Raw genomic sequence first — 86,913 nt, forward strand, 5'->3', positions numbered from 1 at the left:
TTTTCCAGGCCGAAGGCCGGACCGACCATCGGGTTTCCGTCCGGTGTATAGGAGATCGGGCCGTTCACGATGTCCTTGATGCCGGCATTCTCGAAGGACGGCACGCGGGCCATGCAGGCCTCGACATGGGGCATCAGGCGCTCGAGGTCGCCCGGGAACAGATCCTTCTCGAAAGAGGACGGCACGCCGTCTACGAAGCAGGCTGGAGCATGACGCTCGTAGGGGCCGAGAATCCAGCCGTGCCGCTCCTCACGGAAATAATACTGGGAGTCGGATTCACGCAGCACCGGCAGCTCGTGATTTCCGGCCTCGCGGTATTCCTTCAGGGTCGGGTCGACGTCGGTGACGATGTACTGGTGTTCGACCGGAATCGCCGGGATTTCCAGCCCGACCATCTTTGCCGTGGTCCGCGCATAATTGCCGGTCGCGCAGATCACATGCTCGCAGCGGATATCTCCCTTGTCGGTCTTGACGATCCACTCGCTGTTCTCGCGCTCGATACCGGTGACCGCCGTCTGCTGATAGATTTCCGCGCCGTGCATCCGGGCGCCCTTGGCCAGCGCCATGGTGAGATCGACCGGCGCGATATGGCCGTCGGACGGATGCCAGAGCGCGCCGACAAGATCGTCCGTCGTCGCCAGCGGCCAGAGTTTCTTGATCTCGTCGACACCGACAAGATGCGCCTCAACGCCGATGGTTTCGGCGGTGCACTGGTAATTCCGATATTCGTCCATACGCTCCCGGTTGGCGGCGAGGCGCAGGTTGCCGGTCTGGTGGAAGCTGACGGCCTGGCCGGTCTCTTCCTCGAGTTTCTTGTAGAGCTCGACCGAGTACTGATGCAGCTGCCCGACGCTGTAGCTCATGTTGAAGAGCGGCAGTAGCCCGGCCGCATGCCAAGTGGAGCCGGCTGTCAGCTCGGTCCGCTCCAGGAGCACGACGTCGCTCCAACCCTTTTTGGCGAGGTGGTAGAGGGTGCTGACCCCGACCACGCCGCCGCCGATCACCACTGCCCGTGCCTGCGTCTTCATTTGCCCATTCCCCGTAAACCGGCCTACCGGTTGAATTTCGTTGCCCAAGCAGAGATTGCACCATTTCCACGCGTGCAATTCACGAAATGCGACCGGGTGATGTCGGATTCGGGACGTTGGGAATCTGCATAATTCGGCGGATTGCGTCCATTTTGACGCGACCGCTTTGACAAGTGGGAACGAGCGTGGTTAGGGTTGTTCCCAGATCGTGAAAACACGGCAGCAAGCCGGTCTGCGAGAGGAACGCGCGACCGCACGGGCAGAACAGGGGCGCAGAATCAATGGCAAACGGCAACCAGCCGTTCGTTCAGTTTAAGAACGTTCAAAAGACCTATGACGGTGAGATTCTCGTCGTCAAAGACCTCAACCTTGACATTGAGAACGGCGAGTTCCTGACCATGTTGGGCCCGTCAGGTTCGGGAAAAACGACCTGCCTGATGATGCTGGCGGGTTTCGAAACCCCGACCCAGGGTCAGATCATGCTCGGCGACACCGAGCTCAACAACGTGCCGCCGCACAAGCGTGGCATCGGCATGGTGTTCCAGAATTACGCGCTGTTCCCGCATATGAGCGTCGCCGAAAACCTCGCGTTCCCGCTTGAGGTTCGGAAGATGTCGAAAGCGGAGACCGAGCAGAAGGTCAACCGGGCTCTCGACATGGTCGAGCTCGGCGCCTTTGGCGACCGGCGCCCCGGGCAGCTGTCAGGTGGCCAGCAGCAACGTGTGGCCCTGGCGCGCGCCCTCGTCTTCGAGCCCGATCTGGTCCTGATGGACGAGCCTCTCGGCGCGCTCGACAAAAATCTGCGCGAGCAGATGCAATACGAGATCAAACACATCCACGAAAATCTCGGCATGTCGGTCGTCTACGTGACGCATGACCAGTCCGAGGCGCTGACCATGTCGGACCGCATCGCGGTGTTTAATGACGGCAAGATCCAGCAGCTTGCGAAGCCGGCGGATCTGTATGAGCGGCCGGACAATGCTTTCGTGGCGCAGTTCATCGGCGAGAACAACCGGCTCTCGGGCAAGGTTACCGCCGTCAACGGTACCGGATGCACGGTGGAAGTTGCCGGCAACGCGGTACAGTCCCTCAAAGTCAATATTTCAGGCCAGGGCGATACCTCGACCCTGTCGATCCGGCCGGAGCGGGTGCAGCTTGCGCCGGAGCCCGGCTCGCTGCCGAATATCTTCGACGGCAAGGTGCTGGAGCTGATTTATCTCGGCGACCACATCCGGTGCCGGATGTCCTGCTGTGGCGATGACGAGTTCATCGTCAAGGTCCCCAACACGCATCAGCACACCTCGATCGCCAAGGGCGACGATGTGCGCGTGGGCTGGGAAATCGACGATTGCCGGGCACTGGACGCATAAGGCGTCCGGCGAACGGAATAAGGAGACCGGCCCCCCCATCCGGTTCTTGATAAGCGGCAACGCCGCGAACGATTCCAGGGGTGAATCCGAAACAGGGAGTTCTTCGCAAAATGAGCGCAATGAAACCATCCAGGCTTTTGATCGCCGGCCTCGCCGCCATCGGTCTGACCACGGCAGCCCAGGCTGCTGACACCATCACCGTCGTCTCCTGGGGCGGCGCCTACACGAACAGCCAGGTCAAGGCTTACCACGAGCCGTGGATCGCCAAGACCGGCAACAAGATCAACTCCGAAGATTACAACGGCGGCCTTGCCGAAGTCCGTGCCCAGGTGGAAGCCGGCAACGTGACATGGGATCTGGTCGACGTTGAGCTGGCCGACGCTGTGCGCGGCTGTGACGAAGGCATTCTCGAGCCGATGCCGCTGGACGAGCTGCCGGCCGGTTCCGACGGCACCCCGGCGAAAGACGACTTCATTGCCGGTACCCTGCATGAGTGCGCGGTTGGCGAAATCGTCTGGTCCACGGTCTATTCCTACGACACCACCAAAGTCGCGACCAAGCCGACCACCATCGCCGACTTCTTCGACCTGAAGAAAATTCCGGGCAAGCGCGGCCTGCGCAAGACCGCGAAGGTGAATCTCGAATGGGCCCTGATGGCGGACGGTGTTCCGGCTGACAAGGTCTATGAAGTACTGGCCACCCCGGCAGGTATCGACCGCGCCTTCGCCAAGCTCGACACCATCAAGAACGATGTTGTCTGGTGGGAAGCCGGCGCGCAGCCGCCGCAGCTCCTCGCAGACGGCGAAGTTGTGATGACCAGCGCCTATAACGGTCGTCTTTTCAACGCGATCGTGAACGAGAAAAAGCCGTTCGACATCGTCTGGGACGGCCAGGTCTGGGATATCGATCTCTGGGTCATGCCGAAGGGTTCCAAGAACAAGGCAGCCGCGATGGACTTCGTGAAGTTCGCCACGGACACCGATCGCCTTGCCGATCAGGCCAACTACATCTCCTACGGCCCGGTCCGGAAATCTTCCTTCGCGAAGGTTGCCCCGGCAATGCAGCCGCACATGCCGACGGCTCCGGTCAACTTCAAGAACCCGCTCCAGAACGACTTCGGTTTCTGGGCTGACTATGGCGACGAGCTGAACGAGCGTTTCAACGCCTGGCTCGCCAGCTAATCGACTTCCGGTCGGGAGCGGCTTGCGAGCCGCTCCCGACCGATCCTCAACCCCGGGCTCCGGTCCGTGGTTGAGGATCGGTTTGGAAGGATCTGGGACATGGCGGCAATCACCGAAAATGATGGCATGATGCGCGCGGCGGACGGTACGCCGCTGAAACAAGCGCTCGCACGGGCCACCCGCATGAACAAGGCGCGGGCCTTCCTGCTAACCACGCCGTTGCTTGCCTTTATCCTGGTAACTTTCATCCTGCCAATCGGCCTGATGCTGTTCCGCAGTATCGACACTCCCGAAGTCTCGGCGGCTTTCCCGAAAACGCTCGCTATCCTGCAAGAATGGGACGGCAACGACCTGCCCGGCGAAGACGCTTACGCTTCGTTCGCGTCCGAGATGCAGGAACTCGCTTCAGATCGTGACACACGCTCGATGATCAGCCGGGCCGGCACCCGGCTGAACTACATTCAAAGCGGCTTCCGCTCTCTGATGAACAAGACAAGCCGCCGGATCCAGCGCGTTGAAGAGCCGCCTTTCAAGGAAGCCTTTATCAAGATCGACAAGAGGTGGGGCGAAGCGGACACCTGGAAAACGATCCGGCAGGCTGGCAGCCGCTATTCCACGCGCGCCTATCTGAATGCACTTGACCTCACCACCAGCCCGGATGGAGAGATTGTCGCCCAGCCGGAAATCAAGCAGATCTACGTTACGCTCTTTGAGCGCACGATCTGGGTCTCAATCGGCGTCACGGTTGCCTGTATTGCGCTCGCCTATCCGATCTCCTATCTGCTCGCGACCCTTCCATCGGGAACCAGCAACCTGCTGATGATCTTTGTATTGCTGCCGTTCTGGACATCGCTTCTGGTGCGGACGACCTCCTGGATCGTGCTGCTGCAGACCAACGGCGTGATAAACGATATATTGGTCTGGATAGGCATAGTCGGAGACGATAGCCGAATCCAGATGATCTACAACATGACCGGCACCTTCATCGCCATGACGCACATCCTGCTGCCGTTCATGGTGTTGCCGCTCTACTCCGTGATGAAGACGATCCCGCGCGATCATATGCGGGCAGCCCGCTCGCTCGGCGCCAATCCGATGATTGCGTTCATGCGGATTTATTTGCCGCAGACGGTAGCGGGTGTTGGTGCTGGCTCGATCCTCGTCTTCATTCTGGCGATCGGCTACTACATCACCCCGGCCCTGGTCGGTGGTCAGGACGGCCAGTTGATCAGTAACATCATCGAATATCACATGAAGAAGTCGCTGAACTGGGGCCTCGCGGCGGCGCTTGGCGGCATTCTGCTGGCCGGTGTGCTCGCCCTCTACTGGCTCTATAACCGCATCGTCGGTATCAGCAACATGAAGCTCGGATAAGGAGAGAGACCATGGCAGCCCTTCCCTCCTACGCCGGCCCGCTCGAGCGCTTCTGGTATTATGCTTTCCGCTTTCTCTGCGGCTCGATCTTCCTGTTCCTGATCGCGCCGATCATCGTGATGATCCCGCTATCCTTCAATGCGGAGCCTTACTTCACATTCACGCCGGAAATGCTGGCCTTCAAATCGGAAGCATTCTCGTTGCGCTGGTACCAGGACATTCTGGATAACGAACAGTGGCTGCACTCGATGAAGAACAGCTTCATCGTCGGCATCGCAGCAACGTTTCTGGCGACGTCGCTCGGCACCATCGCCGCGCTCGGCCTGTCCCGGGGAGACATGCCCTACAGGACCCTGATCATGGGCCTCCTGCTTTCGCCGATGATCGTGCCGCTGATCATCACTGCGGCCGGCCTGTTCTTCTTCTATTCCTCGCTCGGTCTCGCCCAGACTTATACCGGCCTGATCCTGGCTCATACCGCGCTCGGTACGCCTTTCGTGGTGATCACCGTGACGGCAACGCTCTCGGGCTTCGACCGGAACCTGATCCGGGCATCGTCCAGTCTCGGCGCCTCGCCGCAGCGCACCTTCTTCAAGGTCATCCTGCCGCTGATCTCTCCGGGTGTGATTTCCGGCGGCCTGTTCGCCTTCGTGACCTCCTTCGACGAAGTTGTGGTTGCCCTGTTCCTCGCCGGTTTCGAGCAACGCACGGTGCCGCGGCAGATGTGGGCGGGGATTCGCGAGCAGATCAGCCCGACGATCCTGGCCGTCGCCACAATCCTGGTCGGCGTCTCGATCCTGCTGCTGGCAACCATGGAAATCCTGCGGCGGCGTTCCGAGCGTCTGCGTGGCCTGAGCCCGAACTGATTTTCCCGGGGACTATTTCCAAACACCGCACTTTACATCTGCGGCAAAAGGTCCCATTTTAAGAACGGTTCGCAAAAACCTGTGCGAGGCGATGGATGTACCGCGATAATTCACTGATCCCCAAGGAAGCAATCCGCATGGCGGCGCTTGGCGCGCTGTCTGCCGGTTCGCGGCCCTATGCGGATATTGCGGGTGAAGTCCGCCAGTTCGCGGCCCGTATCGTCGGCCCCTCCCTGGATCTGCTTGGCAGCTCCATTGAGTTGCTGAAATTTGAAGGGCTGATTGCTCCGGTTTCCGGAGAGGGTTTCGAGGATAACGCGGAACTGCGCCTGACCGACGCGGGCTGGACGGCTCTGAAGGATTACCTGACGGCTGCGGTTCGGCCCGGCGCAAACGATCTGAACAAGCTTGTCATCGGTCTCAAACTCCGCTTCCTGCATCTTCTTGAGAAGGAAGAGCAGATTGAGCAGATCGATAATCTGCGGGCGCTCTATCAAGGTGAACATGCTCGCCTGTTCGACCTCCTCACCCATGAGGAATGGCAACAGGGGCATTTGCGGGCCTGGATCGAGATGGAAATCTCCCAGGTCGAGGATCGCATCGCCTGGTGTGACCGGCTCGCCGCCGGGCTCTAGACACCCGTTTCTTTCAGACAGCCATAAACCGGGTTCCCGTTCCGAACGGAGGACAGAATCTTCCGCATGAGCTGGAGCAGGCAGGTAGCATTGCGGTGCCTTTCTGGCGGATCAGCGACCTCCCGGCAGTAACCCAAGGCTTTATTCCTAAGCCGAAAACATCATTATTTTGTATTTTATATATTTTTAATATATATTGACGATACTGAAGTGCCAGAGCTGGAATCGGCTAAAGCTGAGGAAAGGAGACGCACGATGTTGACCTTGTTCAGGTCCCGTATAGACACCCAAAAACCGGCGAATACGTTCTCGGCCGCGCAGGTTCTCCGGCCACGCGGAGACTCCTATGTCCGCATAGACCGGCGAGACTATCCGCTACAATGCTGGTCTCCGGCCGGATTTACCCTCTCTCCCTACAATGGCTCCCTGATCCAACGCCAGAAGGCACGCGTGAGCATGCTGGTGCGGGACATCCATGATCCGGACGGCCCATTGGCGATCGACGGCGAAGTCATTGTCGACTTTGTCGGGAACGGGATTCTGGCCGCCCGCTGGACCGGGTTGCCGAAATACAAACTGGCCGCGCTCGCAGAGTATTTCACCGGGAAGCTCTCGGCCTGACACCAAAACCCGGAACCCGGCTCAGAACATATGCTGTCCGCCGGTGACGAAGATCTCCGTCCCGGTCACATAGCCGGAATCTTCCGAGCACAGATAATGGATCGTCGACGCGACGTCTTTCGGGGTGCCCATCCGGTTCAGCGGAATGCGCGGGATCAGCATCTCGTATTCGGGAGACAGCATCGCCGTCTCGATCTCTCCCGGCGCCACGGCGTTGACACGCACGCCGAGCTCGGCGAACTCGTTCGCCATTTCCCGCGTCAGCGAGGACAGGGCCGCCTTCGACGTGCTGTAGGCGGAGCCGGCGAAGGGATGAATGAAGTGCCCGGCTATTGAGGTGATATTGACGATCGCCCCGTTGCCCCTGTGCAGGGCCGCGGCGAAGCCACGGGCCAGCCGGAGGGGAGCGAAGAAATTCACCTCGAACACCCGGCGCCATTCATCGAGATCGCCGTTCAGGCACCCGAGACGTTCCTTGAACGGCGTCTTCGGCGACCAGCCTGCATTATTCACCAGCGCATGCAGCGGTCTATCCTTGAGCAACTCGTTTGCCTCATCGATGAAATTGTCGAGGCTGTCCGAGTCCGTCAGGTCTGCGGTGATGTGGTGGCTCCAGTTCGGATCACGCCGACACTCATCCGGCGGCGCATCGCGGGAACAGGTGATGATTTCCCAATTCCGTTCGCTGAAAAAACGGACAGTGGCGTGGCCGATGCCCCGGCTGGCGCCGGTCAGCAGCATGGTTTTCTGAATCGTGCTCATGGCGCCGGAGTGTAAGCAAATACGGCGGCCCGAGAAAGGCCGCCGCACGCATCAAATATGTTTGTCATCGAAGCTTATTTTACCGAGGCAATCCGGAAGGTGCGCTGCACCCCGTCATGCTCGGTGATGGAGACATATTCCCCTTCAACGAAGTGATGCCGGTCGAATTTGAAGATCGGCTCGTCATCTTCTTCGCCTTCCGCATAACTGAAAAGCCAGCGCCGGCCACGGGTATGAAGCAGATGGCCTTCCTCGTCCGGCTCACCCTGCCAGAACCGATGCACGGTGCAGTCGGCTTTCACTTTCTGCCAGGCATCAAGATCGAGACTGCCATCCCCGGTCAGAGGAGCCTTGAACTCATAGCCGTGGTTGATGCTGCCTTCCGGGAAGTCCGGGTTCCTCGCCAGTTCAAGGCGAATGGTACGCACACTCACGGGCATATCTCCTTTGTTCGATCAGATACGGTCATCAAGCTTAGTGCGCCATCAGTACCGGAATCCGCGCCGCGGTCAAAATATCGTCGGTAACACCGCCGAAGATAGACTCGCGGAGTCGGCTATGGCTATAGGCACCAAGAACCAGCAACTGGGCACCCGCCTCGCGCGCTTCCGCCTGAAGACGACCGGAAATGCTACCGGATGTGGCGTCAAAGCTTTTCGCTGTTGCATTGACCCCGTGCCAGCGCAGGGAGTCGACGAACGTTCCCAGATCTTCCTCTGTCAGGTCGTCATCGATTCCCGCCATCACGGCAACTTTTTCTGCGGTCACCAAAAGCGGCATGGCGTGCGCGACTGCCGCAGCCGCTTCCTTCGAAGCATTCCAGCCAATCGCGATCCCTTTGATTTCCGGCATCTCGACATCGTGCGGCACCACCAGCGTTGCCTTGCCGCTCTCCATCATGGCCGTCTCGGCGATCACCGCAGCATCCGAACCTTCACGTTCTGTCGGCGCGACCACACAGATCGCGTCGACGGTCCGCGCCCGGCGCGAGATTACCCGGCCCGGCTCACCCACCAAGGTCTCGAACGAGACGGTAACTCCGTCCGTATCTGTCGGCTTCTCGACCACCGGGAAATTGTTGGCTTCGCGCCAGCGATCAAATGCGGCAAGCGATGCGGCGCGAGACTCGTTCGCTGCATTTTCCGCCTGCTCAATGATCGACTCAATCATCGACGCGCTCATGCCCATACCGATCTGCGGCACCAGCACTTCCCGGGGGTCGCGGTGAATGTGAGCAACAAAGACGTGTGCGCCATGCAGAGCCGCGAGAGAGCGCGCAGCGTTTAGGATAGCTGTGTCTGCCTCGTTGCCGAGCACAGGAGCGAGAACCGTTTTCAAAGACATGGAGCACCTCGGTGTAAATGCGTTTCGTTCGTTAACCTTATCGGGAGCGAGGATGCCCTCACATTGACCTAGGTCAAAACTTTAAAATCAATCCGCCAGTTCCTCGCTACAGAATCATTCCGTGCGACCCGCACCCGGCTCAGGGATAGAGCCGGTCCACAGTCCAGGCTTCGCTTTCGCTTGCGCGGCTGAAACGGAACCGGTCATGCAGCCTGAATTCGCCGTCCTGCCAGAACTCGATGGCAAGCGGCGTCAGGCGCCAGCCCGACCAGTATGGCGGACGCGGCACGGATTCACCGGGATATTTCCGGTCAGCATTCTCGACCGCCTCCATCAGGGCTGGACGATCTGCCAGCGGGCGCGATTGCTGCGACGCCCAGGCGCCGACGCGGCTTCCGCGCGGCCGCGAATTGAAATAGGCATCGGCCTCTTCATCCGTAACCCGCGTCACCGGTCCTGTAATCCGGACCTGCCGGCGGACGGACTTCCAGTGGAAACAAAGGGCGACGAACGGATTGGCCCCAATCTCCCGGCCCTTCTGGCTTTCCATATTGGAGTAGAAAACGAACCCCTGCTCATCGAACCCTTTCAGGAGCAGAATCCGCGCAGACGGGCGGCCATCCGCATCGGCGGTCGCCACGGTCATGGCATTTGCATCGTTCGGCTCGGTTTCGGACGCCGCCTGAAGCCAGCCGTCAAAAAGCTCAAAAGGATTGTCTGTATCGGGTTCGAACATGCTTGGGCCTCACTCGGAAGGTGGGGAATCACACAGGAATCTGCATCTCCGGCCTTTTCATTGCTTCATTCATCGCCAAATATGAGCCGGAGACTATTCATCACTAGCGAGCGTCAGCGTGGCCTGTCCAGCGCTGTAAAGTCGCAGGCACAATTATGCGGCGCCCCGCTAGAATGTCGTCAGGAACTTTTATGTGCGACAGACGTTCCTCGTGAGCGACGGATTTCATGGCCCCGGACGTTATCTCTTCGGGCCGATGTCATTGAAGGGACCAGAAATGAAAACTCCAGCCGTACTCGTTGTTACCGCCGCCCTGACGCTCGGGGCTTGCGCGAACGACGGACAACAACTCGGTGCCAAGCAGACCGCTGGCGGTTTGTTCGGTGCTGTCGGCGGCGCTATCGCCGGCTCGCAGATCGGCGGGGGCAAGGGTACTGTCGCAGCTGTGGCCATTGGCACCCTGCTTGGCGCCTTCATTGGCAGCGAAATCGGCAAGTCGCTCGACAATGCCGACAAGGCCGCGATGGCGCAGACCACGCACAACGCGCTGGAAACCCAAAAGGTCGGCACGACCTCTACCTGGCAAAACCCGGACAGCGGTCACTCCGGCACCGTGACCCCGACCAAGACCTATCAAGCTCCTTCCGGACAGTATTGCCGCGAATATACCCAGACGGTGAATATCGGCGGACAGACCGAAGAAGCTTATGGCAAAGCCTGCCGTCAGCCGGACGGCACCTGGAAAATCCAGAACTAGGCAGCGGCCTTCGGCTCTGCAATGATCGGACCGGACGGATTTTTGCCTCCGGTCCGCTTGCTTTTTCCATATACTCCCGAGCCATGAGCGATCCTTACAAGATATTGGGTGTAAAACCCAACTCCTCGCAGGACGAGATCAAGAAAGCGTACCGTACGCTGGCGAAGAAGCTGCATCCCGATCTCAATCCAGGCGACACCAAAATCGAGCAGCAGTTCAAGGAAGTCACGGCGGCTTACGACCTGCTGTCGGATGTGACAAAACGCGCCAAATACGATCGCGGCGGGATGAATGCGGCGGCTGGTGCCGGCGCGGGTCCCTCGGCCAAGGCCGCTGGCGGGTTCTGGAAGGCCTGGACATCGGCCCGGAAGAAACAGCCCGGCGGCTTCTCCGACATGTTCGACGATGACGATGCGGACATGTTCGACGACATCCTGCGCCGGCATGGGCAGGCTGGCGGCGGGTCCGGCCAGGGCGGCAACGCCTATACGGTCGGGCCGGACGTCAATTACAAGCTCAAGGTCAGCTTCACCGAAGCTGCCGCCGGCGGCACCAAACGTGTCACGCTGTCAGACGGCAAGACACTCGACCTCAAAATCCCGCCCGCGACGGAGAGCGGTAAGACCCTCCGCCTGAAAGGCCAGGGCCGCAAGGGCAGCAACAGCGGCCCCGCCGGGGATGCCTTTGTCGAGATCACCGTCGAGCCACATGACTATTTCCACCGCGACGGTCAGAACATCAAAGTGGAGATGCCGGTCACGCTTTACGAAGCTGTCCTCGGCGGCACCATCACCGTGCCGACGGTTCAGGGCAATGTCTCGCTGAAGATCCCCCCGAAATCAAACACCGGCGCGACCCTGCGGCTAAAGGGCAAGGGCATTCCGGCAGTCGGAGGGAAGCCTGCGGGAGACCAGTTGGTGACACTGAAAGTGGTACTGCCGGACACCGAAGATCCCGATCTGATCAAGCTGATGCAGAAATGGGCCGAGGAAAAAGGCTACAACCCGCGCCATAAGATGCGCTTCAGCTGACCGGCTGAGGAGCGAGCGACCCACGCATCACACTCGGCCATACAGTCATCGCAACGAAATAGCCGGACGCTATTCCGCGACCGCCGGTATTTTTGGCAGCTCCCTGACGCCGCCTTTCTCACCGGTGAGACCATCCAAGATATCCGCCGCCGGACGGGACAAGGTCTCGCGCTCTGATTTAGACAGGGCGTCGATTACGGCGGTGATGGAGGCTGGATCCTCGCTCTCGCCCGGTGCCTCCGCATCTACCGCACAGCCTAGTCCCCGATAGAGATCGTAGAGGCTAAAGCGGGCCGGATCGCGGGCCAGGACAAAGCGTCCGTCCTCAATCCGGGCAACAAACTCGGCGGCGATCAACCGTTCCAGGACCTGCCCGACCGCATCCGCGGAAGCCACATCGTCCAACGCCGCCTGTTCCATCGGCCCCGCCTTCTCCCGTATGGCCGCAAGAGTCGAAAGGGCAACGGAGAAGAGACGAGCCGGCCCGAGCTCGGGTGCCGCATCGAGCTGGCGAGAGTGCCACCAGTCTGGGAAGGACGCGGCGAACACCGCGCCCAGAAGGATCACCGTCCAGGAGAAATAGACCCAGACCAGAAAGATCGGGATCACGGCCATGGCGCCGTAGATCGTCTGAAAGGTCGGAAACGCGGTCAGATACCAGCCGAAACCGAGCTTCAGAATTTCGAACGCCGTACCGGAGAGACAGCCGCCGATCAGCGCATCCCGCCAGGCGACCGAACGGTTCGGCACGATCATGAAGAGCAGCGTGAACCCGACACTCTGCAGGATGATCGCAATGACATGATTGCGGACATCGCCGCCGACATTGAGCGATTCCGCGTCCAGCCCGACATCCATCCAGGTCTGCCGCAACACGCCGAATGCATCGCTGGTGGTGGAAAGGATCAGTCCCATCAGGATCGGCCCGAGAGACAGAACCGCCCAGAAGATCAGGAATCGGATCAGCAGATGCCGCTGTCTCTCCACATGCCAGATTGCATTGAAGGTCGATTCGATGGTCGCCAGCAACAGGATCGCGGAAACGGAAAGCCCGATGATGCCCGCCGCACCGAGTTTCGATGCGTTCTGCATGAAGCTGTTCAGATAAGACCGGACGGGGCCTGCAATCTCCGGCACCAGATTCTCGAAGATCGTCGCCTCGATGGCTGTCCGGGCCGTCTCGAAAGCCGGAAACGCGGTGAAAATCGCGAAACCGATGGCCAGCAGCGGCACCAGTGCCAGCAATGTCGTGTAGGTCAGCGCGGCGGCCGCCTGCATGCCGCGGCCGCGATAGAACCGCATCAGCGCAAAGCCGATATACTCCCCCAAATCAGCCACCACTGCAGCGGCGGCAAGAGTTTTCCAGCGGTCCAGTCGGTTGGCTTTTTTGCTCATATTGTCAGCCTATCACGAAAGCCTGTAGAAGAACGCGCGCCCGCTCCCGGACAGGATCGCGCGACGGCAGATTCCGCAGCCTTCAGGCCGTCGCATGCAGTTTGCCGCACGCGGCCTTTAGTGTAGGATCGCGCGAATCATACGTAATCTTTTACGACAACCTGCGTCGCGAGGCATCGAATGACTGAACCAAGCCCGATCATGAGTGGCAAACGGGGCCTTATCATGGGAGTCGCGAACGACCGCTCCATCGCTTGGGGCATCGCGAAAGCAGTTGCCGCGCAGGGCGCGGAACTCGCGTTCACCTTCCAGGGCGAGGCACTGCAGAAGCGGGTTGAACCGCTGGCCGCACAGCTTGGCTCCAACCTGGTGCTCCCCTGCGATGTCACCGATGACGCGAGCGTCACCAAGACTTTCGAGACGATCCGCGAGAAGTGGGGCAAGCTCGACTTTCTGGTCCATGCCATCGCTTATTCCGACAAGGAAGAGCTGAAGGGCAAATACGTCAACACGAGCAGGGACAACTTCCTCAAGACACTGGATATCTCCTGCTATTCTTTCACCCGGATCGCAAAAGAAGCGGCCGAGCTGATGACGGACGGCGGCTCGCTGGTGACGCTGAGCTATTACGGCGCCGAACGGGTGATGCCGCATTACAACGTGATGGGTGTTGCCAAGGCCGCGCTGGAAGCCAGCATCCGCTATCTGGCCGCCGATCTCGGAGGCGACAATATTCGGGTGAACGGCCTTTCCGCCGGCCCGATGAAGACGCTTGCCGCCTCCGGCATCGGCGATTTCCGCTACATCCTGAAATGGAACCAGTACAATTCGCCGCTGCGCCGTAACGTAACGCTGGAAGATGTCGGCGGGGCCGGCATGTACCTGCTGAGCGATCTCTCCGGTGGCGTCACCGGCGAAGTGCATCATGTCGATTGCGGCTACAACATCGTCGGCATGAAGGCGGTGGACGCGCCCGACATTTCCACGGTCTGACCCGGGACAAACAACGTAAATGGCCAGCAATTCCTTCGGTGAGGTCTTCCGCTTCTCGACCTGGGGCGAAAGCCACGGACCCGCTATCGGCTGCGTTGTCGATGGCGTGCCGCCGCGACTGCCCGTGAGCGAGTCCGACATCCAGTTCTATCTGGACCGGCGCAAGCCAGGGCAGAACCGTTTCACCACCCAGCGCCAGGAGCCGGATCAGGTAAAGATCCTGTCCGGCGTGTTCGAGGGCCAGACCACCGGCACTCCGATCGGATTGATGATCGAGAACACGGACCAGCGTTCAAAGGATTACGGGGACATCATGAGCCGGTTCCGGCCGGGTCATGCGGACTTCACCTACGAGGCCAAATATGGCATCCGCGACTATCGCGGCGGCGGACGCTCGTCCGCGCGGGAAACCGCGATGCGGGTGGCAGCCGGTGCCATCGCCCGCAAGATCATCAGCGCCCGGCTCGGCAATGCTTTCCATCTGCGCGGTGCGCTGGTGCAGGTCGGACCGCACAAGGTGAACCGGGACAACTGGGACTGGGAAGAGGTCGAACGCAACCCGTTCTGGAGCCCGGACGCGAAAGCGGCGGAGACCTGGACGGACTATCTCGACGGCGTGCGCAAATCAGGCTCTTCCGCCGGCGCGGTGATCGAGATCGTGGCTGAAGGCGTCCCCGCCGGACTGGGCGAGCCGGTCTACGGCAAGCTCGACAGCGATCTTGCGGCGGCAATGATGACCATCAACGCGGTCAAGGGCGTGGAAATCGGGGATGGCTTCGCCGCAGCCGAAATTCCCGGGCACGAGGCCGCGGACGAGATGAGGATGGACGGCGACAAGCCGGTCTTTCTCTCGAACCACGCGGGCGGTGTGCTCGGCGGAATCTCCTCCGGCCAGCCCGTCGTGGTGCGGTTCGCGGTGAAGCCGACCAGCTCCATCCTGACCCCGCGCCAATCCGTCGACAAGGATGGCAACGAGGTCGATGTGGTGACCAAGGGCCGGCATGATCCTTGTGTCGGCATCCGGGCCGTTCCGGTTGGCGAGGCTATGATGGCCTGCGTTCTGGCGGATCATCTGATGCGCCACGCTGCCCAATGCGGAAGCTGAGCGGCAAAATTACTTCCCTGCCTTGGTAACGCCATCGTTTTGCTTTAGCGGAACTCCTATATGTAGAGGGGTAAATGAAGGGGTGTGGCCGCGATGCTGAGATTTCTGAAAGGGCTCCTGATCAGTTTCGGGGTTCTGTTTCTGGTTCTGATCGTCGGTGCTGTTGTCGGGCTGCGCTATGTGGCGAACCAATGGCAACCCGAGCCCCTGCCCGAGCATATGGTTCTGTCCCTCACGCTGAAGCCCGAGCTGCGCGAGACATCGGGCACATTTCCCTTCGAAAACGTCTTCAATACCGGCTCGCCTTCGCTACTGGATCTCGTGAACACGCTGAAAGCGGCAAGCGAGGATGAACGCGTCCAGGGCCTGTTCCTCGATCTTTCAGCCGCGCAGGTCCACCCGGCCGAAGCCCAGGAACTCAGAGCGGCCATCTCACGCTTTCGGGCCAGTGGCCGCTTCGTACAGGCCTATGCGGACAGCCTGGAAGGCAATGGCGGGATCTCGGCTTACCACCTCGCCACCGGTGCGGAGAGCATCGCACTGCAACCGTCAGGTTTGCTTGATATCCGCGGCATAAGCCTCACCACCCCGTTTTTCGGCGAGGCACTGGAAAAACTCGGGATCGAAGCCGATTTCCGCACCCGCCATGAATACAAGGGCGCCGCGGCCTCCATGACGAATGCGGCGTTCCCCGCGCCGGTCCGGCAGAACTACCGGCGGCTTGTTGATTCTCTCTATGCAGGGATCGCCGCCGATATCGCCACCGCCCGGCGGCTTTCTCCGTCTTCGGTCAACGGGCTGATCGATACCGCTCCGCTGACGGCTGGCGAGGCCAAGAGCAACGGCCTGATCGATCAGTTGCTCTACCGTGACGAGGCGATCGACGCCGCCCAGGCAAAGGCGGGACGCGCCCGATTGGTTCCGCTCACCCGCTACAGTAACGATGCGGACACAGACGCCCCCCCGACACGGATCGCGGTGATCGCGGTCGACGGTCCAATCGTACGTGGCCGCACGTCGCTGTTTGCGCGCGACCGTCAGGCGGCTGCGCAGAATATCGTCGATGCCGTGGAAGACGCCCGGAAGGACCAACGGGTCAAGGCGATCATCCTTCGGGTCAGCAGCCCCGGCGGCAGCTACGTCGCATCGGACACTATTCTGCATGCACTGTCGGCGGCCCGCTCCGGCGGCCTGCCCGTCATCGTGTCGATGAGCGACATGGCCGCATCCGGCGGATATTTCGTAGCGCTCGCGGCGGACCATGTCGTCGCCCACCCGAACACCATCACGGGCTCCATCGGAGTCGTCAGTGGCAAGCTGAACCTGTCCGGTTTTCTTGCCGAATACGGCATCCGGACCGACAGCGTCAGCGCCGGCCGCAATGCCGACATGTTCAGCATGACGAAGCCTTTCAGCGCCGCTGAAAGCGCCCGGCTCGATGCTGTTCTCGATACCATTTACGAGGATTTCACCACCAAGGTCGCCGCTGCACGCCGGCTCGGCCCGGCGGAGATCGATGCCGCCGCACGCGGCCGGGTGTGGAGCGGTGAAGACGCCAAGCGTATCGGTCTTGTCGATGTGCTCGGCGGCTATGCGGAGGCCGAAGGGCTTGCCCGGGATGCCGCCGGGATCGCCCCGGAAACCCGCACTGCCCTGGTTGCCTATCCGGAACCGCGCCAGGATCTGGAGGCCTTTGTGACGGCAATTGAGGAAGGCGAGATTGGCGAAACCGCAAGCCGCCTAGACACGCTGTTAACTTTTATGCGGTATAGTGGAATCATAGAGTCCGTGCTGAACAGCACCGGAGGCGGCCGTATCGACGCGACGGCACGCTCCATAAATGTCCGCTGAGGAGAATCCGATGTCGCGACTTTTGCCTGTATTCGGGCTGGCTATTTTGCTTGCAATGGGTCACGCCCCCAACGCGCTGGCCGCCAGCGAAGGTGACGAAGCGAACGCAAAGGTCGAGGCTGAGCGCCTACAGAAGGACAAGGACCAGCGTAAAAAGGACAAAAAGTTCAATCGCGACATCACCTACCGGCATGCCATCGGGCCGGACGTGCTGCCATTGGGTCCGTTTACGATCTCGCTCTATATCGACGGCCGCCTGACGGAACACAGGCTCAAAGTCGCCCTCCAGGCCATCGACACGGCAAAGAAAAGCGAGCTTGAGGCCGCCAAGACGCAGCTCTACGGGATCGTCTATCCGCTCTGCCTGAAGCTGTTCGAGAAGGGCCGGCCGTCCTCGTCCGACATTCTCGCCTTCAAGGCGCAGGTGCAGAAGAACGTGTCGACCCGGTTCAAGGACAGCCTGAAGGGCGTCTATATCGAGTCGGTGCTCTAAAAACCCTCAAAGGGATCAGAGCGCTTTCGCCTGATCCCGCAGCACGAATTTCTGGATCTTGCCGGTCGACGTCTTCGGCAACTCGCCGAACACGACCGTCTTAGGCGCCTTGAAATGCGCCATGTTCTCCCGGCAGAAGGCGATCAGATCGGCTTCCGCGACCGTCGCCCCCTTCTTCAGAGTCACAAAGGCGCAGGGTGTCTCGCCCCATTTCTCGTCCGGCCGCGCCACCACGGCCGCGTCCAGCACGGCCGGATGCCTGTACAGCACGCCTTCAATCTCGATGGTCGAAATGTTTTCGCCGCCGGAGATGATGATGTCCTTCGAGCGGTCCTTCAGCTCGACATAGCCGTCCTCGTGCCAGACCCCGAGATCGCCGGTATGGAACCAGCCGCCCCGGAAGGCGTCATCGGTGGCTTTCGGGTTTTTCAGATAGCCCTTCATGACGATATTGCCGCGCATGAAGACCTCGCCCATGGTCTCACCGTCCTGCGGTACCGGCTCCAGCGTCTCCGCCCCGGCAACCATCAGGCCTTCCTGCACCGGATAGCGCACGCCCTGCCGTGATTTGAGGCGCGCCTGCTCCTCGATCGGCAGGCCGTTCCATTCCTCGTGCCATTCGCAGACCACCGCCGGGCCATAGACCTCTGTCAGGCCGTAGACATGGGTGATCTTCACGCCCTTCGCTTCCATGCCCTCGATCACGGAAGCAGGCGGGGCGGAGGCGGCGGTCATCATCTGCACCTGATGATCCCATTCCCGGCTGTCTTCCTCCGGTGCGTTCAGCAGCATCGACATGATGACCGGCGCACCGCAGAGATGGGTCACGCCATGATCGGCGATGGCATCGTTGATATCCTTGGCGACGGTCCGGCGCAGACAGACATGGGTGCCGCCCAGCATGGTGATGGTCCAGGGGAAGCACCAGCCGTTGCAGTGGAACATCGGCAGGGTCCAGAGATAGATCGGGTGGTGCGCCATGCCCCAGACCATCGCATTGCCCAAAGCGTTCAGATAGGCGCCGCGATGGTGATAGACCACGCCCTTCGGATTGCCCGTCGTGCCGGACGTGTAGTTCAGCGCGATGGCATCCCACTCATCACCCGGCGGTACTGCCGCGAAATCCGGATCGCCCGTCGCCAGGAACGCCTCGTACTCCATCTCGCCCAGACGCTCGCCGGAAGTTGCCGCCGGGTCCTCGACATCAATAACGAGGATGTCCCGCTTCACCTCTTTCAGCGCCTCGCGGATCACCGGCGCGAATTCGGTATCGGTCAACAGCACGCTGGCCTCACCATGATTGAGGATGAAAGCGATGGTCGGCGCGTCGAGCCGGACATTCATGGCGTTCAGCACGCCGCCGGTCATCGGCACCGCGAGGCTTGCCTCGAAAGCGGCGGTGATATTCGGCGCCATCACGGCGACCGTCCTGCCCTTGCCGATGCCGCGTTTCGCCAGCGCGGAAGCCAGGCGATGGCAGCGCTCCCGCGTTTCGGCCCAGGTGAAGCGGCGGTCCCCGTCGATCACAGACGCACGGGTCGGGAAAACAGCGGCGGTCCTGGCCAGAAACGAAATCGGCGTCATCGGCACATAATTTGCCGCATTCCGGTCCAGATTTTCCTCGAACGGATTCCCGCTCATTCCACTGTTCCTCCTGAGATTTGACCGGTCCGGCCCTTTGACTTTGCCGAAGGCTAACGTCCGAAGGACCGGGCTGCAATGCGCGCGGCATTTTAGGTCATTGCGGAGCCGGGTTCGGCGCGGCATGCTTCGGGTTCCTGCCTTCCGGAGCTATCCCATGCTGCATCCACTTCTCACCCAGAGTCTGGTCGACGCCTATTGGCGCGACGGCGCCGTCCTGATCAAGGGCCTGTTCAAGGGCTATGTCGACCGGATCGCCGCTGGCATCGAGCGCAATCTGGCCGAGCCGGGGCCGTTCGCCGGGGATAACCTGAAGCCCGGAGAGGGCGGCCGCTTCTTCGAGGATTACTGCAACTGGGAGCGCATCCCGGAATTCGCCGATGTCGTCCGGAATTCACCGGCCGCTGAAGTTGCAGCAGGTCTGATGGGCTCGAAGAGAACGCAGATGTTTCACGAGCATGTGCTGGTGAAGGAGCCGGGCACGTCCAAGCCGACGCCCTGGCACCAGGACAGCCCGTATTACTTCGTCGACGGCATGCAGAATGTCAGCTTCTGGGCGCCGGTCGATCCGGTGACCGATGCCTCGCTGCGCTGTGTCGCCGGATCGCACCGCTGGGAAAAGGAAGTTCTGCCGACGCGCTGGCTCTCCGACACCAATTTCTATCCGGGCGATGAAGATTACATGCCGATCCCCGATCCCGACGCCGAAGGCATGCCTATCGTCGAATGGCCGCTGGAGCCGGGCGATGCCGTCGCCTTCCATTTCCGCAATCTGCACGGCACCCGCGGCAACGAGACCGGCAACCGGCGGCGGGCCTTCTCGCTGCGCCTTGTCGGTGATGATGCCCGCTATGTGGAGCGCCCCGGCCCGACCTCCCCGCCTTTTCCGGGCCACGACATGAAACCGGGGCAGGTGCTTCGGGAAGACTGGTTTCCGTTTCTTTACTCCGCCTGATCCGGAAGGAAATCGCCATGACCGGGGCCCGCCCTCAAGCCGTTCCCACCATCCTGCTGGACGACGATGTCGTCCGCATCACCCGGTGGGATTTCCAGCCCGACGCCGAAACAGGCCATCATGTCCACGGCATGGGCTATGTCGTCGTGCCGATGACCGACTGCCAGTTCCTGCTGGAAGAGCCGACAGGCCCGCGCCGCGTCGACATGGCTGCCGGTGCCGCCTACCGGCGCGATGCCGGGGTCGAACACAACGTGGTCAATGGCGGCGACGCGCCGATGGCCTTCATCGAGATCGAATACAAGTAAACAGGACCGACCGGATACCATGCGCAATTTCGACCATTTCCTGACGCCGGAAGAAGAAGAAACCCTCGTCGCCTTCCGGCACGATCTGCACCGCCACCCGGAGCTGTCCGGCGAGGAGGAATGGACCGCACGTCAGGTTGCGGATTTCATCGGCGCCCGTTCGCCCGACAAGGTGCTGACAGGGCTTGGCGGGCATGGGGTCGCGGCGATCTATGAAGGCGCGGAGCCGGGACCGACATTGCTTGTGCGGTCAGAACTCGATGCCCTGCCGATCCAGGAACTCTCCGGCCTCGACTACAGCTCGGAGATCGAGGGCAAGGCCCATCTTTGCGGCCATGACGGCCACACGACCACGCTGGCGGCGCTGTCCTATGGTCTGGAGCGGGAACGACCGGCGCGGGGCCGTGTCGTGCTGATGTTCCAGCCGGCGGAGGAAACCGGCGCGGGCTCAGCCGCCGTGATCACCGATCCGCGCTATGACGAGATCCGGCCGGACATGTCGATTTCCCTGCACAACATGCCGGGCATTCCCATCGGCCATGCGACGCTGGCACCGGGGATCGTCACCTGCGCCTCGCGCGGTATGGAAGTCCGGCTGACCGGCAAGACAGCTCATGCCTCCCAGCCGGAAACCGGCACCTCGCCGATGGCTGCGCTCTCTACCCTGATGCCGGCCCTGTCCGCGCTCGGCGGCGGCGATATCAAGGGTGCGCATTTCTCCATGGTGACGGTCACCCACGCGTCCATGGGCGAGCCCGCCTATGGCGTTGCCCCCGGTGCGGGACGGCTGATGGCAACGCTGCGGACAAAGTCGGACGGGGAAATGGCCGCTCTGGTGGCCGAGGCGGAAGCGATGGTCGCCGACGCCGCGAAAGCCGCCGGGCTGACATTCACGATTTCCTATGACGACGTGTTCGACCACACGGAGAACCATCCCGAAGCCGTGCAACTGCTCGAACAAGCTCTTGACGGACGCGGCGTCACCCATGATCCGGGCGACCTGCCGTTCCGGGGCTCGGAGGATTTCGGCCGCTTCGGGCAAGGCTCGAAGGGCGCGATGTTCTTCCTCGGCGCCGGTGAGAACCGCCCGCATGTGCACAATCCGGATTACGTGTTTCCGGACGAACTGATCTCCATCGGCTCGGGCGTCTTCATGCGGGCAATCCGGAACTATCTGGGAAGCGCGGCGACCGGCGACCGTGTGTAAACTGGCTTCGAACGCCAACCTCAGACTCGACACCGAGTCTGAGGCAATGAAATCCACAATACTCCTTCCCGCGCCGATAAATTTTTCGGCGAGATCAATAATTTTCAACAAAAATCAGCAAATATTATTAACATTCTCTCTATATAGTTAATTTTTATTATATCATCACGTCACCTAAGATTATTTTTGTAAAAATTTATTATACTTCATATTTTTATATTCAATATCAGACACAAATTACTAACTTCACATTTTTCTATACTTTTCTTTGACCAATTAACCATATTTACAGTATAGGAACGGGCACCTCAAAAACCAGCAAAATCGAATCGTTTTACAGATAAATACGGGAGTTTTTACCGTGCATTCCGAAGCAAAAAACATTCTGTTCGTCGATGAAAGCGTCGAGCAATCAGAGATCCTGACAGGATCAATTGCACGGAATACAAGAACTTATCGCCTTACTGGCTCAATAGACTCTCTGTCCTTTATCGCCCGGATCCTGGAGGGGCAGCCCTCAATCGATCAAGTAGCGATCCTCACCCATGGAAGCCCCGGCGCGCTTCGTCTCGCTGGGAAAGTGTTCGATTATGCCGCGTTACGGCGTTCAGCCGACGTCCTGAAGCGCATCGGGGCGACATTGAGCACGGAAACAGAGGTTTCGCTTATTGCATGCGGGACCGGCGCCGGATCCAACGGCAGACGCTTCGTCGCGGCGCTCGAAGCCGCGCTCGGAGTGCCCGTGAATGCGGCGGATACAGATCTCGGTGGCTCTGCCGGGTGGGACGCGATGCCGGCAGCGGCAACCCAGTTCCCTCCTGCAGCTCTGTCCGCCTACCCGCATCGCCTCGCGCTGGTTTCCGGCACGCCATCGTCCGGCGACGATACTCTTGTGGGTGACAACACCGGGGAAACCATCGACGGGCTCGCCGGCAACGACGAGATCTCAGGCGAGGGCGGTAACGACACTATCAGTGGCGGTGCAGGAAATGACTTCATCGACGCCGGCGCGGGAGGCGACCAAGTTGCGGGACACGCCGGCAACGATACGATCTCGGGCGCTGACGGCGACGATGACATTGGTGGCCAGGAAGGCAACGACAGTATCGCCGGTGGCGACGGTGATGACTCCGTCTATGGCAACCAGGACGACGACGTGGTCCTCGGCGACGCTGGCAATGACAGGGTGGATGGGGGTGGCGGAAACGACACTCTGTACGGCGGAGCCGACGATGACTCGCTTTTTGGCGGCGGCGGCAACGACAAGATGTCCGGCGGCGCCGGCGCAGACTCTATCGACGGGGGCAGCGGCAACGATACCATCGAGATAACTGCCGCCGAATACAATGCGGCAACGGACACCATTTCCGGCGGAGACGGAACGGACGTCTTACACCTAACGGGCGGCGGCGATTTTGACCTCACATCGGCAAACTTACACTCGATAGAACAAGTCAGTGGCTCGGGAAGCGACGATAAAATTACCGGCACGGCTGGAGCGGACAAAATTGACGGCGGAGGCGGCGCAGACACTCTCCTCGGCGGTGCTGGAACGGACACCCTTTCGGGCGGTGCTGGAAACGACCAGCTGCTCGGCGGAGCCGATGATGACTCGCTTTTTGGCGACGGCGGCAACGACAAGATGTCCGGCGGCGCCGGCGCAGACTCTATCGACGGAGGCAGCGGCAACGATACCATCGAGATAACTGCCGCCGAATACAATGCGGCAACGGACACCATTTCCGGCGGAGACGGAACGGACGTCTTACACCTAACGGGCGGCGGCAATTTCGATCTTACATCGGCAAACTTACATTCGATAGAATTTGTCAGTGGCTCGGGAAGCGCCGATACAATTACCGGCACGGCTGGAGCGGACAGTATTGTCGGCGGAGGCGGTTCGGACAGCCTTATCGGTGGGGATGGGGCCGATATCTTCATTAGCAACGCGGCAGACCTCGGCGACGATACCATTTCAGGCGGAGACGGAACGGACGTCTTATACCTAACGGGCGGCGGCGGTTTTGACCTCACATCGACAAGCTTAAACTCGATAGAACAAGTCAGTAGCTCGGAAAGCGCCGATACAATTACCGGCACGACTGGTGCTGACAATATTGACGGCGGAGGCGGCGCAGACACTCTCCTCGGCGGTGCTGGAACGGATACCCTTTCGGGAGGTGCTGGAGCGGACATTCTCTCGGGCGGCGGCGGAGCAGACAGCCTTGTCGGCGGTGACGGCAACGATACCATCGAGACAACTGCTGCCGAATACAACGCTGCTACGGATACTATTTCCGGCGGAGACGGAACGGACGTCTTACACCTAACGGGCGGAGGCAATTACGACCTCACATCGGCAAACTTACATTCGATAGAACAAGTCAGTGGCTCGGGAAGCGCCGATACAATTACCGGCACGACTGGAGCAGACAATATTGACGGCGGAGGCGGCGCAGACACTCTCCTCGGCGGTGCCGGAACGGACACCCTTTCGGGCGGCGACGGAGCAGACAATATTGACGGCGGAGGCGGCGCAGACACTCTCCTCGGCGGTGCTGGAACGGACGCCCTTTCGGGCGGCGACGGAGCAGACATCCTTTCGGGCGGCGATGAAGCAGACAGTCTTATCGGCGGCGACGGCAACGATACCTTCACAGGCAACGTGGACGACCATAATGGTGACACCATTTCCGGTCTTGCCGCCAACGATGTCATCGTTGTTACCGGCGACACATCACTTGCCGCGTCCCTGAACGGCACGACCCTCGGGTCGACGCTCGATCTCGGCAGCGGGACACTCAACTTTTCCGGCGCCGCAAGCAATCTGACCGTTAACGCCGTGATCAACGGCTCGAACACGGACATCACCTTCACTCAGGCGGCCTCCTCAAGCGGCTCATCAGGCAGCAGTTCTTCCTCCGGCAGCGGCACCCTGACGGTCACTAACCAAACCACGGCGGACACCGCCGGCACCGCAACCGGCCGCACCCTGGTGAACAATACCGGCAGCACCGCCTCCGGGACTCTTGTATCGAACACAGGTAACGGCAACGTCGTGACGGCGACCCTGCCGGCCAACGTCTCATTAACCAACTCCGGAACATCCACAGCTCAGGCCAACAGCACCGCGCGCACCTCCCTGACGGCAGAAATCAAGTCAACCGAACCGGTCGTAAGCGCGCAGAGTTTCCTCGACGGCCACGGCCAGACCTTCCTTGGCAATTCGACCGGCCTTGAGCTCGACGTCCGCTCGATCACTTTCACAAGCTCGGACACGACGGCGCAAACAGTCCAGATCACCGGCGACGCCGGCACCTCAAGCGGGTCCGAGGCCTTCGTTATCAACACTTCCGGCCTGCCGAGCGGCTCGACCCTACAGCTCGACAATATCGAGTTCGCCGCCATCGTCGGACAGGCGACGGTGACCGGCGGCAGTGGCCAGAACTATGTGGTCGGTGACGATGCTGCCCAATTCATCTCGCTCGGCGCCGAGGACGACACGTTGGCAGGCGGCGGCGGCAACGACACCGTTGGCTCAGGCGGGGGCGAGGATATCGTCTATGGCAACCAGGGTATCGACTATGTCTTCGGCGGCGACGGCATGGACACGCTCTATGGTGGCCAGGACGGAGATACCGTCTTCGGCGGCAACGGCAATGACGTCCTCTACGGCAACAAAGGCAACGACACATTGTCCGGTGGCGAGAACGAAGACCTCCTCTATGGCGGCCAGAACGAGGACATCGTCTATGGCAACACCGGCAATGACGTCCTCTACGGCAACAAAGGCAACGACACATTGTCCGGTGGCGAGAACGAAGACCTCCTCTTTGGCGGCCAGAACGAGGACATCGTCTACGGCAACACCGGCAATGACACCCTCTACGGCAACAAAGGCAACGACACCCTCTATGGTGGCCAGAACGAGGACATCGTCTACGGCAACACCGGCGACGACTTCCTGGCGGGCAACAAGGGCGACGACACGCTCGTCGGCGGCGACGGGGCAGACACCTTCATCTTCGGGTTCGGTGGCGGCAACGATCAGGTGACCGACTTCCAGGCAGGGATCGATACGCTCGCCCTGGAAACCGGGCTCGGAGTCAGCTCCGCGGCGGAGACCGGTGGCAATACCGCGGTAACCTTCTCCGACGGAGGCACCGTCACCGTGATCGGGGTCTCAAAGACAGACCTCGCCGCCGCCACAGGATGGGATCTGGGTTAGATGTCCCTGTAAATTCCGGCGGCCTGCTCCGTCACCCAGGCCATCATGTCGCGCCATGGTCCCGGCCCGTAGCTGATCCGTGCGACCCCGAGTGCCGCCAGTTCCTGCGGCGCGGGTACCTCCGGCATGATCAGGATGTTGAGCGGCAGTGCGATTTCCTCTGCGGCGCTCCTGATCAGCTCCGGACTCTTCAGCCCGGGCATGAAAATCCCGCTGGCGCCCGCCTCGGCGTAGGCCTTGGCGCGGGCAAGCGCCTCGTCGATCAGGCGAGGATGGTTTGCAACATCCCGGTCCTTCAGGAAGATGTCCGTGCGGGCGTTGATGAAGAACGGCAGGCCCGCATCCTCGGCGGCGGCCCGTGCGGCGCTGATCCGCTCCGCCTGTTTCGCCACCGGATAGAGCCCTTCCCCGCCGACCTTCTGATCCTCGAAATTCACCCCGACGGCACCAGCGGCGATCATCCGCGCGATGTTCCTGCCCACACCGCTCGGGCCCGCCGCGTAGGCGCCTTCGAAATCGACGCTGAGCGGCAAATCGCTGGTTGCCGTGATCCGCTTCACGATCATTTCCAGCATGTCGAGCGGCAGCGCTTCGCCATCGCCGTAGCCTTGCGCACCCGCGACCGACCAGCTTCCCGTCGCCAGCGCCTTTGCCCCGGCATCGGCAACAGCCTTGGCGCTGCCGGCATCCCAGATGTTGAAGAGAATGACCGGATCGCCCTTACGATGCAGATCCGCGAATGACTGTGCCTTGTCCGCTTGCGACATGTGTTTGTTCTCCCCCTTGGCTTGCATAGGCCTGTTCAAGCTCGATCAGTTTCTGTTTCCGCCAGATCCCGCCGCCATAGCCGGTGAGCGAGCCGTCGGCCCCGATCACCCGGTGGCAGGGAATGGCGATGGCGATCTGGTTGGCTCCATTCGCCCGCGCGACAGCACGGGTCGCGGACGGGCGGCCGATGGCCTTTGCCAAATCGCTGTAGCTCCGCGTCGCGCCCGCCGGGATGCGTCGCAGTTCCAGCCAGACTTCCCGCGTGAAGGGGCTGCCGTGATAGGTCATCGGCGTTTCAAACCGGGCGCCCTCTCCCGAGAAATAGGCCTTCAGCTCGGCCTCGATCTGCTCCGTCGGAGCAAAGCGGCCGATACCGATGCCGCCGCGTGTCGCATCCCGTAATCTCGACAGCTCCCTTGGGAGCGCTTTGCGGTCGACAAATTCCAGCAGATGTAGGCTGGAGCGGTCGCTGACCGCGACCAGCGCACCGATCGGGCTGTCGATCCAATCCGCTTTCAGGAATTCCTCACCGGTGAAGCTTGCGGGCGACTGGCCGAGCAGCCGGGCGAAGGCAGAACGAAACCCGCTCGGCGAGTCGAACCCGGCCTCAAGCTGCGCATCGATCACACGGCCGCCATCCGACAGGGTGACGAACCCGTCCCGTAAGCGGCTGAGCCGGGCCATTTCAAGGAAGGTCACGCCGAACTGGCGCTTGAAACTGCGCCGCACGGTCGAGGGGTCGAGACCAAGCGCGATTACGTCCGCCTCGGTCCAGCGCCGGGCAGGATCGGCCTCAAAGGCGGCGACGAGAATCTTCACCGCCGGATCGGCCTCCGCCGCCGTCGCCACCGGCTTGCATCGCTTGCAGGGCCGGAAGCCGGACTCGATGCATTCACCGACCGTGGCAAAGAAACGGCAATTTTCCGGTTTTGGGTTACGCGCCGGGCAGTTCAGCCGACAGAAGATCCCGGTCGAGGTGACGCCGACATAGACCCTGCCGTCATAGGCCGGGTCCCGCCGGACAAGGGCGTCGTAGAGGAGGTCATGATTTTCAATGTCGTACAGCATGCCCCTCCTCTATCAAACCGCGCCCGGAGCGTCCGCCGCATTTCGGGCAGCTATATTTCTTTTCGCTGTCTCAACGATGAAAGATCACTGTCCCCGCTCTTCCCCTGCGCCGTCATCCCTGCACTCCTCTCTTCGTCATTCCCGCGTACGCGGGGCCCCAGAGAACGCAGAGCCGGACTCCATGATCGTCTGGGTCCCTGCTCTCCGGCAGGGATGACGATGTGAGGGAAAAGCCGGGATGAGGACCGTTGAAGTGGCCTCAGATCTCGATATGGCCCGAGAGATACCGCGCGGCCTTGCCTGCCATCTCCACCCGATCGCCTTTGAGGCTGCATTTCAGCTCCCCGCCGCGGGCCGAGATCTGCCGGCCGAGCAGCTCTTTCTTGCCCAGCCGGTCCGCCCAGTAGGGGATCAGCAGGCAATGGTTCGAGCCGGTCACCGGATCCTCGTCGATACCGTGGTTCGGCGCGAAATAGCGGGAGACGAAATCGACCTGCCAGCCCGGCGCCGTCGCCATTATGGAGACCGACTGGAGCCTTTTCAGGGCGCCGAAATCCGGGCTGAGCGCACGGATCTGATCCTCGTTCTCGAACACCGCCATCAACCGGTCCCGCTCCGGCTCCTGCGGCGCATCGTAGAGTGCGGCAGGTTCCGTACCGAGGGCTTCGAAAAGCCCAACCGGGGCGTCCCGCTTCGCCGGCGGATAGCTCGGGAAGTTCATGACGTATAGATCACCGTCCCGCCGCACCTTGAGCACACCGCTGCGGGTCCGGAAACTGATCTCCTGACGGTCCGGCATCAGGTCGTCGAAGATCAGCGCGGCACTGGCGAGGGTCGCATGGCCGCACAGATCGACCTCTACCGCCGGTGTGAACCAGCGCAGGTGGAAGTCGGCCTCGCCTGTGTCATCGGGAACGAAGAATGCGGTTTCCGCCAGATTGTTCTCGGCCGCGATCGACTGCATGGTCGGATCGGTCAGCCAGCTGTAGAGCGGACAAATGGCCGCCGGATTGCCCCCGAACACATTCTCGGTAAAGGCATCGATCTGGTAAATTGGAACCCGCATTTCCTTGTTTCCTTCTTGTACTTCCGGTCACTCAACCAGCGTCAGATTGATCCGCCGGTTCTGCTTGCCCTTGTTCTCGATCTTGCCGATCTGGATGGTGCCGATCTCCGACGTGGAGCGGACATGCGTCCCGCCGCAGGGCTGGAAATCCACATCGTCACCGATCCGGATCATGCGCACCTTGCCGCTTCCCATCGGCGGCTTCACGGACATGGTCCGGACGAGATCCGGATTGGCTGTCAGCTCATCGTCAGTGATCCATGAGATGCTGATCCCGTGGTCGCCCGCGATGACCTGGTTCAATTGCTCGGTCAGGGCCTCTTTTTCCGGACGCTCGCCCGGAATGTTGAAATCGAGCCGGCCCTTGCCCGCGCCGATCTGCCCGCCGGTCACGCCGCCATCGACGACGGAACAAAGCAGGTGCAGAGCGGTATGAACCCGCATGTGCTTGTAGCGCCGGTCCCAGTCGAGGGTGACTTCGACGTCGTCGCCAACGGCCGGGGCCGCCGCGCCTTCTTCGAGTTTATGCAGAATACCGTCCTCGCCTTTCACCGCCTCGGTGATGGCGACCGTGCCTCCCGGGCCTGCCAGCGTGCCGCTGTCGCCGGGCTGGCCGCCGCCGGTCGGGTAGAAAACGGTGCGATCCAGCACAACCCCGTCCGGGCCGGATGCCAGCACTTTCGCGGTGCAGGATTTCAGATAGGAATCTTCCCGGAACAGCTCTTCAGTCACGTCGCAGTCTCCTCATGTGTCTCCGCGCCCATCAGCACGTCGCGATAGAGCGCAAGGTCGACATTGGCACCGCTGAGGATGAGCGCAACCTTTTGACCCGCATTGGAGTCTTTCTCTTTCAGGCAAGCCGCCAGCGGTGTGGCCGCCGCGCCCTCGGCGACATTGTGGGTATCGGTGAAATAGTGCCGCATGGCGGCCTTGATCTCGTCTTCGGAGACCCGGACGATCCGCTCCGCCCCTTTCAGGATAACCTCGACCGCCTGCTCCACCGGCACCCGGCAGGCGACGCCGTCCGCCATCGTGTCCGCGCTGTTGGTCGAGACCGGCTTCTTCTGCTCGAAAGAGAGCGCATAGGCGGGCGCGTTTTCAGCCACCACGCCAATCACCTGCGTCTTCAGGCCGAGCGCATCCCGCGCGGCTATCACCCCGGAGATGCCGGAGCCAAGCCCGATCGGCACATAGACCCGGTCAAGGTCCGGGCAGGCCGTGAACAGCTCAAGCCCATAGGTCGCCACCCCGCGCACCAGATCCGGATGGTAGCTCGGCAGCAGATGCAGCCCCTCGCCCTCGGCCAGCGAAACCGCATGCTCGAACGCCGCCTGGAAATCCTCGCCATGCTCGATCAGCTCGGCACCGAGCGCCCGCATGGCCGCATTCTTTTCCACCGAATTTCCGCGCGGCACCACGACGACAGCGCGCAGCCCGGCCCGCGCCGCCGCGAAGGCGACGCTCTGGCCGTGATTGCCCCGGGTCGCGGTGATCACACCCGGACAGTCCGGCACCCGGCGTTTCAGGCCGTCCATATAAACCAGCCCGCCACGCATCTTGAAGGCACCGAGCGGCGTATGGTTCTCGTGCTTGACGCGGATCTCTGTTCCGGCCCGCTGCGAGAGCAGAGGCCAATGATGTTGCGGCGTCGGCGGCACAAGCTGATGTACCAGCCGGGCCGTCTCTTCAAGTTCGTCGCGTGTGAAAGAAAAAGCCACGATCCGTCCTTCCCGGTTGCAGTCAATCAGCCCGCATCATGTCAAAGCAGGCGGCATCAATCCATGGCACCATCAAGCCCGGCGACCGGATTGTCTCCATTTCGCCCGCCATCAATCGACACAATGTTACGATTGAACCGATCCAATACCTGCGTAATATCGGTTCAATCATCGATCAATCGGAACATTGTCACAGAGACAAAGTATGCACAGCCACCCGATGGACTGGGTCCCCGATCTGAGCGACCGGCCCGGACCGAAATATCTCTCGATCGCCCGCGCCATGGCGGAAGACATCGCCACCGGCGCCCTGCAACCGGGCACGCAACTGCCGACGCACCGCGAGCTGGCCTATCAGCTCGGTGTCACTGTCGGCACGGTATCGCGCGCCTATGCCGAGGCCACCCGGCGCGGCCTGATTGATGGCGAGGTCGGCCGCGGCACCTTTGTCCGCCGCCGGATCGGCCGGGACATGGGCGAGATACCGGCAGGCGCTAACCGGGGCGGGATCGATTTCGGACTGAACTTTCCGCCGATGGGGAACACGGAACGGGACGCCTTCTCCGACGCCCTGAAGGAAATTGCCGACAGCCGCGACCTGATGAACCTGATGGCCTATGCCCCGCATGGCGGCGCCCCGCGTCACCGGCAAGCGGCGGCGGACTGGATGCGCGCCCTCGGTGTCGAGACCGATGCGGGCCGGGCCATTGTCACCACGGGCGGGCAGAACGGCATGCTCGCCGCCTTTGCAGCCCTGGTGCAGGCGGGGGATACAATCCTTGTCGAAAAGCTGACATATCCCGGCATTGTCCCCCTCGCGGAAATGCTCGGTCTCAAAGTCCAGCCGGTGGATATGGATGCCGAAGGCGTGCGCCCGGATTCCCTTGAGGAAGCCTGCCGCAGTTTCGCGCCACGCGCGCTCTATTGCATGCCGACCCTGCAAAACCCGACCAACGCCGTGATGGGCGAGCAGCGACGGCAGGACATTGCCGCCATCGCGGAACGCTACAATCTGATCCTGGTCGAGGACGATCTCTACCGCTTCCTGGTGGCGGACGCACCGCCGCCGCTGGCGAATTACCTGCCGGACCAGACGATCTTTATCACCTCCGCCGCCAAGCAACTGGCACCGGGTTTGCGCATCGGCGGGGTCAGCGCACCGCGCGCCATGGTGCCGAAGCTGGAACGGGCGATGCGGGCCTCAACCTGGATGGCCGCGCCGGCCATGGCGGAAGTCTTCGCGCTCTGGGTCGACCGGGGCATCGCCGGCATTCTCGCCCGGGAAAAAGCCGAGGAAATGCGGAGCCGCCAGACCGCCGCCGCCGAAATCCTGCAAGGCTTCGAGTTCACCGGGCACCCGACCAGCATGCATCTCTGGCTGACCGTGCCGGAGCCCTGGACCGACCGCGATGCAGTGGCCGTGCTGGGCGAGCATGGCGTCATCGCCTCCTCCGGGCAGGTCTTTGCCACCGCTCCCGGCGCCGGCCGCAACCGTCTCCGCCTCTCTCTCGGCAACCCGAAAGACCTGAAGATCGTGCGCCACGGTCTCGGCGTTATTGCCGAAACCCTCGCCGGTGCTCCGCAACAGGCCGCCTCCATCGTCTGACCCACTTCCTGCCTATTGCCTTTCCATTTGCATGCTGAAGGACCACCCGAAATGAAAGTCGAACCCGTCACCCTGACCGGTAAACATGTCCGCCTGGAGCCAATGAGCGAAGCCGCCATCCCGGCCCTGCAGAAGGCTGCGGAAGATCCGGCGATCTGGAAATGGACCTGGCCCGGCACGGACCCGGAGGCGGTCGCGGCCTATGTGCGTCTGGCTCTGGAAAATCAGGAAAAGGGCATCGACCTGCCGTTCGTCACCATCGATGTCGCCAGCGGCGAGGTTGCAGGCTCGACCCGCTACATGACCATCGACACCAAGAACACACGTGTGGAAATCGGCAGCACCTGGCTGAACCCGCGTTATCAGCGCTCGCCTCTCAATACCGAAGCAAAATACCTGATGCTGACCCATGCGTTCGAGACGCTCGGCTGCATCCGGGTCGAGTTCAAGACCCACCACAAGAACGAGCAATCCCAGAACGCCCTGAAGCGGATCGGCGCAATCTATGAAGGCACCCTGCGCCAGCACATGATCCATACCGACGGCACGCTCAGGGATTCAGTCTATTTCTCCATCCTCGACAAGGAATGGCCCGAGGTGAAGAAGATGCTGGAAGCGAAGCTGGCCGCGAGATAGCACCCTACCGGGTCGGACAAGCTCTCAGAAGCTATCCGGCCCGGATCCTTTCAGTAAATTAACCTTCCACGAACCCAGCCGTCGCCACCAGCGCGAGCAGGCCTGCATTCAAGCCCCGCAGGCTCAGCTTCGGCTCGACATCGATCCACTCGTCCACCGTATGGGCCCGGCCACCGGCGCCGCCGTGGGAGAATTTTACGGCCGGGACGCCGTGCGCCATCGGGATATTGGCGTCTGTCGAAGAGGCGGAGAAGGCAGGCTCGAATCCGTAGGCTTTTATCGCGGCGACGCTGGCTTCGACGATTGTGGTGTTGTGCGCCGTCGTGCCCGCCGGGCGGTTGCCTATCTGGGTGAGTTCGACGCTGATTTCGCCGTTCGTGGTATCGCCGCGCGCATTCTCGCCCGCGACCGCCGCTTCGATCAGGGCTTTCACCTCGCCATCGACCCGGTCCAGCACCTCGGCGGATTCAGACCGCAGGTCGATCTCGGTCCAGACCTCTTCCGGGATCGCGTTCACCGACGTGCCGCCCTGGAAGGTGCTGGCGCAATAGGATGATCGGGGATCGCCCGGCACCTCGATCTTCGACATGCCGACCAGAAAGCTGCCAAGTGCATAGGCCGGGTTCACCGTGCCGAACGCGCCGAGGCTGTGTCCGCCCGGCCCCTTGAAAGCGACCTTGTAGCGGTAGGAGCCGACCCCGGCCGTGACCAGATCCTGTGTCTCGATACCGTCGAAGGTGAAGAAGGAGGCGATGCGTTCGCGATAGGCGTTCTCGGTAAAGAGATAGCGCACACCGCGCAGGTCGCCCTTGCCCTCTTCGCCGACATCGCCGACGAACAGGATGTCCTGCTCGGTCTCGATCCCGCCGGCATCGAGCGCCCGGATGAAGGCCAGCAGCGTCGCCAGACCGCGCGTATCGTCGCCGACACCGGGGGCGAACAGCTTGGTGCCTTCGCGCCGGACTTTTACGTCCGTGCCTTCCGGAAACACCGTATCCAGATGCGCCGCCGCGACGACGATGGGACCGTTGCCGCGCCCGCGCCGCAGCCCGGTGACATTGCCGATGCCGTCTCGCTGCACGTCTTCCAGCCCGAGCGCCTGGAACATCTCCTCATACGCCGCCGCCCGCTTCTCTTCCTTGAAGGGCGGAGACGGGATCTCGGTCAAGGTGATGATCTCGCTAACGAACCTGTCGTGGCCAACACGCAGATCGTCGGTGGCTTTTTGAAACTGAGCGGAGGCACTGATGGTCGCGGTATCGTTGGTCATGTGTTTGCTCGCGGGGACGGTCGGGGAAAGCGAAATTCGATCGCAGCTTACAGGAAACAGACCGGGCTCAGCATCCACTGGATCGGCATCACCGGAATGCCGATCAAGAAGCAGCCAAGGTCGGTCGATTCGAGCCATCTTGACCAGCAACTGCCCCGCTTTATCTTCTTGGTTCTGCACGGAACACCGTTCCGGGCTTTGCATTTTTTATGAAGTCCGTACAATCGCTTAAGGTTTAGACTCTAAAAGTATTCGCACACAAACTGGGTGTTGCAGTGCCTTCAGCCGGGAGCCGTCCGACGCACGCATTTTTGAAATTGCTGTTTCTTGGCCTCTGCTTCTGGATGCTTCCGCAGAGCGCAGTTGCAAGCGAAACAGCTAAACGGGTTATGATCCTCCAGACTCTCTCCTCTACCTTTCTGGAAAAGTCGACAGTACGGTTTCGTGCGGAAATGACCCGCCTGGGTTTCAAGGACGGAACAGATGTCTCCTATACCGTCCTGAATGCCAAAGGCGATTACGGCCGGGCCAAATCCCTGCTGACATCCGCAATCGATGAGAACACCCCGGATCTGGTCGTAACCGTCGCCACGCTTGCGACTCGCGCCGGACGGGACCTGCTGTCGGGTACGAAGATCCCGCAGATGTTCCTGATCGTCACGGACCCGGTTGGCGAAGGGTTCGTCAGTGAAATGGGGAAAACCAGCGGAGCGAACATCACGGGTCAGAGTCATGTCGTCCCGGTGGAATCCCAGCTCGCCCTGGTCTCCCAGATATTGCAGACGGCCAGGCGCGACACACCGTTCCGCATCGGCATCCTGCGCTCCACATATCCGTCGGCGGTCAGCGAATCCGCCCAGTTGCGCGCTGCCGCGCACCAGTTCCCGATCGTGAGCCTGACCGATCTCGGCTTCCCCTATCTGCCTGGAGACAGCGGACGCCCAGAGATGAACAAATCGGCAGTGGAACTGATAACTGCGCACAAAGACAGCCTGGACGGCATCTGGCTGGTGGCCGGGCCGAACCAGACCAACCTCGATTTCGTGAACACAGTCCTGGCCACCGGCATGCCGATCGTGAACAGCGGCAATATCAGGAATGCCCGCCTCGGGGCCATGCTCGCCCTGCAGTCCACGGTGGAACTCAACGGCAGGGCCGCTGCGGAAGCGGCAAGCGCTATCCTGTCCGGAACCAACCCCGCGGACATTCCGGTTACCCGGCCGAGCAAGTTTATTGCCGGCGTGAATGTTCTGACCGCCGCCAGACTTGGTGCCGTCATTCCCTCCGGCATTCTGGAACTGGCGCAGGAAAACGTCTTTTATCGACAAGGTCGCGGAAATTGAGCCTCTACACGAAATTCATCGCCGCGATCATTCCCATCGTCCTGCTAGGAACGGGCGCTCTCGGCTACTGGTCCTTCACATATTCAAGGGACGTACTCTACAGAACAGAGCAGCAGGCGATGAACCTGCGGCTAGAGAGTGCGATCGACCAGTTTGTCGACCGCCGCTACCGGCTTCTGGAAACCACCGGGCTGAACTCACTGACGTCCTACGTCGATCAGTACAAGTCCGAGGCGCTGACCGATTTCAGGACTCTCAGTCAGAAAACCGGCCGGCGCGTTCTGATTTTCAACCGGGACGGCTCCGCCTTGTTCTGCGGCGGCTGCGAGGACGATCTCTTTCCCGACGGTTGGGGAGAGCTTATATCCGACATCACCGACAAACTCTTCGGAACCCATTACGCAGCCCCCGGCGACCACGCGGTCTTCAGCGCAGCCGGGTTCGCAAAACCGGAATGGAACTGGGTCGTCCTCCTGACGATCCCGGAGTCCGTGGTCTCAAAGGATGTCGAGGATATCCGGCTGGCGACGATCATCGTCTCTCTCGCGTCCATACTCGCCGTCGCCGGAATGATCGCCTGGGTATCGCGCAGCCTCCTCGTCACGCCGATTCTGAAGCTCAAGCTGGCGGCGGATTCCATTGCCCGGCAGGAGCCGATCTCCAGGATCGACATCAACTCGAACGACGAACTCGGCCGCCTCGCCCGGGATATGGAGACGATGTCACAGGCGACCCACGACTATGTCGAGCGCGCGAACGCCGCGAACAAGGCAAAGTCCGGGTTCCTGGCAACAATGAGCCACGAGATCCGGACGCCCCTGAACGGTGTGCTGGGCATTGCGCAGCTTCTGGAAGACACCGATCTCGACCCGGACCAGCAACGCAAAGTCTCCAATATCGTGGCCTCCGGCAAGACGCTGCTGGCGATCATCAACGACGTGCTGGACATGAGCCGGATCGAGTCCGGCGCCATGGAGCTGGAAGACACGGTTTTCGACCTGAAAGAACTGCTGTCCTCGATCATGACCCCGTTCCAGACCGCGGCCGGACAAAAAGGCCTGACCATACGGGGCGAGTATGCGTTGTCGGAGCCCGCCCAGATGCGCGGCGATCCCGTCCGGCTGCGGCAGATACTCTGGAATCTGCTCAGTAATGCCGTGAAGTTCACGGATTCAGGCAGTGTCGTGCTCACAGTCAAGGAAGTCAGCGCCGATGCCGCACCGATGTCCGCGCCCTCGCCAGAGACGACACGCGGAATTCGCTTTGCCGTAACCGATACCGGCACAGGGATCGCACCGGACCGCCAGGCATCCATTTTCGAGGCCTTCACCCAGGAAGACAGTTCGATCACCCGGAAGTTCGGAGGCACCGGCCTCGGACTCTCCATCGTCAGTCAGATCGTCGAACTCATGGGCGGCCGGATAGGGATCGAAAGCGAGCTCGGGAAAGGGACAACGATAGATGTCTTCATTCCCTTCGGCACAGTCACCGCCGAAGAGCTGGAACACTCGAACTCGGCAAAGATGGCGACCACCGGCGACAAGCGGACACTGCCCGCCTACAGGATCCTTGTCGCGGAAGACAACGCGATCAACGCCATGGTGGTGACGGCCGTCCTCGAAAAACTCGGCCAGAATGTCAGACATGTCGAGAACGGCCGGGAAGCCGTTGACGAAGTCATGCGGGGCGAAACCGACTTCGTCTTCATGGATATCCACATGCCGGAGATGGACGGGATCGAAGCGACCAGAGAAATCAGAGCCGCCGCATCCAACAACGATATCCCCATCATCGGTCTCACCGCCGAAGCATTCGTCGAGCGACATGCCGAGTTCAGGGACGCCGGCATGAACGACGTCCTGACCAAGCCCTTCACGGAAGACCAGCTGTTCAAGGTCCTGTCCCGGTACGGGTGATAGCCGGGCTCCCAACAAGGCATTCGGCCAGGACATTCAGCGAAGGAACCTTATCCGCATCCCGGCGTTATAGTTCAAACCGGAACGCTTCCCGAGGATAGAGACATGACCATACTCCGACTGATCCTGACCATCCTCCTGCCGCCTCTTGGCGTCTTCCTGACTGTGGGGATCGGCGGCCATTTCTGGCTGAATATCCTGCTGACGATCCTGGGATACATTCCCGGTATCGTTCACGGGGTGTGGGTCATCGCGAAACGGTCATGATCGTGCGGCGCCGGGCGGCCCTGGCCGGGATAGCCGTTATTGTCATGCTATGCCTTGCGGCCGTCACCGGGCCAGCGGGAGCGCAAGAGAGCTCTCCCGAGGCGGGTGACGTTACCGCGGCGCCGCAGGCCGTTGCCGTCACGCCGGTCGCGCACGACGATGAGATCGCCACCCGGATCGAGGACATTCTGCAAGCGACGGGCTGGTACCCCGACATTGAGGTCAACGCGACCGACGGCGTTGTCTTCCTCGACGGCGTCACCGGGTCCGACGAGCACCGCGGATGGGCACGCGACCTTGCCTCCAAAACCCAGGACGTGGTTGCCGTTGTCAACCGGATCACGGTCAAGCCCGAGATCGACTGGAGCTTCCGGCCGGCCACCTCCGAAATCACAATACTCCTGCGTAACGGGCTCGCCAGCCTGCCGCTAGTGGTTCTGGCGCTGGTGATCCTGCCATTGGCGTTCTTCGCCGCCATATTCGTGGCACGGATGATTGAATGGATATTGCGCGACCAGGTCGACTCACCGTTCCTGCGCAGCGTCATCGCACGGACAGCGGCGATCCCGGTCTTCCTGATCGGCCTCTATATCGTGTTGCAGGTTGCTGGCCTGACCCAGCTCGCCCTGTCAATCCTCGGCGGTGCCGGGGTGGCCGGCATCATTGTTGGCTTCGCGTTCCGCGACATTGCCGAAAACTTTCTGGCGAGCCTCCTGCTCAGCATTCGGCAACCTTTCCGGCGTGGCGACTATATCGCTGTCGGCGGACAGGAAGGCACGGTCCAGAGCATGAATACCCGCAGCACGCTTCTGATGTCGCTCGAAGGCAATCATATCCAGATCCCGAACGCGACAGTGTTCAAGAACACCATCGTGAACTACAGCGCTGCCCCCGCCCGCCAGGAATTCCTCGAAATCGGCGTCGGCTACGATGTATCGATCGCCGTCGCGCAGGAGATCATCCGCAAGGTTCTTGTCGACCACGCCGCCGTTCTGGAAGAACCGGAGGAGCCGCTTGTCCTGGTAGACTCCCTCGGCAGTTCGACCGTCAACCTGCGTGCCTATTTCTGGTTCGACGGCAGGGCCTATTCGGTTCTCAAGATCAGGTCCGCCCTGCTTCGCTTGGTTAAGAAGGCCCTGATCGAGGAGCACATCTCGATGCCCGATCACGCGCGCGAAGTCATCTTCCCCCAGGGAGTCCCGGTCATTTCCATGGACGGCTCCCCGGAGGCGCCGCAACCAGCATATGCGCCAGCCATTGAAGCGATCCCCGCGCCAGCGCCGGAAGTACCGGAATCCGGTGCCTCCGCAACCACATCGGAGGGTGATCTGGAAAATGAAATCGAATCCCTGGAACGCCACGCCGCCTCTGCCGACATTCCGGAAGCTGAAGAGGACCTGCTGTCCACATCCGACACCAAGCCCTAGCACTGGCTCCCTTTAGCGGCATCGACCTCGCGGGCGAAGTGCTCCCGCAGCAAAGCCGCGTTCCACAGGTTGGCCTTGAAACCGACGTCAAAGATATCGCCGACCAGCGGGACCGCGCCGATCACAAGGTCGATGGCGGTATTCGCAGCCATCCGTGCCCGCAGCGGGAAAGGCACGCCCAGCCGACGCGCCTGTATCACAATATAGATCGAGAATAGCGCGGTGGTGCCGTCGCCAAGACCGGGGATCAGCCCGGCCAGTGCATCCAGCCCGAACCGGATATCGGTGCCCGGAACCCGAAAACGACTGTCCAACCAGTAGGCCAGCGTCTCAAGCCTGTCGATCTCGCGTTGTCGGTCTTCCGAACAGGCCGTGGCGCATCTTCCGGCTGGTTTTTTGGCCTTCATCGCTGTCTCCGGTCCATGATCTCAACACCTGTGCCTCCTTGAGATAACGCTCGCCGGTCCCTGCGGTTCCAATTGGACAAAACTGTGAAGAGCCAGCTTTTGCAAGGCTTAGGGCGATGCGCTACGGTCCGGAAAATTACCCCTCCGACAAGAATGGATTAGGCTCTGATGAGGAACAAGCTAACGCCTTGGGCTCCGACGATACTCAGCATTACCCGTGCAATCGCCGGCCTGATCTTCATGGCACACGGCACGCAAAAAATTCTTGGCTTTCCGGTCGGCGGACATACGCCGGCGATGTTTTCCATGCCATGGACGGCAGGCGTCATAGAGCTGACCTGCGGCGCACTCATCGCCATCGGATTTCTGACACGCCCCGCCGCGTTCCTGTCATCCGGCCTGATGGCCGTTGGCTACTGGATCGCTCACGCACCGCGCGATTTCTTCCCGGTGAACAATGGCGGTGACGCTGCAATCCTCTATTGTTTCCTGTTCCTCTATCTGGTTTTCGCCGGGCCCGGTCCGCTGAGCATCGATGGCATACGCCGCCGCGCCTGAGCAAGGAACGCATTGATCCAGGGCACACCGCCCAGACAACATAAACGTGCATAAAAAATGATCCGCATATACTCTGTATTCACCCTCACGAAGAAGGAGCAGATGATGCGGATCACCTCGATCATGGCTGTACTTGCCCTGGGGCTCGGCGCCTGCACCGGTACCCCATACGGCAGCCCGGAAAGCCGTACCAGCGCTCACTTCGAGGCAATCCGGGACGACCGCACACTGACCCGCGCCTTCCTGCAGGAGATGCCGAAGGGTGCGGATCTGCACACCCATCTCTCCGGCGCCGTCTATGCCGAGGCCTATATCCGCTGGGCCGCCGATCCGGATCTCCAGCTTTGCTACGACCCGGGCGCCCGGTCGATCGTGCAATGCGCCACCCACGTCCCGCCAATGGCGAAGCCGGATTGCAAAAGCGCGACGCAGGTGCGGATGAGTGATGCCGCGCAGAGCGATGCCTGCATCGCGGCCATCACCGATAATCTCTCAATGCGCAATTTTCAGCCCAACCCACTCTGGGACGAGCGTTCCGGCCACGACCAGTTCTTCTCCACCTTCGCCCGGTTCGGCGCTATTTCCGGTGAGCGCAAGGCAGAGAGCCTTGCCTGGCTCGCGCGGAACGCGGCGCTGCAGAACGTGGTCTATGTCGAGCCGATGATGACGCTGGGTTGGGTCAATCCGCCGACTCTCGGCGTGACGCAGAAACTCGCCGGCGGTAGCGACAAGGATCTCGCGGCCTTCGAGAAGGCGCTGCTCGATCACGGTTTCGGTAAACTGGTGGATCAGGGTGCGAAGGTGTTGAACGACGCTATGGCTGGCGCCCGGGAACAGATGGGCTGCGGCACCGCCAGTCCCGAGCCGGGCTGTACCGTGACGCTCCGCCAGCTCGGCCAGAGCATCCGGACACAGCCGCCGGAAAACACCTTTGCGCAGGTCATGCTGCATTACATGATCGCGGAGCGGGAAAAGCTCAGCGTCGGGGTGAATTTCGTCGCGCCGGAGGACTATCACGTCGCGCTCCGGGACTATTCCCTGCACATGAAGATCTTCGGCTATTTCAAACGGAAGTATGAGACGGTCGGCCTGTCCCTGCATGCTGGCGAGCTCTGGCTCGGCGTCACAGAGTTGAAGGACATGACCTTCCATATCCGGGAAGCCGTGGAGATTGCTGGCGTCGACCGCATCGGCCACGGCGTCGATATCGGCTTCGAGAAAGACAGCGGCGCGTTGATCGAGCGGATGGCGAAGGACGGCATCGCCGTCGAGATCAACCTTTCCAGTAACGAGCAGATCCTCGGCGTCGCCGGCAAGGATCACCCGTTCCCGACCTATCTGAAGGCGGGAGTGCCGGTGATGCTCTCCACCGACGACGAGGGTGTCGAGCGCATCGACCTCACCAGTCAGTACCAACTCGCCAGCGAGCGGTATGGCCTCAGCTATGTCGCCCTCAAAACCCTGTCGCGGCAAAGCCTGGAGAAGAGCTTTCTAAGCGGGAAATCCCTCTGGCACGACTTCCGCACACTCCTGCCCGTGGCAGCGTGCGGGAAAGGCTTTGCGACATCGGCCTGCAAAGCCTTCCTGCACGACAGCGACAAAGCCCGTGCACAGGTTGAACTGGAGACGCGGATCAAAGCCTTTGAAGCGCAGTGGTGACAAACCGGGTCCCTACTAAAGGATCTCGTCCTCGTCGAGCAGCGGGTCGTTGGCGAATTCTTCCTCGATCGCACCCATCGTTCCCTCCATTGAAGCGGAACGCGGGAGCTGGGCGACATGGTAGAGAGCATCGCCCTGATTGACGGACGGATGGTTCGTGCGGCCGACGATCAGCCCGGACACTTCACTTTTTAGTTCCGTTTCCTTTTCGCCGAACGGATCGGCGATGTAGCCCATGGTATCGCCCTTGCGGACAACATCGCCGACATTGCGCGATGTCCGGAAGATGCCGCCCTCGGTAGCCCGAAGCCAGGCAGACTTCTCAACCAGTGGCGGCGCCACATTGCCGATCTTGATGCTGCGCGCACTGATCATGCCGAGTTGCTTCAGCACCTTGAGGATACCCTTGACGCCAACCCGCGCTGAAAACTCATCCAACCGCAGGGCCTCACCTGCCTCATAGAGCAATATAGGCACGCCTATTTTCGCGGCCGCCGCACGAAGCGATCCCTCACGCAAAGCCGACTTGATAATCACAGGGGGTTCGAACACACGTGCAAGTTCCAGCGCCTTCGTATCGTCGGCATTGATCCGGATTTGCGGCAGGTTCACGCGATGCACCGCAGCCGAATGCAGGTCGATGCCAAGATCGCACAGCGAAACCACATCGTTGAGGAACCGGTATGCAAGCTGGCTGGCGAGGGAGCCGGTCTGGCTCCCCGGGAAGCTCCGGTTAAGGTCGCGGCGGTCGGGAAGATAGCGGCTGTGACTGATGAAGCCAAAGGCATTGACGATCGGCACCAGCAGAAGCGTTCCGGAAACCCGCTTCAGCGCGGAGCTCCTCGCGAGCCTGCGGATGACCTCTACACCGATAATCTCATCGCCGTGCACGGCCGCGCTGACGAATACCGTCGGCCCGTCCTTACGACCATGGATGACCTGGACCGGCAGGCTCATCGGGGTGTGATTGGAAAGCACGCTCAGCGGAATATCGACAATCCGGCGGGTGCCGGGGGAGATTTCCTCTCCCCCGATCTGGAATGGCTTACGCAACTGCGACCTTCTTGCGGCTCTTGCCGCCCTTGGTCCGCGTCCGGCCGGCACGGGCGTTCTTCTCCAGGAACTCGATGATCTTACCGGCCACATCGACACCGGTCGCCTTCTCGACCCCTTCGAGACCCGGTGAGGAGTTGACCTCCATCACCACCGGCCCGTCATTGGAGCGCAGCATGTCGACACCGCAGACATTGAGCCCCATCGCGTTCGCAGCCTTGAGCGCCGTCGTCCGTTCGGCAGCGGTGATCTTGATCGCTTCCGCTGAGCCGCCACGATGCAGGTTGGACCGGAAGTCGCCCTCCTTGCCGCGGCGGATCATCGCCGCCACGACCTTTTCGCCGACCACGAGGCAGCGGATATCCTCGCCGTTCGCTTCCTTCACGAACTGCTGGACGAGGATGTTCGTCTTCACCCCGCCAAAGGCCTGAATAATGCTCTCGGCCGCTTTCGGCGTTTCGCCGAGCACGACACCGATACCCTGGGTTCCTTCGAGCAGCTTGATGATGACCGGCGCGCCGCCGGCAATGCGCAGCAGCTCTTCGGCATCGGAGGTCCGGTGTGCGAAGACCGTGACGGGAAGCCCCACGCCTTCACGCGACAGGAGCTGCATGCTGCGCAGCTTGTCGCGGGAGCGGGAGATACCGACCGATTCATTCAGCGGATAAACGTCCATCATCTCGAACTGGCGCAGAACCGCCGTCCCGAAGAACGTCACCGACGCACCGATACGCGGAATAATCGCGTCATAGCCGGTCAGGGAGTTCCCCTTGTAGTGCACTTCCGGGTCATTCGACGCAATGTCGATGAAACAGCGCAGGTGATCGATGACATCGATATCGTGTCCCCGCTCTTCGGCTGCCTCGACAAGGCGCCGGTGGGAGTAGAGTTCAGGATTGCGGCAAAGAAGACCAATCTTCATTAGCTTGTCCTTTCAGTCTTTACCTTGGTTGAACCTGTTTTCTGCTTCCGGCCCGCCATGAACGAGCTTCCCGGATCGATAAGAAAGCGATCCCGGACAGCCTGACGGCCCAGAAGCATCCGGAACCCGAGCGGATCACGATCCGCCAGGGTGATTTCGATCGGCCAGGTAAGGCCGGCGAGCGAAACATCGGTCGAGATGACGTAGCGAACGTCCTTGTGACCGCTGGAACTCGTCACCTCGCGCATGTCCTGCACTTCGGCGACGCACTCAACAGCGGGCAGGCGGTAGCGCTGCCTTGGGTGCACGACAAAGGCGACATGCGGCGCTCCGTGATCGGTGAATTGACGAACGTCGAAAGCGTGCAGCGCGGACGTCCGGGCACCGGTATCGATCTTGGTCTTGATCCGTTCGATCCCGAGCTCACCGAGAGACACCCATTCGCGCCACCCGATCACCGGCAACCGTTCTTCCTGATGACGCTTCATACGCCCTCGTCACTTGCAGCTTCGTCCGCCTCGGCCGCCGAGCTTTCCTCCACAACCGCGCCAACAGGAAACTCCATGGCGGCGGCAATCACGCTCTCGTTCACGCGCCGGTAACTGACAAAGGTCTGCTGACTGACAACGATGAAGTAGGTTTCAAGATCGATCAGCAGATATCCCATCTCATAGAGCGAGCGCCGCAGCTCCTCGATCTGCTCCGGCCAGAGCCGCCGCACGCCCATCAGCTGGCGCATCAGCTTCATCGAAATCCGGTACCGCCCGCGCGGCTTCCCCGCGAAGGGATGCTCGTAAAGCGCTACCAAGCGAGTGCGTACATCCACGTAATCGATATCCACGTCGTCACCCATAATTCCGTCGCCACATTTCGGAACCTAAAATATAAATTTTATTCGCTATAGCAAATATTTTTTTGACTAAAGCGAATATTTTTATATATTCCGCCGATCAATCAAAGAGATTTCGGAGAGCCGAATTGAACTCGTTTTACGTGCAACTTCTTGCAATCACTGCGCTTCTGGCCGCGAACGCCTTCTTTGTCGCCGCCGAGTTCGCACTCGTTTCAGCACGGCATTTCCGGATCGAGACCCGGGCAAAGGGCGGCAGCAATGCGGCCCGGATGACCCTGCGGATCAAAGAAAACATCGACGCCTATCTGTCCGCCTGCCAGCTCGGCATCACCATGGCCTCGCTCGGTCTCGGCTGGCTTGGCGAGCCGGCGGTCGCCGCGATCCTGGAGCCCTTGCTTGAGCCTCTCCATCTTTCGGATGCAACCCTGCACACGATCTCTTTCGTGATCGGCTTTGTCGTCTTCTCGTCCCTGCATATCGTCATTGGCGAGCAGGTCCCGAAGACCTATGCGATCCGCAAGGCTGTCCCGGTCTCGATACTTCTGTCCTATCCGCTGCACTGGTTTTACATCGCCATCTTCCCTCTTAGCTGGGCGCTGAACTGGGCGTCGATCTCGCTCCTGCGCCTGATGGGCGTGAAGGAAGCCAGCCACGCGGAAGTTCTGACTAGCGACGAGTTGAAAGGCCTGATCCATGTGTCAGCGGAACACGGAGAGGTCGAGGCGGAGCGTGCAACCATGCTGCACAACCTGTTTCACTTCGACGAGCGCACCGTCGAGGGCGTGATGATTCCGCGGACCGAAACCAGGGTTCTGCGGACAGAAGCAAGCGCGGCCGAGAATCTGGAAACCATCCGCAAATCCCAGTATTCGCGGTTCCCGATTGTCAGCGACGGTCACGACAACCTGATCGGCATCATCCTTGTCCGCGACCTGGTGAACGCCATGGTCGATGGGCAAAAGGCTCCCTGGGAAGACCTCAAACCCTATTGCCGCGAGCCCCTCGTGGTACCGGAGTCCCTGCGAGTTTCCACCCTCTTCGAAATGATGCGCACCAGCCGGGCGCATATGGCGTGCGTCATTGACGAGTACGGCTCCTTCGTCGGCATCGTCACGCTTGAGGATCTGCTGGAGGAAATCGTCGGCGAAATTGCAGACGAGACCGACAAGGTCGAGCAGGAATTCTCGATTGTCTGGAAAGCCGACCACTGGGATGCCCACGGCCTTGCCTCGCTGGTCGATTTCGAGCGTGAAACCGGGTTCGTCGGAAGCGACGAGTACGAAGTCAACACGGTCTCCGGCCTGATCATGAGCCTGCTCGGACGCATTCCGCGCGCGAAAGACATCGTTGAGCTGGATGGCTTCCGCTTCACCGTCCTTGAAATGAAGGACCGTCGGATAGAGCGCGTCCGCATCGCCCGGATCGGCGATGAGACCGCTCCCGCAGAGGAAAACCACAGCGACGGCGAGGCGAAGCACTAACAAACCACAACAAAGCTGCACGTGAACAATCCGAACAAGGAGAAGCACCATGCTTGAACATGCAGAACCCATCGTTTCCGGACTGAAGCAGATTGTAGATTCTCTTATTGAACTGCTACCGGCGCTGCTCAGCGCCGCTCTGCTTCTTGTCATTGGCTGGCTGGTAGCCCGCACCGTGCGGGCAATCACCCTTCGATCAGCCAAAACCCTGAACCGGGGCGCACAGGCTATCGGGCTCGGCGGCCTGGTCCGGACGATCGGAGCCGAAGGCTCGACGACGAAGGTCCTGGCGAGCGTGTTCTACTGGCTTGTCATCCTGTTCTTCCTGACCTCGGCCACGAATGTGCTGGGCCTGACGGTTTTCAGCGGCTGGCTTGAACAGCTTGTCACCTACCTGCCACAGATCCTCTCCGGCGCCCTGATCATCTTCGCAGGGGTCATTCTCGCCAATATCGCGCGCGACGCCCTGATCGCTGCCCTGCCCGGTGTTCCCGAGCAGCAGCGCAACCTGCTCGGCCGGCTGGTACAGGGATTGACCGTCGTGGTGCTGGTCGTTGTCGGTCTGGATCAGATCGGCATCGACATCACCATCATCATCACCATTCTGTCCGTCGCCGTCGCAGCCCTGCTTGGCGGTCTCTCCCTCGCCTTCAGCCTCGGCGCGCGCACCTTCGTCAGCAACGTGATCGGCTCCCATTACCTCGACCGCGATTTCAGTGTCGGGCAGAAGATCCGTTTCGCCGAGGTGGAGGGCGCCATTGCCGAGATCACGGCAACCACGGTGATCCTCGAAACAAGCGACGGCCGCCTGATCATACCGGCGCACCGGTTCGCGGAGGAGACAACGCTCATCCGGACGGGGGACTGAACCATGACGGATTTCAAGTTCCTTGCCACCGAGTTGCTGAAGCAGCATCCGACCGAAGCTGCCTCCATCCTCGAAAAACACGATTCCGAGCAGATCGCGACATTCGCGAAATCCCTCGGCGAGGATGAAGCAACCGGGCTGTTCATGGCCCTGTCATCGCAGGCCGCAGCCGCAAGCCTGCGTCATTTCAGCGAGCAGGACGCCGTAGCCATCCTCGGCAACATGCCCCGCCGTGAGGCGAGCGACATCCTGCGCCGAACCCCGCGGAAGCGGCGCGAGACTTACCTTGCGAGAATGCCGGCGGCGACACGCCTGCAGCTCGAAGTGGTGTTGCATCAGCCGGCCCACAGGGTCGGCGCCTATACCGACAGCGACCTTGTCACTGTCACGCCCGGAACGACTGTCGAGACGACCCGCAGGCGCTTGCGCTCCGTGGAAAGCCCCGTCGCCATCATCTTCCTCGTAAACGACAAGCAGCAGCTTCTCGGCAGCTTTCCGGTCGGGCGGCTCTTTTCCGCCAAGGGATCGGAAGCCGTCGAGACTCTCGCCGATATGACCCGGCAGTCGCTTGGCGTCAGAACGACACTGGAAGACGCACTGGAAAGCCCCGACTGGCTGAAGACAGACGTCCTCGGCGTCGTGGACCGGCAGGACAAACTTGTCGGCAGCGTGCGTTACTCCAGCCTTCGCCAGGCCAGCGAACCGGTCGTGGTGCAAGAGGAAACAGAGACGGGCGGCGACTACATGAGGGTTGCCGACAACCTTTATGTCGGGCTCGCCGAGGTTCTGCTCACGACCATCCCGAAACCGAGGGCCAATCGCACCCGGAATACAAATGAGGGAGATGCAAAATGACGGATTGCGCACAAGCTCTGGCAAGCCATTACCTGACCGCCTATCCGAACGAAGCCGCCCGAACCATCGACACGCTGCCGGAGGCGGCGGTCACAGATTTGCTGACGTCGCTCGAGCCGCCCCAGATCGTTCCCGTTCTGAACGCCCTGCCGGCAATGCTGGCAACGCCCGTACTGATGGCGATGCCTAAAGCCATCCGCAAGGCGGTGATTGAAAAGGCTGACCGGAACCGGGCTGTCCCCCTGCTCGGACAGATGAGCAAGGAGCAGCGCGAGGGCCTGTATGCGGAGCTCCCGGCCGCGCTTTCCGCCGAACTCCGCATGATGCTCGAATATCCGGACGGTACTGCCGGGCGTTTGATGGACACGGTGGTTTTCAGCCTGCCAGGCGACACCACGGTCGAGCGGGCGCTAGAACTCCTGCGGCAGCGCGATCCGGAACGGGTGCATTTCATCAAGTTGCTCGACAACGAGAATCGGCTTTCGAGCCTGGTCGACGTGCGCCAGCTTGCGTTCAGCGCTCCGGAAACCCGCCTCACGGAGATTTCCCGAGCGGTCGTCGATGTCGTCAGCCCGATGGACCCGCGCGAGGACGTCGTGCGCAAGTTCGAAGAACACGACATGGAGGAGCTGCCGGTCATTGACGTGGACGGCCGGATCCTTGGCCTGATCCGCCACAGCGCACTGGTTGGCGCCCTGAAGACGGAATCCACCCTCGACATCCAGACCATGGTCGGTGTCAGCAAGGACGAACGGGCCCTGTCACCGAGCTGGTTCGCCCTGCGCAAGCGCATGCCCTGGATGCAGATCAACCTGCTGACAGCCTTCCTGGCGGCGTCTGTCGTCGGACTGTTCGAAAACACCATCGCGACCTTCACCGCACTCGCCGTCCTGCTCCCGGTTGTCGCCGGACAATCGGGCAATGCGGGCGCTCAGGCCCTTGCCGTCACGATGCGCGGCCTGGCTCTGCGCGAGATCACTATCGGGCAGTGGTTCAGGGTCTTGAGAAAAGAGCTGAATGTCGGCTTCTGGAACGGCCTTGCGATCGCCCTCACCTGCGGTATCGGCGTGTTCTTCTGGAGCGGCAGCATCGGCCTCGTGCTGGTTATCGCGCTCTCCATGGTCATTGCCATGGTGGCCGCCGGCATCGCAGGCGCCCTGGTCCCGATTGTCCTGTCACGCCTCGGGCAGGATCCGGCCGTTGCCTCGTCGATCATCCTGACCACGGTCACCGACGTCGCCGGCTTCTTCTCGTTCCTCGGCATTGCCACGATCCTGTCGGGAATGCTGTGATCGAGATTCGCGCGAAGCCCAAAGGCCGACAATCAGGCAAGCCTGGTTGTCGGTCCTTGCTTCAGCCCTCCGGGCCGGGCTTATCCGGTCTGTTTTCTGGAGTTTTCCTGACCTTGTCGCGCAGGTTTTCGAGCTGCGCACGAAAGCCCTCGGCATCGCCATATTCCACGAAATTCCTGTAGCGCGGATGGCGTGTGCGCACGCGCAGCGCATGCTTGATCGGACACCAGTACTGCTCCGAGCGGCTGGCAACTTCGCGTGCGAGGGCGATGACCCCGTTCGCGTAGCCGCAGTACCAGCAGTTCAGTTTTTCAATCCCATTGAGATAGCTCAGACGGTGGCGGTCAACGATCACATGGTCCGAGCGCTTCACCCGCTCCATCCCCCACGCGGTGAAGCAGACGAGTTGAAAGATCCAGACCCCGAGATCCAGAAGGGCGATCGGTATGATCAGCCCGTAGACAGCCGGGGCTACGATCAGGCTTGCCAGCGGCGATCGCTTCAAAAACGTGACGAGGCTGGTTTTCAGCAACTTGTGTTGACGGTTGACGCTATCTTCGAAGACAGCGCGCCCCTCTTCCACGCGGTAGCGAAACTGGTCACGTTGCGCCTCCAGCTTACGCTCGAGTTCATCTTCCAGACGCACCAGGCGCCGGACCAGATCGTCGATCTCATCTTCCATCGTGATACCTTTCCCAGCAATCCTATCGCTTGACGACATCTTGGTGCTGGGAACAAGGCATCCCATCGCCCGATCTGTTCGATCCTACACGACAAGAACGCCAACATCTTGGTTTCAATGACGAACATGAAACAGGACCTGTGAACCGCAGAGACCGATCTTCATCATTGTCAGGAAAGCTTCAGCGCCTCGACCCTGTCGCGGCGTAACTGATTCCGAAGCGCCGTTGAAATCGGCAACCGGTTTTTGAAAGGTGGTGGGCCCGGAGGGATTCGAACCCCCGACAACACCGTTATGAGCGGTGCGTTCTAACCGCTGAACTACAGGCCCTATTCCGGCGGAAAGCACGGGACAGGTGTTATGCGCACCGATGGCGGTGCCGTCAACCAGCCAGCGCACTCCGGACCGGACAGAGCATAAAAAAAGCCCGGCCGTCGAGGGCCGGGCAGTCAGGCTTTATCGGACCCCCGATCGGATAACCGATCAAGAAATGATCCGAGCCGCCAGGGATTGATCCGTCTGGTGGTTGGCGCCCGGCTCAGCTGGCGGCGCCTTCCTGCACGATGGTGTAGCGCGCTGTGCAAATGCTGCGGGTCTCGCTGGCGATGCGGTCCCAGACCTGCCGGGCTTCACCCTGATCGCCGAACGGGCCGAACATACGTTCGGTGCCGTCGATCAGCTGGCTGAAGCGGGTGTCGGTATATTCCCCGCCGATGACCCAAAACCGATTGCTCATTCTCTCTCTCCTTCTGCTCTGCCGGTTGTCCGGGAGCCGGCGGACGGAAATGGGTGGTGCCCGTCCGCCGGCCCCAAACCTCCCGGACCTTTATTCCGCTGCCGTACGGGCGGCTTCCTCGTCTTCGTAGAACTGGGCTTCCTCGGTGGAGCCGGTCAGCGCCGTGGTCGAGGAGGCATCGCCCTTGATCGCGGTTGCCACTGCGTCGAAATACCCGGTGCCAACCTCACGCTGATGCTTGGTCGCGCTGTAGCCTTTGGCTTCGGCGGCGAATTCCGCATCCTGCAACTCCGAATAGGCCGCCATGCCCCGGTCGCGGTAGCCGGAGGCCAGCTCGAACATGCCGTAGTTGAGGGAGTGGAAACCGGCCAGGGTGACGAACTGGTACTTGTAGCCCATGGCGCCGATCTCGCGCTGGAAGCGGGCGATATCGTCCTTGTCGAGATTGGCCGTCCAGTTGAAGGACGGTGAGCAGTTATAGGCCAGCATCTGGTCCGGGAATTCCTTGCGGATGGCTTCGGCAAAGCGCTTGCACTGCTCCAGGTCCGGGGTCGAGGTTTCCATCCAGAGCAGGTCGGAATAGGGCGCATAGGCCAGCGAACGGGCGACGCAGCGCTCGAAGCTGGTGCCGTCCTTCAGACGGAAGAAGCCTTCGGCAGTCCGCTCACCGGTCAGGAACGGGCGGTCCCGTTCATCCACGTCGCTGGTGACCAGCTTGGCGCTTTCGGCATCGGTACGGCAGATCACCAGCGTCGGCACGCCCTCTACATCGGCGGCGAGACGGGCCGCGTTCAGGGTGTTGATGTGCTGCTGCGTCGGCACCAGCACCTTGCCGCCCATATGGCCGCACTTCTTTTCGGAGGCGAGCTGGTCCTCGAAATGGACCGCCGCGGCGCCGGCATCGATATAGGCCCGGGTCAGCTCATAAGCGTTCAGCGCCCCACCGAAACCGGCCTCGCAATCGGCGATGATCGGCAGCATCCAGTCGGTGTTGTCGTCGCCTTCCAGATGATGGATCTGGTCGGTCCGCAGCAGGGAGTTGTTGATCTTGCGAGCCAGCTCCGGGCCACTGTTTGCCGGATAGAGGCTCTGGTCCGGATACATGGAACCGGCGACATTAGCGTCCGCCGCGACCTGCCAGCCGGAAAGGTATACCGCCTTCAGGCCTGCCTTCGCCATCTGCACCGCCTGGCCGCCGGTGACGGCGCCAAGGGAATGCACAAAATCTTCCTCATGGATGCTCTTCCAGAGCCGCTCCGCGCCCTTGCGGGCAAGGCTGTGCTCGATACGGACGGTGCCGCGCAGACGCTCCACATCTTCCCGGCTGTAATCGCGCTTCACATTGTCGAAGCGACCGGACGCGGTGGATGTCAGATTTTCGAAGTCCTGGGACATGGATGCTCTCCTCAATTGCGCGGCACTGCCGCTTTCCTCCGGATCGATGCCGGGCCTCTCGCCCGATGTGCACCGCAACACTGAGAAGACCGTGCAACGCAAAACAGAAAGCGTCCATAAGCTATTGAAAGTAAAAAGGTAAATCTGTCAAAGCTGTAAAATTAAATCAGCCTGTTTTGAAAATCATGAAAATCATTGTGCAGGCGCGAAAGAACCATAAGGTGGAAGAAAGCCCGCTAATCATAATGAAGGAACAGGGCATGGAGGGACTTGACCGCAAGGCGATGCTGGGGCCGAAGATCCGCCGTTTCCGAAGCGATCTCGGCATGAGCCAGACGGAAATGGCCGGCGAGATCGGCATCTCACCGAGCTATCTGAACCTGATCGAGCACAATCAGCGGCCGGTCACGGTCCCGCTGTTGTTCAAGCTGGGACAGGCCTTCGAGCTGGATCTGAAACAGTTCGCCGAGGACGACGACGCCAAGACCGTCGCCGAACTCGTCGAGGTGTTCGGCGATCCGCTGTTCCGGGACCAGCCCGTGCGCCCGGCCGAACTGCAGGAATTCGCCGCCCGCTCCCCGAACGCGGCCCAGGCCATGCTGCGACTTTACCAGGCCTATCGACAGGTCTGGGAGAACGCCCGCGCAGGCTCCGCCACCGCCGGACGTGACCCTTTGCCCGATCCGGGTCAGCCGCTTTCCCCGGTCGAGGCCGTGCGTGACATGCACCAGCGCGAGGCAAATCATTTTCCGGAACTGGAGGACGCGGCAGAAACGCTCTGGCGGGAGGCCGGACTGGAGCGCAACGATTTGTTCCGGGGGCTTGCCGAGCATCTTTCCCGGCAGGAAGGCATCGCGGTCAAGGTGATGCCGGTCCATGTCATGACCGACACGCTCAGGCGCTACGATGCACATGGCCGCCGCATCCTGCTGTCGGAAGCGCTTCTTGTGTCGGGGCGCTGTTTTCAGCTCGCCTCCCAGATCGCCGCGCTGGCCCATCACGAGTTGATCGAGAGCATTATCGACCGGCTGGAGCCGGCGGATGCGGAAACCCGAAACCTGCTGTTCGTGGCGCTCTGCAATTATTTCGCCGGCGCGGTGCTCATGCCTTATGAGGATTTCCGCAGCTCCGCTCAGGAACTGCGGCACGATCTCGAACTGTTGCGCCGCCGCTTCGGTGCCAGTTTCGAGCAGGTCGCACATCGGCTGACCACGCTGCAGCGCGCTGGCGCCCGGGGTATTCCGTTTTTCTTCATCCGGGTCGATGCCGCCGGCAATGTTTCAAAGCGGCTCAATGGCGGCGGCTTCCAGTTCGCCCGCTATGGCGGCACCTGCCCGCGCTGGGTGGTGCACGAGGCCTTCCGCACGCCCGGGCAAGTGCATACGCAGATCGCCCGCATGCCGGACGAAACCACTTTCTTCACCATCGCCCGCACGCTGGACAGCGCTGGCGGCTGGCACGAACAGCTGCAACCGCAATTCGCCGTCGGCCTTGGCTGCGAGATCAGGGATGCGAAACATCTGGTCTATGCGGATGGGCTGGACCTGCCGAAAGCGACCGGCGCCACACCGGTCGGCGTCAGCTGCCGGCTGTGCGAGCGGCTCGATTGCAGCCAACGCGCCTACCCGCCGCTAAACCGGACGATCCGTGCGGATCAGCATATGAAGAAGGCATCGGCCTTTACGTTCGAGAACTGAGCCAGGGCACCGAACGCGGCGAGCTGGCGGCCCGCACTCCGGACCAAGGCACTGTGACCAAAAACACACCGGGAACTCACATCCTTTCCGGACGGTGGCTCCTCTACCCTGCGGCGGGTTATGGTAGGAGCCAATCAACCATAAACACCGCAAAGCAATTGCGGCCGACCCTGAACAGGCAAGCATGTGACAGCAGCCCCGCCCCCTACCCGGCACCGGAAGTTCCGCGCCATCTTCATCTCGGATATCCACCTGGGAACCCGGCATTGCCAGGCTGAATTATTTACCGAGTTCATGAACAAGCATGAGTCAGACCGGATCTATCTGATCGGCGATATCGTCGATGGCTGGCGGCTCAAGAAGTCATGGTACTGGCCCCAGTCTCACGAAAACGCAGTTCAATTGGTGTTGAGAAAAGCGAAAACCGGCGCAGAGGTTTGCTACATCCCCGGGAACCATGACGAGTTCGTCCGGCGGTATGCAGGCCGCAGGATCGACGGGGTGGAGATACGCGATCATGTGATCCATACGACGGCGAATGGCCGCCGCTATCTGGTAACGCACGGCGACCAGTACGACGTGGTGATCCAGAACGCCAAATGGCTGGCCTATCTCGGGGACTGTTTCTACGAGTTCGCCCTCTGGACAAACACCTGGCTGAACTGGGTGCGCGGGCATATGGGGCTGAAATACTGGTCGTTGGGCGCCTTCGCGAAACGCCATGTGAAGAGCTTCGTCAACATCATCAGCGACTTCGAGGCCGTGGTCGCGGAAGAGGTCCGGGACCAGGAGCTGGACGGTGTGATCTGCGGTCATATCCATCACGCCATGAGCCGGGAGATGAACGGTATTCACTACGTCAATACCGGCGACTGGGTCGAAAGCTGCACAGCGGTCGTCGAGCATCATGACGGCACCCTGGAAGTGCTCTATTGGGAAGAGCTGTCGCAGGAGCTGGAGCGTTATTCCGGGATCGCGCTCGATCCGGAATATGATAAACGGGCTTCGTAAGACTCCAGGGTGACGCCCCCCAGCATCGGTGATGTGCTTTAGGATTGAGATATGACGTCGATACTCATCGTCACGGATGCCTGGCTTCCGCAGGTCAACGGCGTCGTCCGTTCTCTGGAATGGACGGCACGGGAGCTGAAGAAAATGGGTGTCCGGGTAGAGTTTCTATCGCCGCAGGAATTCGTGACCATCCCGTGCCCGACCTACCCTGACATCCGGCTCTCCCTGACACATCGCCGTGCCGTTCAGCGACGCATGGCCGCCTATGGATGCGAGCATCTGCATATCGCGACAGAAGGCCCGCTCGGATTGCTGGCGGCCTCCGCCGCTCGGCGCATGGGGATGTCCTACACAACCGGGTATCACACGCGGTTTCCGGAATATGTGGAGGCACGCTGGCCGCTTCCGGTCTCCTGGTTCTATGCCTGGTTCCGCAGGTTCCATAATTTCGGCGCCGGCTGCATGGTCGCGACGGAAACGCTGCGAGCAGATCTTGAGAGCCGGGGCTTCCGGAATCTGAAGATGTGGTCCCGCGGGGTGGATGCTGATCTGTTCCGACCGACCGAAGCCTCCGTGCTGCCGCCGGACCTGCCGCGGCCGATCTTCATCAATGTCGGACGCGTTTCGGTCGAGAAGAACATCAAGGCCTTCCTGGATCTGGATCTGCCCGGCTCGAAAGTCATCGTCGGTGACGGCCCGCAGCTGGCCAGCCTTCGCGAGGAATATCCGGAAGCCTATTTCACGGGCGCGAAATCCGGAGAAGATCTCGCCAGGCACTTTGCCAGCGCCGACGTCTTCGTCTTTCCCTCGCTGACGGACACGTTCGGGCTGGTACTGCTTGAAGCGCTGGCCTGCGGTGTTCCGGTTGCCGCCTATCCGGTCATGGGGCCCCGCGATGTCATCGGCGATAGTGGTGCCGGCATTCTCTCCGAAGACCTGCGCCAGGCCGCCCTCGATGCCTTGAAGATCCCGGCTGACCGTTGTCGCGCCTGGGCCCTCAAATACAGCTGGGCATCCTGCACGCAGCAATTTCTGGATAATGCCGTAGCGGCTCAAACGTCACAGGAAACCGGGCTTTAGCCGGAGCTTTACCCGGCCAGCGCGACCGGGGTGGTTTTTTCCCGTGCCTTCAGAAGCTCTTCCGTCAGCCCGCCCCCGGCATCGGTGATCCGCAGCGGCTCGAAACACTTCTCGAACTGCGACGGCAGCGGGACCAGCGGCGTGTAGGCTGAGCGCAGGCCATCGCTCATCGCACAATAGGTCAGTGGCGGTTCTTTGCGCGATTGGCTCATCTGCCTCAAGTTGCCCAGGTTAATTCTACCGCCGAAGCGGTGCAGCGGGCGGATCATCGCCAGCGCCGTCTGATCCAAGTCGAAATGCCTGCGCCAATGCCAGGCGTGTTTGACCGTATGGCGGGCCAGGGCGCGTTTACGGCCCTTGAACTGCATGAGGTCGGCGACAAAGGGCACGACTTTCTCAAGCGGCTCCTTCGGCCATTCGACGACCTTTTGCCCGTCCATATCGCTGAGCAGAAGATTGGGCATCAGACGGCCGGCCCGAGCCGCATCGTCGAAATACGGGGTTCCAAGAATCGGAATGGTCAGAGACAGCAGTCCCGGCAGGGGAATGGTCGGATCCTCCAGCACCGCGTTCAACTGGCTGTCCACATCGGCGATGGTCTGCTGGGAAAAATCGACGATCATTCCATAGTCGAAGAACATGCCGTTCTCGGCGCATAGTTTCGTCAATGCGCGCGGGTCCGACGTCAGGCTCTGCTTCTTGTTGAAGGATCTGAGAACTTCGGGATCAAAAGATTCCACGCCGGAAAAAATACCCTTGCAGCCATTCCTGGCCATCAGTTCGACATTTTCCGGATGCTTGAAAAAATCCCCTGTGACCAGAGCGCCCCACCCACGGAACTGCCCTTGTCGCCAGCGCTCTCCGATCAGCTCAACGCGTCGCTCGAAACTTTGCCGGTCGTTGCCGTAGAAATTGTTGTCCAGAACCATGACACCCAGCACGCGCTTCATGGCGTCGAGCTGACTTGTGATGGATTGTTCCGAGTGGGACACGAATTTCCGCCCCTCCCCGGTGAGGGAGCAGAACGAGCAGGCGAAATTGCAGTTCTTCGTCGTCTCCAGATATCCAACACCCATCGACGGCACAGCGAGATCGAACCGCGGCGCAGTGCTCTCGGAAACGTAGTCGGATCCCCACAGATCTTCGATTACCTGCGGTATTTCCTCCACGTCGCCCTGGCAGGCGTAGTCGAAACTCTCGGCGCAGATACTGGGCAGTGCGCGGGCAATCGGGCCGCCGATCACCGTGACGACCGCGGGGTTGGCGTTTCTGAAATAAGCGGAAAGCTGATGCGCCCGGTCGAAGGCTGCCGTCAGGCCGGTGAAAATGACGAGGTCGGGCCAGTCGAACAACCGCGTATCCAGCAGCGCCCCATGAAACACCTCGTCCCAGACCCGCACGTTACACAGATCGGCATTGAAATGGCCGGCCAGATAGTACGGCGCCATCGCTCGCGGGATGAACCAACGCGTGGGCGTCGATGACCGCCACGGGTCGAAATAGGCATTGATGATCAGAACATTCTGTTTTCTTTTCAAGCGCATACCCAAATTTCAGATCGACATTCGGAAAGCCCGATCGTGGCAGGTTATTCAACTCTCGCGGTTTGGTCTGTGGCATTGTCCAGTTGACAATCACCGCCACGATGAGCGGATATCCCTCCTCGCTTCACGAACTTGATCAAAGGTCTTCATGGAAGACGCATCCCTGAACATTGCTCAAACCCTGAGCGCGCACCCTACTTTCGCAAATCTCGGCCCGGAGACCATACAAGCGATCGCCTCCGTTTCAAGAATGACGGAAGCCTCGCCGGGCGAGCTGATTGTTCAGGAAGGCGATGAAAAAACGGATCTTTTTCTGTTCGTGTCAGGCTCTGCCGATGCTGTCAGGGAGTCCAGTGACGGAGACTCCGTCATTCTCAACTCGATCGCTGCCGGAGACTGTATCGGCGAGTTGGCATTCCTCGATGGCGGTAGCCGGTCTGCATCCGTCCGGGCGACGACGCCCTGCACGCTGATCATGATCCCGGCGGACGCCCTGCGAAACGCCGCAAATGCATCGGCAGTCATCGGTGAGCTGAAAGGCGCGCTTGCATCGGTCGTTGTCAAACGGGCGCGCAGCCTCAGCGATGAAATGCTCGCTTCGCTTCGGAAGCAGCTTGAGATCAAGACGATCCAGAATCAGTTCGGATACTTTCTGATCTTCACCATCGCGATCTACATGATCTCGACGACGCTGTTCTATCTGGTTGCCGAAGATTACGTGAAGGACATCTACGACCCCGGCTTTTCCTGGCAGACCGTCGTCTTTCTGGCCATTCCGTGCCTGCTCATTATACGGATGATGCGTATTCCGCTGGCCGATCTGGGGATCAGGCGGGAAGGATTGTGGCGATCGTTCCGAGAGACGATTGTCATCTGCGTGCTGATCACCATTCCGGTGGCTGTCTACCTTGTCTGGTTCAAGCCGGAAACGTCAGGAAACGCGCCCGGCGCAAACGTCGATATGTTTTTCCTCGTGCAGTATTTTCTGCATACGGTCGTTCAGGAAGTCGGCTCGCGCGGTCTTCTACAGGGGTTGTTCCAGAAATTTCTCGACGACACCAAAGGCCACCGCGCCGTGCTGTTGACGAGCACGATTTTCGCATCGCTCCACCTGACATTCGGTGTCGATGCCGTCGCAATCACGTTCTTTGCCAGCATCATTTTCGGCTACGTGTATTTGCGGCAGAAGAACCTGCTCGGCGTTACCCTCCTTCACTATTGGCTTGGCGTTCTGGCGGCAGTCGCGGTTGCTTTTTAAGATCCCGCCTTCGTCACGAATGAAGTGAATTCTGTCGTGCCGCTTCCGTGGCCTCACGCCGCGGAAGCGGCGACCGGATTTACGAGGCCAGCAAACGGAAAGCGCCCTGGCCGCCAGAACCTTGTAACGCCAAGTTGTATGCAGCACGCGTGAAGCGTGCGTTAGTCTGAGCTCTCATGTAAAGTAACGTGAAAAGCAGGCCCGTGGACCGGCATCCATAAGGAGCTATGCGTGAGGAAGCTTCTAAAAGTACTGGTACTGGCTGCAGCAATTATTCCAGGTACCTTTGGTCCAGCGACGGTTTCGGCGCAAGGCGATCCACGATTTATCGAACTGGATGCCTTTTTCAGCGCGAATCCGGATGAACTGGGTAAGTCAGAGACTTTTGCGCGATGGATTCAGGAAGCGGCGCGCCCTCTCAAAATACCGGTCAAGACACCCGTTACCATCCACATCATCTATCCCGGCCTGCAGCAGTCGGATTACTGGCGCCGCAGCGTCAAATCCTTCACTGCCCGCATGGACGAAATCGGAATCCCGCACAAAGTCACGTCGCTTTTCACCAAGAGCGCGGAAGATCTTCGCTTGCAAGAGCAGGCCATCGGGGAAGTGCTCCGGCAAAAGCCGGACTTCCTCATCTTCACGCTCGACGCCCTGAGGCACAAGGGAATGATCTCCCGGGTGCTGGCTTCCCGAGACACGAAAGTGATCTTGCAGAACATCACCACGCCGCTGACTGACCTCGGCCCGCCATCGCCTCTGCTCTATGTCGGTTTCGATCATGGCGTCGGTTCAAGAATGCTTGCAGACGCACATATCGCGCGGGCAGGCAAGAAAGCGCGGTACGCTATTTTTTACGGGCCCGTGGGTTATGTCAGCAAGATGCGTGGAGGAACCTTCAAGCGGAGAATATCCGCTCTCACCGACTACCAGCTCGTCGCGGAATACTATGTCGGTTTCGACCGCGCGCAGGCACGCAGGGCCGCGCTCGATCTTTTCAGGATAGAAAAGGATCTCAGCTTTGTTTTTGCCGCCTCGACTGACATCGCGCACGGCATCACGGATGCCCTGGACGAGTTGGGGCTTCTCGGCACCGTCAAGGTGAACGGCTGGGGCGGTGGCAGCAGTGAGCTTACTGCCATACGGAATCACGAGATCGATTTCACGGTAATGCGGATGAATGACGACAATGGCATCGCCATGGCCGAGGCGATCAGGATGACTCTGGAAGATGAAATACAGGAGATCCCCCAGGTCTTCTCCGGTGCTTTCTCCATGGTGGATCAAACGACCTCCGACGAAACGCTGGAGACACTGGTCGACCAAGCGTTCCGGTACTCGAGGTAGCGCCTATCTTGACGCGCCCTGACTTTCGATATTCGACGATCATCGCCGCCGCTTCGTTCGGGGCGATGCTAGCTATTTCCGCCATTGTCGTATGGCTCGGCTTCTGGTTCACAAGCCAGACGCTCGATGCTGAGCTGGAGCGACGCCACCAGCATTACCGCCGGTTCACGGAACTCCATTTCCGAACCCAGCTCGGGCATCTGGAAAACTTTCTCCGCGTCCTGTCGCACAATGGCCTGCTGGTGGCCAGGCTGAGAGAAAAAAACAATAGTGCGGTCGAAGAACTGCTCGGCAACGCCTTCTTCGAGTTGGACAGTGGCGTACTCGATATTCTTTTCGTGGATCCCGGCGGCGGCGAACGGCTCATCGATGTCAGCTCCAGCCCTTACAACAGCGCCTCAATCGTCCGGGACGCAGCAGCTGGCCCACTGTCAGTAGCGCCACGGCTTCTGGTGGATCACACAGCGGATGACACGACCGTTGTCGCACTGGTCAGCGGCCTGCAGATCATCGACCCGACAAGCCGGGCAGTCACAGGACGGCTATTCGGCGGTGTTATCCTGAACGATAACCCACGCGTGCTTCGCGATCTCCTGAACGATACGGATCTCAAAGCCGTTGCCTTGCTGGTTGACGGCAAGATGATCTCGGAAATCTCGATGCGCAACGAGACCCGTGGGGCAGGCAGCGATGGAACGGAAATCGATATCGCTGAAACCGGGGAAAAAATCACCATACCGTTTTCCGTTACGGCTGATGGTCCGGATACAATTATCGAAGCAATCCGCTCGGGAAGTCCGACTGCCGATCTTCAGAAAACCTATTTGCAGCTGCTCCCCATCGTCATCGGCCTGATCGTAGTACTCGCCGCCATGCTCAGCGGGTTCATCAGGCTGGTGACCATGCGCTCGCTTTCCAAACTGTCGCACTATGCGGATGCCGTCGCGGCCACGATCGAGGGCGGCAGCCACATCCCGCATTTCCAGTCAGGCCCGATACGAGAATTCAACAGCCTCGGCGACACCATCGAACGTGTTTTCAGCGCGTTCCGGGAAAGCGAATATCGTGCGGAATCGGTGATCGACCGGGCACCGGCAGCGATTTTTGCCAAGGACCTGGACGGCCGATACATCATCGCCAATGCCGAATTCCTGTCCATTTTCGGTCTCCGGAAGGATCAGGTGATCGGAGTGGCGAACGAGGACCTGTTTCCAGGAGAGTTTGTTGAGGAGATAGCGGCCTTCGAGGCTTCGGCGGCGGACCGTGAAGACGGCATGGCTGTCGAACTGACCGCACCGACGGCGAACGGAGAAAGGGCCTTCCTCGGTGTCATATTCCCGCTCAGGGAGGATTCCGGCGCCATCTACGCCTACTGTACGATTCTTGCGGACATCACGGAACGAAAGAGGGCCGAGATCGGCCTCCGGCATGCCAAGGAAGAGGCCGAATTCGCCAATTCCGCAAAGACCAGTTTTCTTGCCGGCGTGAGCCACGAACTCCGGACTCCCCTGAACGCGATCATCGGATTTTCAGAGATGATCGTGAAAGAGGTGCTGGGGAAGATCGAAAACAGGAACTATGTCGAATATGCGGAACATATCCAGTCAAGCGGCAATCATCTCCTGAGCCTGATCGGCGACGTACTCGACCTCTCGGTCATCGAGGCCCGCGGAGAAGCGGTCCGCGAGGAAGCTCTCGACATTGAACAGCTGGGCGATGACTGCGTGAGAATGATTGCCGACAGAGCGGGTGCCGCCGGTATCGACGTCTCCACCGACATCAACCTGAAAGGCCATGCTCTGAAGGCAGATGCGCGGCGGATACGGCAGATCATCATCAATTTGCTGACCAACGCGGTTAAATTCACACCACGTGGCGGGCGCATCGAGTTGTCCGGTCAACTGCAAGAAGACGGCCGCGTCAGGTTGTCAGTCACCGACACCGGAAGCGGTATGGACGCGGCCACCAGGGCCCATGCCTTCGAGCCGTTCATGCAAGGCAGTTCAAGCATGGTGCGCAAGGCTGAAGGAGCGGGTCTCGGGCTGGCACTGGTCAAAAAGCTGACAGAACTGCACGAAGCGGAACTGGACTGCATCAGCGCCCCCGATGAAGGCACAACAATCTCGATCCTGTTCCCGGCGCAACGTTCCGTCGCAGCGCCGCCATACCAAGCCGTTCTGGAAGTCGGACAATGAAAAAGGCGGCGCCGTAACGGCACCGCCTTTTTTTAAACTGCCTTTGGATCGCCCACCCGACAGGATTTGTCCGGGTTGGGCTGAAGCTTAATAGTCCAGGAAGCTCCGGAGTTTCCGGGACCGGCTCGGATGCTTCAGCTTGCGCAGCGCCTTCGCCTCAATCTGGCGGATACGCTCGCGGGTCACACTGAACTGCTGGCCGACTTCCTCGAGGGTATGATCGGTGTTCATGCCGATGCCGAAGCGCATGCGCAGCACACGCTCCTCACGCGGGGTCAGGCTGGCGAGCACCCGGGTCGTGGTCTCGCGCAGGTTGGCCTGGATGGCCGCATCGAGCGGCTGCACCGCGTTCTTGTCCTCGATGAAGTCGCCGAGATGGCTGTCTTCCTCGTCGCCGATCGGCGTCTCGAGGCTGATCGGCTCCTTGGCGATCTTCAGGACCTTGCGAACCTTCTCCAGCGGCATGACCAGCTTTTCGGCCAGCTCTTCCGGGGTCGGCTCGCGGCCGATCTCGTGCAGCATTTGCCGCGAGGTGCGGACCAGCTTGTTGATCGTCTCGATCATGTGCACCGGGATACGAATGGTCCGCGCCTGGTCCGCGATGGACCGGGTGATGGCCTGCCGGATCCACCAGGTCGCATAGGTCGAGAACTTGTAACCACGGCGGTATTCGAACTTATCGACGGCCTTCATCAGGCCGATATTGCCTTCCTGGATCAGGTCCAGGAACTGCAGGCCGCGGTTCGTGTATTTCTTGGCGATGGAAATCACGAGACGCAGGTTCGCCTCGACCATTTCCTTCTTCGCCCGGCTCGCCTCGCGCTCGCCCTTCTGCACCGTCTGGACAATGCGGCGGAACTCACCGATGGGAAGTCCGGCATCCTCGGACACAGCCGCCATGCCGTCGCGGATCTTGGCGATTTCAAGCTCGTTGCGTTCAACGAACTTGCCCCAGCCCTTGCCGGAAAGGCCGCCAACCCGCTCGCCCCAGTCCGGAGCCAACTCGTTGCCGAAATGCTCCTTCAGAAACGCGGCGCGATCAACCCCGGCCTTTTCCGCCATCTTCAGCATGCGCATATCCATGCCGGTCAGATGCCGGTTGAGGTTATAGAGCTGCTCGACGAGCGCTTCGATACGCCCGTTATTGAGCCGGACGCCTTCCATCAGGTCGACCAGTTCTTCACGCAGCTTCTCGTAACGGCGCTCGCTCTGGGCGGTCAGTTCCTCGCCCTTCTGCAGACGCTGCAGGCGCTTGTCCTGCACCTTCTTCATCTTGCCGTAGGTGTCGGCAATCTGGTCGAAGGTTTCGAGCACCTGGGGCGTCAGGGCCGCTTCCATGGCGGAGAGAGACATATTGTTCTCTTCGGCATCATCCTCGTCGTCATCGTCGTCGGATTGCTCGCCGGAAGCGCGTTCCTCATCGGACTTGACCTCGCCGTCCTCAGCCTCGTCATCCTCGGACTCTGTATCGTCAGATGTGGCATCAGACGATTTGGCGGCGCCGTCTTCAGTTTTGCTCTCGTCCTCGTCGCCTTCGCCGTCGCCATCTTCGGAGTTTTCGCCATTGGTGTTGGCGTTAGCATTGGCATTGGCATTGGCGTTGGCATTAGCGTTGGCGCTGGCGCCTTCCGGAGTAGCACCATATGTCGCATCCAGATCGACGACGTCGCGCAGAAGAACCTTTTCCTCCTTCAGCGCGTCACGCCACTGGATCAGCGCCTTGATGGTCAGCGGGCTCTCGCAGATGCCGCCGATCATCATCTCGCGGCCAGCCTCGATCCGCTTGGCAATGGCGATTTCACCTTCGCGCGACAACAGCTCGACGCTGCCCATCTCGCGCAGATACATCCGGACCGGATCGTCCGTGCGGCCTACATCGTCATCGGCGACGTTACCGGCGACCGCCTTCTCGTCTTCAGCCTTGGTCTCGGTGCCGCTTTCTTCCTGTTCCTCGTTCTCGACGACATTGACGCCCATCTCGCTCAGAGCGGACATCACATCCTCGATCTGTTCGGAGGACATCTCCTCCTGGGGCAGTGCCGCGTTCACCTCGTCATAGGTGAGGTAGCCGCGCTCCTTGCCTTTTTTGATCAGGTTTTTGACAGTCTGATTGACATTGTCGATCAGCGGGCCGTCCGCGTTTTCCTCGCGGTCCCGGTTCTCGTCTTCGTTCGCCAGCGATTGCTTCGCCATTCGTTCGTCGACCTCTCCAAATGCGCTGTCGCCCCAACCGGAGGCGACCCGCCGTTATCTTATGACCGACCCATGTCGGTCTCTTCGAGTGCGGAGCTGGAATTTAGGGAAGCCAGCGCCGATCTTAGGGACGCCAACCGGTTCCAACTCGCCTCGCTAAATTCTTCCGCCACAGCCCGTTCGGCATCGACCAACTGTGCCTCTAGCTGAGGCTTTCCGATGCGAGCCAGCAATTCCGTCAGTCCCGCGCGTGCCTGAACAAGCGTCGCGCTGCGTCGCGCGAAAGCCGCGTGACCCAATGTCTCCCCACCAAGAAGCCCGTTGCAGGCATCCGACAACCCCAACCGCGTCAAATGGGAGATTAACCCCTCAGTGTCAAGACCCGAATCGGCGAGCGCAATCTCTATGATCTGCTGCCGCAGCTTGTCAAGGAAGGGATCGGCGAAGGAAAGCGCCCCTACAGTCTCGCCAAGCTCGTCGATCAGGCCGGGATGATTGATCAGGGCAGCGAGCACGATTTGCTGCTGCCGGTTCGCCATCACCGCCGGAATATGCGACCGGTTGCCCTGGACGAATGTCGTATTCTGATTGTACGGCTTGTATCCGCGTTTATCGCCACGCTTAAAATTATTTCCAGTCTCCCGACCCGCACGGCGCATCTCGCGGATCCGGTTCTCGACCATGTCCGCATAGCTTTCCTGCACCGTGCGCTCGCCGATCTCCTTGATACGGGCGCGCATCCGGGTCTGAAAATCGGCGATCCGTTCCGGCGTTGTCACCGGCTGGGCCGTCAGCTCCTGGCGCCAGATGAAATCCGACAGTGGCACGGCCGCGTCCAGCACATCGCGCATCGCTTTCGCCCCGTGCTGGCTGATCAGGTCGTCGGGGTCCTGTCCCTGGGGCAAGGTGACGAAACGCAACGAGTGACCCGGCTTCAGCATCGGCAACGCCCGGTCGGCGGCACGGGCGGCGGCACGCATGCCCGCCGTGTCCCCGTCGAAACAGACGATCGGCTCGTTCGCCAGTTTCCAGAGCTCGGCGATCTGGTCCTCGGTCAAAGCGGTGCCGAGCGGCGCGACGGCTTGTGGGAAGCCGCCCTGCGAAAGCGCGATCACGTCCATATAACCTTCGGCGACGACGATCTCTTCGGACTTGCGGGCCGCCTCGCGCGCCTGTGCGAGACCATAGAGCACACGCCCCTTATGAAAGACCGGCGTGTCCGGCGAATTCAGGTATTTCGGCTGACCATCCCCCAGAATGCGGCCGCCGAAGGCAATCACCCGGCCGCGCCGGTCAGTGATCGGAAACATCACCCGGCCGCGGAAGTAGTCGTAGGCGTCGCCGCCACCTTCCGGCTTGCGCAGCAATCCGGCCTCGACCAGCAAGGCTTCGTCTATGCCTTCCGCCTTCATCGACTGGGTCATCGCCGTCCGGCTGTCCGGTGCCCAGCCAAGACGGAAATGTTCGATGGTCTTGGCTGACAAGCCACGGCCCCGCAGATAGTCGAGCGCTTCCGCACCGCCCGGCCCTGCGAGCTTCTGCTCGAACCAGTTACAGGCATGCTCAAGGACATCGTGCAGGGTGTTGCGCTGCTTCGCCCTCTCACGTTCGGCGGGGGTCTCCTTGGGCACTTCGAGGCCAGCCATCTCCGCCAGCTTCTCGACAGCCTCGGGAAAGGCCATGCCCTCGTTTTCCATGACGAACTTTATGATGTCGCCATGCGCTCCGCAGGCGAAGCAGTGATAGAAGTTCTTGTCGTCGACAACGTTCATCGACGGCTTGCTGTCTGTATGAAAAGGGCAAAGCCCGATGAACTCGCGCCCGCGCCGCTGCAAGGTCACACGTCTGCCGACGACCTCGGAAACCGGTAGTCGGGTCCTCAATTCATCCAGGAATTGCGGCGGAAAGCTCATCGGACACAGCGCATTGTTCTGCCCTCGCGGAGCGGGTCAGGAATAGTGAACCTTGGAGACATTCCGGTCAAAAAAAATCCCGGATCGAGATTTACCGGGAAAGTACCCGGTCAGGCGAGCATCTGGCGGACAAGGCCGCTGGCCTTGGAGAAATCCATGCGGCCCGCATACTGCTCTTTCAGGGCTGCCATGGTGCGGCCCATATCCTTGAGCTCGCGGGCACCGATTTCCTGAACTACGGATTCGACCGCTTCTGTTATCTCGGCATCGCTCAGCTGCTGCGGCATGAAACGGCGGATGACTTCCATCTCGGCCTTTTCCTGCTCCGCAAGCTCCAGCCGGCCGCCTTCTTCGTACATCCGGATAGACTCGGTCCGCTGCTTCAGCATCGTCTGCAGCATGGACAGGATTTCATCTTCGCCGATGCCGTCCGACTGACCGTTTGTACGGCCGGCGATATCACGGTCTTTCAAAGCAGCCAAAATCAACCGGATGGTGCTGACTGCACACTGATCCTTGGATTTCAAAGCCTCTTTCAAGGCGTCACTGAATGCGGCGCGCAACATTTTTCCAAACTACCCCTAGCCTTATTCGCGGCGGGTTTCTGAAAAGACCGGCTCGCGAATTCGCCTACACCATCGACATCGCGGCGCAAAACGCAAGGCACATTTCTTAACTTATTGAATTTATTGAATTATACCGAAAACAAGCCTCTTGACCTGCGGCCCGGCTTTCTTTATCAAAGCGCCACCGAAGCGCCCGGCCTGGCCTGAATTGACATTTAAATGTCGAGCAAGCGGAAATCCCATGAGATCCTCCGCGGTTCACGTGTGCCGGAACCGCAGCGATTCACGAGGGATATTCGCAATGGCGCAGCCTGCGACCGCCGATAACGCTAAACCCGACTTCTCCTCCGTCACCAAGCCGGACGGCGCCACCGCCGTTCTGATGCTGGCAGATGGCACCCTGTTCTGGGGCCGAGGATTGGGCGCCGCCACCGTCCGAGTAGGCGAAGTCTGCTTCAACACCTCGCTGACCGGCTACCAGGAGATCATGACCGATCCGTCCTATGCCGGTCAGATCATCACCTTCACCTTCCCGCATATCGGCAATGTCGGCGCCAATTCAATGGATGTCGAGACCACCACGCCGGCGGCGCTTGGACTGGTGCTCCGCGCCGATATGACCGAGCCCTCGAATTACCGCGCCGAGCGGCACTTCGACGACTGGCTGAAAAGCTTCGATCTGCCCGGCATCAGCGGTGTCGACACAAGGCGCCTGACCCGGCTCATCCGCGACGGCGGCGCGCCGACGGGCTGCCTCGTCCATGCCCCGGACGGTGTCTTCGATCTCGATGCGCTTTGGGAGAAAACCCGGGCATGGCCGGGTCTGGAGGGTATGGACCTGGCAATCCAGGTATCCTGCCGGCAAACCTATCAGTGGCGCGAAGGCACTTGGGAATTCGCGCGCAACGGCATCAACGGCGAAGACAGTTTCGAAGTCGAGCCCGAGATCAAGCGCCATGTCGTGGCGATGGATTTCGGCGCCAAGCGGAACATCCTGCGCAACCTCGCCAGCCTCGGCTGCAAAGTCACCGTGGTCCCGGCCGACGCCAAGGCCGAGGAAATCCTGGCGTTTGAGCCTGACGGCATCTTCCTTGCCAACGGTCCGGGCGATCCGGCCGCAACCGGGGAATATGCGGTCGCGGAAATCAGCAAACTGGTCGATAGCGGCAAACCGGTCTTCGGTATCTGCCTCGGCCACCAGATGCTGGCCCTGTCCCTCGGCGCCAAGACCGAGAAGATGCATCAGGGCCACCGCGGCGCGAACCATCCGGTGAAGGATCTGACCACCGGCAAGGTCGAGATCACCTCGCAGAACCACGGCTTCGTCATCAGCGAAGGCAGCCTGCCGGACGGTGTGGAAATCACCCACCGCTCGCTGTTCGACGGCACGATCGAGGGCATCCGCCTCAAGGGCCGCCCGGTCTTCTCCGTGCAACACCATCCCGAAGCCTCCCCGGGGCCGAAGGACAGCCATTATCTCTTCCAACGGTTTGTCGATCTGATCGACAAGGAAAGCTGAGCGGCGCCATGCCCAAACGTACAGATATCCAGTCCATCATGATCATCGGGGCCGGCCCGATCATCATCGGTCAGGCCTGCGAGTTCGATTATTCCGGCGCACAGGCCTGCAAGGCCCTGAAGGAAGAAGGCTACCGGGTCATCCTGGTGAACTCGAACCCGGCGACGATCATGACCGATCCGGGCCTCGCCGATGCGACCTATATCGAGCCGATCACACCCGAGATGGTCGCCCGTGTGATCGAAAAGGAAAAGCCGGACGCACTGCTGCCGACCATGGGTGGACAGACGGCCCTGAACACGGCGATTGCGCTGTCGAAGGACGGCACGCTGGAAAAATACGGTGTCGAGCTGATCGGCGCCAAGCTGGAAGCCATCGAGAAGGCGGAAGACCGGTTGCTGTTCCGCGAGGCGATGGACAAGATCGGCCTCGACTCCCCGCGCTCCAGCCTCGTCCACACGGTCGAGGAAGCCATGGACGCGCTGTCCCATGTCGGCCTGCCGGCCATCATGCGCCCGTCCTTCACCCTCGGCGGCGAAGGCGGCGGGATCGCCTATAATGCTGAGGAATACGAGCAGATCATCCGCAATGGCCTGCGCGCCTCCCCGGTCAGCTCCGTGCTGGTCGAGGAAAGCGTGCTCGGCTGGAAAGAATACGAGATGGAAGTGGTCCGCGACAAGGCGGACAACTGCATCATCATCTGCTCCATCGAGAACGTCGATCCGATGGGCGTCCATACCGGCGACAGCATCACCGTCGCCCCGGCACTGACGCTGACCGACAAGGAATATCAGCGGATGCGCGACGCCTCCCTCGCAGTGTTGCGCGAGATCGGTGTCGAGACCGGTGGCTCCAACGTTCAGTTCGCGGTCAACCCGGAGAACGGCCGACTCATCGTCATCGAGATGAACCCGCGTGTCTCCCGTTCCTCCGCCCTCGCCTCCAAGGCAACCGGCTTCCCGATCGCCAAGATCGCGGCAAAACTGGCCGTCGGTTATCTGCTGGACGAACTCAGCAACGACATCACCGGCGGCGCGACCCCCGCGAGCTTCGAGCCGACCATCGATTATGTCGTCACCAAGATCCCGCGCTTCACCTTTGAGAAGTTTCCAAACGCGGTGCCGCTGCTGAGCACGGCCATGAAATCGGTCGGCGAAGCCATGTCGATCGGCCGGAGTTTCCCCGAGAGCCTGCAGAAGGCCCTGCGCTCCATGGAAACCGGCCTGACCGGCCTGAATGAAGTGGACATGCCCGGTGTCGACAGTGACGGCGTGGACCGGCAACGGGTGCTGGCTGCCCTCAGCGAGCAGACGCCGGACCGGCTGCTGCGCGTCGCCCAGGCCTTCCGGGCCGGCCTTTCCCTGCAGGAAATCCAGAATGCCTGTCACTTCGATCCGTGGTTCCTGCGGCATATCGAAGAGATCGTGGCGGTCGAGGCCGAAGTCCGCGAGGCCGGCCTGCCTGCCCACGCGAAGGATTTCGCCCGGCTGAAGAAAATGGGCTTCTCCGATGCCCGGCTCGGCGAGCTGACCGGCAAGGAAGAGGCGGACGTGACCGCTGCCCGGCACGCACTGGATATCCGCCCGGTCTACAAGCGCATCGATACCTGCGCCGGCGAATTCCCGTCTCCCACGCCCTATATGTATTCCTGTTACGAGAGCAATGGCTACGAAGCCCCGGAATGCGAGTCCGATCCGACCGATGCCGAGAAGATCGTCATTCTCGGCGGTGGCCCGAACCGGATCGGCCAGGGCATCGAGTTCGACTATTGCTGCGTCCATGCCGCCTACGCGCTGTCAGAGGCCGGCTACGAGACCATCATGGTCAACTGCAACCCGGAAACCGTCTCGACCGACTACGACACCTCGGACCGGCTCTATTTCGAGCCGCTGACTGCCGAGGACGTGATCGAACTGGTCCGCAAGGAACAGTCGAACGGTACGGTCAAGGGCATCATCGTGCAGCTCGGCGGGCAGACCCCGCTGAAGCTCTCCCAGGCGCTCGAGGATGCGGGCATTCCGATCCTCGGCACATCTCCTGACGCCATCGATCTTGCCGAAGACCGCAAGCGCTTCCAGGCATTGCTGAACGATCTTGGCCTGCGCCAGCCGGCGAACGGTACCGCCTTCACCGTCGAGGAAGCAGAGGCCGTCGCCCGTGACATCGGCTATCCGGTTGTCATCCGTCCGTCCTACGTGCTCGGTGGCCGGGGCATGGAGATTGTCCACGAGCCGTCCCAGCTTCGCCGCTACATGGAGAAGGCCGTCGTCGTGTCGGGCAAGAACCCGGTACTGGTCGACAGCTTCCTGCGCAGCGCGGTCGAGGTCGACGTGGACTGCCTCTCCGACGGTAGCCAGGTCTATATCGCCGGCATCATGGAGCATATCGAGGAAGCCGGGATTCATTCCGGCGACAGCGCCTGCTCCCTGCCGCCGCAGAGCCTGCCGGAAACCGTGATCCAGGAAATCCGGCGGCAAGCGACCCTGCTGGCCGAGGGCCTGAAGGTTGTCGGTCTGATGAACACCCAGTTCGCGGTCAAGGACGGTGCGGTCTTCATCCTAGAGGTCAACCCGCGCGCCAGCCGGACGGTACCGTTCGTCGCCAAGGCGACCGGTGTGCCGATTGCCAAGATCGCCAGCCGCATCATGGCCGGCGAGAAACTTGCCGACTTCCCGCTGCCGGCAAAGATGCCGGATCATGTTGCCGTGAAGGAAGCCGTCTTCCCGTTCAACCGCTTCCCGGGCGTCGATGTCATTCTCGGCCCGGAAATGAAATCGACCGGCGAAGTCATGGGCATCGACAAGGATTTCGGCCGCGCCTTCGCAAAAAGCCAGATGGCGGCAAGCACGCATCTGCCGACATCCGGCACGGTGTTCGTGTCCGTGCGTGACGAGGACAAAGCTCAGATCGTCAAACTGTCCGCCGATCTTGCGGAAATGGGCTATCTGCTGCTGGCGACCGAAGGCACCGCGAACGCCCTGAAAGAGGCGGGGTTGCGTGTCGACCGGACTAAGAAAGTACTCGAGGGCCGGCCGCATGTCGTCGACAACATGCTGTCCGGACATGTCGATCTGGTCATCAACACGACTGGCGGGACACAGGCTATCGCGGACAGTTTCAGCTTGCGTCAGACTGCGCTGACCCACAATATTCCTTATTACACGACGGTCGAAGGTGCCCGGGCCGCTGTTCAGGCAATGAAAGCGATGCGGGCTGGTCGCCTTGAAGTTGCGCCGTTGCAATCCTATCTAAGCGGATCGTTTTGACGGCCGGCGGTAGGACCGGGCGCCACCGGTGACTCTTTTTCGGAAGAGCGGGTCGCCTTTTTGTGAGCTATTTGAGTAAGTAACCGAGGTCGGTTTAATGGAAAAAGTCCCGATGACGGCGCAAGGCTTTGATCGCCTCAAGGCCGAGCTGAAGCAGCTAAAGACTGTGGAGCGCTACGAGATCATCAAGGCCATTTCGGAAGCCCGCGAACACGGCGATCTTTCAGAGAATGCCGAATATCATTCCGCGCGCGAGCGCCAAAGCTTCATCGAAGGCCGCATTCTCGAACTTGAGGACGCGACCAGCCGCGCCGACGTCATCGACACAGCCAAACTCGGCGGCGAAACGGTAACCTTCGGGACCATTATCAAGGTCGCGGATGAGGATACGGACGAAGAGCAGACCTTCACCATTGTCGGCCCCTACGAGACGGACATCTCGAAGGGCTTTATTTCGACCTCTTCCCCGATCGCACGCGCGCTGATCGGCAAACGGGTCGGAGACAGCGCTGAGGTGGCCACGCCACGCGGTGCAAAAAGCTACGAGATCCTCAGCATCGCCGTGATGTAATTCCGGCGTACTGAGAGCACAAAATTGAAGAGAAGAGCCCGGTTCGCCGGGCTCTTCTTCGTTCAGAATGTCGCTAGTTCCCCGCCGGAACCGTGACGGAGCCGGTATCCGCGATGGTGAACTTCCAGTCTTCGGCCTGGGTGCCATCGAGATTGAGATTCCCGCCGAGGAAATAAAGCCGGTCGCGATCCTTGCCCTTGGCCGTGCAGAACCGGTCCTGCAGGTAAAAGGGCGGAGTGGCCTGATAGGACAGCCGGGCCCGGACCGATACCGGCGTGCCGGCGAGATCGCCCAGCGGCACGGCATAACTCAACCTGTCACCCCCGCCGGTCTTGTAGTCAGGATCATTCCCGACACCGAGAGATCCGGCATCCTCAGCCATATCTGCCCCGGCTCCCAATGCCGCCGCGATCGCCTTGCGCTGGTCGAGCGGGAGGTAGCCGGTCGGCAACAGCCTGTTATCCTTCACCTCCGCGCAGATCGACAGGAACGAGGTGGTCAGCTGGCCTTCCGGCTTTGCGTCGTGACCGCATTGCGGGTTGCTGGAACCCGGCTTCGGCGTGCTGACCAGTTCCTGATAGATCTGCACCTGATCCTGCCGCGTGATGACCTGGTGGTGCGGCTGGTGCAGACGTTTCTCCGGCTCGATCCGGGCAGAGCAATCGTCCTCCCACCACATCTCGCCCGGCAGAGGATCTCCGGCTGGATCAAGAATCCTGCCTGCACCATCGGTCTTGCCGGAGGACCAGATCACATTGCCCAGCCGGTCCATGACATCGAAGGTCACGAAAGCCCGCCGGAAGCCAACCCCGGACGGGAACTTGTGCCCGACATGATTGGTGATGGAAACATCCGCCTTGAGGACTGCTTTGTCGGGATCGACAGCGACGTTGGTGACGGCAAGATCGGCCGTTGCCTTCGCCGCCTGATCCAGCATCTTCTGCTCGGTATAGATCAGCGGGTCCATGCCCTTCTTGCCCATCATCGGGTCCTGGGTCCTGATGCCAAGCACCTCCGGGAACTGCTGCGCCATACCGGTGAGGAAGACGTTGAGGCCGACCAGCGTATGTTCGGCAAAGCCCTCGCGCACCGGGAGATCGATTTCATCCGGGCCGCGATTGAACTCGGCCTGCGGGAAATTGGAGAATTCCTGGATGCTCGCGATCCGCGACTTCACCGGCTTCCCGTCCGCCGTCTTCGACGGCATGTGGCAGTCCTGGCAGCTCTTTGAGATGGAGCCCGCACCTTCAGGCAATGGGCCGTCCGGCGAGGTTCCTGTGCGATAGGCACTGAAGGCCCATTCCGGATAGGTCAGCTGCTCATAGACATGACCGACGGTCTTGCCCTCATGCATCACCGGCAGGTGGACCGTGTGACAGGTGCCGCAGGTCTCCGACATGGCAAGAGTTGTGTTATGCGCCGGCTTGTTGCCGAGGGAGTCCAGCATGGGAGCGGTCTTTGGATCCTCGAACGGCCCGAAGATCGTCTCCGGACCGCCGACCAGGAACGAGCCGGTGAAGGTCTTGGCAAACCCGCTTACATCTGGATTGAGAAAGGCCTGCCGCTCGACCACGCATTTGTTCTCGGGTCGCTCCTTCACCTCGTTGGAGATGTTTTCGCCGAGCACCATGCGATGACAGGAAGTGCAGGAAATACCGTCCCGGGCCAAAGCCCCGTAATCGGCATATTCGACATGCTCGTTCTTGGCTTTCTCGGATGGCCACGGCGTCGCCTCGACCACTTCGCGGGTGAAGGCTCCGCAGCCAGCCGGGTCCTCACCCTTCGGCATGGTGGCGATCGGCTTGATCTTGCCAGTACTGACATCGATGCCGTACTGACGCTGCCCCAGAATGCCGTGACAGCCGAGGCAGGTGTTCTCGACCAGCTTGGCGTCGGCTTTATGGAAGGTCTGGGTCTCGCTCGCCAGCTGGGCGAAGAAGATCGGATCGCGCCCGGCCAGCCCCATCGGGGATGTCCGCCAGGAGCCATAGGGAGAATGGTTCCACATCTTTCCGGCGGCGGCATCCGAGCCGTCGCCATAATCCGGCGACACGGGCTCCGTCATATCGAACTGCAAGCCCGTGCTGCCCGCATTGTGGCAGCCAAGACACTGGCTGGAGGTCAGATATTCGTCATGGATCGTCGGGCCACCGGCGGCAACAAAGGTTTCGTCATAGGTCTCCGACGGCATCTTCGGGACAGTCGCATAGTCTGGTGCCGGCCCGGGCCCGTTCCACTGGAAGGCCTCTGTGAATGCGGGATTGTAGGCATAGAGCGGCTGTCCCAGCCGCCGGACCTGATCTGTCGGCAATGTGACGACCGGATGGTTCGAGGCCGTGTCCGGCGTCGGGTCCTCGTCCTGATTGAGGAACACCAGCGGATGCCCCGGCTCCCCCTCGATATTCTTCTGCGAGGAGAAGGTCATGTTGTCCCGGGCGGAGGCATGGCAGTTCATGCAGTATTGCGCGAACCCCATATTGACCATCAGGTTTGAGGACTGGTTCGCCGGATAGTCCGGAGCCCAGCCTTTCCAGCCAAACCAGCCCCAGAACCAGCCGTCATGACTTTTCTTGGAATCACGCACCATGATCGCGGCGCCGTGGATGTTCGGGATCAGCTTCTCCGGCTCCACCGCAGAACAGACCGATGCCGGGGAGGAGTACATCTCCTTCACCATGATCGCACCGTCCGGAACGGGCGCCTTGTCCGTGCCCGAATCCTCGTCCGCCGGGGTCCGGTTGTCCTTGATCCAATCGAACATTTCCGGCGAGTACCAGATCACCACCGGCGCATGCGTGCCGTGATAGGTGCCGATCCATTCACCGCCCGTCAGATGTGCTGTCTCGGGCCCGGTATCGCGGACAAATTTGTCCCGCACCCAGCCGGACGTCTTGTCTCGATGGCAGAAATTCACGAAATATTCCTGCAGCTTCAATTCGTATTCCCGCAGCGGCAGCGCGGAAGGATCACGCACGACAGGATCCAGTTTCCGGCAGAGCTCAAGATCATGTGGCAAAACCGGGACACTCTGCTCTTCGGGACAGACGGCCGCAGCAATGCCGCCACCAAGCCCGAAGAACAGCGCCCCGGAGGCAAAAAAAGTCCGCAACCGGCGAAAACCAGACATTATTCTCTCCATGTCCGCGTGCTCTGTGGCACGTTCTGAAACAACCTTTTAAAGTAGAATAACATAATCCCGTCTCTACCCAGAGGCGGGACCGTTTCAGAACTGTGAAAACCTGCTCGGCGGATCAATCTGTAGCGCCGATGGTCACGGCCGATGGCAAGGCCCGGCGCTGGATCGACAGCGCCCTCGACTGCTTTTTCTGCTTTGCCAGCTACAAGCTGATCACCAGCCGGACCTGATATCCTGAAGCCACGGGGGGCGGCACCGCGCTTGACAGGCCGGGCCGCCCTCGTCTATCTCAGAGTTCAGCGCCGATTTGAGACTCAGATTGCGGGCGCTTAATAAATGCGGCTAAAGAGGGATTTCGATCCGTCCGGCGCCGCCGCGACGGATTTTTTGTTTCAGGCTTGGTCCGGCCGATTGGACCCGCGGGATTTGAGGGCAGCTTGCATCCGCGTCACCAAGTGCTAAAGCGCCACGGGGAAATGCTCCCGTGGGCCCGATCAGAGACCAAGGAGCAGACGACCATGTCCGACAAGATCAACCCCGCCTTCACCGAAGCCGCCGACTGGAATCTGGAAACCCGCCTGGTACGCGGCGGCACCAACCGGTCCGAGTTCGGAGAAACGTCCGAGGCCCTGTTCCTCACGTCCGGCTATGTCTATGACAGCCCGGAATCGGCCGAGGCCCGCTTCAACGGCGAAGAAGACGGCTTCGTCTATTCCCGCTACGGCAACCCGACGGTCCAGATGTTCGAGGACCGGATGGCCCTGCTGGAAGACGCCGAGACCTGTTTCGCCACCGCCAGCGGCATGGCGGCCGTCTGGGCAGCCCTGATCTGCCAGCTCAAGACAGGCGATCATGTGGTCGCCGCCCGGGCCCTGTTCGGCTCCTGCCATCACATCGTGACCAAGATCTTCCCGAAATTCGGCATCGACGCGACGCTGATCGACGGCACCGACATCGCCCAGTGGCAGAGCGCGGTCAAACCGAACACCAAGGTTTTCTTCTTCGAGACCCCCTCCAACCCGACCCTGGAGATCATCGACATTCCGGCCGTCGTCGCCATCGCCAAGCAGGCCGGTGCACGCGTCGTCGTCGATAACGTCTTCTCCACCCCGATCCTGCAGCAGCCGATCCGGCTCGGCGCCGACATCTCGGTCTATTCCGGCACCAAGCATATCGACGGCCAGGGCCGGGCCCTCGGCGGGGCCGTGCTCTGCTCGAACGAGTTCCGCAAGGACTATCTTGAGCCTTTCATGCGCCATACCGGCGGCTGTCTCAGCCCATTCAATGCCTGGGTCCTGCTGAAAGGCCTTGAGACCCTCGACCTCCGGGTCCGCCGCCAGTCCGAGAATGCGCTGGCCATCGCCGAATTCCTGGAAAGCCATGCCGCCATCTCGCGAGTGATCTATCCCGGCCTCGCCTCCCACCCGCAGCATGCGCTGGCGGCGAAGCAGATGAGCGGCTTCGGTACTCTCGTCTCCTTCGACGTCAAGGGCGGCAAAGATGCGGCCTTCAAGCTGCTGAACGGCCTCAAGATCGTCGATATCTCGAACAATCTCGGCGACACCAAGAGCCTGATCACCCATCCATACACGACCACGCACCGGGCGATGGAAGAGGCGGCCCGTCAGGCACTCGGCATCAGTCAGGGCCTGGTCCGGATCTCCGCCGGCATCGAGAGCAAGGATGATCTGCTTGCCGATTTCACAAGGGCACTCGGCAAGCTCTAACGCCTCAGAAACTAGCGAAAAGCTGGATTTGAGAAGGAATTGCTCTACTAATTATATAAAATACGCAAAAAGCGATGCAAATCAGGGGCACACAATGGCCCAATGGGGACGGCAACCTTTCAGTAAAGCAGATTTTCTGTTCGCGGAGCGGATTGGCCTTGAGGATCTGCCCGAGGACTCACTGATCAGAACTGCCTATGCATTCTGGCGGGCTCTGGCACCGGAGCCGTCCCTGCCGGCCCGGAGCGACTTCGACGCAACGGACGTGCCCCGCAAGATCATGCCCTGGGTCTTCCTGCATGAGGTGGTACGCAACGAGGATGGCACCCTCGACTACCGCTGCAAGCTGATGGGAACAAGCACCGTTGCGATGATCGGCTTTGACCCGACCGGCCATCTGAACACTGAGTATTTTACGACGCCGGAGCTCAGTTACCTCAACGAAAGCCTCGACCTGACAGTGAATAAGGCGATACCGACCTTCTGGAAGGCCGGTGTCCCGCATGCACGCTACGAGACTGTCGCCGTCTGGCGTGGGATTTTCCCTCTGGCGAGCGACCGGAAAACGGTCAATATGATCCTCGGTATAGGGGAACCGCGCCGTGTACCGAGAGATCCGAAATAACATCTTAAAATAGATTGAGTGATAGTTAATACTGTTATTGAGTTAAAACCCCACCGAGATCCGGAAAGCAATCAGGAGGGCACACATGGGCCGTCCCAGCGATGCAAAACGATGATAGCGGCCGAGACCGCCTATCGGGTGCGGCGGGCCCATGTCTCAGACGCGGGTGCCATAGCAGACCTGATAAACCCGATTATCGCGGATGGCGGGCTCACCGCCATGACCGAAAACATGACAGTTCCGGATCAGGAGAGCTTCATCCGGTCACTGCCAAATCGTTCCGTCTATCTGGCAGCGATAGAGGATGCGACGGACTCTCTGCTCGGCGTCCAGGATTGCCTGCCTGACCCCGATCGTCCGATGCAGTGCGATATCAGCACTTTCGTGGACCTGAAAGCGTCCCGCCGGGGTGTCGGCAGAAACCTCTTCAATGAAATGCTGAAGCACCTTGATCGCCTGGGGTTCCGAACGATCCGTGCCGTCATCCGGGAAGAAAACGCGGGAGCCCGGGCCTTCTATCGCACACTCGGATTTATCGAGACAGCAAACCAGAACGGCAAAGTGATTGCATCTTACAGGCTCGACTGAGCGGCAATCACACACGTCATTAGCGGTGGCGCCGTTCCAGATGACGTTCCAGCATCGGACGCAACGCCTCCGCTGCGCTCACGGCATCATTCAGCGGCTCATAGAGAAACGGCTCCACATGCCCGTCGAACGGCCGTGTCAGTTTTCGAGACCGCAGATTTTCCTGGAACGCCGCAATGCGTCCCGACGGTACCAGAAGATCGGCGACATAGACCCCTTTGCCGGACGAACAGGCCTCGGAGACCATGTTCACCGAGTCTGACGTCACCACAATGACGTCCGCCGCCCCGATGAAGCCGAGATAGGGGTTCTCCCCCTCCCCATTCCAGAAACAGGCGGCCGCCTCGTTCTCCCCGAGCGCGAAAAGTGCCTCGACCAGGCGCTCCGGTGTGCGCCGGGAGGCAGTGATCATCAGGCCGCAGCCACTGTCGATCAACTGCTCGAGGTTGCCGACGAACCTGTCCACCATCGCATCCTCGACCTTTTGCCGACGGGTGGCCCCGCCGACCGCGACCAGCACGCGCGGCCCCGGCAACGGCTGGATCATATGGCTGAAGCGTTTCGCCTCGGCTGGCAGATCCATGGTCGCGAGGCTGTTCAGGGAGGCTGTGGTCACAATCACATTGTCACCTCGTCCCGGATCATGTTCCGGGACAATCAGGGCGTCGAACAGCGCAGGGTCGATTCGCGGGTCCTGGATCTGCACAGCAAAACTATGACCACCGGACCGCCCTTTAACCGAGAGCACTGCCCCCGCGTTGCGGCGGCCACATCCGATCACAAGGTCCGGCCAGGGCGGCCCAAGCGGATCTCCTCCCGCACTCGGCGGAACCACGCGCCAGCTCCCCAATGCCGGGAATGCGCGCAGCAGCGTGGACGGTCGGATGCGTTTGATTACGGGATCCATGCCGAGAGCCCGTGCAAGAGCAACCGACTGCACCTCCATGCCACGGGTCCCGTCACTGACGACCCAGGCCGACATATCCGCCGGCAGACTCATAGGGTGCTCCATCACAATATTTACGCACGAATATGACAAGGAGATGTAATAATCTTGCGCGAACGATCCCACCTGCTTTATTCTGCACTGCAATATCCGGCAAGGGAAATTCTTCGCTGCCGACGACACAATCCGAATCAGGAGTCATCCGCCATGCGGCGCGTCAAGCTTGACCGTATCGACCGACGCATCCTTCGCGACCTGCAGGACAACGGGCGCATGACCAACGTGGACCTTGCGAACCGGGCCGGTATTTCCGCGCCGCCATGCCTCCGGCGTGTGCGTGCGCTCGAAGAGGCCGGCTTCATCCGCGGCTATCATGCGGACGTCAATCCGGAGGCGCTCGGCTACAAGGTCACCATATTCGCCTTCGTCGGCCTCAACAGCCAGGCAGAGGACGATCTGGTCGCCTTCGAGGAGATGGTCGAGGACTGGCCCGAGGTGCGCGAGTGCCACATGCTGTCCGGGGAGACCGATTTCCTGCTGAAGGTGGTCGCCAAGGACTGGGACACGTTCCAGAAATTCCTGACTACCCGGCTCACCCCGGCGCCCAATGTCTCGCATGTGAAGACCGCGCTATCTTTCCGGACGCGAAAGCAATTGCCGGGTGTGCCGGTAGAAGTCGACGTCGAGGACGACGAGGACGACGACATCGAAGAGTGAACACGTCCGGCTGTCCCGCATTTCCTTTCAGGGAAGGCCGGTTCGAATTTCACCAGAATGCAGGGGAGCGTCCGATTTGCGCGTGCTGTTGCAGAGAGTAAGCGAAGCCGCCGTCAGGATCGACGGAGAGACCGTCGGTGAGATAGGCCCCGGCCTCCTGGCGCTGGTCTGCGCCGTCGAGGGCGACGGTCAGGCTGAGGCGGAGCGTCTTGCCGGCAAGACAGCGAAGCTGCGGATTTTCGAGGACGAGGCCGGAAAGATGAACCGCTCCGTCGCCGATATCGGCGGCAGCGTGCTGGTCGTCTCGCAATTCACCCTCGCCGCAGATACTCGCAAGGGAAACCGGCCGAGCTTCATCGGCGCCGCGGCGCCCGAGCTGGCGAACGCACTTGTCGAACATTTCGGCGCCTGCCTGAAATCAGCGGGGCTGCCGATTGAAACCGGGCGGTTCGGGGCAGACATGAAGGTTTCCCTGATCAATGACGGGCCGGTTACGATCTGGCTGGACAGCGCCGCATGATGCATTTGCGAACTATGGCCAGTCTCGCCGCCACACTTTTTGTTGCCGCGGCCTGCACCGCCCCGCCACCGCCGAGCGGATCGTTCCCACCGAACCCGCGACGCGCCGACGCCGCGCCGGTGACCCTGATCGATACAGTGCCGACAGGACAAAGATGCATCGTCACCGGCGGAAAAGCTCAACCGCTTACCGTGACCACGCCGCGCCTCGTGGCGCTCCACGAATACGGTGACGCCCCCGTCATCGACTGCTTCGGCGACGGCTTCTTGCGCCAGCGCAAAGCCGTCCTGGCCAATAAAAGCAAGCGTCTCGCGGAACGATTGATCGTGCCGGGAGTAATCGACCCTGCCTTCGCACCCTATCCAAAGCGCGAAAAAAGCTCCGGACTGGGAGATTTTCCGGCGTGGGTCCGCATCCGGCTGCAACGAAATAGCTTCAAAACCATCGCGGAACGCGACCAATACTACGCTGCCGAAGCGCGGTGGATCGCCGCAGCCTGGGATACCATTGAATACCGCCTGAAGCAGGAATGCCAGAGCCGTCTGACCCAGGCGCAGGGCCTTATCCTGTTGGATACACAGTGTAAGAAGGCCTTCCGGGCACTCGCGGACCGGCGCGCGGCGGATCGCGCCACGGTCGAGGTAAACCGGCGACAATCCACCATCCGATAAGACCGGCCCTTGCCATGGTTGCTGCAGCGCGGCACTCTCGGCCTTCGTCGGCCCTGCGAGAGAACAATCGCGGAACGAACAGGAGAAACGCGAATGAAAATCGGCATCGCTAAAGAAAGGCGACCATACGAGGCGCGCGTCGCCGCATCGCCGGATACAGTTAAAAAATACGTCGCCATGGGCTTCGAGGTTGCTATCGAAAGCGGCGCGGGTCTGAGCGCGGCCTTCACGGACGCGGCTCTCGAGGCTGCGGGCGCGAAGATCGTCAAGACCGCGAAGGACGCTCTCAGCAGCGCGGATATCGTGCTCAAGGTCCGCAAACCCATCGGCCCGGGCGCCGAGGTGGAGAAGGAAACGGACGAGATCGCCCTGATGAAAAGCGGGGCGACCCTGATCTCGCTGATGGAGCCTTACAAGGACCGGGCGCTGATCGATGCGCTCGCGGCCAAGAAGATCACCACATTTGCGCTGGAGATGGTGCCCCGGATTACCCGGGCGCAGACCATGGATGTGCTCTCCAGCCAGGCGAACCTCGCCGGCTACAAATCCGTTCTGGATGCCTGCAACGAGTTCGGCCGCGCCTTCCCAATGATGATGACCGCCGCCGGCACCGTGCCGCCGGCCCGTGTTCTCGTCATGGGCGCCGGTGTTGCCGGTCTGCAAGCCATTGCCACCGCCAAACGTCTCGGCGCCGTTGTCTCGGCGACCGACGTGCGCCCGGCCGCGAAGGAACAGGTCGAGAGCCTCGGCGGTACGTTCGTCGCGGTCGAGGACGAGGAATTCAAGGAAGCGGAAACTTCCGGCGGCTATGCCAAGGAAATGAGCGACGCCTATAAGAAGAAGCAGGCAGAGCTGATTGCCGAAACGATCAAGAAGCAGGACATCATCATCTGTACGGCGCTGATCCCGGGACGTCCGGCTCCGGTGCTGGTCTCGGAAGAGATGGTGAAGACGATGAAGCCGGGCTCGGTGATCGTCGATCTCGCTGTCGAGCAGGGCGGCAACTGCCCGCTCTCCGAGTTTGGCATGGTTGTGCGCAAGCACGGCGTTGCGATTGTCGGCCACGCCAATGTGCCGAGTCGGATCGCCGTCGATGCCAGCGCGCTCTATGCCAAGAACGTGCTCAATTTCCTGACGCCGCTCTACGATGCGGAAGCAAAGAGCCTGAAGATTGATCTCGAGGACGAGATCGTGAAGGGCTCGCTGATCACCCAGGACGGCAAGGTCGTGCACCCGGCCGTTCAGGCGGTCGCCGCAGAAAAAACCACAGCGAAACCTGCTGCGAAGCCACGCGCGGCCCGTAAGCCGGCAGCGCCGAAAACAGCCTCTAAACCAGCCGCGAAAACAGCCAAGGCACCGGCAAAGCCGAAAGCCTCGACAGCGATTTCTGCAGCAGCGCCTGCAGCCGGTTCCGATAAAGAGGGGGATGCCTGATCATGGATGCCACCCAGATTGAACAGAAGGCGAAAGCCCTCGCCGAGCAGGCAGCGAGCCTGGCGGGTGAGATGGCGCAATTCGCAACGGATGCGGGCGGGGCCATCGGCAGCGTGACCGAAACAGCGCATACCGGCCCCTACAGTTTCATCTCGCTTTTCACGGTCTTCATCCTGGCCTGCTTCGTCGGCTACTATGTGGTCTGGCGGGTCACACCGGCGCTGCATTCGCCGCTGATGGGCGTGACCAACGCAATCTCCTCCGTGATCATCGTCGGCGCGCTGATCGCCGCCGGTCCGGCGGAAACGAACTTTTCCCAGATCATGGGCTTCTGTGCCGTGGTGCTGGCGTCGGTGAATATTTTCGGCGGCTTCATCGTCACGCAGCGCATGCTGTCCATGTTCAAGAAAAAGCGCTGAGGCGGGGGATAGAAACATGACCGAGAATCTCTCAGCCGTCCTTTATCTGATCTCCAGCATCTGCTTCATCATGGCGCTGAAGGGCCTCAGCTCGCCGGACAGTGCCCGACAGGGCAACATGTTCGGCATCGCCGGCATGGTGATTGCCATCCTCACTACCATCGCCATGCCGGAAGTGATGAGCTACGGCACCATTCTCGCCGGCATCGTCATCGGCGGCTCTATCGGCACCTTCATCGCCCGCAAGATCGAGATGACGGCCCTGCCGCAGCTCGTTGCGGCCTTCCACAGCCTGGTTGGCCTCGCTGCCTGTTTCGTTGCAGCGGCCGCGTTCTTCAGGCCCGAGGCTTACGGTATCGGCACGCCCGGCAACATCGCCGTCGGCTCGCTGGTGGAAATGGCCGTCGGCCTCGCCATCGGCGCGGTGACCTTCACCGGCTCGATCATTGCCTTCGGCAAGCTGCAGGGCATCCTGTCCGGCGCGCCTGTCACCTTCTCCGGCCAGCACCCGCTGAACGCCGCGCTCGGCCTGCTGATGGTGGCGCTGGTTGTCTGGCTTTGCATCGACCAGAGCCCGGCCGCCTTCTGGGCCGTCTTCGTGCTCGCCCTGGTGCTGGGCATCCTGATCATCATCCCGATTGGCGGCGCCGATATGCCGGTCGTGATCTCGATGCTGAACTCCTATTCCGGCTGGGCCGCCTGCGGCATCGGCTTCACCCTCGGCAACTCGCTGCTGATCATCACCGGGGCGCTTGTCGGCTCCTCCGGTGCGATCCTCAGCTACATCATGTGCAAAGGCATGAACCGCTCCTTCTTCAGCGTCATTCTCGGCGGCTTCGGCGGCGAGAGCGATGCGGCGGCGGCAATGGGCGGCCCCGGCGGCGACAAGTCGGTGAAGTCCGGCAGCGCCGACGATGCGGCCTTCATCATGGAGAACGCCTCCTCAGTCGTCATCGTGCCGGGTTACGGCATGGCGGTGGCGCAGGCCCAGCACGCATTGCGGGAATTGGGCGACATCCTGAAGGGTAAAGGCGTGAAAGTGCGCTACGCCATCCACCCTGTGGCGGGCCGCATGCCCGGGCACATGAACGTGCTACTGGCGGAAGCAAACGTGCCCTACGAAGACGTACTGGAGCTGGAAGAAATCAACCGCGATTTCGCCCAGACCGACGTCGCCTTCGTGATCGGCGCCAACGACGTCACCAACCCGGCGGCGAAAACCGATCCGGCCAGCCCGATCTATGGCATGCCGATCCTCGACGTGGAAAACGCAAAGACGGTTCTGTTCGTCAAACGCGGCATGTCGTCCGGCTATGCCGGGGTCGAGAACGAGCTGTTCTTCCGGGACAACACGATGATGCTGTTCTCCGACGCGAAGAAGATGTGCGAGGAAATCGTCCAGGCGCTCGACTGACGCAGGACGGAAAGAACGAATCAAAAAGGAGCGCTTCGGCGCTCCTTTTTCTGTTCCAAGCAGAAACTCATTTCCCGCTAGCGGTCTTTACTGGGCCGACCATTTTCCGCCACAGCACTGCAATCCAGCGCCCCATCCGTTGCCAGCGCCTCACTTCACCGCCGAGTAACATAAGATCCTCCCAGAATTTTGACCGGGACTATAGCAAGCAATTGCCGCGGGTGAAGGGTTACAAAACCGCCGCGGCTTCCCCGTTGAATGCTTGTGACCGCTGACTGGCGAAGTCAGGAGCAAGCCGGATACGAAAAGTCGCGCCTTTATCCGGCTCACTTTCGACTTCGATTTCGCCGCCATGTGCGGAGACAATCCGCTGAACGATGTAAAGCCCGAGACCAGCCCCCGCGGCGTGACGGACGTAAGCAGAAGACGCCTGCCGGAATGGTTCGAATATCTGTTCCTGCTCGGCTTTTGGTATTCCGCATCCGTTATCCGTAACTTCTATGATCACATGATCATCATCGGCCCTACGGACGATGACCTGGATCCGTCCCTGCTCGCTTGTGAATTTGAATGCGTTCGTAAGCAGGTTAATGAAGACCTGCCGCAGCAAACGCTGATCAGCACAGAAAACGGCGACATCTTGATCGACCTGGAAGTCCCATACCCGCAGAGCCCCCGCGCTCTGACCAAGCATGACTTCCCGGCATTCTTCCAGAAGTTTCTCGACCTCGAAATTGACCAGTTTTGGCAGATCCTCGCCGCTTTCCACGCGCGACACGTCGAGAATAGAATCGATGAGCTCAAGCAAGAACCGACCGCTTTGATTTATGCTCCCCGCATATTCGAGATAGCGGGGGTTTTCCATAGGACCGAAAGCCTGCATCTGCATGATGTCAGAGAATCCAAGGATCGCGTTGAGCGGTGTACGCAGCTCGTGGCTGACACTGGCGAGGAACTGGGATTTCATCTCGTTGGCACGTTGCGCCTCCCGAAGCGCCTCTGCTTTCTCGCTTTCCACAATCTTCCGCTCCGATATGTCTCGGAACGTCAAAACATGAATCTCACGCTCGGTGGTTCGACGTTCGAACGGGCTCTTGCTCAGGGGCACCCGGGTAACGCCCACTGTCATTTCAATATCGGCGACCTCGTGCTGGCCGAACGGAATGGACATTTCGAAACGCTCGCCGGACTGTTCGCTCTCCAGTCGGAGCCGAATTTGCTCATACGCCTCTTGGGAAAAGACAGCTGAGAGGCTTTCGCCCCGCACCTTCTCCAGAGAGGTTTGCAGGAGGCGTTCCGCCGTTCCATTCATTTGTTCGATGAATCCGCGGCTGTCCGACATGACGATACCGTCAAAGCTGTCGCTGACCACACGCCGCATGAGTTCACGCCTGTAAACACCGGCGATCCTTTGTCGAAACAGGCGCAAGCCTTGCTCCTGCAGGGTTCTCAGAAGCTTGACAAACCACCATCCGGCAAGCGCCAGGAGCCATGCGCCAACTTCCAGAACGAGGGGCGTGGCGGCTTGCAGTCCGACGCACACGGCAAGAAACGCAACGCCGACACCGATTGTAGGTAGTGATGAAGTCAGCCAGGAGCGCGTCAATATCAGATAGCCGAGCGGCAACAGGAGCAACAGCCCGACCAAAGTCGTCACCATGTTGCTCGATCGCAGTGCACGATCCAGCAACAGACTCTCGGCAGCCAGGGTCTGGACATAAACGCCCGGCAAATAGCCGTAGCGGGGCACCGGAAACTTGTCCCCAAGCTCTATCGCCGTCGCCCCGATCACAACGCGCTTGCCCTTGATCAAACTATGATCGAAATCACCATCGAGGACATTGCGCATCGACAGGAATGGAATGCTGTCATAGTCGATTCCAAAGTCGATCAGGAACCGATCAGCGGTTACCCGCCCTTCGGCGAGCAATACGGCCAGAGAAGGATTCTTACGCCCGTCGACGTCCTGAAACGGTTCATATCGCCAGATTTTGGAATCATCTTCCGGCGTGACATTGACTGAACCGAAGCCGCTACCAGCCCGCTCAAACTGCGTAGCCGAACGTTCGATCAATTGCTCCCCCACCGAAGAGCGCCCCGCCTCCTGCACGAAGCTTGGAAGAATGATCTGTGCGGCGCTTTCGTCAATGGCTGAGCGAAGCGCCAGGTCGTCTTCCTCCGTGGAGTAAGAACTGAAATCAATGTCGATAGCGACAGTCCGTGCTCCGGCTTGCCCCAGGCGGCGGATCAGGTCGGCATATGTCCGCCTTGGGAAGGGCCACACCCCGATCGCACCGATTGTACCGGCATCGATTTCGACAACCGTGATCTCTCCGCTCGCCGGAGTTGTCAGCCACTGAAACTTGAAATCGAGAATTCTGCGATTGAGCGGCTCAAGCCAGCCGGAAAAACTCAGAGCAGCCACAATCAAAGGAACTGAAAGCAGCAGAACCAAGGTCTTTCCGTGCAGCCTTTCCATGCCCCGCATTCAGACCGTACCGGCTGCCGTGGCTTTCAATCGCCCGGCCGTCTCCTCAGCGTTCACCTGAAGAGAGCACTCTTCAGGATCGAGCTTTCTAACTATTGCCGTTGCCATTCCCGTTGCCATTCCCGTTGTTGCCGGAATTGCCGTTGCCATTTCCGTTGTTGCCAGAATTGCCGTTGCCATTCCCGTTGTCACCGGAATTGCCGTTGCCATTCCCGTTGTTACCGGAATTGCCGTTGCCATTCCCGTTGTCACCGGAATTGCCGTTGCCATTCCCGTTGTTACCGGAATTGCCGTTGCCATTCCCGTTGTTACCGGAATTGCCGTTGCCATTCCCGTTGTTA

The 86,913-nt window shown here is 60.8% G+C and carries 75 protein-coding genes and 1 tRNA gene; 46 read left to right on the plus strand and 30 right to left on the minus strand.

Going from position 1 to position 86,913, the window contains the following annotated elements; genetic code table 11:
- Positions 1 to 1,028, minus strand: a 1,028-nt coding sequence (locus IG629_RS17275) for an NAD(P)/FAD-dependent oxidoreductase (RefSeq protein WP_193173175.1), incomplete at its 3' end; no start/stop codon positions are given.
- 281 nt (positions 1,029 to 1,309) lie between these two features.
- Between IG629_RS17275 and IG629_RS17280 the strand changes: the two genes are divergently transcribed.
- The 6 genes from IG629_RS17280 to IG629_RS17305 all read left to right on the plus strand — a co-directional run bounded on the left by IG629_RS17280 (position 1,310) and on the right by IG629_RS17305 (position 7,075).
- A complete protein-coding gene (locus tag IG629_RS17280; RefSeq protein ID WP_193173176.1) occupies positions 1,310 to 2,398 on the plus strand; it encodes an ABC transporter ATP-binding protein in 1,089 nt (362 codons plus the stop codon).
- A 110-nt stretch (positions 2,399 to 2,508) separates the two neighbouring features.
- Complete coding sequence (locus IG629_RS17285; protein ID WP_226886885.1) at positions 2,509 to 3,579, plus strand: polyamine ABC transporter substrate-binding protein; 1,071 nt, start codon at positions 2,509 to 2,511, stop codon at positions 3,577 to 3,579.
- 99 nt (positions 3,580 to 3,678) lie between these two features.
- A complete protein-coding gene (locus IG629_RS17290) occupies positions 3,679 to 4,953 on the plus strand; it encodes an ABC transporter permease (RefSeq protein ID WP_193173177.1) in 1,275 nt (424 codons plus the stop codon).
- Between the two features lie 11 nt (positions 4,954 to 4,964).
- Positions 4,965 to 5,819 carry an ABC transporter permease gene (locus IG629_RS17295; RefSeq protein ID WP_193173178.1) on the plus strand — a complete coding sequence of 285 codons (855 nt, stop codon included), beginning with the start codon at positions 4,965 to 4,967 and terminating at the stop codon, positions 5,817 to 5,819.
- Between the two features lie 95 nt (positions 5,820 to 5,914).
- The gene (locus IG629_RS17300) at positions 5,915 to 6,454 is read left to right on the plus strand and encodes a hypothetical protein (RefSeq protein WP_193173179.1); all 540 of its coding nucleotides are present in this window, start codon (positions 5,915 to 5,917) and stop codon (positions 6,452 to 6,454) included.
- A gap of 255 nt (positions 6,455 to 6,709) precedes the next feature.
- The gene (locus IG629_RS17305; protein WP_193173180.1) at positions 6,710 to 7,075 is read left to right on the plus strand and encodes a hypothetical protein; all 366 of its coding nucleotides are present in this window, start codon (positions 6,710 to 6,712) and stop codon (positions 7,073 to 7,075) included.
- 21 nt (positions 7,076 to 7,096) lie between these two features.
- On the opposite strand, the gene IG629_RS17310 is transcribed toward IG629_RS17305, so the two are convergent.
- From IG629_RS17310 to pdxH, 4 genes are all read right to left on the minus strand, one after another.
- A complete protein-coding gene (locus IG629_RS17310; RefSeq protein ID WP_193173181.1) occupies positions 7,097 to 7,837 on the minus strand; it encodes an SDR family NAD(P)-dependent oxidoreductase in 741 nt (246 codons plus the stop codon).
- Positions 7,838 to 7,911: 74 nt separating this feature from the next.
- Positions 7,912 to 8,271, minus strand: a complete 360-nt coding sequence (locus IG629_RS17315; RefSeq protein ID WP_193173182.1) for a hypothetical protein — start codon at positions 8,269 to 8,271, stop codon at positions 7,912 to 7,914.
- Between the two features lie 40 nt (positions 8,272 to 8,311).
- Positions 8,312 to 9,181: a universal stress protein gene (locus IG629_RS17320; RefSeq protein ID WP_193173183.1), complete on the minus strand. Its 870-nt coding sequence runs from the start codon at positions 9,179 to 9,181 to the stop codon at positions 8,312 to 8,314.
- A gap of 139 nt (positions 9,182 to 9,320) precedes the next feature.
- Positions 9,321 to 9,917, minus strand: coding sequence for a pyridoxamine 5'-phosphate oxidase (pdxH, locus tag IG629_RS17325; protein ID WP_193173184.1), 597 nt, complete (start codon positions 9,915 to 9,917; stop codon positions 9,321 to 9,323).
- 277 nt (positions 9,918 to 10,194) lie between these two features.
- On the opposite strand from pdxH, the gene IG629_RS17330 reads away from it, so the two are divergent.
- The gene (locus IG629_RS17330; protein ID WP_193173185.1) at positions 10,195 to 10,674 is read left to right on the plus strand and encodes an RT0821/Lpp0805 family surface protein; all 480 of its coding nucleotides are present in this window, start codon (positions 10,195 to 10,197) and stop codon (positions 10,672 to 10,674) included.
- Between the two features lie 83 nt (positions 10,675 to 10,757).
- Positions 10,758 to 11,705: a DnaJ C-terminal domain-containing protein gene (locus IG629_RS17335; RefSeq protein WP_193173186.1), complete on the plus strand. Its 948-nt coding sequence runs from the start codon at positions 10,758 to 10,760 to the stop codon at positions 11,703 to 11,705.
- 69 nt (positions 11,706 to 11,774) lie between these two features.
- Here the strand turns inward: IG629_RS17335 and IG629_RS17340 are convergent, their stop codons facing one another.
- On the minus strand, positions 11,775 to 13,100 hold the full coding sequence (locus IG629_RS17340; RefSeq protein WP_193173187.1) for a YihY family inner membrane protein: 1,326 nt from the start codon (positions 13,098 to 13,100) through the stop codon (positions 11,775 to 11,777).
- Positions 13,101 to 13,280: 180 nt separating this feature from the next.
- On the opposite strand from IG629_RS17340, the gene fabI reads away from it, so the two are divergent.
- The 4 genes from fabI (at position 13,281) to IG629_RS17360 (ending at position 17,542) form a co-directional block, all read left to right on the plus strand.
- Positions 13,281 to 14,093 carry an enoyl-ACP reductase FabI gene (gene fabI / locus IG629_RS17345; RefSeq protein WP_193173188.1) on the plus strand — a complete coding sequence of 271 codons (813 nt, stop codon included), beginning with the start codon at positions 13,281 to 13,283 and terminating at the stop codon, positions 14,091 to 14,093.
- Positions 14,094 to 14,112: 19 nt separating this feature from the next.
- On the plus strand, positions 14,113 to 15,198 hold the full coding sequence (gene aroC / locus IG629_RS17350; protein WP_193173189.1) for a chorismate synthase: 1,086 nt from the start codon (positions 14,113 to 14,115) through the stop codon (positions 15,196 to 15,198).
- A 93-nt stretch (positions 15,199 to 15,291) separates the two neighbouring features.
- Positions 15,292 to 17,049 (plus strand): signal peptide peptidase SppA, encoded by a 1,758-nt coding sequence (gene sppA / locus IG629_RS17355; protein ID WP_193173190.1) that lies wholly within the window; start codon positions 15,292 to 15,294, stop codon positions 17,047 to 17,049.
- Between the two features lie 10 nt (positions 17,050 to 17,059).
- Positions 17,060 to 17,542: a hypothetical protein gene (locus tag IG629_RS17360; protein ID WP_193173191.1), complete on the plus strand. Its 483-nt coding sequence runs from the start codon at positions 17,060 to 17,062 to the stop codon at positions 17,540 to 17,542.
- 15 nt (positions 17,543 to 17,557) lie between these two features.
- Here the strand turns inward: IG629_RS17360 and IG629_RS17365 are convergent, their stop codons facing one another.
- Positions 17,558 to 19,183: an acyl-CoA synthetase gene (locus IG629_RS17365; protein WP_193173192.1), complete on the minus strand. Its 1,626-nt coding sequence runs from the start codon at positions 19,181 to 19,183 to the stop codon at positions 17,558 to 17,560.
- Between the two features lie 157 nt (positions 19,184 to 19,340).
- On the opposite strand from IG629_RS17365, the gene IG629_RS17370 reads away from it, so the two are divergent.
- From IG629_RS17370 to IG629_RS17385, 4 genes are all read left to right on the plus strand, one after another.
- Positions 19,341 to 20,138, plus strand: a complete 798-nt coding sequence (locus tag IG629_RS17370) for a phytanoyl-CoA dioxygenase family protein (protein WP_193173193.1) — start codon at positions 19,341 to 19,343, stop codon at positions 20,136 to 20,138.
- Between the two features lie 17 nt (positions 20,139 to 20,155).
- A complete protein-coding gene (locus IG629_RS17375; RefSeq protein WP_226886886.1) occupies positions 20,156 to 20,446 on the plus strand; it encodes a cupin domain-containing protein in 291 nt (96 codons plus the stop codon).
- A gap of 19 nt (positions 20,447 to 20,465) precedes the next feature.
- Positions 20,466 to 21,653, plus strand: coding sequence for an amidohydrolase (locus IG629_RS17380; protein ID WP_193173194.1), 1,188 nt, complete (start codon positions 20,466 to 20,468; stop codon positions 21,651 to 21,653).
- A 361-nt stretch (positions 21,654 to 22,014) separates the two neighbouring features.
- Complete coding sequence (locus IG629_RS17385; RefSeq protein WP_193173195.1) at positions 22,015 to 25,881, plus strand: DUF4347 domain-containing protein; 3,867 nt, start codon at positions 22,015 to 22,017, stop codon at positions 25,879 to 25,881.
- On the opposite strand, the gene IG629_RS17390 is transcribed toward IG629_RS17385, so the two are convergent.
- The 5 genes from IG629_RS17390 to IG629_RS17410 form a co-directional block, all read right to left on the minus strand.
- Positions 25,878 to 26,648, minus strand: a complete 771-nt coding sequence (locus tag IG629_RS17390) for an isocitrate lyase/PEP mutase family protein (protein WP_193173196.1) — start codon at positions 26,646 to 26,648, stop codon at positions 25,878 to 25,880. The two genes, IG629_RS17385 and IG629_RS17390, sit on opposite strands and share 4 nt — an antisense overlap.
- Positions 26,602 to 27,717: a bifunctional transcriptional activator/DNA repair enzyme AdaA gene (locus tag IG629_RS17395; protein ID WP_193173197.1), complete on the minus strand. Its 1,116-nt coding sequence runs from the start codon at positions 27,715 to 27,717 to the stop codon at positions 26,602 to 26,604. Before IG629_RS17395 ends, IG629_RS17390 begins: the two co-directional genes overlap by 47 nt.
- 259 nt (positions 27,718 to 27,976) lie before the next feature.
- The gene (locus IG629_RS17400; protein ID WP_193173198.1) at positions 27,977 to 28,783 is read right to left on the minus strand and encodes a PhzF family phenazine biosynthesis protein; all 807 of its coding nucleotides are present in this window, start codon (positions 28,781 to 28,783) and stop codon (positions 27,977 to 27,979) included.
- Positions 28,784 to 28,810: 27 nt separating this feature from the next.
- Positions 28,811 to 29,515 carry an alanyl-tRNA editing protein gene (locus IG629_RS17405; protein WP_028466475.1) on the minus strand — a complete coding sequence of 235 codons (705 nt, stop codon included), beginning with the start codon at positions 29,513 to 29,515 and terminating at the stop codon, positions 28,811 to 28,813.
- Entirely contained in the window at positions 29,512 to 30,501 is a 990-nt protein-coding gene (locus IG629_RS17410) for a threonine dehydratase (protein ID WP_028466476.1), read from the minus strand. The genes IG629_RS17405 and IG629_RS17410 overlap by 4 nt, the downstream gene beginning before the upstream one ends.
- Positions 30,502 to 30,706: 205 nt before the next feature.
- Between IG629_RS17410 and ehuR the strand changes: the two genes are divergently transcribed.
- Together ehuR and IG629_RS17420 are read left to right on the plus strand one after the other, a co-directional pair.
- A complete protein-coding gene (gene ehuR, locus IG629_RS17415) occupies positions 30,707 to 32,107 on the plus strand; it encodes a MocR-like ectoine utilization transcription factor EhuR (protein ID WP_028466477.1) in 1,401 nt (466 codons plus the stop codon).
- A 51-nt stretch (positions 32,108 to 32,158) separates the two neighbouring features.
- Positions 32,159 to 32,743 (plus strand): GNAT family N-acetyltransferase, encoded by a 585-nt coding sequence (locus IG629_RS17420; protein ID WP_193173199.1) that lies wholly within the window; start codon positions 32,159 to 32,161, stop codon positions 32,741 to 32,743.
- 58 nt (positions 32,744 to 32,801) lie between these two features.
- On the opposite strand, the gene IG629_RS17425 is transcribed toward IG629_RS17420, so the two are convergent.
- Positions 32,802 to 34,013, minus strand: a complete 1,212-nt coding sequence (locus tag IG629_RS17425; protein ID WP_193173200.1) for a M20/M25/M40 family metallo-hydrolase — start codon at positions 34,011 to 34,013, stop codon at positions 32,802 to 32,804.
- A 389-nt stretch (positions 34,014 to 34,402) separates the two neighbouring features.
- On the opposite strand from IG629_RS17425, the gene IG629_RS17430 reads away from it, so the two are divergent.
- The 4 genes from IG629_RS17430 to IG629_RS17445 all read left to right on the plus strand — a co-directional run bounded on the left by IG629_RS17430 (position 34,403) and on the right by IG629_RS17445 (position 38,966).
- Entirely contained in the window at positions 34,403 to 35,356 is a 954-nt protein-coding gene (locus tag IG629_RS17430) for an ABC transporter substrate binding protein (RefSeq protein WP_193173201.1), read from the plus strand.
- On the plus strand, positions 35,353 to 37,272 hold the full coding sequence (locus IG629_RS17435; protein WP_193173202.1) for an ATP-binding protein: 1,920 nt from the start codon (positions 35,353 to 35,355) through the stop codon (positions 37,270 to 37,272). Before IG629_RS17430 ends, IG629_RS17435 begins: the two co-directional genes overlap by 4 nt.
- A 105-nt stretch (positions 37,273 to 37,377) precedes the next feature.
- Positions 37,378 to 37,539, plus strand: coding sequence for a YqaE/Pmp3 family membrane protein (locus tag IG629_RS17440; RefSeq protein ID WP_193173203.1), 162 nt, complete (start codon positions 37,378 to 37,380; stop codon positions 37,537 to 37,539).
- Positions 37,536 to 38,966 carry a mechanosensitive ion channel family protein gene (locus tag IG629_RS17445; RefSeq protein ID WP_226886887.1) on the plus strand — a complete coding sequence of 477 codons (1,431 nt, stop codon included), beginning with the start codon at positions 37,536 to 37,538 and terminating at the stop codon, positions 38,964 to 38,966. The genes IG629_RS17440 and IG629_RS17445 overlap by 4 nt, the downstream gene beginning before the upstream one ends.
- Here IG629_RS17445 and IG629_RS17450 read toward each other — a convergent pair.
- The gene (locus IG629_RS17450; protein ID WP_193173204.1) at positions 38,963 to 39,373 is read right to left on the minus strand and encodes a DUF4112 domain-containing protein; all 411 of its coding nucleotides are present in this window, start codon (positions 39,371 to 39,373) and stop codon (positions 38,963 to 38,965) included. The genes IG629_RS17445 and IG629_RS17450 overlap by 4 nt on opposite strands.
- Positions 39,374 to 39,541: 168 nt before the next feature.
- On the opposite strand from IG629_RS17450, the gene IG629_RS17455 reads away from it, so the two are divergent.
- Together IG629_RS17455 and IG629_RS17460 are read left to right on the plus strand one after the other, a co-directional pair.
- A complete protein-coding gene (locus IG629_RS17455; RefSeq protein ID WP_193173205.1) occupies positions 39,542 to 39,931 on the plus strand; it encodes a DoxX family protein in 390 nt (129 codons plus the stop codon).
- Between the two features lie 57 nt (positions 39,932 to 39,988).
- Positions 39,989 to 41,590: an adenosine deaminase family protein gene (locus IG629_RS17460; RefSeq protein ID WP_193173206.1), complete on the plus strand. Its 1,602-nt coding sequence runs from the start codon at positions 39,989 to 39,991 to the stop codon at positions 41,588 to 41,590.
- A 15-nt stretch (positions 41,591 to 41,605) separates the two neighbouring features.
- Here the strand turns inward: IG629_RS17460 and IG629_RS17465 are convergent, their stop codons facing one another.
- Genes IG629_RS17465 through IG629_RS17480 form a run of 4 tightly spaced genes read right to left on the minus strand, consistent with a single transcriptional unit; the run spans position 41,606 to position 44,418 of the window.
- Entirely contained in the window at positions 41,606 to 42,643 is a 1,038-nt protein-coding gene (locus IG629_RS17465) for a succinylglutamate desuccinylase/aspartoacylase family protein (protein ID WP_226886888.1), read from the minus strand.
- The gene (gene rimK, locus IG629_RS17470; RefSeq protein ID WP_193173207.1) at positions 42,636 to 43,565 is read right to left on the minus strand and encodes a 30S ribosomal protein S6--L-glutamate ligase; all 930 of its coding nucleotides are present in this window, start codon (positions 43,563 to 43,565) and stop codon (positions 42,636 to 42,638) included. The genes IG629_RS17465 and rimK overlap by 8 nt, the downstream gene beginning before the upstream one ends.
- Positions 43,565 to 44,053, minus strand: a complete 489-nt coding sequence (locus tag IG629_RS17475; protein WP_193173208.1) for an ATP-dependent zinc protease family protein — start codon at positions 44,051 to 44,053, stop codon at positions 43,565 to 43,567. The genes rimK and IG629_RS17475 overlap by 1 nt, the downstream gene beginning before the upstream one ends.
- Entirely contained in the window at positions 44,050 to 44,418 is a 369-nt protein-coding gene (locus IG629_RS17480; protein ID WP_193173209.1) for a hypothetical protein, read from the minus strand. Before IG629_RS17480 ends, IG629_RS17475 begins: the two co-directional genes overlap by 4 nt.
- A 125-nt stretch (positions 44,419 to 44,543) precedes the next feature.
- Between IG629_RS17480 and IG629_RS17485 the strand changes: the two genes are divergently transcribed.
- Genes IG629_RS17485 through IG629_RS17500 form a run of 4 tightly spaced genes read left to right on the plus strand, consistent with a single transcriptional unit; the run spans position 44,544 to position 48,914 of the window.
- Positions 44,544 to 45,899: a hemolysin family protein gene (locus IG629_RS17485; protein ID WP_193173210.1), complete on the plus strand. Its 1,356-nt coding sequence runs from the start codon at positions 44,544 to 44,546 to the stop codon at positions 45,897 to 45,899.
- Between the two features lie 49 nt (positions 45,900 to 45,948).
- Entirely contained in the window at positions 45,949 to 46,767 is an 819-nt protein-coding gene (locus IG629_RS17490; RefSeq protein WP_193173211.1) for a mechanosensitive ion channel family protein, read from the plus strand.
- 3 nt (positions 46,768 to 46,770) lie between these two features.
- Positions 46,771 to 47,622: a magnesium transporter gene (locus tag IG629_RS17495; protein WP_193173212.1), complete on the plus strand. Its 852-nt coding sequence runs from the start codon at positions 46,771 to 46,773 to the stop codon at positions 47,620 to 47,622.
- The gene (locus tag IG629_RS17500; RefSeq protein WP_193173213.1) at positions 47,619 to 48,914 is read left to right on the plus strand and encodes a magnesium transporter; all 1,296 of its coding nucleotides are present in this window, start codon (positions 47,619 to 47,621) and stop codon (positions 48,912 to 48,914) included. Before IG629_RS17495 ends, IG629_RS17500 begins: the two co-directional genes overlap by 4 nt.
- A 61-nt stretch (positions 48,915 to 48,975) precedes the next feature.
- On the opposite strand, the gene IG629_RS17505 is transcribed toward IG629_RS17500, so the two are convergent.
- The 4 genes from IG629_RS17505 to aceA all read right to left on the minus strand — a co-directional run bounded on the left by IG629_RS17505 (position 48,976) and on the right by aceA (position 51,727).
- Positions 48,976 to 49,596: a hypothetical protein gene (locus IG629_RS17505; protein WP_193173214.1), complete on the minus strand. Its 621-nt coding sequence runs from the start codon at positions 49,594 to 49,596 to the stop codon at positions 48,976 to 48,978.
- 254 nt (positions 49,597 to 49,850) lie between these two features.
- Positions 49,851 to 49,926, minus strand: a tRNA-Ile gene (locus IG629_RS17510).
- Positions 49,927 to 50,134: 208 nt separating this feature from the next.
- Positions 50,135 to 50,332: a DUF4170 domain-containing protein gene (locus tag IG629_RS17515; RefSeq protein WP_193173215.1), complete on the minus strand. Its 198-nt coding sequence runs from the start codon at positions 50,330 to 50,332 to the stop codon at positions 50,135 to 50,137.
- 90 nt (positions 50,333 to 50,422) lie between these two features.
- Positions 50,423 to 51,727 (minus strand): isocitrate lyase, encoded by a 1,305-nt coding sequence (gene aceA / locus IG629_RS17520; protein ID WP_193173216.1) that lies wholly within the window; start codon positions 51,725 to 51,727, stop codon positions 50,423 to 50,425.
- 260 nt (positions 51,728 to 51,987) lie between these two features.
- Between aceA and IG629_RS17525 the strand changes: the two genes are divergently transcribed.
- The 3 genes from IG629_RS17525 (at position 51,988) to IG629_RS17535 (ending at position 55,515) form a co-directional block, all read left to right on the plus strand.
- A complete protein-coding gene (locus tag IG629_RS17525; RefSeq protein ID WP_193173217.1) occupies positions 51,988 to 53,424 on the plus strand; it encodes a helix-turn-helix domain-containing protein in 1,437 nt (478 codons plus the stop codon).
- A gap of 186 nt (positions 53,425 to 53,610) precedes the next feature.
- Positions 53,611 to 54,435: a UDP-2,3-diacylglucosamine diphosphatase gene (locus tag IG629_RS17530; RefSeq protein ID WP_319025120.1), complete on the plus strand. Its 825-nt coding sequence runs from the start codon at positions 53,611 to 53,613 to the stop codon at positions 54,433 to 54,435.
- Positions 54,436 to 54,486: 51 nt separating this feature from the next.
- Positions 54,487 to 55,515, plus strand: a complete 1,029-nt coding sequence (locus tag IG629_RS17535) for a glycosyltransferase family 4 protein (protein WP_193173218.1) — start codon at positions 54,487 to 54,489, stop codon at positions 55,513 to 55,515.
- An 8-nt stretch (positions 55,516 to 55,523) separates the two neighbouring features.
- Here IG629_RS17535 and IG629_RS17540 read toward each other — a convergent pair whose 3' ends face one another.
- Positions 55,524 to 57,059: a B12-binding domain-containing radical SAM protein gene (locus tag IG629_RS17540; RefSeq protein WP_193173219.1), complete on the minus strand. Its 1,536-nt coding sequence runs from the start codon at positions 57,057 to 57,059 to the stop codon at positions 55,524 to 55,526.
- Between the two features lie 148 nt (positions 57,060 to 57,207).
- Between IG629_RS17540 and IG629_RS17545 the strand changes: the two genes are divergently transcribed.
- The 3 genes from IG629_RS17545 (at position 57,208) to IG629_RS17555 (ending at position 61,859) form a co-directional block, all read left to right on the plus strand.
- Positions 57,208 to 58,317 carry a cyclic nucleotide-binding domain-containing protein gene (locus IG629_RS17545; RefSeq protein ID WP_193173220.1) on the plus strand — a complete coding sequence of 370 codons (1,110 nt, stop codon included), beginning with the start codon at positions 57,208 to 57,210 and terminating at the stop codon, positions 58,315 to 58,317.
- A gap of 231 nt (positions 58,318 to 58,548) precedes the next feature.
- On the plus strand, positions 58,549 to 59,664 hold the full coding sequence (locus IG629_RS17550; protein ID WP_193173221.1) for a substrate-binding domain-containing protein: 1,116 nt from the start codon (positions 58,549 to 58,551) through the stop codon (positions 59,662 to 59,664).
- Between the two features lie 8 nt (positions 59,665 to 59,672).
- Entirely contained in the window at positions 59,673 to 61,859 is a 2,187-nt protein-coding gene (locus IG629_RS17555; RefSeq protein WP_193173222.1) for a sensor histidine kinase, read from the plus strand.
- An 87-nt stretch (positions 61,860 to 61,946) separates the two neighbouring features.
- Here IG629_RS17555 and rpoD read toward each other — a convergent pair whose 3' ends face one another.
- From rpoD to IG629_RS17570, 3 genes are all read right to left on the minus strand, one after another.
- Positions 61,947 to 64,052, minus strand: coding sequence for an RNA polymerase sigma factor RpoD (gene rpoD / locus IG629_RS17560; RefSeq protein ID WP_193173223.1), 2,106 nt, complete (start codon positions 64,050 to 64,052; stop codon positions 61,947 to 61,949).
- A 59-nt stretch (positions 64,053 to 64,111) separates the two neighbouring features.
- Positions 64,112 to 65,965: a DNA primase gene (dnaG, locus tag IG629_RS17565; RefSeq protein ID WP_193173224.1), complete on the minus strand. Its 1,854-nt coding sequence runs from the start codon at positions 65,963 to 65,965 to the stop codon at positions 64,112 to 64,114.
- Positions 65,966 to 66,075: 110 nt separating this feature from the next.
- The gene (locus IG629_RS17570) at positions 66,076 to 66,531 is read right to left on the minus strand and encodes a GatB/YqeY domain-containing protein (RefSeq protein ID WP_193173225.1); all 456 of its coding nucleotides are present in this window, start codon (positions 66,529 to 66,531) and stop codon (positions 66,076 to 66,078) included.
- A gap of 301 nt (positions 66,532 to 66,832) precedes the next feature.
- Between IG629_RS17570 and carA the strand changes: the two genes are divergently transcribed.
- The 3 genes from carA to greA all read left to right on the plus strand — a co-directional run bounded on the left by carA (position 66,833) and on the right by greA (position 71,887).
- Entirely contained in the window at positions 66,833 to 68,050 is a 1,218-nt protein-coding gene (gene carA, locus IG629_RS17575) for a glutamine-hydrolyzing carbamoyl-phosphate synthase small subunit (RefSeq protein ID WP_193173226.1), read from the plus strand.
- 8 nt (positions 68,051 to 68,058) lie between these two features.
- Positions 68,059 to 71,316: a carbamoyl-phosphate synthase large subunit gene (carB, locus tag IG629_RS17580; RefSeq protein ID WP_193173227.1), complete on the plus strand. Its 3,258-nt coding sequence runs from the start codon at positions 68,059 to 68,061 to the stop codon at positions 71,314 to 71,316.
- Between the two features lie 97 nt (positions 71,317 to 71,413).
- Complete coding sequence (greA, locus tag IG629_RS17585; protein WP_193173228.1) at positions 71,414 to 71,887, plus strand: transcription elongation factor GreA; 474 nt, start codon at positions 71,414 to 71,416, stop codon at positions 71,885 to 71,887.
- Positions 71,888 to 71,960: 73 nt separating this feature from the next.
- Here greA and IG629_RS17590 read toward each other — a convergent pair whose 3' ends face one another.
- The gene (locus IG629_RS17590; protein WP_226886889.1) at positions 71,961 to 75,014 is read right to left on the minus strand and encodes a cytochrome P460 family protein; all 3,054 of its coding nucleotides are present in this window, start codon (positions 75,012 to 75,014) and stop codon (positions 71,961 to 71,963) included.
- 527 nt (positions 75,015 to 75,541) lie between these two features.
- Between IG629_RS17590 and metZ the strand changes: the two genes are divergently transcribed.
- From metZ to IG629_RS17605, 3 genes are all read left to right on the plus strand, one after another.
- Positions 75,542 to 76,750, plus strand: a complete 1,209-nt coding sequence (gene metZ / locus IG629_RS17595; RefSeq protein ID WP_193173230.1) for an O-succinylhomoserine sulfhydrylase — start codon at positions 75,542 to 75,544, stop codon at positions 76,748 to 76,750.
- A 94-nt stretch (positions 76,751 to 76,844) separates the two neighbouring features.
- Positions 76,845 to 77,375, plus strand: a complete 531-nt coding sequence (locus IG629_RS17600) for a PAS domain-containing protein (protein ID WP_193173231.1) — start codon at positions 76,845 to 76,847, stop codon at positions 77,373 to 77,375.
- Between the two features lie 111 nt (positions 77,376 to 77,486).
- Positions 77,487 to 77,963, plus strand: a complete 477-nt coding sequence (locus tag IG629_RS17605) for a GNAT family N-acetyltransferase (RefSeq protein ID WP_193173232.1) — start codon at positions 77,487 to 77,489, stop codon at positions 77,961 to 77,963.
- 19 nt (positions 77,964 to 77,982) lie between these two features.
- On the opposite strand, the gene IG629_RS17610 is transcribed toward IG629_RS17605, so the two are convergent.
- Positions 77,983 to 78,963 carry a mitochondrial fission ELM1 family protein gene (locus tag IG629_RS17610; RefSeq protein ID WP_193173233.1) on the minus strand — a complete coding sequence of 327 codons (981 nt, stop codon included), beginning with the start codon at positions 78,961 to 78,963 and terminating at the stop codon, positions 77,983 to 77,985.
- Positions 78,964 to 79,116: 153 nt separating this feature from the next.
- Here IG629_RS17610 and IG629_RS17615 point away from each other — a divergent pair, with 153 nt between their 5' ends.
- The 6 genes from IG629_RS17615 to IG629_RS17640 all read left to right on the plus strand — a co-directional run bounded on the left by IG629_RS17615 (position 79,117) and on the right by IG629_RS17640 (position 84,084).
- Positions 79,117 to 79,626 carry an Lrp/AsnC family transcriptional regulator gene (locus tag IG629_RS17615; RefSeq protein WP_193173234.1) on the plus strand — a complete coding sequence of 170 codons (510 nt, stop codon included), beginning with the start codon at positions 79,117 to 79,119 and terminating at the stop codon, positions 79,624 to 79,626.
- A gap of 82 nt (positions 79,627 to 79,708) precedes the next feature.
- Positions 79,709 to 80,146 (plus strand): D-aminoacyl-tRNA deacylase, encoded by a 438-nt coding sequence (gene dtd / locus IG629_RS17620; protein ID WP_319025121.1) that lies wholly within the window; start codon positions 79,709 to 79,711, stop codon positions 80,144 to 80,146.
- Positions 80,143 to 80,817 carry a hypothetical protein gene (locus IG629_RS17625; RefSeq protein WP_193173236.1) on the plus strand — a complete coding sequence of 225 codons (675 nt, stop codon included), beginning with the start codon at positions 80,143 to 80,145 and terminating at the stop codon, positions 80,815 to 80,817. The genes dtd and IG629_RS17625 overlap by 4 nt, the downstream gene beginning before the upstream one ends.
- A 93-nt stretch (positions 80,818 to 80,910) precedes the next feature.
- Positions 80,911 to 82,251: a Re/Si-specific NAD(P)(+) transhydrogenase subunit alpha gene (locus IG629_RS17630; protein ID WP_193173237.1), complete on the plus strand. Its 1,341-nt coding sequence runs from the start codon at positions 80,911 to 80,913 to the stop codon at positions 82,249 to 82,251.
- A gap of 2 nt (positions 82,252 to 82,253) precedes the next feature.
- Entirely contained in the window at positions 82,254 to 82,670 is a 417-nt protein-coding gene (locus tag IG629_RS17635) for an NAD(P) transhydrogenase subunit alpha (protein WP_193173238.1), read from the plus strand.
- A gap of 16 nt (positions 82,671 to 82,686) precedes the next feature.
- Positions 82,687 to 84,084: an NAD(P)(+) transhydrogenase (Re/Si-specific) subunit beta gene (locus IG629_RS17640; RefSeq protein WP_193173239.1), complete on the plus strand. Its 1,398-nt coding sequence runs from the start codon at positions 82,687 to 82,689 to the stop codon at positions 84,082 to 84,084.
- 229 nt (positions 84,085 to 84,313) lie between these two features.
- On the opposite strand, the gene IG629_RS17645 is transcribed toward IG629_RS17640, so the two are convergent.
- Together IG629_RS17645 and IG629_RS17650 are read right to left on the minus strand one after the other, a co-directional pair.
- Positions 84,314 to 86,563: an ATP-binding protein gene (locus tag IG629_RS17645; protein ID WP_193173240.1), complete on the minus strand. Its 2,250-nt coding sequence runs from the start codon at positions 86,561 to 86,563 to the stop codon at positions 84,314 to 84,316.
- Between the two features lie 9 nt (positions 86,564 to 86,572).
- The coding region (locus IG629_RS17650) for a hypothetical protein (RefSeq protein ID WP_226886890.1) at positions 86,573 to 86,913 on the minus strand (341 nt) is incomplete at its 5' end.

Source organism: Nisaea nitritireducens, assembly GCF_014904795.1.
Classification (GTDB): Bacteria; Pseudomonadota; Alphaproteobacteria; order Thalassobaculales; family Thalassobaculaceae; genus Nisaea; species Nisaea nitritireducens.

Bases quoted from the DNA above. Each gene is read 5' to 3' on its own strand.
- IG629_RS17280 (WP_193173176.1), top strand. From the start codon at position 1,310: ATGGCAAACGGCAACCAGCCGTTCGTTCAGTTTAAGAACGTTCAAAAG.
- IG629_RS17285 (WP_226886885.1), top strand. From the start codon at position 2,509: ATGAGCGCAATGAAACCATCCAGGCTTTTGATCGCCGGCCTCGCCGCC.
- IG629_RS17290 (WP_193173177.1), top strand. From the start codon at position 3,679: ATGGCGGCAATCACCGAAAATGATGGCATGATGCGCGCGGCGGACGGT.
- IG629_RS17295 (WP_193173178.1), top strand. From the start codon at position 4,965: ATGGCAGCCCTTCCCTCCTACGCCGGCCCGCTCGAGCGCTTCTGGTAT.
- IG629_RS17300 (WP_193173179.1), top strand. From the start codon at position 5,915: ATGTACCGCGATAATTCACTGATCCCCAAGGAAGCAATCCGCATGGCG.
- IG629_RS17305 (WP_193173180.1), top strand. From the start codon at position 6,710: ATGTTGACCTTGTTCAGGTCCCGTATAGACACCCAAAAACCGGCGAAT.
- IG629_RS17310 (WP_193173181.1), bottom strand. From the start codon at position 7,837: ATGAGCACGATTCAGAAAACCATGCTGCTGACCGGCGCCAGCCGGGGC.
- IG629_RS17320 (WP_193173183.1), bottom strand. From the start codon at position 9,181: ATGTCTTTGAAAACGGTTCTCGCTCCTGTGCTCGGCAACGAGGCAGAC.
- pdxH (WP_193173184.1), bottom strand. From the start codon at position 9,917: ATGTTCGAACCCGATACAGACAATCCTTTTGAGCTTTTTGACGGCTGG.
- IG629_RS17330 (WP_193173185.1), top strand. From the start codon at position 10,195: ATGAAAACTCCAGCCGTACTCGTTGTTACCGCCGCCCTGACGCTCGGG.
- IG629_RS17335 (WP_193173186.1), top strand. From the start codon at position 10,758: ATGAGCGATCCTTACAAGATATTGGGTGTAAAACCCAACTCCTCGCAG.
- IG629_RS17340 (WP_193173187.1), bottom strand. From the start codon at position 13,100: ATGAGCAAAAAAGCCAACCGACTGGACCGCTGGAAAACTCTTGCCGCC.
- fabI (WP_193173188.1), top strand. From the start codon at position 13,281: ATGACTGAACCAAGCCCGATCATGAGTGGCAAACGGGGCCTTATCATG.
- aroC (WP_193173189.1), top strand. From the start codon at position 14,113: ATGGCCAGCAATTCCTTCGGTGAGGTCTTCCGCTTCTCGACCTGGGGC.
- sppA (WP_193173190.1), top strand. From the start codon at position 15,292: ATGCTGAGATTTCTGAAAGGGCTCCTGATCAGTTTCGGGGTTCTGTTT.
- IG629_RS17360 (WP_193173191.1), top strand. From the start codon at position 17,060: ATGTCGCGACTTTTGCCTGTATTCGGGCTGGCTATTTTGCTTGCAATG.
- IG629_RS17365 (WP_193173192.1), bottom strand. From the start codon at position 19,183: ATGAGCGGGAATCCGTTCGAGGAAAATCTGGACCGGAATGCGGCAAAT.
- IG629_RS17370 (WP_193173193.1), top strand. From the start codon at position 19,341: ATGCTGCATCCACTTCTCACCCAGAGTCTGGTCGACGCCTATTGGCGC.
- IG629_RS17375 (WP_226886886.1), top strand. From the start codon at position 20,156: ATGACCGGGGCCCGCCCTCAAGCCGTTCCCACCATCCTGCTGGACGAC.
- IG629_RS17380 (WP_193173194.1), top strand. From the start codon at position 20,466: ATGCGCAATTTCGACCATTTCCTGACGCCGGAAGAAGAAGAAACCCTC.
- IG629_RS17390 (WP_193173196.1), bottom strand. From the start codon at position 26,648: ATGTCGCAAGCGGACAAGGCACAGTCATTCGCGGATCTGCATCGTAAG.
- IG629_RS17395 (WP_193173197.1), bottom strand. From the start codon at position 27,717: ATGCTGTACGACATTGAAAATCATGACCTCCTCTACGACGCCCTTGTC.
- IG629_RS17400 (WP_193173198.1), bottom strand. From the start codon at position 28,783: ATGCGGGTTCCAATTTACCAGATCGATGCCTTTACCGAGAATGTGTTC.
- ehuR (WP_028466477.1), top strand. From the start codon at position 30,707: ATGCACAGCCACCCGATGGACTGGGTCCCCGATCTGAGCGACCGGCCC.
- IG629_RS17420 (WP_193173199.1), top strand. From the start codon at position 32,159: ATGAAAGTCGAACCCGTCACCCTGACCGGTAAACATGTCCGCCTGGAG.
- IG629_RS17425 (WP_193173200.1), bottom strand. From the start codon at position 34,013: ATGACCAACGATACCGCGACCATCAGTGCCTCCGCTCAGTTTCAAAAA.
- IG629_RS17430 (WP_193173201.1), top strand. From the start codon at position 34,403: ATGATCCTCCAGACTCTCTCCTCTACCTTTCTGGAAAAGTCGACAGTA.
- IG629_RS17440 (WP_193173203.1), top strand. From the start codon at position 37,378: ATGACCATACTCCGACTGATCCTGACCATCCTCCTGCCGCCTCTTGGC.
- IG629_RS17445 (WP_226886887.1), top strand. From the start codon at position 37,536: ATGATCGTGCGGCGCCGGGCGGCCCTGGCCGGGATAGCCGTTATTGTC.
- IG629_RS17450 (WP_193173204.1), bottom strand. From the start codon at position 39,373: ATGAAGGCCAAAAAACCAGCCGGAAGATGCGCCACGGCCTGTTCGGAA.
- IG629_RS17455 (WP_193173205.1), top strand. From the start codon at position 39,542: ATGAGGAACAAGCTAACGCCTTGGGCTCCGACGATACTCAGCATTACC.
- IG629_RS17460 (WP_193173206.1), top strand. From the start codon at position 39,989: ATGATCCGCATATACTCTGTATTCACCCTCACGAAGAAGGAGCAGATG.
- rimK (WP_193173207.1), bottom strand. From the start codon at position 43,565: ATGAAGATTGGTCTTCTTTGCCGCAATCCTGAACTCTACTCCCACCGG.
- IG629_RS17475 (WP_193173208.1), bottom strand. From the start codon at position 44,053: ATGAAGCGTCATCAGGAAGAACGGTTGCCGGTGATCGGGTGGCGCGAA.
- IG629_RS17480 (WP_193173209.1), bottom strand. From the start codon at position 44,418: ATGGGTGACGACGTGGATATCGATTACGTGGATGTACGCACTCGCTTG.
- IG629_RS17490 (WP_193173211.1), top strand. From the start codon at position 45,949: ATGCTTGAACATGCAGAACCCATCGTTTCCGGACTGAAGCAGATTGTA.
- IG629_RS17495 (WP_193173212.1), top strand. From the start codon at position 46,771: ATGACGGATTTCAAGTTCCTTGCCACCGAGTTGCTGAAGCAGCATCCG.
- IG629_RS17500 (WP_193173213.1), top strand. From the start codon at position 47,619: ATGACGGATTGCGCACAAGCTCTGGCAAGCCATTACCTGACCGCCTAT.
- IG629_RS17505 (WP_193173214.1), bottom strand. From the start codon at position 49,596: ATGGAAGATGAGATCGACGATCTGGTCCGGCGCCTGGTGCGTCTGGAA.
- IG629_RS17515 (WP_193173215.1), bottom strand. From the start codon at position 50,332: ATGAGCAATCGGTTTTGGGTCATCGGCGGGGAATATACCGACACCCGC.
- aceA (WP_193173216.1), bottom strand. From the start codon at position 51,727: ATGTCCCAGGACTTCGAAAATCTGACATCCACCGCGTCCGGTCGCTTC.
- IG629_RS17525 (WP_193173217.1), top strand. From the start codon at position 51,988: ATGGAGGGACTTGACCGCAAGGCGATGCTGGGGCCGAAGATCCGCCGT.
- IG629_RS17535 (WP_193173218.1), top strand. From the start codon at position 54,487: ATGACGTCGATACTCATCGTCACGGATGCCTGGCTTCCGCAGGTCAAC.
- IG629_RS17540 (WP_193173219.1), bottom strand. From the start codon at position 57,059: ATGCGCTTGAAAAGAAAACAGAATGTTCTGATCATCAATGCCTATTTC.
- IG629_RS17545 (WP_193173220.1), top strand. From the start codon at position 57,208: ATGGAAGACGCATCCCTGAACATTGCTCAAACCCTGAGCGCGCACCCT.
- rpoD (WP_193173223.1), bottom strand. From the start codon at position 64,052: ATGGCGAAGCAATCGCTGGCGAACGAAGACGAGAACCGGGACCGCGAG.
- dnaG (WP_193173224.1), bottom strand. From the start codon at position 65,965: ATGAGCTTTCCGCCGCAATTCCTGGATGAATTGAGGACCCGACTACCG.
- IG629_RS17570 (WP_193173225.1), bottom strand. From the start codon at position 66,531: ATGTTGCGCGCCGCATTCAGTGACGCCTTGAAAGAGGCTTTGAAATCC.
- carA (WP_193173226.1), top strand. From the start codon at position 66,833: ATGGCGCAGCCTGCGACCGCCGATAACGCTAAACCCGACTTCTCCTCC.
- carB (WP_193173227.1), top strand. From the start codon at position 68,059: ATGCCCAAACGTACAGATATCCAGTCCATCATGATCATCGGGGCCGGC.
- greA (WP_193173228.1), top strand. From the start codon at position 71,414: ATGGAAAAAGTCCCGATGACGGCGCAAGGCTTTGATCGCCTCAAGGCC.
- IG629_RS17590 (WP_226886889.1), bottom strand. From the start codon at position 75,014: ATGTCTGGTTTTCGCCGGTTGCGGACTTTTTTTGCCTCCGGGGCGCTG.
- metZ (WP_193173230.1), top strand. From the start codon at position 75,542: ATGTCCGACAAGATCAACCCCGCCTTCACCGAAGCCGCCGACTGGAAT.
- IG629_RS17600 (WP_193173231.1), top strand. From the start codon at position 76,845: ATGGCCCAATGGGGACGGCAACCTTTCAGTAAAGCAGATTTTCTGTTC.
- IG629_RS17605 (WP_193173232.1), top strand. From the start codon at position 77,487: ATGATAGCGGCCGAGACCGCCTATCGGGTGCGGCGGGCCCATGTCTCA.
- IG629_RS17610 (WP_193173233.1), bottom strand. From the start codon at position 78,963: ATGAGTCTGCCGGCGGATATGTCGGCCTGGGTCGTCAGTGACGGGACC.
- IG629_RS17615 (WP_193173234.1), top strand. From the start codon at position 79,117: ATGCGGCGCGTCAAGCTTGACCGTATCGACCGACGCATCCTTCGCGAC.
- IG629_RS17625 (WP_193173236.1), top strand. From the start codon at position 80,143: ATGATGCATTTGCGAACTATGGCCAGTCTCGCCGCCACACTTTTTGTT.
- IG629_RS17630 (WP_193173237.1), top strand. From the start codon at position 80,911: ATGAAAATCGGCATCGCTAAAGAAAGGCGACCATACGAGGCGCGCGTC.
- IG629_RS17635 (WP_193173238.1), top strand. From the start codon at position 82,254: ATGGATGCCACCCAGATTGAACAGAAGGCGAAAGCCCTCGCCGAGCAG.
- IG629_RS17640 (WP_193173239.1), top strand. From the start codon at position 82,687: ATGACCGAGAATCTCTCAGCCGTCCTTTATCTGATCTCCAGCATCTGC.
- IG629_RS17645 (WP_193173240.1), bottom strand. From the start codon at position 86,563: ATGGAAAGGCTGCACGGAAAGACCTTGGTTCTGCTGCTTTCAGTTCCT.